100 protein-coding genes and 2 tRNA genes (1 of these 102 cut by a window edge) are annotated in these 113,803 nt (G+C 64.1%); 46 read left to right on the plus strand and 56 right to left on the minus strand.

Annotation, left to right across the window (positions count from 1 at the left end; genetic code table 11):
• Positions 1–2,863, plus strand: a 2,863-nt coding sequence (locus GRI59_RS06590; protein WP_202390936.1) for an Ig-like domain-containing protein, incomplete at its 5' end; no start/stop codon positions are given.
• A 344-nt stretch (positions 2,864–3,207) separates the two neighbouring features.
• Here GRI59_RS06590 and GRI59_RS06595 read toward each other — a convergent pair.
• The gene (locus tag GRI59_RS06595) at positions 3,208–4,656 is read right to left on the minus strand and encodes a DUF1501 domain-containing protein (protein ID WP_160760458.1); all 1,449 of its coding nucleotides are present in this window, start codon (positions 4,654–4,656) and stop codon (positions 3,208–3,210) included.
• Positions 4,657–4,674: 18 nt separating this feature from the next.
• Positions 4,675–6,294 carry a DUF1800 domain-containing protein gene (locus GRI59_RS06600; RefSeq protein WP_337190244.1) on the minus strand — a complete coding sequence of 540 codons (1,620 nt, stop codon included), beginning with the start codon at positions 6,292–6,294 and terminating at the stop codon, positions 4,675–4,677.
• A 795-nt stretch (positions 6,295–7,089) separates the two neighbouring features.
• On the opposite strand from GRI59_RS06600, the gene GRI59_RS06605 reads away from it, so the two are divergent.
• On the plus strand, positions 7,090–9,354 hold the full coding sequence (locus GRI59_RS06605; protein ID WP_160760459.1) for a trypsin-like serine protease: 2,265 nt from the start codon (positions 7,090–7,092) through the stop codon (positions 9,352–9,354).
• 138 nt (positions 9,355–9,492) lie between these two features.
• Here the strand turns inward: GRI59_RS06605 and GRI59_RS06610 are convergent, their stop codons facing one another.
• Positions 9,493–11,274: a tetratricopeptide repeat protein gene (locus tag GRI59_RS06610; RefSeq protein ID WP_160760460.1), complete on the minus strand. Its 1,782-nt coding sequence runs from the start codon at positions 11,272–11,274 to the stop codon at positions 9,493–9,495.
• Between the two features lie 320 nt (positions 11,275–11,594).
• On the opposite strand from GRI59_RS06610, the gene GRI59_RS06615 reads away from it, so the two are divergent.
• A complete protein-coding gene (locus tag GRI59_RS06615) occupies positions 11,595–13,016 on the plus strand; it encodes a M20/M25/M40 family metallo-hydrolase (RefSeq protein WP_160760461.1) in 1,422 nt (473 codons plus the stop codon).
• A gap of 325 nt (positions 13,017–13,341) precedes the next feature.
• Here GRI59_RS06615 and GRI59_RS15990 read toward each other — a convergent pair whose 3' ends face one another.
• Both GRI59_RS15990 and GRI59_RS16055 read right to left on the minus strand, forming a co-directional pair.
• The gene (locus GRI59_RS15990) at positions 13,342–14,178 is read right to left on the minus strand and encodes an APC family permease (RefSeq protein ID WP_419866805.1); all 837 of its coding nucleotides are present in this window, start codon (positions 14,176–14,178) and stop codon (positions 13,342–13,344) included.
• Complete coding sequence (locus GRI59_RS16055) at positions 14,157–14,579, minus strand: amino acid permease (protein WP_272917003.1); 423 nt, start codon at positions 14,577–14,579, stop codon at positions 14,157–14,159. Before GRI59_RS16055 ends, GRI59_RS15990 begins: the two co-directional genes overlap by 22 nt.
• 263 nt (positions 14,580–14,842) lie before the next feature.
• Here GRI59_RS16055 and GRI59_RS06625 point away from each other — a divergent pair, with 263 nt between their 5' ends.
• Positions 14,843–15,163 (plus strand): hypothetical protein, encoded by a 321-nt coding sequence (locus tag GRI59_RS06625; RefSeq protein ID WP_160760462.1) that lies wholly within the window; start codon positions 14,843–14,845, stop codon positions 15,161–15,163.
• Positions 15,164–15,493: 330 nt separating this feature from the next.
• Here GRI59_RS06625 and GRI59_RS06630 read toward each other — a convergent pair whose 3' ends face one another.
• Together GRI59_RS06630 and GRI59_RS06635 are read right to left on the minus strand one after the other, a co-directional pair.
• Complete coding sequence (locus tag GRI59_RS06630; RefSeq protein ID WP_160760463.1) at positions 15,494–17,524, minus strand: NADPH-dependent 2,4-dienoyl-CoA reductase; 2,031 nt, start codon at positions 17,522–17,524, stop codon at positions 15,494–15,496.
• 15 nt (positions 17,525–17,539) lie between these two features.
• A complete protein-coding gene (locus tag GRI59_RS06635) occupies positions 17,540–18,346 on the minus strand; it encodes an enoyl-CoA hydratase/isomerase family protein (protein WP_160760464.1) in 807 nt (268 codons plus the stop codon).
• 181 nt (positions 18,347–18,527) lie between these two features.
• On the opposite strand from GRI59_RS06635, the gene GRI59_RS06640 reads away from it, so the two are divergent.
• The gene (locus GRI59_RS06640) at positions 18,528–19,709 is read left to right on the plus strand and encodes an acyl-CoA dehydrogenase family protein (RefSeq protein WP_160760465.1); all 1,182 of its coding nucleotides are present in this window, start codon (positions 18,528–18,530) and stop codon (positions 19,707–19,709) included.
• A 285-nt stretch (positions 19,710–19,994) separates the two neighbouring features.
• Here the strand turns inward: GRI59_RS06640 and GRI59_RS06645 are convergent, their stop codons facing one another.
• Both GRI59_RS06645 and GRI59_RS06650 read right to left on the minus strand, forming a co-directional pair.
• Complete coding sequence (locus GRI59_RS06645) at positions 19,995–20,288, minus strand: winged helix-turn-helix transcriptional regulator (protein ID WP_202390937.1); 294 nt, start codon at positions 20,286–20,288, stop codon at positions 19,995–19,997.
• A gap of 272 nt (positions 20,289–20,560) precedes the next feature.
• On the minus strand, positions 20,561–21,148 hold the full coding sequence (locus tag GRI59_RS06650; protein WP_160760467.1) for a carboxymuconolactone decarboxylase family protein: 588 nt from the start codon (positions 21,146–21,148) through the stop codon (positions 20,561–20,563).
• Between the two features lie 79 nt (positions 21,149–21,227).
• Between GRI59_RS06650 and GRI59_RS06655 the strand changes: the two genes are divergently transcribed.
• On the plus strand, positions 21,228–22,007 hold the full coding sequence (locus GRI59_RS06655; protein ID WP_160760468.1) for a crotonase/enoyl-CoA hydratase family protein: 780 nt from the start codon (positions 21,228–21,230) through the stop codon (positions 22,005–22,007).
• Between the two features lie 439 nt (positions 22,008–22,446).
• On the opposite strand, the gene GRI59_RS06660 is transcribed toward GRI59_RS06655, so the two are convergent.
• Positions 22,447–22,522: transfer RNA gene (locus GRI59_RS06660), tRNA-Val, on the minus strand.
• Between the two features lie 124 nt (positions 22,523–22,646).
• On the opposite strand from GRI59_RS06660, the gene GRI59_RS06665 reads away from it, so the two are divergent.
• The 3 genes from GRI59_RS06665 to GRI59_RS06675 all read left to right on the plus strand — a co-directional run bounded on the left by GRI59_RS06665 (position 22,647) and on the right by GRI59_RS06675 (position 24,832).
• The gene (locus tag GRI59_RS06665; protein WP_202390938.1) at positions 22,647–23,237 is read left to right on the plus strand and encodes a GNAT family N-acetyltransferase; all 591 of its coding nucleotides are present in this window, start codon (positions 22,647–22,649) and stop codon (positions 23,235–23,237) included.
• Between the two features lie 20 nt (positions 23,238–23,257).
• Positions 23,258–24,244 (plus strand): asparaginase, encoded by a 987-nt coding sequence (locus GRI59_RS06670; protein WP_160760469.1) that lies wholly within the window; start codon positions 23,258–23,260, stop codon positions 24,242–24,244.
• A gap of 114 nt (positions 24,245–24,358) precedes the next feature.
• The gene (locus tag GRI59_RS06675) at positions 24,359–24,832 is read left to right on the plus strand and encodes a BLUF domain-containing protein (RefSeq protein WP_160760470.1); all 474 of its coding nucleotides are present in this window, start codon (positions 24,359–24,361) and stop codon (positions 24,830–24,832) included.
• A gap of 197 nt (positions 24,833–25,029) precedes the next feature.
• Here the strand turns inward: GRI59_RS06675 and GRI59_RS06680 are convergent, their stop codons facing one another.
• The 3 genes from GRI59_RS06680 to fmt form a co-directional block, all read right to left on the minus strand.
• The gene (locus tag GRI59_RS06680) at positions 25,030–26,139 is read right to left on the minus strand and encodes a zinc-binding dehydrogenase (RefSeq protein WP_160760471.1); all 1,110 of its coding nucleotides are present in this window, start codon (positions 26,137–26,139) and stop codon (positions 25,030–25,032) included.
• 291 nt (positions 26,140–26,430) lie between these two features.
• The gene (gene truA, locus GRI59_RS06685; RefSeq protein ID WP_160760472.1) at positions 26,431–27,177 is read right to left on the minus strand and encodes a tRNA pseudouridine(38-40) synthase TruA; all 747 of its coding nucleotides are present in this window, start codon (positions 27,175–27,177) and stop codon (positions 26,431–26,433) included.
• A gap of 104 nt (positions 27,178–27,281) precedes the next feature.
• Positions 27,282–28,187, minus strand: coding sequence for a methionyl-tRNA formyltransferase (fmt, locus tag GRI59_RS06690; protein ID WP_160760473.1), 906 nt, complete (start codon positions 28,185–28,187; stop codon positions 27,282–27,284).
• Between the two features lie 53 nt (positions 28,188–28,240).
• On the opposite strand from fmt, the gene recR reads away from it, so the two are divergent.
• The 3 genes from recR to GRI59_RS06705 all read left to right on the plus strand — a co-directional run bounded on the left by recR (position 28,241) and on the right by GRI59_RS06705 (position 31,270).
• Positions 28,241–28,837: a recombination mediator RecR gene (gene recR, locus GRI59_RS06695; RefSeq protein WP_160760474.1), complete on the plus strand. Its 597-nt coding sequence runs from the start codon at positions 28,241–28,243 to the stop codon at positions 28,835–28,837.
• 175 nt (positions 28,838–29,012) lie between these two features.
• Positions 29,013–29,585, plus strand: a complete 573-nt coding sequence (locus GRI59_RS06700) for a peptide deformylase (RefSeq protein WP_160760475.1) — start codon at positions 29,013–29,015, stop codon at positions 29,583–29,585.
• A gap of 215 nt (positions 29,586–29,800) precedes the next feature.
• The gene (locus tag GRI59_RS06705; RefSeq protein WP_160760476.1) at positions 29,801–31,270 is read left to right on the plus strand and encodes a DNA recombination protein RmuC; all 1,470 of its coding nucleotides are present in this window, start codon (positions 29,801–29,803) and stop codon (positions 31,268–31,270) included.
• Between the two features lie 256 nt (positions 31,271–31,526).
• Here the strand turns inward: GRI59_RS06705 and GRI59_RS06710 are convergent, their stop codons facing one another.
• From GRI59_RS06710 to GRI59_RS06740, 7 genes are all read right to left on the minus strand, one after another.
• A complete protein-coding gene (locus GRI59_RS06710; RefSeq protein ID WP_160760477.1) occupies positions 31,527–32,324 on the minus strand; it encodes a TrmH family RNA methyltransferase in 798 nt (265 codons plus the stop codon).
• Positions 32,325–32,334: 10 nt separating this feature from the next.
• A complete protein-coding gene (locus GRI59_RS06715; protein ID WP_160760478.1) occupies positions 32,335–32,613 on the minus strand; it encodes an HPr family phosphocarrier protein in 279 nt (92 codons plus the stop codon).
• A gap of 11 nt (positions 32,614–32,624) precedes the next feature.
• Positions 32,625–33,050: a PTS sugar transporter subunit IIA gene (locus tag GRI59_RS06720; protein WP_160760479.1), complete on the minus strand. Its 426-nt coding sequence runs from the start codon at positions 33,048–33,050 to the stop codon at positions 32,625–32,627.
• 110 nt (positions 33,051–33,160) lie between these two features.
• Positions 33,161–34,075 carry an RNase adapter RapZ gene (gene rapZ / locus GRI59_RS06725; RefSeq protein ID WP_160760480.1) on the minus strand — a complete coding sequence of 305 codons (915 nt, stop codon included), beginning with the start codon at positions 34,073–34,075 and terminating at the stop codon, positions 33,161–33,163.
• Positions 34,072–34,548: an HPr kinase/phosphorylase gene (locus GRI59_RS06730; RefSeq protein ID WP_160760481.1), complete on the minus strand. Its 477-nt coding sequence runs from the start codon at positions 34,546–34,548 to the stop codon at positions 34,072–34,074. The genes rapZ and GRI59_RS06730 overlap by 4 nt, the downstream gene beginning before the upstream one ends.
• The gene (locus GRI59_RS06735) at positions 34,545–36,092 is read right to left on the minus strand and encodes a sensor histidine kinase (RefSeq protein ID WP_160760482.1); all 1,548 of its coding nucleotides are present in this window, start codon (positions 36,090–36,092) and stop codon (positions 34,545–34,547) included. The genes GRI59_RS06730 and GRI59_RS06735 overlap by 4 nt, the downstream gene beginning before the upstream one ends.
• Entirely contained in the window at positions 36,085–36,864 is a 780-nt protein-coding gene (locus GRI59_RS06740; RefSeq protein WP_237440731.1) for a response regulator transcription factor, read from the minus strand. Before GRI59_RS06740 ends, GRI59_RS06735 begins: the two co-directional genes overlap by 8 nt.
• A gap of 354 nt (positions 36,865–37,218) precedes the next feature.
• On the opposite strand from GRI59_RS06740, the gene GRI59_RS06745 reads away from it, so the two are divergent.
• Both GRI59_RS06745 and GRI59_RS06750 read left to right on the plus strand, forming a co-directional pair.
• The gene (locus GRI59_RS06745) at positions 37,219–38,847 is read left to right on the plus strand and encodes a phosphoenolpyruvate carboxykinase (protein ID WP_160760483.1); all 1,629 of its coding nucleotides are present in this window, start codon (positions 37,219–37,221) and stop codon (positions 38,845–38,847) included.
• Positions 38,848–38,970: 123 nt separating this feature from the next.
• A complete protein-coding gene (locus GRI59_RS06750; RefSeq protein ID WP_160760484.1) occupies positions 38,971–39,297 on the plus strand; it encodes a hypothetical protein in 327 nt (108 codons plus the stop codon).
• Between the two features lie 24 nt (positions 39,298–39,321).
• Here GRI59_RS06750 and GRI59_RS06755 read toward each other — a convergent pair whose 3' ends face one another.
• The 4 genes from GRI59_RS06755 to GRI59_RS06770 all read right to left on the minus strand — a co-directional run bounded on the left by GRI59_RS06755 (position 39,322) and on the right by GRI59_RS06770 (position 44,548).
• Positions 39,322–40,218, minus strand: a complete 897-nt coding sequence (locus GRI59_RS06755) for a hypothetical protein (RefSeq protein ID WP_160760485.1) — start codon at positions 40,216–40,218, stop codon at positions 39,322–39,324.
• A gap of 69 nt (positions 40,219–40,287) precedes the next feature.
• Complete coding sequence (locus tag GRI59_RS06760; RefSeq protein WP_160760486.1) at positions 40,288–40,878, minus strand: hypothetical protein; 591 nt, start codon at positions 40,876–40,878, stop codon at positions 40,288–40,290.
• 108 nt (positions 40,879–40,986) lie between these two features.
• Complete coding sequence (locus GRI59_RS06765; protein WP_160760487.1) at positions 40,987–42,612, minus strand: FAD-dependent oxidoreductase; 1,626 nt, start codon at positions 42,610–42,612, stop codon at positions 40,987–40,989.
• 85 nt (positions 42,613–42,697) lie between these two features.
• Positions 42,698–44,548, minus strand: a complete 1,851-nt coding sequence (locus tag GRI59_RS06770; RefSeq protein WP_160760488.1) for a DUF885 domain-containing protein — start codon at positions 44,546–44,548, stop codon at positions 42,698–42,700.
• Positions 44,549–44,620: 72 nt separating this feature from the next.
• Between GRI59_RS06770 and GRI59_RS06775 the strand changes: the two genes are divergently transcribed.
• Positions 44,621–44,833 carry a hypothetical protein gene (locus tag GRI59_RS06775; RefSeq protein WP_160760489.1) on the plus strand — a complete coding sequence of 71 codons (213 nt, stop codon included), beginning with the start codon at positions 44,621–44,623 and terminating at the stop codon, positions 44,831–44,833.
• 31 nt (positions 44,834–44,864) lie between these two features.
• On the opposite strand, the gene GRI59_RS06780 is transcribed toward GRI59_RS06775, so the two are convergent.
• On the minus strand, positions 44,865–45,551 hold the full coding sequence (locus GRI59_RS06780; protein ID WP_160760490.1) for an energy transducer TonB: 687 nt from the start codon (positions 45,549–45,551) through the stop codon (positions 44,865–44,867).
• Positions 45,552–46,016: 465 nt separating this feature from the next.
• Complete coding sequence (locus GRI59_RS06785; RefSeq protein ID WP_160760491.1) at positions 46,017–46,673, minus strand: alpha/beta hydrolase; 657 nt, start codon at positions 46,671–46,673, stop codon at positions 46,017–46,019.
• A 172-nt stretch (positions 46,674–46,845) separates the two neighbouring features.
• Here GRI59_RS06785 and GRI59_RS06790 point away from each other — a divergent pair, with 172 nt between their 5' ends.
• From GRI59_RS06790 to GRI59_RS06800, 3 genes are all read left to right on the plus strand, one after another.
• A complete protein-coding gene (locus GRI59_RS06790) occupies positions 46,846–47,817 on the plus strand; it encodes a cysteine desulfurase family protein (protein WP_237440732.1) in 972 nt (323 codons plus the stop codon).
• A 100-nt stretch (positions 47,818–47,917) separates the two neighbouring features.
• Positions 47,918–49,015 carry a cysteine desulfurase family protein gene (locus tag GRI59_RS06795; RefSeq protein WP_160760492.1) on the plus strand — a complete coding sequence of 366 codons (1,098 nt, stop codon included), beginning with the start codon at positions 47,918–47,920 and terminating at the stop codon, positions 49,013–49,015.
• Complete coding sequence (locus GRI59_RS06800) at positions 49,012–49,347, plus strand: 2Fe-2S iron-sulfur cluster-binding protein (RefSeq protein ID WP_160760493.1); 336 nt, start codon at positions 49,012–49,014, stop codon at positions 49,345–49,347. The genes GRI59_RS06795 and GRI59_RS06800 overlap by 4 nt, the downstream gene beginning before the upstream one ends.
• A gap of 1 nt (position 49,348) precedes the next feature.
• Here the strand turns inward: GRI59_RS06800 and GRI59_RS06805 are convergent, their stop codons facing one another.
• Together GRI59_RS06805 and GRI59_RS06810 are read right to left on the minus strand one after the other, a co-directional pair.
• Entirely contained in the window at positions 49,349–49,885 is a 537-nt protein-coding gene (locus tag GRI59_RS06805; RefSeq protein WP_160760494.1) for a type 1 glutamine amidotransferase domain-containing protein, read from the minus strand.
• Between the two features lie 107 nt (positions 49,886–49,992).
• Complete coding sequence (locus GRI59_RS06810) at positions 49,993–50,877, minus strand: DUF4349 domain-containing protein (RefSeq protein WP_160761543.1); 885 nt, start codon at positions 50,875–50,877, stop codon at positions 49,993–49,995.
• Positions 50,878–51,075: 198 nt separating this feature from the next.
• Here GRI59_RS06810 and parC point away from each other — a divergent pair, with 198 nt between their 5' ends.
• Positions 51,076–53,385, plus strand: coding sequence for a DNA topoisomerase IV subunit A (gene parC / locus GRI59_RS06815; protein WP_160760495.1), 2,310 nt, complete (start codon positions 51,076–51,078; stop codon positions 53,383–53,385).
• Here the strand turns inward: parC and GRI59_RS06820 are convergent.
• Genes GRI59_RS06820 through GRI59_RS06840 form a run of 5 tightly spaced genes read right to left on the minus strand, consistent with a single transcriptional unit; the run spans position 53,382 to position 57,468 of the window.
• Entirely contained in the window at positions 53,382–54,575 is a 1,194-nt protein-coding gene (locus tag GRI59_RS06820) for a CCA tRNA nucleotidyltransferase (RefSeq protein ID WP_160760496.1), read from the minus strand. The two genes, parC and GRI59_RS06820, sit on opposite strands and share 4 nt — an antisense overlap.
• Positions 54,565–55,173: a CoA pyrophosphatase gene (locus tag GRI59_RS06825; RefSeq protein WP_160760497.1), complete on the minus strand. Its 609-nt coding sequence runs from the start codon at positions 55,171–55,173 to the stop codon at positions 54,565–54,567. The genes GRI59_RS06820 and GRI59_RS06825 overlap by 11 nt, the downstream gene beginning before the upstream one ends.
• Entirely contained in the window at positions 55,170–55,724 is a 555-nt protein-coding gene (locus GRI59_RS06830) for a DUF1285 domain-containing protein (RefSeq protein ID WP_160760498.1), read from the minus strand. The genes GRI59_RS06825 and GRI59_RS06830 overlap by 4 nt, the downstream gene beginning before the upstream one ends.
• Positions 55,725–55,774: 50 nt before the next feature.
• A complete protein-coding gene (locus GRI59_RS06835; protein WP_160760499.1) occupies positions 55,775–56,305 on the minus strand; it encodes a GNAT family N-acetyltransferase in 531 nt (176 codons plus the stop codon).
• A complete protein-coding gene (locus GRI59_RS06840; RefSeq protein WP_160760500.1) occupies positions 56,305–57,468 on the minus strand; it encodes a PQQ-dependent sugar dehydrogenase in 1,164 nt (387 codons plus the stop codon). The genes GRI59_RS06835 and GRI59_RS06840 overlap by 1 nt, the downstream gene beginning before the upstream one ends.
• Here GRI59_RS06840 and GRI59_RS06845 point away from each other — a divergent pair.
• The 4 genes from GRI59_RS06845 to GRI59_RS06860 all read left to right on the plus strand — a co-directional run bounded on the left by GRI59_RS06845 (position 57,467) and on the right by GRI59_RS06860 (position 62,288).
• Positions 57,467–58,090, plus strand: a complete 624-nt coding sequence (locus GRI59_RS06845; RefSeq protein WP_160760501.1) for a ribonuclease HII — start codon at positions 57,467–57,469, stop codon at positions 58,088–58,090. The two genes, GRI59_RS06840 and GRI59_RS06845, sit on opposite strands and share 2 nt — an antisense overlap.
• 430 nt (positions 58,091–58,520) lie before the next feature.
• Positions 58,521–59,645 carry a site-specific DNA-methyltransferase gene (locus tag GRI59_RS06850; protein ID WP_337190270.1) on the plus strand — a complete coding sequence of 375 codons (1,125 nt, stop codon included), beginning with the start codon at positions 58,521–58,523 and terminating at the stop codon, positions 59,643–59,645.
• Between the two features lie 9 nt (positions 59,646–59,654).
• Positions 59,655–60,767: a dihydropteroate synthase gene (folP, locus tag GRI59_RS06855; RefSeq protein ID WP_160760502.1), complete on the plus strand. Its 1,113-nt coding sequence runs from the start codon at positions 59,655–59,657 to the stop codon at positions 60,765–60,767.
• A 330-nt stretch (positions 60,768–61,097) separates the two neighbouring features.
• Positions 61,098–62,288 carry an alkaline phosphatase D family protein gene (locus tag GRI59_RS06860; protein WP_237440733.1) on the plus strand — a complete coding sequence of 397 codons (1,191 nt, stop codon included), beginning with the start codon at positions 61,098–61,100 and terminating at the stop codon, positions 62,286–62,288.
• A gap of 21 nt (positions 62,289–62,309) precedes the next feature.
• Here the strand turns inward: GRI59_RS06860 and GRI59_RS06865 are convergent, their stop codons facing one another.
• Both GRI59_RS06865 and GRI59_RS06870 read right to left on the minus strand, forming a co-directional pair.
• Positions 62,310–63,068 (minus strand): SDR family NAD(P)-dependent oxidoreductase, encoded by a 759-nt coding sequence (locus GRI59_RS06865; protein WP_160760503.1) that lies wholly within the window; start codon positions 63,066–63,068, stop codon positions 62,310–62,312.
• Positions 63,069–63,101: 33 nt separating this feature from the next.
• Positions 63,102–64,547: a sigma-54-dependent transcriptional regulator gene (locus GRI59_RS06870; RefSeq protein WP_160760504.1), complete on the minus strand. Its 1,446-nt coding sequence runs from the start codon at positions 64,545–64,547 to the stop codon at positions 63,102–63,104.
• Positions 64,548–64,971: 424 nt separating this feature from the next.
• On the opposite strand from GRI59_RS06870, the gene GRI59_RS06875 reads away from it, so the two are divergent.
• The 14 genes from GRI59_RS06875 to GRI59_RS06940 all read left to right on the plus strand — a co-directional run bounded on the left by GRI59_RS06875 (position 64,972) and on the right by GRI59_RS06940 (position 77,543).
• Positions 64,972–66,093: a Rossmann-fold NAD(P)-binding domain-containing protein gene (locus GRI59_RS06875; protein ID WP_160760505.1), complete on the plus strand. Its 1,122-nt coding sequence runs from the start codon at positions 64,972–64,974 to the stop codon at positions 66,091–66,093.
• Positions 66,094–66,097: 4 nt separating this feature from the next.
• The gene (locus GRI59_RS06880) at positions 66,098–66,463 is read left to right on the plus strand and encodes a PH domain-containing protein (protein ID WP_160760506.1); all 366 of its coding nucleotides are present in this window, start codon (positions 66,098–66,100) and stop codon (positions 66,461–66,463) included.
• A 9-nt stretch (positions 66,464–66,472) separates the two neighbouring features.
• Positions 66,473–66,754, plus strand: coding sequence for an NAD(P) transhydrogenase subunit alpha part 2 (locus tag GRI59_RS06885; protein ID WP_068351175.1), 282 nt, complete (start codon positions 66,473–66,475; stop codon positions 66,752–66,754).
• Positions 66,755–66,757: 3 nt separating this feature from the next.
• The gene (locus GRI59_RS06890; RefSeq protein ID WP_419866794.1) at positions 66,758–68,215 is read left to right on the plus strand and encodes an NAD(P)(+) transhydrogenase (Re/Si-specific) subunit beta; all 1,458 of its coding nucleotides are present in this window, start codon (positions 66,758–66,760) and stop codon (positions 68,213–68,215) included.
• Positions 68,215–68,556, plus strand: coding sequence for a hypothetical protein (locus tag GRI59_RS06895; protein WP_160760507.1), 342 nt, complete (start codon positions 68,215–68,217; stop codon positions 68,554–68,556). Before GRI59_RS06890 ends, GRI59_RS06895 begins: the two co-directional genes overlap by 1 nt.
• A gap of 56 nt (positions 68,557–68,612) precedes the next feature.
• Complete coding sequence (locus GRI59_RS06900; RefSeq protein ID WP_160760508.1) at positions 68,613–69,818, plus strand: parallel beta-helix domain-containing protein; 1,206 nt, start codon at positions 68,613–68,615, stop codon at positions 69,816–69,818.
• Positions 69,815–70,828, plus strand: coding sequence for an SO2930 family diheme c-type cytochrome (locus tag GRI59_RS06905; protein WP_160760509.1), 1,014 nt, complete (start codon positions 69,815–69,817; stop codon positions 70,826–70,828). Before GRI59_RS06900 ends, GRI59_RS06905 begins: the two co-directional genes overlap by 4 nt.
• Positions 70,825–71,808: an alpha/beta fold hydrolase gene (locus GRI59_RS06910; protein WP_160760510.1), complete on the plus strand. Its 984-nt coding sequence runs from the start codon at positions 70,825–70,827 to the stop codon at positions 71,806–71,808. Before GRI59_RS06905 ends, GRI59_RS06910 begins: the two co-directional genes overlap by 4 nt.
• Positions 71,809–71,901: 93 nt before the next feature.
• Positions 71,902–72,606 carry an aspartate/glutamate racemase family protein gene (locus GRI59_RS06915; RefSeq protein WP_160760511.1) on the plus strand — a complete coding sequence of 235 codons (705 nt, stop codon included), beginning with the start codon at positions 71,902–71,904 and terminating at the stop codon, positions 72,604–72,606.
• 297 nt (positions 72,607–72,903) lie between these two features.
• Positions 72,904–74,067 (plus strand): deoxyguanosinetriphosphate triphosphohydrolase, encoded by a 1,164-nt coding sequence (locus tag GRI59_RS06920; RefSeq protein WP_160761547.1) that lies wholly within the window; start codon positions 72,904–72,906, stop codon positions 74,065–74,067.
• Positions 74,060–74,782, plus strand: coding sequence for an NAD(P)H-binding protein (locus tag GRI59_RS06925; RefSeq protein WP_237440734.1), 723 nt, complete (start codon positions 74,060–74,062; stop codon positions 74,780–74,782). The genes GRI59_RS06920 and GRI59_RS06925 overlap by 8 nt, the downstream gene beginning before the upstream one ends.
• Entirely contained in the window at positions 74,779–75,231 is a 453-nt protein-coding gene (locus tag GRI59_RS06930; RefSeq protein ID WP_202390939.1) for an ABA4-like family protein, read from the plus strand. The genes GRI59_RS06925 and GRI59_RS06930 overlap by 4 nt, the downstream gene beginning before the upstream one ends.
• Before the next feature lie 133 nt (positions 75,232–75,364).
• Positions 75,365–76,927 carry a long-chain-fatty-acid--CoA ligase gene (locus tag GRI59_RS06935; protein ID WP_160760512.1) on the plus strand — a complete coding sequence of 521 codons (1,563 nt, stop codon included), beginning with the start codon at positions 75,365–75,367 and terminating at the stop codon, positions 76,925–76,927.
• Positions 76,928–76,943: 16 nt separating this feature from the next.
• A complete protein-coding gene (locus GRI59_RS06940; protein WP_160760513.1) occupies positions 76,944–77,543 on the plus strand; it encodes a DUF938 domain-containing protein in 600 nt (199 codons plus the stop codon).
• Here GRI59_RS06940 and GRI59_RS06945 read toward each other — a convergent pair.
• The 3 genes from GRI59_RS06945 to GRI59_RS06950 form a co-directional block, all read right to left on the minus strand.
• Positions 77,540–77,671 (minus strand): Entericidin EcnA/B family protein, encoded by a 132-nt coding sequence (locus GRI59_RS06945; RefSeq protein WP_160760514.1) that lies wholly within the window; start codon positions 77,669–77,671, stop codon positions 77,540–77,542. The two genes, GRI59_RS06940 and GRI59_RS06945, sit on opposite strands and share 4 nt — an antisense overlap.
• A gap of 97 nt (positions 77,672–77,768) precedes the next feature.
• Positions 77,769–77,900, minus strand: a complete 132-nt coding sequence (locus GRI59_RS15930) for a hypothetical protein (protein ID WP_272917005.1) — start codon at positions 77,898–77,900, stop codon at positions 77,769–77,771.
• 64 nt (positions 77,901–77,964) lie between these two features.
• Complete coding sequence (locus GRI59_RS06950; protein ID WP_160760515.1) at positions 77,965–78,876, minus strand: DMT family transporter; 912 nt, start codon at positions 78,874–78,876, stop codon at positions 77,965–77,967.
• A 65-nt stretch (positions 78,877–78,941) separates the two neighbouring features.
• Here GRI59_RS06950 and GRI59_RS06955 point away from each other — a divergent pair, with 65 nt between their 5' ends.
• On the plus strand, positions 78,942–79,184 hold the full coding sequence (locus tag GRI59_RS06955) for a hypothetical protein (protein WP_160760516.1): 243 nt from the start codon (positions 78,942–78,944) through the stop codon (positions 79,182–79,184).
• A 109-nt stretch (positions 79,185–79,293) separates the two neighbouring features.
• On the opposite strand, the gene GRI59_RS06960 is transcribed toward GRI59_RS06955, so the two are convergent.
• A complete protein-coding gene (locus tag GRI59_RS06960) occupies positions 79,294–80,817 on the minus strand; it encodes a TadA family conjugal transfer-associated ATPase (RefSeq protein ID WP_183363630.1) in 1,524 nt (507 codons plus the stop codon).
• Between the two features lie 196 nt (positions 80,818–81,013).
• Here GRI59_RS06960 and glmS point away from each other — a divergent pair, with 196 nt between their 5' ends.
• Entirely contained in the window at positions 81,014–82,849 is a 1,836-nt protein-coding gene (gene glmS / locus GRI59_RS06965; RefSeq protein ID WP_160760517.1) for a glutamine--fructose-6-phosphate transaminase (isomerizing), read from the plus strand.
• Positions 82,850–83,006: 157 nt separating this feature from the next.
• Complete coding sequence (locus GRI59_RS06970) at positions 83,007–85,310, plus strand: putative bifunctional diguanylate cyclase/phosphodiesterase (protein WP_160760518.1); 2,304 nt, start codon at positions 83,007–83,009, stop codon at positions 85,308–85,310.
• Positions 85,311–85,319: 9 nt separating this feature from the next.
• On the opposite strand, the gene purQ is transcribed toward GRI59_RS06970, so the two are convergent.
• Positions 85,320–86,009 carry a phosphoribosylformylglycinamidine synthase subunit PurQ gene (gene purQ / locus GRI59_RS06975; protein WP_160760519.1) on the minus strand — a complete coding sequence of 230 codons (690 nt, stop codon included), beginning with the start codon at positions 86,007–86,009 and terminating at the stop codon, positions 85,320–85,322.
• Positions 86,009–86,251, minus strand: a complete 243-nt coding sequence (gene purS / locus GRI59_RS06980; RefSeq protein ID WP_160760520.1) for a phosphoribosylformylglycinamidine synthase subunit PurS — start codon at positions 86,249–86,251, stop codon at positions 86,009–86,011. The genes purQ and purS overlap by 1 nt, the downstream gene beginning before the upstream one ends.
• Before the next feature lie 290 nt (positions 86,252–86,541).
• Here purS and GRI59_RS06985 point away from each other — a divergent pair, with 290 nt between their 5' ends.
• Complete coding sequence (locus GRI59_RS06985; protein ID WP_160760521.1) at positions 86,542–88,773, plus strand: TonB-dependent receptor; 2,232 nt, start codon at positions 86,542–86,544, stop codon at positions 88,771–88,773.
• Between the two features lie 79 nt (positions 88,774–88,852).
• Here the strand turns inward: GRI59_RS06985 and GRI59_RS06990 are convergent, their stop codons facing one another.
• The 7 genes from GRI59_RS06990 to infA form a co-directional block, all read right to left on the minus strand.
• Positions 88,853–91,723: a M16 family metallopeptidase gene (locus GRI59_RS06990; RefSeq protein WP_160760522.1), complete on the minus strand. Its 2,871-nt coding sequence runs from the start codon at positions 91,721–91,723 to the stop codon at positions 88,853–88,855.
• A 70-nt stretch (positions 91,724–91,793) separates the two neighbouring features.
• Complete coding sequence (purC, locus tag GRI59_RS06995; protein WP_160760523.1) at positions 91,794–92,597, minus strand: phosphoribosylaminoimidazolesuccinocarboxamide synthase; 804 nt, start codon at positions 92,595–92,597, stop codon at positions 91,794–91,796.
• A gap of 40 nt (positions 92,598–92,637) precedes the next feature.
• Positions 92,638–92,712: transfer RNA gene (locus GRI59_RS07000), tRNA-Phe, on the minus strand.
• A 129-nt stretch (positions 92,713–92,841) separates the two neighbouring features.
• A complete protein-coding gene (locus GRI59_RS07005) occupies positions 92,842–93,030 on the minus strand; it encodes a DNA gyrase inhibitor YacG (protein ID WP_160760524.1) in 189 nt (62 codons plus the stop codon).
• On the minus strand, positions 93,027–94,004 hold the full coding sequence (locus GRI59_RS07010) for an Rne/Rng family ribonuclease (protein ID WP_160760525.1): 978 nt from the start codon (positions 94,002–94,004) through the stop codon (positions 93,027–93,029). Before GRI59_RS07010 ends, GRI59_RS07005 begins: the two co-directional genes overlap by 4 nt.
• Positions 93,997–94,569 carry a Maf family protein gene (locus tag GRI59_RS07015; RefSeq protein ID WP_160760526.1) on the minus strand — a complete coding sequence of 191 codons (573 nt, stop codon included), beginning with the start codon at positions 94,567–94,569 and terminating at the stop codon, positions 93,997–93,999. Before GRI59_RS07015 ends, GRI59_RS07010 begins: the two co-directional genes overlap by 8 nt.
• 15 nt (positions 94,570–94,584) lie before the next feature.
• Positions 94,585–94,830 carry a translation initiation factor IF-1 gene (gene infA, locus GRI59_RS07020; protein WP_007163491.1) on the minus strand — a complete coding sequence of 82 codons (246 nt, stop codon included), beginning with the start codon at positions 94,828–94,830 and terminating at the stop codon, positions 94,585–94,587.
• Positions 94,831–95,065: 235 nt separating this feature from the next.
• On the opposite strand from infA, the gene GRI59_RS07025 reads away from it, so the two are divergent.
• The gene (locus GRI59_RS07025) at positions 95,066–98,245 is read left to right on the plus strand and encodes a TonB-dependent receptor domain-containing protein (RefSeq protein ID WP_160760527.1); all 3,180 of its coding nucleotides are present in this window, start codon (positions 95,066–95,068) and stop codon (positions 98,243–98,245) included.
• A gap of 220 nt (positions 98,246–98,465) precedes the next feature.
• Here the strand turns inward: GRI59_RS07025 and GRI59_RS07030 are convergent, their stop codons facing one another.
• Complete coding sequence (locus GRI59_RS07030; protein ID WP_160760528.1) at positions 98,466–99,680, minus strand: BaiN/RdsA family NAD(P)/FAD-dependent oxidoreductase; 1,215 nt, start codon at positions 99,678–99,680, stop codon at positions 98,466–98,468.
• A gap of 65 nt (positions 99,681–99,745) precedes the next feature.
• On the opposite strand from GRI59_RS07030, the gene uvrC reads away from it, so the two are divergent.
• The 3 genes from uvrC to GRI59_RS07045 are packed head-to-tail and all read left to right on the plus strand — an operon-like array spanning position 99,746 to position 103,280.
• A complete protein-coding gene (uvrC, locus tag GRI59_RS07035; protein WP_160760529.1) occupies positions 99,746–101,707 on the plus strand; it encodes an excinuclease ABC subunit UvrC in 1,962 nt (653 codons plus the stop codon).
• Between the two features lie 10 nt (positions 101,708–101,717).
• Positions 101,718–102,401 (plus strand): DUF6445 family protein, encoded by a 684-nt coding sequence (locus tag GRI59_RS07040; protein ID WP_160760530.1) that lies wholly within the window; start codon positions 101,718–101,720, stop codon positions 102,399–102,401.
• A gap of 54 nt (positions 102,402–102,455) precedes the next feature.
• Entirely contained in the window at positions 102,456–103,280 is an 825-nt protein-coding gene (locus tag GRI59_RS07045) for a hypothetical protein (protein WP_160760531.1), read from the plus strand.
• A 42-nt stretch (positions 103,281–103,322) separates the two neighbouring features.
• Here the strand turns inward: GRI59_RS07045 and GRI59_RS07050 are convergent, their stop codons facing one another.
• From GRI59_RS07050 to GRI59_RS07060, 3 genes are all read right to left on the minus strand, one after another.
• Positions 103,323–104,228 carry an OmpA family protein gene (locus GRI59_RS07050; RefSeq protein WP_160760532.1) on the minus strand — a complete coding sequence of 302 codons (906 nt, stop codon included), beginning with the start codon at positions 104,226–104,228 and terminating at the stop codon, positions 103,323–103,325.
• Positions 104,229–104,415: 187 nt separating this feature from the next.
• On the minus strand, positions 104,416–106,239 hold the full coding sequence (locus tag GRI59_RS07055; protein WP_160760533.1) for a DUF885 domain-containing protein: 1,824 nt from the start codon (positions 106,237–106,239) through the stop codon (positions 104,416–104,418).
• Positions 106,240–106,346: 107 nt separating this feature from the next.
• Entirely contained in the window at positions 106,347–107,843 is a 1,497-nt protein-coding gene (locus GRI59_RS07060; protein WP_160760534.1) for a carotenoid oxygenase family protein, read from the minus strand.
• A 151-nt stretch (positions 107,844–107,994) separates the two neighbouring features.
• Between GRI59_RS07060 and GRI59_RS07065 the strand changes: the two genes are divergently transcribed.
• Complete coding sequence (locus tag GRI59_RS07065; protein ID WP_160760535.1) at positions 107,995–108,810, plus strand: universal stress protein; 816 nt, start codon at positions 107,995–107,997, stop codon at positions 108,808–108,810.
• A gap of 113 nt (positions 108,811–108,923) precedes the next feature.
• Here the strand turns inward: GRI59_RS07065 and GRI59_RS07070 are convergent, their stop codons facing one another.
• The 4 genes from GRI59_RS07070 to GRI59_RS07085 form a co-directional block, all read right to left on the minus strand.
• Positions 108,924–109,847 carry an acyl-CoA thioesterase gene (locus GRI59_RS07070; protein WP_160760536.1) on the minus strand — a complete coding sequence of 308 codons (924 nt, stop codon included), beginning with the start codon at positions 109,845–109,847 and terminating at the stop codon, positions 108,924–108,926.
• Positions 109,848–109,869: 22 nt separating this feature from the next.
• Entirely contained in the window at positions 109,870–110,748 is an 879-nt protein-coding gene (locus GRI59_RS07075) for a cupin-like domain-containing protein (RefSeq protein WP_160760537.1), read from the minus strand.
• Positions 110,745–111,974, minus strand: coding sequence for a GNAT family N-acetyltransferase (locus GRI59_RS07080; RefSeq protein WP_237440735.1), 1,230 nt, complete (start codon positions 111,972–111,974; stop codon positions 110,745–110,747). Before GRI59_RS07080 ends, GRI59_RS07075 begins: the two co-directional genes overlap by 4 nt.
• A 136-nt stretch (positions 111,975–112,110) precedes the next feature.
• Positions 112,111–113,803 carry the 3' portion of a sodium-translocating pyrophosphatase gene (locus GRI59_RS07085; RefSeq protein WP_160760538.1) on the minus strand. 395 nt of this gene lie beyond the right edge of the window, so the window shows 1,693 of its 2,088 coding nt (coding positions 396–2,088); the start codon falls outside the window, past its right edge; it ends in the stop codon at positions 112,111–112,113.

Below are 113,803 nucleotides of genomic sequence, written 5' to 3' on the forward strand. Positions count from 1 at the left end.
CACCTGCGGCCAGCCATGGCGCAGGAGGCAATCTTGCACTAACAATCAACACGGACCACTCAGTGGGGGCCGGTCAAATATCGCGCGTGGAACTGTCATTGAGAATGCGATCGGTGGCGATCGTGACGATCAGATCATCGGCAACAGTGTCGCAAATTCGCTGGTCGGCAACGGGGGTAATGATAATCTCTTCGGTGGAGGGGGCGACGACGTCCTATCTGGCGGCACCGGCGATGACGTCCTCGACGGTGGTCCTGGCAACGATACTGCTGTCTTCAATGTCAATTTCGCTGATGCCCAGCTCACGCTGGAAGGCTCGGATATCTTCATTTCCAGCGCGGCGTTTGGCAAAGACCGGCTCATAGGTATCGAGAACCTGCGTTTCCTTGATGGCGATCGGACGGTTGCCTCGCTATTCGATGGCACCCCGCCCACGATCACAAGCTTCTCGCCGACCGACGGCGCAATCAATGTGGCGGTGGGCAGCAATGTTGTTGTCAACTTCTCCGAGGACATTCGGCGCGGCAGCGGCACGGTCGAGATCCGGAGTGGTTCTGCAACTGGCCCCGTGGTCGAGGCGTTCAATGTCGCCAGCAGCAGCCGGATTGCGATCAGCGGATCAGTCCTGACCATCGATCCGACGAGCGCTCTGACGCAAGGCACCACCTATTTTGTGGTCATCAACCCCGGTGCTATCGAAGACCTTGCGGGCAACGATTTTGCCGGGACCAGCGCCTATGACTTTGCCACGGTTCCGCCTGCGGACACCGCCGCGCCGCTTGCCACAAGCTTCTCGCCGACCGATGGCGCGGTCAATGTGGCGGTGGGCAGCAATGTTGTCGTCAGCTTCTCCGAGAACATTCGGCGCGGCAGCGGCACGGTCGAGATCCGGAGTGGTTCTGCAACTGGTCCCGTGGTCGAGTCCTTCAATGTCGCCAGCAGCAGCCGGATTGCGATCAGCGGATCAGTCCTGACCATCGATCCGACGAGCGCTCTGGCGCAAGGCACCACCTATTTTGTGGTCATCAACCCCGGTGCAATCGAAGACCTTGCGGGCAACGATTTTGCCGGGACCAGCACCTATGACTTTGCCACGGTTCCGCCTGCGGATACCGCCGCGCCCACGGTCACAAGCTTCTCGCCGACCGATGGCGCGGTCAATGTGGCGGTTGGCAGCAATGTTGTCGTCAACTTCTCCGAGGACATTCGGCGCGGCAGCGGCACGGTCGAGATCCGGAGTGGTTCTGCAACTGGCCCCGTGGTCGAGGCGTTCAATGTCGCCAGCAGCAGCCGGATTGCGATCAGCGGATCAGTCCTGACCATCGATCCGACGAGCGCTCTGACGCAAGGCACCACCTATTTTGTGGTCATCAACCCCGGTGCTATCGAAGACCTTGCGGGCAACGATTTTGCCGGGACCAGCACCTATGACTTTGCCACCGCCTTGCCCGAGAATCCTGACGAGCAGCCGGTCATCACCTCCAGCGGCGGTGGCGCGAATTCGGCTGTTTCGGTTCTTGAAGGCCCCACCTCGGTTATCAGGGTTGAGGCGACCGACCCCAACAGCGATATCCTGACCTACTCGATCACAGGTGGGCGTGATGTCGGTTTCTTCACCATCAACCCGCTCACGGGTGCGCTTGCATTTATCGCAGCGCCGGACTTCGAGACGCCGGCCGATAGTGACCGCGACAATCGCTACGAGGTGATCGTCACGGCCTTTGATGGGGTATTCGCTGATAGCCAGACGCTTAATGTCACGGTTGATGATCGCAGCGTGGCACCGCGGCTGATTGTGCCCGATGGCTTTGCCGGCGGGATCGGCGGGACCACAGCGCTGTTCGTAACCTCCGGCTTCCAGGATATCCGCATCATCGATGCGCCGGGCAACATTACGCTAAGCGGCGCTCCGGGCGGTGATGACATCATCCGCTTCGCTGGTGCTGCCGGCGCCTACACTATCACCCGTGTGGGCTCGCGGGTGGAAATTACCGACGGCGATACACGGGTGAGCATTCCAGTTAGTCCGACGGGCATCAATGTCGTATTTGCGGATGGTCCGCGCACGCTGGCGATCGTGGAAGGCAACGTGCGGATTGGCAGCCAGGTGGTTAGCGGGACCGCAACCGCGATCACGTCACAGGCAGAGCCTGATCCCTTGCCTGACCTTGCTGATCCAGCGGTGCGTGGACGGCTAACCGTTGCCGAAGGTTCGCCGGTGATCATCGATGGAAATGTCGATGTGTTCGGCACCAGCTTTGATGCTGAGAGCCTGACCATAACCGGCGGCGACGTGGCGATCCGCGGCGGCTTTACCGGCGGCGATGACATCATCAGCTTCACCGGACCGGCAAGCGACTTCACCGCAGTGCGCATTGGCAGTATCGTAATCATCGAAGGCGGTGATACGCGCGTCAGCATTCCGATAAGCCCTACCGGCACGCGCCTGTTGTTCGGTAGTGACGAGCGCCTGCTTAAGGTCGATACCAACAGCGGCACCATCCTCATCGGAACGCAGGAGATCGGGGCGACGCCGCAGCCCTTGGCAACCAATTCGTCGTCCGACGCCGAAATCTCCTTCGCGTCCAAAATGCCGAACGAGGGCGAGCTTCTGGTCATCGCCCCCACATCTTCCCCTGAAATGCTGGCCTTGGCCGGCAACAACAGCACCAGCGAGACCGACTTATCTGTGCTTGCGGCCCAGCTGGCTGGGGCTGACCCGGCGATGGTTGAACTGTTCAGCCCGGAAGTGCCCGAGTGCATCCAGGGCAGCGTGTTCGATCCCGCGAGCATCCACAGCCCCCCGCCCGATTACATGCCCGCCGCTCTTGCGTTCGACAGCTTCAATCCCGGAGGGGGATAGCCGAAACATCAAGACCCGGTTCTCAATTGTCTTGCTTCCAGCCTTCCGGACTCGGGAATGTGCGTTGGTATCAACAGGCCTGTCATTCTATGCGGCCTTTCGGTTTACCACCCACCTTCGGTCATAAGCGGGGGCGAGGCTCATTCCCGAAAGCGGCATAGCTGCTTCGGGCGGAATCGGACGGACAATTTGGTCTTCATGTATGACCGGGTCTGGGTCGATTGCTGAAAGAAAGGTCTGGTCGACACAAGAGACAAAGCCGCCGTTCGGCTTTGGGGCCAAGCTGATCTGACGGAACGAATTGCAAAGCGCAGCTCATGCCAATCTGGTAGCCGACTGATTTTCTATCGGGACGCCGCCACAGCGGTCTGCGCGGGCTTCATGAAACCAATATCGGCTGAGGCAAAGCGTCCTATATTGGGTGCAACCGAAGGCAGCTCGGAGGGCGCCACACCAAACCAAAGGCCCAGCGTCGCAGATAGCTCGTCGACCGAGGTGGCTGGCAGCAGTCTACCTTGTCCGACTTGGTCGTTGCTGGTGACTGAGACCTGCGGCGCACGTCCGTAGAACCGCCCCCCGCGCACGCCACCGCCGACGATGAAGTGGTGCGCGCCCCAGCCGTGATCGGAGCCATCGCCGTTTGAAGACAGGGTACGCCCGAAATCCGAGGCGGTGAAGGTCGTGACGTTTTCCGCGACGCCCAGCTCCACCGTTGCGCGGTAGAAGGAGTCAATCGCGGAATCGACCTGACCCAGCAGCCCGTCATGAGTGCCGATCAACCCATCGTGGTTGTCGAACCCGCCCAGCGAGACCAGGAACACTTGTCGCGTTACCCCTAGCCGCCCCCGGGCCGCGATCAGTTGCGCGACGACCCGAAGCTGGTCCGCTAGACGGTTGCCCGAACCGAAGCTGGTGTTCAGCGTCACGCCTCGCAGTGCATCATTGACGAAGGCGCCATACTGGATCGAACGATCGTTAAAGCGCGCATAGTCGGCCGCCATGACATTGCCCGAGCCACTGCGTAGCAGCGTGGAAAGCGCCTGCGAGGCGGCGGATGAATTGAACAGCCGGCCGTTCTGCAATGGGTTGTAAAGCGTCGCCCCGGTTGGCGACACCTGATAGGGGACTGCGGTCTGGCCACTCAGGAACACCGCGTTGCCCGTGGCATTGATCGCCGTGAACATCGCATTGGTGTTCGAGCTCAGTGCCAGATCGCCCATCCGGCCGCCCCACCCGGTGCGCGAGCCTTCAGGCTGCGAGCTTTGCCAGGTCGATTGCTGGTCATTGTGCGAAAACAGCTTGGCCGGACGTGGCACACTGCCCGCATCGTATTGCGCGCGGGTCAGCGGAGCGATCAACGGGCCGACATTGAGCAGCGGGGCCATTGCACCGGTATCGAACAGGGTCTTGAGCCGCGGCATGGTGGGGGCCAGCGCATAGGTGATGTCGTCGGTGAGCCGCTGGTCGGAGGGGGCGGCGAGCACAGTATTGGCAAGCGCGTTGCGGCCGAGCGCAATGCCCGATGCGTCCTCTGACCCAGCGGTTCCCCGGATCGCGGCATAGCGCGAGTAATTGGTCGCATCGAAGGGGACTAGAGTGTTCCCGTGATCGTTGCCGCCGTAGAGAAACACGCAGACCAGCGCCTTGTAGCCGCCGGTGCCGTTGAAGGCAGCCGCTTCGGCGAGGCCTGCAAGGTCGAGCGCGTAGGACGAGGCCGCCCCCATCATCGCCAGCTGGCCGGAGCGCCTGAGGAACGCCCGCCGCTCGATTTCAATGCTCTTACCGATGAACATGTCCGCGTCCCCCGAAGCTTACTTCTGAATCAGATAATCGGTGGATGCGAGGATCAGCAGGGCGCCGATCTGCACGCGCCGCAGCCGGTCGGCGTTGGTCGAGCTGGCGGTCAGCGCCACGTCCTCCATTGCTGTGCGGATCGTGTCGCGCACGCTCTGGCTGAGCTGCCGGCCGGTCAGCAGCAGATCAAGCCGGTCGATCAGCGCGGTGCTGTCCTGCGCAATCGCGACCTCAGCCGCAAAGTCGAGCGCGATGTCGGCGACCGGCGTCCGCCCGCCGGTGATCGCACGTTCGAGGAAATTGACATAGCCCGCCACCGAGGTCTCGTTGACCAGTTGGAATTCGGGCGCAAGCAGGCCGCGATTGGCAATTTCGGTGTTTGCAGGGAAGTAGCCTGGGCGGAAGAAGTTGAACACCGAGGGCGATCGCAACGGGCTTTGCCCCAACGCGCTGGCCTGATCGCTAAGATCGCCGATCAGCCAATTGCCGCTATTCGAACGCGCGCCGAAGGTTCTTGCAAGCTGCACATAACGTAGCACCGGTTCGCGCAGCTTGCCGAAATTAGGATTGGCCACATTGGCGGGATCGAGCGCCTCTGTGTCGGTAAGGATTGCCTTGAACACGGCGCCAAGATCCCCGCGTCGACCTTGACCGTTATTGGCAAAGATCGCGGCGACGCGGCCGACATAGGCCGGCGAAGGATTGCTCGTCACCAGCCGTTGGATCATCTGGCGGGCGAAGAACGGCCCGACATTGGGGTGGTTGAAAAGATGATCGAGCGCGCGCCGCAGACTTTCGGCCGCCCCGGTGCCGGCCGGGATGGTCATACCAAGGAAGGTCTTCGCTTCGGGCGAATGGAAACCGGTGGTGCGCGCGGGAACCCAGCGGGCCGGATCGGCGGTCATTGGCCGGCGGGTGTATTCGGCATCCGGGATCTGGCGCGTGCCGCCGACTTCGGGCGTGAAGGCGAGCCCGGCAAGGTCGAAGTCATAACCGGTGAACACCTTGGCGAGCCCGGTCACGTCTTCGCTGGTGTAGGATTCGACCGGACTGCCGTTCACCAGCCGGTTGGTGCCGTCGGCGTTCAGTTCGAACAGCCCGATCGTGAACAGCTGCATGACCTCGCGCGCGTAATTCTCGTCGGGCACCCGGCCGGTGCGGGGATCGGCGGCGCGGTTGCCGCGGGTGTTAAGAAACACGCCCATCGCGGGGTTCAGGGTAATGTCCTGCAACAGCTCGCGGAAATTGCCGAAGGCTTGGCGGTTGAGGATATCCCAGTATTCGCCGATCGCCGGCCCGCGCCAGGTGAGGTTGATGCCGGAGAGCGACGCTACGAAGAACTCCGACAGGGCGAACGCGATCCGCTTGCGCACGGGATTGCCGCCCGAAAGCAGCTGCGACCAGATCATGTAATCGCCGATGATCGCGGAGTTGTAAAAGCGGTTGGCATCGACGCGGTCGAGGCCACGGTCGGCAAAATAGCCGCGCGCGGTTTGGGCGTTGGCGGCGGCGAACTGGCGATCAAGCCACGGCTCGTATCCTTCGCTGCGCAGTTCGGCGATAGCCCCGGTCGAGGCGGAAAGCGAAGCCTTCAGGAGAAACCCTGCCGCTTCGGCATCGGTCTGGGGCTTGCGCACGGTGGCAACCGGCGGGCCGCCGCCGCCTGTGGTGCCACCGCCACCGCTGCCCCCTCCGCCGCAAGCCGCGACGGCCAGCGCAAGCGTGCTTACGGCTACTTCCCGAGTATCTCGGCCACCAAGCGTCTGAGCCTCAGGCGGGGCAGAGAGCGCAGCGGGACCACACTCCAGCTGCGCTGGCCGGGGCACTTGCCCTGTTTCGTCGCGCGGCATGGCATTCTTGTCATCACCCGGAAGAAACATTCGAGCGCCCCCTCAATTCCTAGACGTACGAAGGTTAGAAAACCCTTCGTCAAACTCCAGTTAAATCTGCATCGGACAAAAAAGCGCCAGAGCGGACTTGCGGACGTCGGACTCCGAGACGTCCTAGCCACCGACGTCCAGGCCATGCTGTCAACCGGTTCCGGCTGACCCATTTGAGGAGCGGCACGGCGGCTTTAGGGGGAACCACACGATCATTTTGATGGAAGCCAACGATCGACTCTGGGGCGGCAGCCGACACGGTCTGCTCGGGCTCCGAATGGCGGCTATTTGAGGTCCGTTTCCCAAAACCCGACATTCAAGAAGCGACCCCAGAGCTGACGTTTGGACACAGGATAACGATGCGGCCGTAAGCCAAGTAGGTTTCGCGCCTCACGGGAGCGATTGGATATCTGATCCAGACCTGCCTTGCGCATTCTTCCTGCTGCCGATCTTGGCGCCCGCCGTTGACGAGGCAGACCCATTCTGATCCAAATCCAGAAGAAGGGGGAAATAGTTATGTGGCGATTGAAATGGGAACCAATCCGACGGCTCTTGCCGCTGGTTTTGATGCTGTGCACGCCACATTTTGCCCTGGGCCAAGAGTTCAGCGGGGAAGCGCACTCAGAACAGATTAGTGCCGATGGCGATGAAGAAGATGAGCGCAGCCAAGCTTACGCCGCCAGCTTTGCCCAAAGCCTGAACAAGCGTGAGCGATCGGAATGGATCAATCTCAAGACCTATAGCGACGAGGAATGGGAGCGCGCCGAACACGCGGTCGCAGCAAATCTGGCAGCGTGTGACAAAGGCGATGCGCGGGCCTGCAAGACGGCTGGCGATGCCTACGTTTCCGGTGATGGCGTTTGGCCCGTGCCAGCGATAGCCTATATTCTTTACAAAGAGGCATGCGATGCCGGCGAGGGGGTCGGGTGCCGGGCCTATATCGAGTTGACCGAAACGGGCTATGGCTACCCTGACGGGGATCGAGAAGATGAAGCCGGCTTGATCGAAAGGGCCTGTGACCTCGGCGATCTGGTCGCATGCGACCGATACGCCAACGAATTGCAGGGACAGGATCTAGCCCGTTCGGATGCCATTCTTGAGAAGGCTTGCACGGCTGGAGGTGAGGAGGCTTGCCTAAGTCTCGGAGCGCGCCTTCTTGCAATCGGGCAGCCTGAAGACAATCAGCGCGCGGCTGAAATGTGGGACGCCATGTGCCGCAAATCGGTCGTGTCGGCCTGTCAGGCTATGGTCTTGCTGGCGAAAAACAAACCAGAGCCCGACGAAGCGCGAGCCGCCCAATACCAGCATTTGTCGTGCTATCTCGAAAGTGCCCCGGAATGCGTGAATATGGGCGATCGCGCCTATCGCGGAAACGGTGTCGCCGAGAACCGGGATCTTGCCATGGCCTATTATGACAAGGCTTGTCAGATCGATCCCGGATATTGCGAGATCTCCGCAACGCTTCGTTCCATCCCTGTGTTGCGAAACGCCTGCACACCGGATGATGCGCAAGCATGCACAAGCCTTGGCCGAGCCTTGTCTTACTCGCTCTCGCCGGAATTTGACCGTGAAACCGCCTTGGCATTGCTGCAATCGGGCTGCCGCCAAGGATTGGGCGACGCCTGCCTCGACGCGGTCGAAATCATCCGCAGGAACTACATATGGAACGATCTGGCGCGATCAGCGCCGATCAGTGAAATGCTCGAACGCGGCTGCGAGGCCGACAATCTGGATGCCTGCTTCAAACTCGCGGACGCGCTCGAGCTGGGCGAGCTTGGGACGACCAATGTCGAACGTTCAGCCGATCTGTTCAACCGCTTGTGCGACGCGGGATCTCTCGAAGCATGCGATCGGGCAAGCAAGTATGCCGGGTCTGCCCCCGGAGACCTTCCCGCGCCGATGCCCGAAATGCAGACATCGCGGTGGTCTTTCGAGACAGAGATTTGCTTAACACAGAACGAAATCTTCCGCGGGAAGACGTACTCGCATGAAAACTGCCCGCGGACCGAAAAGGGCATCCGTAGCAACCGGGCACTGCGCGATGAGGCGCCTTGGCAAGCGCTGCTCTGGCGACCCGAAATCCTCAACGGCATTCGTCTGGGCGTGACCCAGCGGGTGGCGTGTGGCGGCACGCTTATTAAAACGGGGTGGGTGCTGACAGCGGCGCATTGCCTGACCGACAACGAAACCAATGTTCGCACGGGAGGCCACCGGATCAGGCTGGGCGTTTTCAATCCGCAAGTTGACGAGGGGATCAGCTATCCGATCCTGCGTACCATCCCCCATCCGCAGTATGATGCATCAGAAAACTACGTCTTCGACATCGCCTTGATCCAGTACGATCCGCGCGCTGGCCGTGTCGGCCGTTCAAGCGACGCGGACAGCGTGCGCAGGAGGAATGCGATTAGCCCGGTCACTCTTGATCCCCTTGAAGTCGGCCAGCGCAAGATCGTCACTGGGATGCCGGCATATTCCTATGGTTGGGGTTGGACGGAGACTGAAAAAAGCAAGTCGAGCAATTATCTCCAGATCGTGACGATGGAGATGAAAAGCGAAACAGCTTGCACCGCGCAGACCAAATTCGTGAATGCAATGGGCGATGCCGCCTTGTGTGTTGGCGGCAAGAATGGCGCACAGATGTGCTACGGCGATAGCGGCGGCCCGCTGGTCTTGTATGGCAACCGCGGCGCGCGGGCGATCTTGATCGGCGTTGTCAGCGCCGGCAAGCAATGCGGCGCAACCGGCCTGCCGAGCCAGTATACCCGCGTCGCAAAAGTCAAAAGCTGGATCAAGAAATACGTCAAAGGCATTCCTTAGGTCAGTTTGTCCGCTCCCCAACCAGCTCCGGTCATGAGCGGGATCGAAGCGCGGTCCCGAAAGCCGCATGGCGGCTTTCCCGTAGACAGCATACCACTTGCCTTTCAGACAGCGGCACGAGTCCGACCATGCGCAGGACTAGATCCGGTTCATCGTCACCCAGCTTTTGTCGCCTCGCCAGACCTCTGCAAAGGCTCTCTCAGACGCCAGCCTTTCACGGTAATTGCCGAGCCTTGCCTCGGTTCGGGCAAGGCCAAAAAGGGCAAGGGCGCTGTTCGGCGCTTCGAACAGCGCCGCTTGAAACGCCGTCTTGGCATCCTCGAACCGTCCGGCCTCAAACAAGGCCGCGCCCAGTGACTGTTTGACCGGGTAATACCAGTACGGTGGTTCGTTATACGGCACGGATTTCTGCATTTCCGCGGCCTTGGTAAAGTGCACGATCGCATCGCCGTGGCGCTTGCTTGCCATTGCTCGTCTGCCTTTTGCCACCTCTGTCGCCAGTGTGATGATCAGCGGTGCGGGAAAGCCGTTCGCCTCCATGGTCGCGGCCGCCTTGCTCCTTGCTAGGCGCTCCATCGCCGCGATTTCGGCGGCGAAATCGCCAAGCTTCGGGTTGAGCCCGATGGCCACAGCGCGGGCATAGTGGCGCATGGCTTCGACATATTCGAGCGGATGCGGATCGGCGGTCAGGGCGATGATGGCCTCGGGGGAGGAATACTGCGCGTGGGCAAAATAGGGTGCGGCATAGATTGCCTGCACCCAGTAAAGCTCCCGGCCGATCTCGGCGTCGATGACGCTCTCGAGCTTGCGGGTCTGGTTGAGAACGGTTGGCAAGTCGCCCATCGCCTGCGCCGATGTCAGCAGGAAATGCACATTGTGCGGATAGTACCCGAAGCGGACCAGGCCGTCGTCGCCGAACGTCGCCAGATAGGCCTCGTCCGCCGCGACCGCGCGCTTGTTGGCCTCGATGGAATCCTGATAGCGGCCAAGCCGGAAGTAGATATGCGCCGGCATGTGGACGAGATGGCCGAGTGCTGCCGGTCCGGTCTTGTCGAGCCGATCGGCGGCCGCTTCCGCCTTGGCCGGATCAGGAAGTTCCAGCAAATGGATGTAAAGATGGGAGGCCTGCGGATGATCGGGCGTGCGCGCCCTCACGCGTTCGATCAACCCAACCGCCTCCGCAATCAACGGCGCCGGTACGCCATCGACTGACCAGTAGTTCCAAGGGCTGGTGTTCATCGCCGCTTCGGCAGCGAGCACGGCGAGATCATCGCTCTCGGGAAATTGTCTCGCGAGCGCGAGCATGGCCTGCGCGTAACCCCGATCAAGCTTACCCCGGTCTGCGGCGGGATCCGACGAATAGCGCAGTTCCTGCGCGGCGATAAGCGCGTTGGTGAAGGCGCCCGATTGCGTGGACAGGCGCCGTGCCTGCTCCAGCGCGTGCAAGGCTGGGGCGTTTTGCCCCGCATCCATTCCTGCATTGATATTCGGGCCGCGCGCCAGAGCCTCACCCCACCAGCATTCGGCACACGACGGATCGATCTCGCGCGCACGAACGAAAGAGGCAATTGCGGCGCGGTGGTTGAAGCCATAGGCGAAGGCGAGGCCCTGATCGAAATAGCGACGCGCCTCGGATTTTAGCTTGCCGAGCGGAAGGTCCGAGCGGGCGATGTCGGGAAACAGGCCAATCGCGCCGGCACTCATGCCGCGCTCGCTTGCGATGTCCGCCGCAAGTTGCAGCCTGGCGGAGTAGGCTGCATCGAAACCCGCATTGCCGCGGCAGGCGGAGCGCCCGGGGCGGGTCGGATCAAGCGCCGCGAAGGCCTTGTCCGACAGCTCGAAGGACGATGTCGATGCGGTTGCCCCCGTGCACGCAAGCGAAACGAGGACGGCGGCAGAAAAGCCGGTGAAGTTGCCCATCGTGCACCTCCGAATACGTGGTGTGACCAATTCGGGTCGACGTTATGCGGATTCGAGTAGGAACGGAAGGAATTCGAGATGTCCGGCGTCCCATGCCAACCCAATCTCGGCATACGCGCACCGTCGATAATCGATCGCGACCGCATGGTGGAGGCTTTCGGGCGCGAGCTGTCAACGCTTATTGGTAGACGGAACGACAGCTTACTAGCACTCGGCGACTAGAAGCCGCCATTCAGCAAGTGACCCCGCTGCGAACATCTTGAACGTGCACTTGCACCCAGAAAGGGATTGGAGCATGATTTTATCAACGTGGAGATGGCATGCAAAAACGACCTGATTTCAAGGCTCTTAAGGGTCTGGGCATTCTGACCATTCTCGCGAGCGGGCCCCTGGCGGCAGAAACTCCGCTTCGCCCTGACGAACTCGCCTACCGTGAACTGTTCGAGGAACTGGTCGAGACCAACACCACCCTGAGCAGCGGGAGTTGCACTCTTGCAGCCGAGCGGATGGCTACGCGTCTGAGGGACGCGGGACTGCCCGAATCCCAGATCACCCTTTTCGCCGATTTCGATCATCCGAAGGAGGGCGGTCTCGTCGCTGTCTACCCAGGCACATCTAGGACCCTCAAGCCGATCCTTGGCATCGCCCATATCGACGTCGTGGAAGCCAAGCGCGAGGACTGGGTGCGCGATCCCTTCACGCTGATGGAGGAAGACGGCTATTTTTACGCCCGCGGGGTGGCCGACACCAAGGCGCTGGCCGCTACGCTGGTCGACACCCTGATCCGCTTCCAGCGTAGCGGCTACAAGCCGAAGCGCACCGTCAAGATCGCGCTCACTTGCGGCGAGGAGACCAACGGCGCCTTCAACGGGGTCGAGTGGCTGGTCGCCAACCGCCGCGATCTGATCGATGCCGCCTTCGCGCTCAATGAGGGCGGCGGCGGCACCACCGACGGCAACGGAAAAGTTGTCGAGCAGACCATGCAAGTCGGCGAAAAGACCTTCGCCACCTACCGGTTGGAGACCCGCAATCCCGGCGGCCACAGCTCGGTCCCGCGCCCCGACAACGCCATCTACCAGCTAGCGCAGGCGCTGACGAAGCTCGGGGCCTACGAGTTCCCGCTCGAAATGACCGAGACGACCCGTGCCTATTTCCGCCAAGCGGGCATGGGCCGCAAGGACGAGACCGGTGCGGCGATGGTCGCGCTGGCAACTAACCCGGGCGACACGACGGCCGAGGCGATCGTCAACCACGATCCGTTTCTCCATTCGAACCTGCGCACCACCTGCGTTGCGACGATGCTGGACGGTGGGCATGCCCGCAACGCGCTGGCGCAACGCGCGGGGGCCTATGTCAACTGCCGCATCTTCCCGGGCCACCCGGTGGAGGAAATCCGCGCCGAGCTCGCACGTGTGATCGACGATCCCGGTGTGACGGTCACGACGCTGCCGCCGCTGCGTCCGGCTCCGCCCCCGCCCCCGCTCGCAGCCGAGGTGATGGAGCCCGCGGCGAAGCTCGTCGCGAAGTATTTTCCCGGGGTGCCATTGGTTCCGGTGATGGCCAACGGGTATACCGATGCGACTTTCCTCACGGCGGTCGGTATTCCCACATATGGAGTGCCGGGGCTGTGGGGCGATCCCGACGGCAACGGCGCGCACGGGCTCGACGAGCGGATCGAGGTGCGGTCGGTCTATCTCGGGCGCGATTTCCTGTTCGATCTGATAAAGGCTTACGCCGAATAGGCGCCGACCAGCACAGCCCATCCGACGGGGCTCGTACAGCGACAGGAAATGGTCCGGTTGATGAATGGCGGGTCCTAGCTAGAAATGCGGGAAAGCCGCATATCGGCTTTCAAGTCGCCGCTGCAACGCATTTCCCGACCGCTCGTGGGTGGGAGGCTGTCTGTCTGCTTTGGGCCTGCTAAATGGCGAAATCAGACATTCAAGCGAGCTTGCGGGCATGACAGCATCGCGCCCTAAAATTAGGCGCTTAGCGCGAAATGCTCCGCGCTGTCTCTCTGCTCGCAAACGAAGTCGAATGGTTTGTGCACGGAAATGGCGGACATTCTCAGGCAGTCAAGTTTCCGACAGCTATGATCAAGCCAAGCATCTGAAATGCTTCTGCGGGTGCCTGACTGGCCACCCACAAGGATGATATGACGGCGAGCGCGGACACGGGCAGGTGCCACCATGGCGCCCTTTCTGCTTCCCGGTGTTCCAATACCGGTAAAGCCAATCCGCAGAGCAAATACATCACGAGCCGCGAAAGTGCGCTGGCTACGGCCAGCGTAGCAAAGCCCGCCCACAGACTGAATAGGATTGCCGTGCCACCAAAGAAAACGATTGAGACGTCGGGTGTTTGAAAGCGGTTTGAGACGTGGGCGAAAATCCGCGGGAGCGTTCCTTGCTCTCCCATGCCGAACGTCATCCGCGGCGTTACGATGCCACCCACAAGTGAGTTTGCGCCTATAGAAAAAGCGGCCGCCAGCGAAATCGCGATCACGCCAAACTGCCCTACCAATTGGCCGGCCGCGGCTGCCAGTGCATTTTCGTTCCCGTCAGCCTGCGGGGCAAAGGCTGCGTAAGCCCAGATCACCAGCATGGTAAACAGGGTGAAAGCAGCAAGCGTGGTCATCAACGCCAACGGAATTGTCCGCTTTGGATTGCGTAGCTCTCCGGCGGCCATGTTGCTATTCTCGAAGGCCATGAAAGCGTAAAATGTAAGTAGAACGACGCTTTCAAAATCACTGAATTGCGGCAGGCTGATACCTATGTCCGGGTCTTTCGCAGCAAGACCCACGACGATGAGGGCGATTAGCGGAACGATCTTGACGATAGTCATGACGCCTAAGGTCCGCACAGACGCTCGCATCCCAACCAGGTTTACGACCGTCGTGAAGATAATAAACTGATGACCGCCGCCGCCTTCATCCCAGGGTCGTTCAAGACTGGGAAGAGCACCGCGAGATACGCGACTGCTACATGGGTATTCGCCGCAATGGCGACAACGCCCGAAGCAAAGCGCGTCCAACCTGATTGAAAGCCGAGGAATGATCCGAATGCAGCGTGGACGTAGATCGGCGGACCACCGCTTGTTTCAAAACGGGTTGAGAGTGCGGCGAATACATACACCAGTGGCAAGATCAGCAGCGCACCTAGCAGCATCATCCAAGGTGCGAAATTTCCGACTGCCGCGAACATGATGGCGGGCAAAGCGAAAATGCCTGATCCAATCATGCCATTTGCCGGCAACAAGGCAGTGCCCCAAAAACCCACTGTGCGCCGTAGTGTTTTGGCGTCTGTCATGTAGCCCCCGATGTAAGATTAACTCTGCACGGCTCTCGGTTTTTCCAAAAGCAACCCGGTGTCTAACGCGCTTTTTGAACGACAGCTTTCCACCCACCATCGGTCATGAGCAGAGCTTATGCGCGCCCCTGAAACCGACACGGCTGTTTCGGGCGGAAGCGGACGTTCAATCTGGCGATCGCGAACGACTAGGTTTGGGTCGGGATCGGCCGCTGCCTGCATGGCCGGTGGTTTGTGGTCGTAATCCTGTTAGGCTTGGCAGCATGACCCACACCCACAAGCTTTCCGGTATCGTCGGCGTTGACGGGTTTGAATATGAGTGGGAGCTGCGCAGCGAGCCACAGTGGAGCGAGTCTGAAGGCTGGAAAGGCATGACCGTCGCTTTGTTGCGCAAGCACACCCAGCGCGGAGCTTTGCTGGAATTCCCTCCGCCGAAACGTTTACTCAAAGGCCTGCAACGCGGCCGACTCCAAGTCAGCGATGCGGTTGTTATCAGGGGCATTCAGGCAGCGTTAGACGCCGGCTGGGAACCTGCGTCCCGGGGAAAGCCGATGGTTTTCATGGTCGATGCTGACGGTAACTAGCTGCAGATCGCCGCACGGAGGCGAGAATTCGAGCCGAGCATTTCTCTCAAAAGCATGGGATGGCGAGAGGTCAGCACATGGCTGGACAGTCGCCCTGCCGCATGTCGCGGGCGCGTACATGGAAAAGCACTGGCTTGCTCGCTTGGCAATTCTGGCTTTGCTTGCGCCGAGACGGGTCTCACCACAAGACGCATGACGAGCGGTTCGAGCGGCTGAAATGAAGCGCATCGCTGACCGGCAGCGGGTTGCCAGTCTCGAGGATATCCCATGTCTGGAGATGGGCCGCCATGCCTAGCACCACGAGCTGACGCCGTCATTGATCGTCCCTGTTCAGGCAACCAATGCGAATTCGGTTGCCTGCTTGATTGCCTGCTTGGCATCAAGCTCGGACGCCTCGAATGCGCCGCCGATCAGCAGCGGGCTTGCGCCCTTCGCCACCAATTCGTCATGCAGCGCGCGGGCTGGAAGCTGGCCCGCACACACGATGATGGTGTCGACTGCGAGCACCTGCGGTTCGCCCTCGATCCTGATGTGGAGCCCGGCATCGTCGATCCGGTCATATTCGACCCCGGCAACCATCTTCACCCCGCGCCGCTGGAGCGCCAATCGGTGGGTCCAACCGGTCGTCCGGCCGAGCCCCTTGCCGACCGCGCTGGTCTTGCGCTGGAGCAACCAGACCTCACGGCCGCTGGATTGCACCACCGGGGTGACCCCGGTGACGCCCCCGCGCGGGTGGTTCTTGAAATCGATGCCCCATTCTTTCGCAAACACCTCGATATCGAGCGCGCCCGAGGGGCCATCGTGGGTAACGAGTTCGGCGACGTCGAAGCCGATCCCGCCCGCGCCCATGATTGCGACCCGCTGGCCGACGCTGGCCGTGCCGCGGATCACATCAATGTAGCGCACCACCTTTGGGTGATCGATTCCGGGGATTTTGGGCGTGCGCGGCTCGATTCCGGTGGCGATGATGATCTCGTCATAGCCGCCCGCCAGCAGATCGTCGGCGGAGACACGGGTTGAAAGACGTAGGTCCACCCCGTGCTTCTCGATCATTCGGCCGAAATAGCGCAGGGTCTCGGTGAATTCCTCCTTGCCGGGGATGCGCTTGGCGAGGTTGAACTGCCCGCCGATCTCCTCGGCTGCATCGAACAGGGTCACATGATGGCCACGTTCGGCGGCGAGCGTCGCATAGGCGAGGCCCGCGGGGCCAGCACCGACCACGGCAATCCGCTTGGGTGCCAGCGTTGCCGTCAGTGTCAGCTCGGTCTCACGGCAGGCGCGAGCATTGACGAGGCACGAGGTCTCGCGTCCGGTGAAGGTGTGATCGAGACAGGCCTGGTTGCAGCCGATGCAGGTGTTGATCTCGTCCTCGCGGCCCTCGGCGGCCTTCTTCACCAATTCGGCGTCGGCCAGCATCGGCCGCGCCATCGAGACCAGATCGGCATCGCCGCGCGCCAGCACCGCCTCGGCGACATCGGGCATGTTGATGCGGTTGCTGGTTATAACGGGAACTGAGACTTCCTTACGCAGCCGCCCGGTGACCTGCGCGAAGGCCGCGCGGGGTACCATGGTGGCGATCGTCGGCACGAAGCTTTCGTGCCAGCAGAAGTGGGTGGAGATCACGTCCACCCCTTCGGCTTCCAATGCGCGGGCAAGGCTTGCCACCTCGTCCCACGCCAGCCCGCCTTCGAGCATGTCCATCGCCGAGATGCGGAAGATCACGACGAAGTCCGGCCCCACCGCCGCGCGCGTCCGGCGCACCACTTCGAGCGGGAAGCGCATCCGGTTTTCCCACGATCCGCCCCAGCGGTCGGTCCGCAAGTTCGTCTTTTCGACGAGGAAGGTGGAGATCAGATAGCCCGCCGAACCGATGATCTCGACCCCGTCATAGCCGGCCTCCTGCGCCAGAGCCGCGCAGCGGGCGAAGGCATCAATCTGCTCCTCGATGCCTGCCTCGTCGAGCTCGACCGGAGCGTAGCGGCCGATGCGCGACTTGACTGGGGAGGGGGCAACGGCCTCGGGCACCCCCGCCAGCGAGCCGGAGTGAAGAATCTGCATGCAGATCTTTACCTCGGGATCGGCAGCATGGACGGCCTGCGTCACCTCGCGGTGCATCGCGACTTCTTCAGGGCCGGTGAGTTTCGCGCCATAGCCGCCGCTGGGGTGCGGAGAGATGCCGCCGGTGATGATCATGCCGACGCCGCCCTTTACCCGCTCGACGAAATAGGCGGCAAGGCGCTTGGCCGGTTCGGGGCCGTCTTCGAGGCCGGTGTGCATCGAGCCCATGATGATGCGGTTCTTCACCACCTGCTTGCCGATGGTGAGCGGGCTGAAGACGTGGGGATACTTGGGATGGGTCATAGGTGAGTTTGGCCTTCAGTCGGGAATGTAGTCGGGGCGGCGCTTTCCGAGGAAGGCGCGCATGCCTTCGGCAAAGTTCGGGCTGGCCGCCGTCATCAGCTGGTTGCGGTTCTCGATCGCCATGGCGGCCTCCAGGCTCGCGGCATCGACCGCCATATTGAGGCCCTCCTTGGTCATCCTCAGGCCCATCGGCGATGCAGCGAGCATGTCATCGACATAGGATTGCGCGGCGGTTTCTAGCTGATCATCGGCCACCACCTCGCTCACCAGCCCTGTCGCCAGCGACCGGCGGGCATTGATGAAGCGCCCGGTCAGCATCAGTTCTGAGGCGAGCGACACCCCCACCAGCCGCGGCAGGAAATAGCTCACCCCCATGTCGCAGGCGGACAGGCCGAGGCGGATGAAGGCAGCGTTCATCCGCGCGCTTTCTCCGGCGATGCGGATGTCGGCGGCCAGCGCGAAGGCAAAGCCCCCGCCGCAAGCCGCGCCGTGCACCAGCGCAATGATCGGCTGCGGGCAGCGGCGCATCTTGATATAAACGTCGGCGAGGAATCCCTGAAACCCGAACCCTCCGCCAAACGGCACTGCGCCGGGATCGCGAGTGCCATGATCCTTGATGTCGAGCCCCGCGCAAAACGCCCGCCCCGCGCCGCGCATTACCACGATGCGGGTCGCGCGGTCATTGTAGAGCGCGCCGAAATAGTCGTTGAGTTCGCCCGCCATTTCGGTGGTGATCGCATTGAGCGAGTCGGGCCGGTTGAGCGTCAGCCAATCGACCTCGCCGCGCTTCTCGACCGCAATTGTTGTGTACTGCCCTGCCATCAAACTCTCCGCCGCCGCCGGTATTGCCGAGGCCACTTTGTGCAAGGTTGTAGCTGGCGAAAAGGACTTGTTGCTCTAGCAATTCACGCAGGTGCATTTTGGTCGCTATGGCTCCTTAGAGAGACTGGACCAGGCACCCGGCGCACCGCAGACAAGGGGCCGACAAGGGAACATAAGTGACATGACGATCAGCACCGAAGCGCTGGAGATGGCAACACGGGTAGAGGCCTTCGTACGGGAGCAGATCTTCCCCTACGAACAGGACCCTCGCCGCGATCACCATGGCGCGCCGACCGACGCGCTGGTCATGGAAATGCGCGAGCTGGCGCGGGCGGCGGGCGTGTTGACCCCGCATATCCGGCCCGATGGCAGCCACTTCAACCAGCGCGAAACCGCGGTGATCCTGATCAAATCGGGCCTCACTCCGCTTGGCATGCTGGCCTGCAACACGCAGGCGCCCGACGAGGGCAACATGTATCTGATTGGCAAGGTCGGAAGCCCTGACCTCAAAGAGCGCTTCCTCACCCCGCTGGTCTCGGGCCAGGCGCGCTCGGCGTTCTTCATGACCGAACCGGCCGAGCTCAACGGCGCGGGCGCGGACCCTTCGATGATGATCACCACCTGCCGCAAAGACGGCAACCACTGGGTCATCAACGGCAAGAAGTGCTTCATCACCGGCGCGGAAGGCGCGAAGGTCGGGATCGTGATGGCCAAGTCCGAAGACCCCGACAGCCACGGCGGGGCCTGCATGTTCCTCGTCGACTTGCCTGACCCGGCGATCCAAATCACGGGGGTGCCGAACACCATCGATAGCTCGATGCCCGGCAGCCATGCCGAGATCTCCATCGACAACCTGCGGGTGCCCGCTGACCAGATGCTCGGCGATGCAGGCGAGGGGTTCAAGTATGCTCAGATCCGCCTTTCGCCTGCACGGCTCTCCCACTGCATGCGCTGGCTGGGCGGCTGCATCCGCGCGCAGGAGATCGCGGTCGACTATGCCAACCGCCGCATGGCCTTTGGCAAGCCGCTGATTGATCACGAGGGCGTCGGCTTCATGCTCGCCGAGAACATGATCGATCTGAAGCAGTGCGAACTGATGATCGACTGGTGCGCGGGCGTGCTCGACACCGGATCGCTTGGCACGGTGGAAAGCTCGATGACCAAGGTCGCCGTGTCAGAGGCGCTGATGCGCGTCGCCGACAAGTGTGTGCAGGTGATGGGCGGCACGGGTGTGACCGACAAGACCATCGTCGAGACGATGTTCCGCGAAATCCGCGCCTTCCGCATCTATGACGGCCCGACCGAGGTCCACAAGTGGAGCCTCGCCAAGAAGTTGCGGCGCGACTGGAAGGCCGAGCAGTAAGTAGCGCGTTGGCGGCGGCCATCAGGGGCGCATGGCCCGCGGCCGCTTCACGCAAGACGTTCGCGTGATGAGTCCTGCGGAGGTGGCCAGCCGTTTCAAACCGGCTGGCGTTCTATTGATCTGCCGGCTCCCCACCCATCACCAGACGGGAGCAGCGTCGATGGACGGTCCCGAATGCGGCATAGCCGCTTCATCTGCGATTCTGCCAAAACCCGCGGTTCTCAAAGCGCCCCCTATCCTGCCACCAGCGGAACCAGTGGTGGGCTTAAGGTCCCTTAAGCCCAACTAGTCACTCTCGCTGGTTTGTTCGCTGAGCGTCCGCTCCCAGGCTTTCGACCAATCGTTTAGCGCCATCAATGTCGGACCGAGTTTGTGGCCGAGGGGCGTCAACGCCCAGTCGCCTTCGGGGTTGTGGGCGACGATGCCAGCCTCTTTCAGTTCAGAAAGTCGCGTGGAAAGCGTGTTAGGGGACATCTGATCGCAACGGGCCTGCATTTCCCTGAAGCCGCGCGGGCCGCCTCGGAGCTCCCACAGAATCCGCAAGACCCAACGACGGCTTAGGAGATCGAGGGCGGCCATGATCGGTCGCCCGGTTTGCGATCCCCGCACTGCTTGACCAGGCATTGGGGTACGGCGGCGGATACCTGATCTGATGGGTTCGTCCGCCATTTTCTCTGACATGGGCACCCTTGCTGATTAACAATCGCACCACACTAGTCTTACGCCGGAAGATTATCACGTGCGTTTTCTCGCGCAGCTCGGATGCGAACAGGCCTCGCGCGCCGCGAGCGACTTCGTAGATCGTCCGGAGGGGATTGCTCACACCTCACTAAGTGGAAGCCGTGCTCGCATCACGCGCGCCGCGCCGGGAAACGCGGAGCCCAGTCTTCCAGTTCGGTCCGGGATCCGTTCGCGACATAGGATATCGCATGATACCATCCAGCGAGCGCAAAAAGCTCGATAATCCGCCGCTCATCGAAGTGACGCCGAAGCGCATCGAAGGTCGCGTCGGTCAACTTGCCGGTGTCATGGAGCTCATCAACCATCGACAGCACGGCGCTGTCGCGATCGTCCCAGCATGGATCGTCCGGTCCGCTATGCACGGTGGCGTAGATCTGTTCCTCGGTAAGCTCCGCGCGCCGTGCATAGCTCGCGATGTGGACACCCCATTCATATTCGCACCCACAGCGCGCGGTGACGCGATCAATCACCAACTCGCGTGAACGCAGGTCATAGCCCGCGCCGCCATCCCGGCCGAGCGAAAGCATGTATCCGCCCAACGGTCCTATCGCCGTAGCGAACGGAAGGTTGCGGGCGAATGTCCTGAAGAGCTTGAGCGGTTCGACTGGGCTGTCTTTCGGCATCATGCGGCCGAGCGCCTTGCCCTCGGCATCGCCGTACGGTGGGTTGAGATGGGCGATACGTGGCGGGTTGGTCATGAGAAGCGCTCCATTATCTTGCTTCCATTTTCGTATCACTGTATCGGCATCCTGTCGATACGAAAATGGAAGCAGACAAATGGAAGACGGACAGATCAATCAGACCGTGGATGGGCATGTGCTGCGCATCGGCATATCGCGGCCTGACAAGCGAAATAGTCTCACCCCGGAGATGATGCGCGGGCTAGCAGAAGCCTTTGACCGGCTACAAAACGACCCTGATCTGCGCGCCGGTCTGCTGCATGGTGAAGGTGGGAACTTCACTTCCGGCCTCGACCTGTTGAAGTTCGTGCCGATCATGTCGGGCGCCGAACCAGCGCCAATCTACGAAGGGATCGATCCGCTCCAGCTGAAGGAGAGGCTGACCAAGCCGCTTGTCGCGGCCGTGTCGGGTTTCGTGTTTACCGTTGGCATCGAGCTCATGCTTGCCTGCGACATCGTGGTTGCGGCGGACGACTGCGTCTTCGGTCAGCTTGAAACCTCTCTCGGAATCATGGTGTCCGGCGGCGGCACGGTCCGCTGGGTTCAACAAATAGGCTGGGGGAACGCCATGCGTTATCTGCTGACAGCCGAAAAGTTTGGTGCCGAGGAAGCCCTGAGGATGGGTCTGGTGCAGGAAGTGACAGCTGCCGGCTCAGAACTTGCGCGCGCCTCGGCGATTGCGGCCATGGTGGCACGCAATGCTCCACTAGCGGTGCAGGCCACCAAAGCTTCAGCCCTGCGCTTCTTGGCGGACGGGGAACGGCAGGCCTTTGAAGCACTTCCCGCAGCACAAGCTACCTTGGCGCGGAGTGCCGACGCACTAGAAGGCGCAACAGCGATGATGCAACGCCGCGATCCAGTGTTCTCCGGCCGGTAGACTGAAGCTACTCAAGACAAATAGTTTAGCCCTACCGACTGTTTTGCCGCGTTCGGCCCTGTCAGGGCAGAAAGCGGATGCACTGCATACCACCCAGTTGCGGCCATTCGAAAGGCCCAAGCGTGAAGCTAAAAACTGTCGGGGATCTTTGGCGCTGATTGAGCCGAAAGCCGAACTTTTACAAATGAGTGGGCCAGCCTCGCCAGCGTGCGGGCGTTTGCCGCAGCCTTGCCGGTATGCAGGCCTACCCAATACCGGCAATCGGCGAACGGCAGGCCTTAGGAAAGCCAAACAGCGACCGGATTGACCGGGATTGGGGTGCAAGACGGTCTTTGAGTTGAGGCGTTTCGAAGGGATTCGCTGGATACACAGACCTAAGCCGGCCGTATGGCAGGATCCTCTAATATGTCCGGAAACCGCGGCTTTCCGCTGGTTTACCTGGTGGGCGGTAACGGGCTCGAACCGCTGACCCTCTCGGTGTAAACGAGATGCTCTACCAACTGAGCTAACCGCCCGCGCAGTGCAGGTAGGGGCGATTTAGCGGGAAGCGGGCGGGGGTCAAGCGGCCTTTGCTGCCTTTGCCCCTGGCCCGCCAAAGATGCTAGAACACTGCCGCAACCGCAGCAGGACGCCGACGGCATGATCATCGAGACGCAGCTGAATGACGGAACCCCGGTGTGCATCCGCCGGGTACGCAAGGATGATGAGCAGCGCATCAAGGAGGGAATCGCCCAGCTTTCGCCCCAGTCGCGCTATCTTCGGTTCTTTTCCGGGATGCGCGAGGCTCCGCCGCAGGTGCTGCGTGCGCTGGTGACGGTGGACGGGCATGATCACATCGCCTGGGGCGCGCTGCGCTCCGACCTGCCGGATGCGCCTGCGCTGGGCGTGGTTCATGCCTTCCGTGAGGCGGATGATCCCGGCACAGCGGAATTCTCGGTCGCGGTGGTGGACGAATATCACGGACGGGGCCTCGCACGGCTCTTGTGCGCGGTGCTGCTGCTCGATTGCCAGCGCGAGGGGCTGGGCCATCTGTCGGTCAATATCCTGCCCGAAAATCGCCCTGCGCTGACGCTGGCCCGCTCGCTCGGCGCGGAGGGGACGGGGTACGAGGCGGGGATCACGCAGCTCGAAATCGACATCGGCGAAGCGCTCGCGTCGCTGCGGGCGGAGAGCGACGTGCCCGGGCTGGCCGCGGTGTTCGACCAGTTCAATGCTTCCCCCGCAGACTGACAGGCTTTAGGGGCGGGCGCATGACACCCCCACGCATTCTCGTTCTCGGCACCGGCGGCACGATTGCTGGCGCGGGTAGCGGCGCCACCGGCGCGGCCTATCGCCCCGGCGGGCTGGCGCTGGAGACGCTGATCGCGCACCTCGATGCGCTGGGGCTGGTGGCGGAGCTGATGCCGCAAGATGTGGCCCGGATCGGCTCACAGGATATTGGTTGGGCGGAGTGGCAGGCGCTTCATGTGGCTTGCGAAAGCGCGCTTGCCGATCCGGCGGTCGATGCCGTGATCATCACCCACGGCACGGATACGGCGGAGGAGACCGGCTTCCTGCTCGATCTCACCCTGCCGAGCCCCAAGGCGATCGTGCTGGTCGGCGCGATGCGGCCCGCCGATGCGGTGGGCGCGGACGGGATGCGCAACTTCGCCAATGCGGTGAAAGTGGCGAGCGATCCGGCGGCAAGCGGACGGGGCGTGATGCTGGTGATGGGCGATGCGGTGCTGGCCGCGCGAGATGCGCGCAAAGCGGCGACCTCGGCGATCGACGCTTTCCGCAGCTTCCCGAGGGGGCCGCTGGCGCGCGTGACGCCCGCCAGCCTCGACTGGTTCGGCCCACCGCACCGGGCAAATGAGCGCGCGCGCTATTCCTTCCCGCAGGCCTTGCCGCGCGTGGCGATCCTGACCGCGGGCGCTGGCATGGATGAACAGCCGGTCGAAGCCCTGCTCGGCATCGGGTGCAAAGGCGTGGTGCTGGCCGGAATGGGACAGGGCAACGCGCCTGCCAGCGTGATCGCAGCCCTGTCCCAAGCGGCGGCGCGCGGGGTGCCGGTGGTGCGTTCCAGCCGGGTCGATGAAGGCATCGTCGACCGCAATGTCGAGGTCGATGACGACGCGCTCGGACTGGTCGCGGCAAGGGCGCTTGGCCCGGCCAAGGCGCGGATGCTGCTGATGGTGCTGATCGCGAATGGGATCACCGATGCGGCAGAGGTGCAGGCGGCGTTCGACGGGGCGTGAGCACTGCGTGGCGGGATGCGTTACCGCTTCCTTACAAATTCCAAATAGATGCGCTAACCCCGACGCGAAATCGGGCGGCACACTCCACCCGCCATCAGTAAAGTGAGCTTCCCCATGTTCGACGAACCCGGTTTCTCAGACGATGCCGATCTGGATCCGGCTGCCATCATGCTCGAAACCTTCGTGTATTGCAGCCGTGCCGCCGACGGAGTCGATGCTGACGAGGTCAGCCGACTGGTCGCGTTCTCGCAAAAGCGCAATGTCGCACGCGGCATCACCGGGGTGCTGGTCTTCGGCAGCGGGGTGTTCTTTCAGTGGATCGAAGGGCCTCCCGCCGAGGTGCGGACCCTGATCGCCAACCTGCATGGTGATATACGGCATCATGACATCGTCACGCTCGACCAGAGCGTCGAGGTGCGCGAGCGCCTTTATCCGCATTGGGACATGGAGCCGGTCGAGCCGGACGACCTGCGCGAAGTGCTGGAGGAAGCGCTGGAATCCACCGAGGATGAGGGCAGTCTTGCCGCTCTCAAGCGCATTCTCGGTCATCTTGAGTCGGGATCGTTGTCTGAAGTCGGGCGCGGTTAGAGCATGATCGCCAAGTGCCGGTCAGGGAGCGGTGCCGGTGTGCTTTCGCTATCTCGGCGATACGCATCCTCCCGTCGCCCCGTGCTAGACCCCGGGCTTGGCTTTCTCCCTTCGCGGTGCACCGAAAAGGCAGCCAAGCCCCGGATCCCCGGCCTTCGCCGGGGCAGGCAGGTCCGGGGCGGCGATGGTGGGACAAATCACCCCCAGGGCGTGACCAGATACTTCTCGCCGGTCTTCATCTGGCGGTAATCGCAGATCGCGTCCTTCTCCAACATTCCCTCTAGCGTCACCTTCGCCTTGTAGTGCGAGGCAAAGGTGGTGGTGAGGTTCGCCTGAACCCGCTGGCGCATCCGCACAACGGTTTCCATGCCCGCGCGCTGGAGGAAGGGGGTCAGCAGCCAGCCCGCGATGCTCCATTGCAGGCCATAGGACGGCGTCAGGATCGTCGGCGCGAGGTCGAGCCGCCCGTAGATGTACATCTTCTTCTGCTGGTTCGAACCATAGCGCGAGAACTCGCTCATCTGGCTGACCGCGACCTGCTCCATCGCCTTCAAGACGCCGTCCGAAGCCTGTCCGCCGCCGATCGGGTCGAAGCCGAGGAAGGCGCCGGTCTCGGCAATCGCGGCGCGCAGGTCGGCCATGTAGGTGGGGGCGGAGGAGTCCACGACATAGGTCGCGCCCTGTTCCTTGAGCATCGCGACGTGTTCCGGCTTGCGGACGATGTTCACGAGCTTCATCCCGTCTTCCACGCAAATGCGGTTGAGCATCTGGCCGAGGTTCGACGCGGCGGCCAAGTGGATGATCGCCGAATGGCCTTCCATCTTGGCGGTCTCGACAAAGCCCAGCGCGGTCATCGGGTTGACGAAGCTGGAGGCGCCGGTTTCGGAGGAATGCTCGCCCAGCGGCAGGCACATCATCGCGTCGGCGATGGCGTATTGGCTGAAGGCATTGCCCGGCACGCACGCCACGCGCTGGCCCATCAGCGCCTTGGCCATGTCGCTGTCACCTGTGGCGATCACGGTGCCCGCGCCTTCGTTGCCCGCGGGCAGGCGCTGCCCGTGGCGCGCCTTGTTCCCGGTCAGGAACGGCTCGGGCATGGTGGCGACGACCTTGCCGGGGGTGTATTCCGCGGTCTCGAAATCGGCCGCGCTCGTAAGGATCGCGAGGTCCGAGGGGTTGATCGGTGCGGCTTCCATCTGGACCAGCACCTGATTGCCGGTGGGCGCCGGGAACGTGCTTTCGGCCACCTCCAGCGTCAGCTTGCCGTCGGCGGTGAGGGTGGTGAAGAGCTGCTTTCCGGTGGTCATGGCTATCGTCTCCCATTGTTGCGGCAGGGACTAGGCATTCCGGTTGCGGATGGCAACGGGCAGGACGTCTCAGCATATCTCTCCCGTGAGGGAGGATGAAAGAAGGGGGTTCACGCAGAGGCCGCAGAGGAAAAGGAGACGCAGAGATGTCGCGCTTGCGGCGAAGCTGCACCGATCTTCAAGCGGTTCGTCTCGGGGCGACGTGGCAGAAGGTCACGATGCCGTCGGCACGCACAGCACCTCTGCGTCTCTCCTTTCTTCTCCGCGTCTCTGCGTGAACCTCTCTGATCCTCAACCCTCGGGATAGGTCGCTTCGACGAAATACAGCCCGTGCGGCGGCGCATTCAGCCCCAAAGCGCCACGATCCCGCGCGGCCAGCGCCTCGGCCATGCGGGCCTCGGGCCATGTGCCTGCGCCGACCAGCTTGAGGCAGCCGACCATTGAGCGCACCTGATGGTGCAGGAAGCTGCGCGCAGCGGCGTGGATGTGGATCTCGTCACCGACTTTCTCCACATCCAGCAGATCCAGCGACTTTACCGGATCGGCGGCCTGACAATGGACCGAGCGGAAGGTGGTGAAATCGTGATGACCCACCAGCGCCTGCGCGGCGCGGTGCATCGCCTCGGCGTGGAGCGGCTGCGCGACATGCCACGCTCGGTCGCGCTGGAGGGTCAGTGGCGCGCGGCGGTTGGCAATCCGGTACAGATAGCGCCGCCCGGTGCAGGAAAAGCGCGCGTGCCAATCATCCGGCACCACCTCGCAGGCGGTCACTGCCACCGGATCGGGCCGCACTTGCGCATTGATTGCTGCCATCAGCCGGAACGGGTCGAAGGGTTTTTCGATGTCGACATGACTGCGCATCGCCAGCGCGTGCACGCCTGCATCGGTGCGCCCGGCGGATTGGAGGGTGACGGTTTCGCCGGTGATCCGCGCGATGGCATCCTCGATGCTTTGCTGCACGCTCGGCCCATGGGACTGGCGTTGCAGGCCGAAGAACGGTGTGCCGTCGAATTCCAAGGTGAGGGCGAAGCGGGTCATGCGCTAACCGTCACCCCGGCGCAGGCCGGGGCCCAGGGCCAAATGCGCAACGCTTGCCGCTCTAGGCCCCAGCTTTCGCTGGGGTGACGAGGAAGGGTTAGCTTTCATGACAAAACCACCCCCGCCGCCACCGGCCGACCGCGCAGGAACTCTTCGCGACTCATAGCCGGTTTGCCTGCGCGCTGGAGCCGCAGGGGACGGATCGCGCCTGTCCCGCAGGCGATGGTGAAGTCTTCGTCCAGCACCACGCAGGGTGCACCGTTCGCTTCGGCCACTTCGGCGAGCAACAGCTTCACCCGCTCATTGCCCAACTCAAACCACGCCCCCGGAAACGGCGCCAGCCCGCGCACGAGACGTTCGATCACTTCGGCGCTTTCCGCCCAGTCGATCTTCGCTTCGGCCTTGTCGATCTTGGGCGCGTAGATCGCTGCGGCGTCGTCCTGCACCTCGGGCGGGAAGGCGGCGAGATCAGCCAGCACCTCCACAATCGCCGCGGCGCCCAGCGCGCCCAATTCATCAAACAGCTCGCCCGTCGTCTTGCGCCCGACTGGCACGGCGACCTTGTGTAGCATCGGCCCGGTATCGAGACCCGCTTCCATCTGCATAATGGTAACGCCCGTCTCGGCATCCCCCGCCATCACCGCCCGGTGGATCGGCGCCGCCCCGCGCCAGCGCGGCAACAGGCTGGCGTGGATGTTGAGGCAGCCGTGCACCGGCGCATCGAGCACCGCCTGAGGCAGGATCAACCCGTAAGCCGCAACCACCGCCACATCGGCGTTCAAGGCCGCGAATTCGGCCTGTGCCTCTGCATTCCTGAGCGACACGGGCGAGCGCACCGGTATACCCAAACCCTCCGCCGCCACTTGCACCGGCGAAGGACTGAGCTGCTTGCCCCGACCTGCCGGGCGCGGTGGCTGCGTATAGACGTACACCACCTCATGCCCCGCCGCATGGAGCGCGCGCAGGGCCGGGACCGCGAAATCGGGCGTCCCCATGAAGATGATGCGCATAAGCGTGCCCCGCAGCCTTTGTTAAGCGAAGCGCAGCCCCTATCTCTCCCCCCATGGCATCGCAAGAGATCGAGGCGCTGAGTTCTGCGCTCGCCCGGCTGCCGGGCCTGGGGCCGCGTTCCGCGCGGCGGGCGGTGCTGTGGCTGGTGAAGCACCGCGAATCTGCGCTCCCCGCCTTGCTCGAAGCGTTGGCGGGCGTCGCCGAAACGCTGGTCGAATGCCAGACCTGCGGCAATGTCGACACGTCCGACCCCTGCGCCATCTGCACCGACCCGCGCCGCGACGGGCGCGCGCTGTGCGTGGTGGAGGAAGTGTCGGACGTCTGGGCGCTCGACCGCGCGCGGCTGTTTCCCGGGCGCTACCATGTGCTCGGCGGCAGGCTCTCGGCCTTGGACGGCATTGCGCCCGAAAACCTCAACATCGCCAGCCTGCTCGCCCGTGTCGAAAGCGGCGGGATCGACGAGGTGGTGCTCGCCATGAACGCGACCTTGGAAGGCCAGACCACCGCGCATTACATCGCCGAGCGGCTCGAAGCCTTCCCGCTGCGCGTCACCCAGCTCGCCCACGGCTTGCCAGTGGGGGGCGAGCTCGATTACCTCGACGAAGGCACCTTGGCGCAGGCGCTCAGAGCGCGGCGGCCGGTCGGGTAGGTTTTTTCACGCGAAGACGCGAAGAAGTTGCACCGCGCCGCAGGCTGGGTTCTGCCAGATCACGCGCTATGCCTTGATAAGGTGCGCGGCCTTGCCGCAGGGACGACATCTTCGCGTCTTCGCGTGAACCAATCCTTCGGTTGAAGCCAAAGCCCTTCCGCATTATGTGCACGCCATGGCTATCCGCGAAATCCTTGAAGTGCCGGACCCCCGGCTGAAGATCATCTCGACTCCGGTTGAACCGCAAGAGTTCAATGCCGAGCTGCGCACGCTGGTCGAAGACATGTTCGAGACCATGTACGACGCCCCCGGCATCGGTCTGGCCGCGATCCAGGTCGGCGTGCCCAAGCGGGTGCTGGTGATCGATCTCCAGCCCGAAGATCCGGACGCTGAGCCGGTGGAATGCAGCCATGACGGCCATTCTCACACGCACCCCGCGACCAAGAACGATCCGCGCGTGTTCATCAATCCGGTGATCCTTGATCCGGCCGAGGAAGTGTCGACCTATCAGGAAGGCTGCCTCTCGGTCCCCGAAATCTACGCCGACGTCGACCGCCCGGCGACCTGCACGGTGCGTTATCAGGACCTCGACGGCAACACCCACGAGGAACACCTCACCGGCCTGATGGCGACTTGCCTTCAGCACGAGATGGACCACCTCGAAGGCATCCTGTTTATCGACCACCTGTCGCGGTTGAAAAAGGCGATGGTGTTGAAGAAGCTCGAGAAGATTCGCCGAGCGGCGTAGCTTGTTTTTCGAGCGCGCCTCCGCGCGCTCGTCCTCGGGGCTGTTCTTTCGCTGCGCTACAGGCCCCTGCGGGCGGGCGGTCGCCCTTGCGGCGCTGCGCGCCGATTGTCAGTGCCACTTCCCGCCTCCCCGGGCTTGAGCCGGGGCCCCGCTTTCTTGCGGAAATCGCACAGGAAACCCTAGCGTTCTCCATACGTTCTATGTAGGATCACCGCATGGACGCTTCGATTCTGCCACTTTTCGCCCTGATTCTCGGAGCTGCGCTGGGTGCCACGCTCGGCTGGTTCCTTGCCTCGCGCCCGCTCGCCGATCTACGCGCGCGCCTCACTGCGGCGGAGGCCAGCGGGGCGGAGGGGGAGGCCAAGTTTGCCCGCGCCATTGCCGAGTTGGGCGAAGCGCGGATTGAAGTCGCCGGGCTGAAGGAACGGGCGGGGCAGGCGGATGGCTTGCTGACGCGGCTCGATGCCGTGCAGGCTGACCGCGCGGCGCTGGCGGAACGGCTGGCCGCGCTCGAAAGCGCCGCAGCCGAGCGCGAGAAGGCCTTTACCGAACAGAAGGCCGGCCTGCTCGCCGCGCAGGAGAGCCTGCGCAAGGAATTCGAAAACGCCGGCAGCCGGGTGCTGGAGCAGGCGCAGAAGGCCTTTCTGGAGCGGGCCGATGCGCGTTTTCGCCAATCTGAGGAGGCGGGCGAGGCCAAGCTCAAGGCGCTGCTGTCTCCGGTCGGCGACAAGCTGGCGAGTTACGAACGGCAGGTCGCCGAGCTGGAGGCCAAGCGCACCGATGCCTTCGGGCAGCTCTCCGGCCTGATCCAGTCGATGCGCGACGGGCAGGAACAGGTCCGGCGTGAGGCGCAGCGGCTCGGCAATTCGCTCACCAACGCTCCCAAAGCGCGCGGGCGCTGGGGGGAGCGGGCCTTGCAGAACGTCCTCGAACAATGCGGGTTGGCCGAGCACACCGACTTCCATCTCGAACAGTCGATGGACACCGCCGATGGCCGGTTGCGGCCCGATGCGATCGTCAATGTGCCGGGGCAGAAGAAGCTGGTGATCGACGCAAAGGTGTCATTGAACGCCTATCAGGCCGCGTTCGAGGCCGATGACGAAGGTGAGCGCAAACGCCACCTCGATCTCCACGCCAAATCCATGCGCAACCATGTGCAAACGCTGGGTTCCAAAAGCTACCAGAGCCAGTTCGATGACGCGCCCGATTATGTGGTGATGTTTGTGCCGGGCGAACATTTCGTCGCCGCCGCGCTCGAACATGATCCCGAATTGTGGGACTTCGCTTTCCGCAACAAGGTGCTGCTGGCAACGCCGACCAACCTCGTCGCAATTGCCCGGACGGTCGCGCAGGTGTGGCGGCAGGACAAGATGGCGAGCGAAGCGGCGGAAATTGGCCGCATGGGCGCCGAATTGTATGACCGCCTCGCCACCGCAGCCGAACACCTCAAGCGCGTCGGCGGCGGGCTCGAAAGCGCGGTCAATAATTACAACAAGTTCGTCGGCAGCTTTGAACGCAACGTGCTGTCCTCCGGGCGGCGGCTTGCCGAAAAGGGCATCGAAATCGGCAAGCGCGAGATTGAGGACGTGCCGCTCGTGGAAAGCGCGCCGCGTTATAACGCGGGGGATGTTGCAGCGCTTGAAGCGCCTGATCTGGATGGGAAAGACCGCGACGCGGCGGACTAGCGCAGCCCCTCGGGAAGCTTTTCCACACAACTGAGGCCGGCCTTTCCTACAGCTATGGCCCGCGCCATGATCCCGTCGGCCCTTTGACATCGTTCGCACCCCGCCGCCTCAAGCGAGGCTCCGCGCGTCAGCTCTGCTACCCGGTGCCCCCCCGGGAGCGGACGATGTGTCAATTTCGCTTTTTTGATGTAAACCAATGAAAAGATAAACGAAAATGTTGATTCACGCGGTTGACACCCTGTCAACTTTGTAAACTTCAGGGCTCCAACCCCGCCAGCACCTCGTAAGCCAGCACCGCACCGGCCACCGCCGCGTTGAGCGAATCCGCCCGCCCGCGCATCGGCATCGTCACCCGCAGATCGCAGGCCGCCTCGTAATCTTCGGGCAGGCCTTGTGATTCGTTGCCAACGAGGATGAAGCACGGCGCCGCATAGGGCGCCCCGCGATAAGGCACCGCATCGCGCAGGGACGCTGCCACCAGCTGACCCGCGCCACCCCGCAGCCAGGGCAGAAACTCCTCCCACCGCGCCTGCGCTACGCCCACGGTGAACACCGCACCCATGCTCGCCCGGACGGCTTCGGCGCTGAAGGGGTCGGCGCAGTCGTCGATCAGGATCAGTCCGCCTGCACCCACCGCGTCGCAGGTTCGCAGCATCGTGCCGAGATTGCCCGGATCGCGCAAAGCCTGCGCCGCCAGCCAGATCGGCGCGGCGCTCCGGTTCAGCGTCTCCAGTGACGTGTCCCATTCGTCGAACACCCCGGCGACGCTCTGGGCATTGTCCTTGCCGGTGATCTTGGAGAGGATGTCGGGCGTGGTTTCGATAACCTCGCCGCCTGCTGCCATGACGTCAGCCTCCAGCCGGGCGAGCAGCGCGTGTTCGCGCCCCTCGGCCATCACCAGCGTCTGCGGCACGCGGCCCGAAGCGCGCGCGTCCTCAAGCAGCCGCAGCCCTTCGACCAGGAACTGCCCGGCGCGCTTGCGATGCTTCTTATCGCGTAAGGACCGCAGATATTTGACGGTCGGATTGGAAAAGCCGGTGATGTGCTTGCGCATGGTGGAAGCGCTAATCTTCCCCGAAGCCGCCAGCGACCAGCGCGATCAGATCGGCCAGCACTGCCTCGGCATTTTCACCCTCGACTGCGACTTCCACCGTGTCGCCCTTGGCCGCGCCGAGCATCATCAACCCGAGGATCGATCCGCCCGCCGCGCTGTGCGGGGTCTTGGTAACGGTCACCTTCACGCCATCGGGCAGGACGGCGACCGCGCCGACGAACTTCGCGCTCGCCCGGGCGTGCAAGCCCCGGCGGTTGACGATGGTGACGCTTTGCCGTGCTTCCCCCACGCAGCGAGCCTTCAGGCCTTCGCTCGCGCAGGGGCAGTGTCCTGCCCCAGCAATTCGCTGGCGATGGTGATGTAATTGCGCCCGGCGGTCTGCGCGGCGTGGACCGCGGCGGAGACATCCATCGCCTTGCGCGCGCCGGCAAGGCGGATCAGCATCGGCAGGTTGATGCCCGCGATCACCTCGACATGGCCGGCATCGAGCAGAGAGATCGCCAGGTTCGAAGGCGTGCCGCCGAACAGGTCAGTGAGGATGATGACGCCCTTGCCATTGTCGACCGAAGCAATCGCGTCCGCGATGTCGGCGCGGCGCTGCTCCATATCGTCATTGGGGCCGATGCAGACCGTGACGATCCCGTCTTGCGGGCCGACCACGTGCTCCATTGCCTCGACAAACTGGTCCGCGAGGCGGCCATGGGTTACCAGGATCAAGCCGATCATGCGTGAATAGGGGTCCGTTAACTGCCCGCCAAGGGGGCTGCCTTACGCGTTTCTACCTTAACCGACAATGCGTGCGGGGTGCATTGCGGCGGATTCTACCGTGCCGGGTCTTAGCGGCGATCCCGTTCGATGGTATCGGCCGCTCGCGAACCCAGATTGCGGTGCCGGACAGTGGGCGAAAACCCGGCGGTGCGCAAGGCCTGAGCCATCCGCTCGGTCGTGAAGACCGATCTGTGTCTCCCGCCGGTACAACCGAAAGCGATATGGACATAGGGTTTGCCCTGCCGGGCATAGCGCGGAAGCAGCATCAGCAAGAGGCCGCGGATGCGTTCGAACGCCTCGGCAAAGGCGGGGTCACGCTCGATATGGTCACCCACGGCGGCATCCTGCCCGGTCTGTTCGCGCAGCTCCGGCACCCAGTGCGGATTGTCGAGAAAGCGCATGTCGAACACCAGGTCGGCAAGCGGCGGCATCCCGCGGGCAAAGCCGAAGCTCGACATGGTGATCGTCAAGCCCGCTTCTTCGCTGGCGGGATCGAACAGTTCGCGGATGCGCGTTTGCAAATCGTTGCTGGTCATCGCCGTGGTGTCGATCATCACCTCGGCCCAGCGGCGCAGGGGTTCGAGCAATTCGCGCTCGGCCGCGATGCCTTCCTGCACCGGGCGTCCGTCAGCCATCGGGTGGCGGCGGCGGGTTTCATTGAAGCGGCGTTCCAGCTCGCCGCCCGCGCAGTCGAGGAACAGGAAGGTGAGCGCGATGTCGGGCCGGGCGGCGAGGTCTTTGACCAGCGCGATGACGTCGGCTGGCACAAAGCCACGCGTGCGCGAATCGAACCCGATGGCGAGCGGCCCGCGCGCTTCGTCCGGCATGGTGACGAGACGCTTGAGCATCCGCACCGGGAAGTTGTCGATCGTCTCCCAGCCGAGGTCTTCCAGCACCGCCAGCGTGGTCGACTTGCCAGCGCCGGCAAGGCCAGTGACCAGCAGCAGCTGGCGCTGGGGAGGAGAGGCTTCAGGCTCGCTCATGCGCTGTCATCTGGCGCGTCTGGGGCGCAAAGGGAAGCGGGTTTGATGACGAGGCCATGCATGGCGAGCGCCCATTCGGCGCGCGGGGCAGGGGCGATGGTGCCGGGATCGAAGGCGAGCACGGGCACGGCGACCCCGTTGATGATGCGCCGGGGGAGCGGTGTTTCGGGGAGGCGCTCCGGCGCCGGACCGCCGAGGGAGAGGATCAGCGCAACCGGCGCGGGCGGGGCGACGGGGAGGGTGACAAGCCCCACCCCGCGCACTTCCAGCAGTCCGGCAATATGCGGCGGCGGGCTGGCGATAAGAACATCACCCTCCGCCGTCAGCGTCACGCCATCATCGCCAATCAGCCCCGCGCCGCGATCCACCAATGCCAGCGCGAGGCTGGATTTCCCGCTGCCGGGGGGGCCTTCGATCAGCAACGTGCGGCCGCCGATCACCACCGCGCTCGCCTGAAGCACGATAGTGGTCATGACGCGGCGGGCAGACGCAGCCGCAGGCAAGCGCCGGGTGCGCCGTCGGGGCGGGCATCGGCGCTGAGCGTGCCGTCATGCGCCTCGGCAATCGCGCGGCCGATGGCGAGGCCGAGGCCGGAGTGATTGCCGAAGCTCTCGCCTTCAGGCCGGTCGGAATGGAACCGCCGGAACACCGCCTCGCGGGCGTCGGCGGCGATGCCGGGGCCTTCGTCGCAGACCTCGGTGACGCTCTGGCCCCCGGTCCGGCGGATCGACACGCTGACCACGCCGTCTGCGGGCGAGAAGGACACGGCATTGTCGATCAGGTTTTCGGCCACGCGTTCAAGCTGGGTCGGCACGCCCATCACGATGTGGCTGCCGGGTGCCGCATCGAGCACGATCCGCCGTCCGCCGTTCATGCCGCGATTCTCGCGGCTGCGGATCAGGTTCACGAACAATTCGGCCAGATCGACCCGTTCCAGCGTCGCGCGGCTGATTTCGGCATCAACCCGGCTGGCGGCGGCGATTTCGGTGACGAGGCGGTCGATCCGGCGCACATCATGGGTCGCGATCTGGATCAGTTCGGACCGCAGCTCCGGGTCTTCCACGCGCGGCAGGGTGTCGATCGCGCTGCGCAGCGATGCGAGCGGGTTCTTGATCTCATGCGCTACGTCGGCTGCGAAGGTATCGACCGCGTCGATCCGCTGTCTGAGCGCGCCGGTCATGTCCGAAACCGCGCGGGCGAGCAGCCCGATCTCGTCGCTGCGCTGAGGCAGGCGCGGCACTTCGACTTCGCGGTCGCGGCCCTGCCTCACCCGCACCGCCGCGCGCGCCAGCAGCCGCAGGGGGGTGACGATGGTGCGTGCCAGAAACAGCGAGAGCAGCGCCGAGGCCGCCAACAGCAGCACCATCGCAAAGCCCAGCGTGGTGCGCGCCGCGCGCACGCTTTCGGTAATGTCGACCGCGTTGCGCACCGTCAGCAGTGTCGCGCCTTGCAGGCCGACCGGCACGGCGGCGGTGATGACCGGCGTGCCATCGCGCCAATCATACAGCCGCACTTGGCTCAGGCCTAACTCGCGCGCGCGGGCGAGTTCGGGCCAGGCATCGGCCTCTTGCGCTTCGGGCTCGACATAGTCCTGCACGGCTTCCGCGCTGACGATGGTGTCGACTGTGCGGTCGAGCCAGCGGGAGAAGCGCTGCTCCCAATCGTCATCACTGATATCGTTGAACCGGAAGGATGGTTCGGCCAGCACGAAACTGTCGGCGGTCAGCGCGCCTTTGGCGTCGAACATCCGCAGCCGCATCCGCTGTTCCTTGCCGATTTGGACCAGCAGCGCCTCTTGTCGCTCGCGGGTGGTGCCTGCCAGTGCCTCGGCAGTGATCTGCGCTTCGATGCGGGCGAGCTTGAAGCGCTCGTTGATCAGCTGGGTGCGGTACGAATCGAGATAGAGCAGCCCGCCTCCCATGATCAGCAGCGGCAGGATGTTGACCGCCAGAATGCGGCCCGTCAGCGCGAACCGCCCGGTGGCGGTCAACTGTTCACCGCTTGCGCCTTTAGCCATCAGTGAAGCTGTAGCCCGCGCCGTAGAGCGTTTCGATGCCATCGAAGGTGGGATCGACCAGCCGGAACTTGCGCCGCATCCGCTTGATATGGCTGTCGACGGTGCGATCATCGACGAAGACATCGTCGGGGTAGGCCGCGTCCATCAACTGGTTGCGGCTCTTTATCACGCCGGGGCGGATCGCGAGTGCTTCGAGGATCAGGAATTCGGTCACGGTGAGGCTGACGGTCTCGCCATCCCACATCACCTGATGGCGCGCCGGGTCCATGAACAGGCGGCCACGGTTGAGGGTCGCGGGTGCAGGCTCGGGCGTGGCGGCGGTGCTGGCGCCTGCCACGAGCGGTTCGGCCCGGCGCAGGATCGCGCGGATGCGGGCGATCAGCAGACGCAAGCTGAACGGCTTGGCGATGTAATCATCCGCGCCCAGTTGCAGCCCGGCTTCCTCGTCGCTTTCATCATCCTTGCTGGTCAGGAAAATCACCGGCAGGGGCGAATGGGCGCGCAGCCGGCGCAGCAGCTCCATGCCGTCCATCTTGGGCATTTTGATATCGAACACTGCGAGGTCCGGCGGATTGTCGAGCAGCGCCTTCAGCGCGGTCTCGCCATCGGAATAAAGCCGCGTGGCAAAGCCTTCGGCCTGCAACGCAATCGCCACCGTGGTGAGGATGTTGCGATCATCATCGACCAGCGCGATCTGGAGCTTGCGGGCATCCGCGCTGACGGGGTCGGTGGCCGCGGCCAAGGGGGGCTGTTCGGTGGTGCTGTCGGACATGGCGTCTATCCTCTCTGCCCCTGCGATTGCATGGCTGAGGGGGTAGCGCCAAGCTGCGCCAATCGCAATGCTGGCGCTGGGTGGCGGTAACATACGGGCGGGAAAGCTGCATTTGACCGCTCCCCAAATTTGCTATGGCGCAGTGCGTTTGACGCCAAGGGTTGTGCCAACTAAGGCGCCGGACCAGGGATCGAACGGCTGATTACGCGGAACTCCGCCTGTGGTTGCATACGTATGCGCAGATGCTAATGGGCAGGTGCTACGGACGTGACGGACGGGTGCGGGGATTCGCTGGGATCAGCCGGTCCGTCACCTGCCGAACACGACCTTGCTGCTGTCCTGCCCAGGAGACGTATGTTGACCTCGCTCGCAACCCCGTTGGCCGCCCAGAATCTCCACACCGGCGCCACGCTCCACGCCAACCTCGGCACCGCCGCTCTGGTCGAGCACGCGCTGGCCAAAGGCGAGGGCAAGCTGACCAAGCATGGCGCGCTGCTGGTGGAGACCGGCAAGTTCACCGGTCGCAGCGTGAAGGACAAGTATATCGTCCGCGATGACACCACGCAGGACACCATCAACTGGGGGCCAATCAATCAACCGATGAGCCCGGAACACTTCGCTGCGCTGAAGGCTGATTTCCTCAAGGAGCTCGAAGGATCGGACGAGCTATACGTCGCCGATCTGTTCGGCGGCTCGCAGCCGGAATATCGCGTCAACGTGCGCGTCATCACCCAGATGGCATGGCACAGCCTGTTCGTGCGCACGCTGTTGGTGCGCCCCTCGGAGGAGGAAGTGGCGAGCTTCGTCCCCGAATACACCATCATCAATCTGCCGAGCTTCAAGGCGAACCCGGAACGCCACGGCTGCCGCAGCGACACCGTGATCGCGGTGAGCTTCACCGAGAAGCTGATCCTGATCGGCAACACGGAATATTCGGGCGAGATGAAGAAGGGCGTGTTCGGCCTGCTCAACTACCTCCTCCCCGCGCAGGGCGTGATGCCGATGCACTGTTCGGCCAATATCGGTGCGGACGGGAAGAGCGCGATCTTCTTCGGCCTGTCGGGCACCGGCAAGACCACGCTGTCGGCTGACGCGAGCCGCACGCTGATCGGCGATGACGAGCATGGCTGGTCGGACACCGCCGTCTTCAACTTCGAAGGCGGCTGCTACGCCAAGATGATCAACCTTTCGGCTGAGGGCGAGCCGGAGATTTACGCCACCACCCAGATGTTCGGCACGATCCTCGAAAACGTGGCGATGGATGAAGACACGCGCGAGCTCGACTTCACGGATTCGAGCAAGACCGAGAACACGCGCGGCGCTTACCCGATCGAGTTCATCCCGAACACAAGCGAGAAGAACCTCGGCCCGGCGCCGTCGAACGTGATCATGCTGACCGCCGATGCCTTTGGCGTGCTGCCCCCGATCGCGCGGCTGACTGCCGATCAGGCAATGTATTACTTCCTCAGCGGCTACACCGCCAAGGTCGCCGGCACCGAAATCGGCGTGACCGAGCCGGAAGCCACCTTCTCGACCTGCTTCGGCGCTGCTTTCATGCCGCGTCACCCGAGCGTCTATGGCAATTTGCTGAAGGACCGGATCGCCAAGGGCGGCCCGAATGGCAAGGTCGAATGCTGGCTGGTCAACACCGGCTGGACCGGCGGCAAGTACGGCACTGGCTCGCGGATGCCGATCAAGGCGACCCGCGCGCTGCTGAACGCCGTGCTCGATGGCGACATGGACAATGTCGAGTTCCGCAAGGACCCCAATTTCGGCTTCGACGTGCCGGTGCACGTGCCGGTGCTGGCCGCAGCTGGGATCGATCAGACCATCCTCGACCCGCGCAGCACCTGGGCTGACGCCGCCGAGTATGACGCGACCGCGAAGAAGCTGGTGCAGCTGTTCATCGACAACTTCGCCCAGTTCGAAGCCCATGTTGATGAAGGCGTGCTGCAAGCCGCCCCGGCGCCCGTCGCCGCCTGAGCACGCACTACCTGTTGGAGAGGGAGAAGCCCCGCCCGGCGTAAGATCGGAGCGGGGCTTTTTCATTGAATCGCCGCGCAGTTGGCCCACAGTCGCCTCACGTGCGACTCGGAGGAAAACGACATGAGCATTCTCGACGGCATTCTGAAGAACATCGGCGGCGCGCCGGACGATGTGGTGAACCTTGCAGCCAAGATCGGGATCGATCCGGCGATGGCCGAACAGGCGATTGCGGCGCTGGGCAAGACCCATCAGCTCGATGGCGATACGGTGACGCTGGCGGCGGAGAAGACCGGCCTCAGCCCCGACATCCTCAACCAAATCGTCGCCGCTGTCGGCGGTGAAGGCTCGCTGAGCAACTTCGCGTCGATCCTCGACCGGGATGGCGACGGCAACCCGGTCGATGACATCATGGACATGGCCAAGGGCCTGCTGGGCGGCAAGAGCTGATCGTTTAGCCGAGGCCCCGGATGATCAGGACTCCGTATCCTCGGCGTCCGGGGCTTCCATCTGCGCTTGGAGCGCGCTGGCATCGAGCCGCGTTCCATCGGGTGTCTGTTCCAGCAGCGTCATCAGCTGCTTGGCGCGCGCCGAACGCCCGCTGCCGTGCGGATCGGCGGCAAGCGGAGCCAGTGTCGCCCGCGCCTGTGTGTGCTGGCGGTCGCCAATCTGCATCAACGCGAGGTTCAGCCGCAGGGCCTGATCGAACGGCGCCAGCTCCGACGCGCGGCGCAGCGCGGCGCGGGAGGTGTTGTCGGGCGCGCTGCCGCGTTCGGCAAAGCTGCGGTAATAGTAGATCAGCGGTAGCGGATGATTGGCCTCAATGGCGTTCAGCGCCTCGAACGGCTTCATCGCGGCCTCATAAGCTGCTGCCTTATCATCAGCGTCGCCCGCCTGTCGGAACAGGGCATAGCCTTTCTGCACATAGGCGTTCTGCTGCTGCGGATCGCGCGCGATTGCGCCGTCGGCCGCGGCGATGGCCTCGGCATCATTGCCCGCGTCATATTCCGCCTCGGCCAGCGCGGCGAGCACACCCGCATCCTCGGGATAACGCGCAGCGACGGCGCGGGCTTCGGGCAGGATTGCGAGCGCCTTGTCACGGTCGACTCCACGCCGCGACTGGAGCACCACATCCATCATCGCGCCCATGCCTTCGGAGAGCGGCGACACATTGATCGCGCCGATCTCGAGCAGATCGGCCGAGAACCGCTTGGCGGGAATGCGTCGGGTTCGCTGATAGTTCTTGAGTTCCGCCTCAAGCTTGGAGAGGTCGCCGAAGGCTGCTTCGGCCGCTTCGAGGCTCGGCGTGCCGCGCAGGAAGCGGGTCACATAGTCGCTGTATTGCCGCCCACGCTCAGGATTGAAGAACACGTAATGGAACAGCAGCCACGACTGCCCGTAGAAGGCGTCCGAGCGGCTGCGGCCCGCAGCGTACCGATCTTAATCGAGCAGCTCGCGGATCGAGAGCTTGTCGGCGAAGTTGAGATCGCCCACGCGGTGATTGGCGGGCAGGCCGATGTCCATGGCGCCGTCGGGCGCGAACTTCGCGGCGGCGAAGAATTCCGCCATTCCCTCGGTCATCCAGCGCGGCAGCGGGTAGGGATTCGCCGAGATAGTGAAGTGGTGCGCATATTCGTGCAGCAGCACGATCATGGTGAAGTCGGTTTCACTTCCGCGCAGCCGCACGTTCGGAACAAACGCAACCGAACTCCCCGCGCGCGGGATGTAGAAGCCTGCGACGCTTGAACCGGTGTCTCCATACAGCTTCTTGAGCGTGCGATCGCTCCCAACTGCGTAGACTGTCACCCTGTTTGAAGGGCTGGGCGGGGGCGGGGTGAAGCCTGTAAGCTTCGTCATCGCGACATGGTAGCGTTCAAGCCGCTGGGCAAACTCGCGGATGTCGGCTGCTGAGCTGTCGGAATAGATGACGAAGTTCTCGCTTTCTGCCTTATGCCATTCGGCAGCGGCTGGCGCGGCAAGGCCGACCAGCGCGGCAATGGCAAGGCAAAGGCGGAAAAGCGCGGTGATCATAGCAAAGCCCCCGTATTCACAGCGCCAGCGATTGCACTGCAAGTGCCGTGAGATTACCCGGATTTCCGCGCTTGGCCAGAGGCTTGCGACGAATGGTCGCGCGCGGCGTCAGCCGCCAGGGGCCCGCGTATCTTCCAGATATTGCCAGATCCGGCTGACCACCACCGACCCTTCGCCCACCGCGCTCGCCACGCGCTTGACCGAGTTGGCGCGCACATCGCCGACCGCGAAGATGCCCGGCGCGGTGGTGGCGTAGTCGTCCGCCTGTCCCGCGACAGCGCCGGTCAGCACGAAGCCCTTGTCGTCGGTTTCGGCCATGCCGGACAGCCAGTCGGTATTGGGCGCGGCGCCGATCATGATGAACAGCGCGCGGGTTGCGATCCGCTGCTCGGTGTCCTTGGTCTTGAGCGTGATCGCTTCGAGCCAGCTATCGCCATGCAGCGCGGTCACGGCGCTGTGATAGTGGATCGTGATGCGCGGATCGGCCTCCAGCCGCTGCGAGAGGTAGCTCGACATTGACGCCGCCAGACTGCCCGATCGCACCACCAGATGCACATGGCTCGCCGCGCGGCTGAGGAACATCGCGGCCTGCCCGGCCGAATTGCCGCCGCCGATCACCACCGCTTCGGTCTTGCCGCAGAAGCGCGCTTCCATCTCGGTCGCCGAGTAGAAGATGCCTGCGCCTTCCAGCTCCTCCAGATTGTCGAGCGGCAAGCGGCGATATTGCACCCCCGTCGCCACCAGCACCGCGCGGGCGCAAAGCTCGTCGCCATCGTCCAGTGTCGCGCAGAACGCCCCGTCCTCGCGCCGTGACAGGGCCTCGACCCGGCGCGGCATCACGAAGCGGGTGCCGAACTTCATCGCCTGCACCTGTCCGCGCCAGGTCAGGTCGGTGCCGCTGATGCCGGTGGGAAAGCCCATGTAATTCTCGATCCGGCTCGACGTGCCAGCCTGCCCGCCGACAGCGGTATCCTCGACCACGAGCGCCGGGATTCCCTCAGAGCCCGCATAGACCGCCGCCGCCACGCCCGCCGGGCCGCCGCCGACGATCAGCAGCTCGTAGGTCCGGTCAGCGCAGATGCCGAGGTCCATGCCGAGATATTGCGCGACCTTGCGCGGTGTCGGATCATCCAGCCGCGTATCCGCGCCGACGATCACCCCCGGCGTGTGCCCGATCAGGCTGCACACCGACGCGGTTTCGCGGTCGGTCGCGTCCATGTCGTAGCTCTGGAACGGGATGCGGTTGCGGGACAGGAAACGCTCGACCGCCTGCACCTTCGGATCGCGGTCCGCGCCGATCACCTTGATCGTGTCATTGCGCGCCTCGAATTGCTTGCGCCGCCGCGCCGCGAACACGGTGATGAGATGATCGGACAGCTCCGGCACCCGGCTCATCAGTTCGAGCATCGCTTCGCGCGGCGCCTCGATCACGCGGGTGTCGACCGAAGCGCGCATCCGCATAATGTTGGTGCCGCGGTTGAGGAACCCGATCTCGCCCAGAAACTGCGTCGGCCCGAGCGAGGACGGCAGCATCCGTTCGCCCGTATAGGGATCGACCACCTCGATATCGCCTTCGAGGACATAGATGAACCGGTCCATCGGCTCACCAATGTCCATGACGATCGCACCGGCGGGGTAGGACACCTCGCCCCCGATCGCGCAGATGGCATCGACATGCGCAGGCGCCAGCGGCACCCGGCGCATGGTTTCAAGGTCTTGTCCTAAGGTTTCCATGCGGCCCTCCTGCCCGTCCGCCTAGCTGCTACGCGCGCGTTGCAACATGGGGTCAGGGGTAGGGGATTGCAATTCGTCCTTCGGCTTACCCCTTGGCCCCCGCAATGTACCGGCTGACCGTGTTTGCCATCACCGAAAGCGGCGCGTTGCCGCCCAGCACCAGCGCGGTGTTGAATTCGCGCATGTCGTATTTGCCGCCCAGTTCCGCCTTGGCGCGCTCGCGCTGGCGTAGGATCTGGCTGTGGCCGATCTTGTAGCCGCAGGCCTGACCCGGCCAGCTGCAATAGCGATCAACCTCGGAGGCGACCTCCTCGACCTTGGAGCCATTGCGTTCGACAAAGAAGGCGCGGCCCTGTTCGCGGGTCCATTGCTTCGAATGCAGGCCGGTATCGACCACCAGCCGGCAGGCGCGGAAGGCGAGGGACTGGAGAAAGCCCAGCCGCCCGACCTCGAAGCCCCTGTAGGCGCCGAGTTCGTCCGCAAGCTGCTCGGCATAGAGCGCCCAGCCTTCGGAAAAGGCGTTGAATGCTAGGATCGAGCGGATCAGCGGGAGGCGGTTGGAGAACTCGCCCTCCCACACGTGGCCGGGGATCGCCTCGTGGAAGGTGAGGTCTGCGAGGTCATAGCGGCGGTGCAGATCGGTGGTTCTGAGGTTGATCCAGAAGCGCCCCGGAATGCTGCCGTCCTTGCTGCCCGCCCCGCCGTAAGCACCCGGCGCGCCGGGCTCTTCACTGAGCGGCAGACGAACCACCTCCATGCGCGGATTGACCACCTGCGTGAAGGCGCGCGGCATCTGCGATTTGATCCACTGCAAGCGTTCCTCGATGAAGGCGAAGATCTCTTTGCGGCCCGGATCGCCCTCGGCAAACTGGTAGCGCGGATCATCGGCCAGTGCCCGCATCCGCTCACCCACGCTGCCCTTGGAGTAGCCGATCTTCTTGAGGATCGGGTCCATCTTGCCGTGGAGTTCGTCGAGTTCGGCGAGGCCTTGACGGTGGATTTCGTCGGGCTTGAGATTGGTGGTGGTCGATGCGCCCAGGGCCCAGGCGTAATATTCCTCGCCCATCGGCTGCGCCCAGACCCCGGCGGAATCCTTGGCAGATGCGCGCTGGGTCTTGAGTTCGGCGAGCTGGCGTTCGAGCGCGGGGACGATCCCGCGCTTGGCAATGCGGGCGGCCTGTGCGGCGGCGGTTTTGGCTTCCGACAGTTCGGAGGCTTCGAGCGGCCCGGCATAGGCCTCGTTCGCGCCCGCAATGCTGGCTTCCATCTGGGCAATCGCCTTGTCGATCAGGAAGGCGGGCGGCACGACGCCCATCGCCCGGGCGGCGGTGATCCGCTCACGCTCACCATCGAGGATCGCGGGGACTTCGATCAGCCGGTCGAGATAGGGGCCGACATCATCGGCGGCGGCAAGCGGCTGGGTCGAGGAGAAGAAGCGCGGCATGTCGATATAGCCGCCAACATTCTGGATCACCACGTAGGGCGCATTGCGCCAGCTGCCGACCGCAACGTCGCCGTAGGGCATGGCCATGCCTTCGACCGCGCGGGAGAATGCGGTTTCGACCACTTCGAAGCCGATCTGCTGGTCGCTGGTAAGGCCGTCCTTGGGGAAGGCGCGGACTTCGGCGACCATCTCTTTCAGACTGGCGGCATAGGCCTGCCGCCCGGCCTCGCTAGGCGTGCCGAAGGTCGACCGCCACGCGGCATACTCGCCGGTGTCGACGCCGGCGCCGGTCGCGCGGCCCGGTTCATGCGCGAGCATCCGGTAGGCGATCCGGTCAAGCGCGGCATCGGGGTCTAACCCGGCAATCGGGCCGCTGGTGGGCGGTGCATCGCTCGCCGCGCGTGCGGCGGCAGGGAGCAGGGCCAAGGTGGAAACACCGCCCAGCGCAGCAAGCGTCCGGCGGCGGGTGAATTGGGCAAATATCTCTCTCATGCCCCAAGGTTTGGCGGGGCAGGCACCCCAAGTCAATTGCGCCGGGCCGCGAAGGCGGGTTAGGAGCGCGGCATGACCGATATCGTGCTTTCCATCGTGATGCTGGCCGCGCTTGCGCTGGTGGCGGGGGCCGTTGTGCTGTGGCGGCGGACGGGCGAGGTGAAGAACCCGGCGCTGATGGTGCTGCTGGCAGTGATCGCGGTTATCAATGTTCTGATCTGGACGATCCCGACCGAGGGGGGTGAGGCCCCGATCGAACAATTGAAGGCCGCCGGAGAAGGCTAGGGGAAGACCCTCCCCGGCGGACTTGTTCAAGCTACTCGGGGATTCGCCAGGTGATCGTGCCACTGTAGCTACCTGCGACCGGCTTGCCGTTGCCGTCGCGCGCGGCTTCGAACCGGGCGCGCTTGGTCACGAGGTCGCAGGTCGCTGCATCGAGCGGGGCGTGCCCGGTTGAGCGGGTGACGGTGCAGCCCGTGACCTTGCCGCTGGCGTCGATCGCAAGCGTGAAGCGCGCGGTGCCCGACAGCTCCTCCATGATCCAGCGCGAGCGGTAGTCGTTGTTCGTCACCCACTTGCCCGGATTACCGCGCGGCCGCGCGCCGACCGGATCGAAGGGCGATGCGCTCGGGCCGGGGGCAGGGAAGCCGATCTCGCCCGTCCCGGTGCCGGTTCCCGCCGGCGTGCCGGTGATGGGGAAGTCGAACTCGGTCTCGCCGAGGTTGAGGTCGGTCGGCAGATCGGCAGGCCGCGGCGTATCGGGTTTGGAGGTCGTGGTGGTGGACGTCGTTTTCTGATCCGGCTGCGGTTTGTCGGGTGTGGGCGGCGGCGGGGGCAGAATGGTTTCGGTGATAATCTCGCCTTTGATCCGGGGGCCGGCAGGCTTGGTCACCACCGTCACTGCAAGGCCCACCACCAGCAGCGCGCCGAAGGCACCGGGAATGCCGAGCGCGCCGACAAGGGCAGCGGGGTTGGGACGGCGATTGGTTGAAGCATAGGTCATCGCAAGGGGGCTCCTCTCTCCATCTACGTGGGAGCAGTGGCCGGAGTGCGAATGACACCAACGCTGTGAGCACAAACCCTCCGGCCCTGCTCGGGATCGAAGGTACTATGCTTTTTGCTAGGGAAGAAGAACTTTCGCGTTGTTTTTCAGGACTGTAATTTTTGCAACTGAATTAGTAGAGAAAGGTGGGGGAAAACAATCGCTCTGCTGCGCCTTCGATCAAGCAGTTCATCTGACGGATAGGAATGCGGCCACAGAGGCCCCCGTCCCGGGCTCGACCCTGGACCCAGCTTTTCTTTGATTCCTGCACGCCCTCCCGCGCGCAGTCCTCGCTGCGTTTCGCGCTTCGCGCGAGCAGCTGCGGGCGCGCGGTCGCGCTTGCGACCCGCTCGTTGGCGGCCCGTTTACCCGCTCGCTCTTCACCAGCAAAGCGGGGCCCGGGTCAAGCCCGGGGCGGTGAGGGGGCTATTTGATCGGGCAATCGGGCGAGAGCCGGAAGTCCAGATAATTGTCCACGGACTTCATCAATTCCTCAAGCTCGTTCTCGAAGAAGTGGTTGGCGCGGGGGATTTCTTCGTGGTGGATGGTGATGTGCTTCTGGGTGCGCAGCTTGTCGACCAGCTTCTGCACCGCATTGGGCTGCACCACCGTGTCAGCCGCGCCCTGCACGAAGATGCCGCTGGCAGGGCAGGGGGCGAGGAAGCTGAAATCATACATGTTGGCGGGCGGCGCGACCGAGATGAAGCCGCGCACTTCGGGGCGGCGCATCAGCAATTGCATCCCGATCAGCGCGCCGAAGCTGTAGCCCGCGATCCAGGTGCTCTGCGCTTCGGGATGGATCGACTGCACCCAATCGAGCGCGCTCGCCGCATCCGACAGCTCGCCGATGCCGGAATCGAAGCTGCCCTGCGACCGGCCCACGCCGCGGAAATTGAAGCGCAACGTGGCAAAGCCGCGGTCGGCAAAGGTCTTGTAGAGCCGCTGCACGATCCGGTCGTTCATCGTGCCGCCGCCTTCGGGGTGCGGGTGCAGGATCATCGCCACCGGCGCACGCGGGCGCGGCGGGGGCGAGAAACGGCCTTCGAGACGGCCTTCCGGGCCGGGAAAGATGACTGAGGGCATCGAGAAACCTTGTGATCGAGTGGTCGAGGCAACCGGCTGGCGCCCGCGAAAGCGAGGCTTATATAGGCGGCGAACCATTTTTCGCAATTTATTGTGAGGCTATCCCATCCCGGACCGGATCTATCTCGACCACGCCGCCACCTCGCCCCTGCGCCCCGAGGCAAAGGCGGCAATGGAGGAGGGCTTCCGGCTGTGGGCCAACCCCTCCTCGCCGCACGCCGAGGGCCGCAAGGCCCGCGCCGCGCTGGAGGATGCGCGCGAGCGGGTGAAGCGGGCGCTGGGGTGGGACGGCGAGCTGATCTTTACGAGCGGGGCGAGCGAGGCGCTGTGGATCGCGCTCAACCGCGCGAAGGCCAAGCGCCGGATTGTCAGTGCGGTGGAGCATGATGCGGTGTTTCGCGCAGCGCCGGATGCGGAGGTTGTGCCGCCGTTCGACGGAATGTTCGACCCAGACGAATTACCCGATTGCAGCAGTGCGCTTGTCGCCTTGCAGCACGTCAACTCGGAAACGGGCACAATCATGCAGCCCCACAGAGGCGGTACTCTGACTGCAACGATCCGTGCGGCGGGCAGTGTGTTACTGGTCGATGCATCGCAGAGTGCTGGCAAGTTACCCTTGCCCGGTGCTGACATGGTGGTTGTCAGTGCCCACAAGTTCGGCGGGCCAGTCGGCATTGGTGCGCTCCTGGTGCGTGATTTCAATCTGCTGGATCCAAGTGGAGGTCATGAGCGCGGCTACCGGCAAGGCACCGAGAACCTGCCCGGCGCTTTGGGCATGGCGGCGGCGCTTGAGGCAGGCGGGATGGAAAGTTGGAGGAGTAAAGGAAGCGACCACTTGGCATTTGGTGATGCGCTTGGACGGTCGGCCCAAGTCATTGCCCCCGGCGCACAGGCCGATCACATCTTCGCCGTCGCCCACCCCACCATGAGCGCCCAAGCCCTCCTCATCCGCCTCGACGCGATGGGTTTTGCCGTCTCGGCGGGCAGCGCGTGTTCTTCGGGCACGCTCAAGAAAAGCCGGGTGCTCGATGCGTTCGGGGTGCCCGATGATGTGGCGGCGCGGACGATCCGGGTGAGCCTGGGGTGGTCGACCACGCCCGAGGAATTGGAGCGGTTCAGCGAGGCGTGGGCTGGGCTATGTTGACCTTCCCCCCCGTCCCGGGCTTGACCCGGGACCCAGCTTTCTTGATCCAAGTAGCAGAAGGAGCGGGCCCCCGGGTCAAGCCCGGGGCGGGGGAAGGCCCATGATCTACCTCGACTACCAAGCCACCACGCCCTTGGCGCCCGAAGCGCGGGAGGCGATGTTGCGTTGGCTGGGCGGGCCGGAGAGCGACACCTTCGGCAACCCCCATTCTCCGCACCGCATGGGCCGCATGGCCGCCGCCGCCGTCGAAACCGCGCGCGAACGGGTCGCGGCGCTGCTGCCTGACGGCGGCAAGCTGATCTTCACCTCCGGCGCGACCGAAGCGCTCAATACCGTCATCCAAGGCACCCCCGGCGATGTCATCACCTTCGCCACTGAACACGCCGCCGTGCTCGATTGCGCGCGCGTGGTCGAAGCGCAAGGGCGGCGCTTCACAGTGCTCCCCGTCACCTCCGATGGCCGCGCTGATCTTGCCGCGCTGCAAGCCGCGATCACGCCGCAGACCGGCCTTGTCGCGGTCATGGCGATCAATAACGAGATCGGGGTGAGGAACCCGCTCGCTGCCGTGGTCGACATCGCCCGGCAAGTGGGCGCGCGGGTGCTGGTCGATGCGGTGCAGGCCTATGGCCGGGTGCCGGTCGAAGTTGCGGCGGATTACATCGCGGTCTCGGCCCACAAGTGCCACGGACCCAAGGGGATAGGCGCGCTGTGGATCGCAGGAGCCGCGCCGCTCCCCGCAGCGCTGATGCTCGGCGGCGGGCAGGAGGCGGGCATCAGGTCCGGCACGCTCTCGCCCGCCTTGTGTGCCGGGTTCGGCGCGGCGGCGCAGGTCGCGCAGGAGGGGTTGAGCGAGCAGATGCTCCACGTCCAGCAGCTCTGGGCCGCCGCGCGCGAGGCGTTTGCGGGCTGGGAGCTGAACGGCAGCGCGGTCGATCGCTGGCACGGCAATCTCAACATCCGCAGGGATGGCCTCGACGTCGCCCGGCTGATGAGCGATTGCCGCAACGTGATGTTCTCAGCCGGGAGCGCCTGCGCCAGCGGATCGGGCCGGCCGAGCCATGTGCTCAAAGCGATCGGGCTCAGTGACCGCGCGGCAAAGTCCTCTATTCGCCTCGGATTTGGACGCTATACAAGTCTTCAGGACATTGCAGACGCCGCCGCCATCATCAACACCGCCACAAAGGAGCAGGGCTTGTGAGCATCACCATCACCTTCGTTGATCCGCGCGGGCGTCCGGTGGCTGTGACCGCCGAACCGGGCGACAATCTGCTGCGCGCAGGACAAGCGGCGGGGCTGCCGCTGGAAGGCACCTGCGAAGGACAGATGGCGTGCTCGACCTGCCACGTGATCGTCGCCGCCGAATGGTTCGACCGCCTCTCCCCCGCGTCCGAGGAGGAGGAGGACATGCTCGATTTCGCCGCAGGCGCGCGCCGCACCTCCCGCCTGTCGTGCCAGATCGAGCTGACGAGCGAGATGGACGGATTGACGGTCAGCGTCCCATCAGAAAGCAGCGACGCGCGCCGGATGTAGCCTAGGCCTCGACCGCTTCCATGTTCAGCGCGGCCATCAGCGCTTCGGTGAAGGCGGGGATATCGTCCGGCTTGCGGCTGGTGATGAGGTTACCATCGACCACCACCGGCTCGTCCACCACGGCGGCGCCCGCATTGGCAAGATCAGTGCGGATCGAAGGCCAGCTCGTGACGGTGCGCCCCTCGATCAGATCGGCTTCGGCCAGCAGCCACGGCGCGTGGCAGATCGCCGCGATCGGCTTGGCCGCTGAGTCGAATTCGCGGATCAGTTCGATCACCGCGCGCTGGGTGCGCAGGATGTCGGGGTTGATCTGCCCGCCGGGGAGCAGCAGCGCATCGTAATCTTCGGCCGAGACGTTGCCGATCAAGAGGTCGACTGCGACGCTTTCACCCCAGTTTTCCTTGTCCCAGCCGCGGATCTCGCCGGGTCGCAGGCTGGCGACGGTCACTTCCGCTCCGGCCGCTTCGAGCAGGCGCTTGGGCTCCATCAGTTCGGATTGCTCGAAACCGTCGGTAGCGATGATGAGGACGCGCTGCATTGTGGTCTCCTGTGGTTGTTGACCACCGGACTAGCCTCCCGCGCGCCGCCATGTTCCGCCGGGCAAGGCCAAGCGGCGGCAGCGCGCGGTGGGCCGTTGATCCGCGCTTATTGCGGGTCGGGCGCAGGCGCGGCGAGGCGACGGCGGATCGCCCGGTTCGCCCACCACACCCCGCCCGCAGGCAGTGCCACCGCTCCGACAAGGATCAGCAATGCTACGATCCAGCCGAAGATCGTCCCCAGCGATCCCAGCGCGCCACTGATCGGGCCGAGGAAGTCGCGCGCCATTGGGGTGCCGGTTTCGTAGTGCACCGTGACGCGGCTGTAAGCGACCCGGCCTTCCATCTCCTTGAGCCAGCTGCGCGCCTGATCGATCTCCTCGTTCACGGCGGCAACGCTGCGTTCTGCCTCGATCAGTTCCTCGACCGAGCCCTTGCGGGTCCGCAAGACCTGTTGCAGTCGGTCGCGCAATTGTTTGCGGGCTTCCAGCCGCGCTTCGGTGTCGACCAATTGCTTGGAGAGTTCTTCCGAGGCGATCTCGGCGGCCACCTGCTCGGCCCCGGCATCCAGCGCCTCATCCTCTAGCAGCGCGCCAAACGCCCGTGCTTGCCGGGTGGCGACTGCCATTTCGAGCTGGCCTGCAACCTCGCCCTCAAGCTCGCCGGTTTTGGTCATGCCGATGATCTGGCAGACGGCCGGACCCTGCTGTTCGCACAGGGTCGCATGGCGGCGCTGGAGGCTGCCGATCTCCTCTGCCGCCATCCGCCAGCGGTAATCATAGACATAGGCCAGCTGCGGCAGGTTGACCGGGATGGAGTCGAGCTTGGGCAGGGCGGTGCTGGTCTGTGCGGCGTCGGCGGGGGCGGGTTCGGCCACGATTGCCTCGTTTACCGCAATATCGGCGGCTTCGCTGGCGGCTTGGTCACTATCGGCGCGGCTGCACGCAGCAAGGGCTAGGGTGGCGGTGGCAGCAAGAATCAAGGGCTTACGCATGTTTCTCTCTCCTCGTGAAGCGGAGCGGCGGGGCGCGACTCGCGACGCCCGCGTCAGCCTCGCCGCAATGATGCCTTATTTTTGCCATAATTAAACCGCAATTCCGCCACATTCTTGCCCGCGTGCCTTATTCCTGCGGATTTCAACCCTGTGGAAACCCCACTCCCTCGGCGGCGCGGGGGTTGCTAGACGGGGGGCATGACCGATCCCGTCACCACCGAGCCAGCCGATGACGGCTTCGACGCCATCGTCGACGCCCCCTTCGATGCCGCCCTGTCCGAGCGCTATCTGGTCTATGCGCTGTCGACGATCACCGCGCGTTCGCTCCCTGATCTGCGCGATGGGCTGAAGCCGGTGCACCGCCGCCTGCTGTGGGGCATGCGCCAGTTGCGTGTGACGCCTGACAGCGCGTTCAAGAAATGCGCCCGCGTGGTCGGCGATGTGATGGGCAAGTACCACCCGCACGGGAACCTCGCACTGTATGATGCGCTGGTGCGCCTCGCGCAGCCGTTCATGCTGCGCTACCCGCTGATCGAGGGGCAGGGGAACTTCGGCAATATCGACGGTGATAACGCCGCCGCCGATCGCTACACCGAATGCCGCCTGACGCGCACGGCGATGGAGCTGATGTCGGGGCTGGACGAAGGCACGGTCGACTTCATCCCGACCTATAACAACGAGGAGGAAGAGCCGGTTATCTTCCCCGGCCTGTTCCCCAATCTGCTCGCCAATGGCGCCAGCGGGATCGCGGTCGGGATGGCGACCAGCATTCCCAGCCACAATGTCGCCGAGATCATCGACGCCACCTTGGAGCTGATCGACAACCCGTCTGTCACCCACGAACGGCTGATGGAGCTGTTCCACGGCCCCGATTTCGCCACCGGCGGGCAGGTGGTCGACAGCGCCGCCGCTATCGCCGAAGCCTATCGCACCGGGCGCGGGTCTTTCCGCCTGCGCGGCCGCTTCTACGCGCCCGAGGCCAAGGAGCCTGACGACATCGCCGCCGGGATCGAACGGCTCGGCGGCGGGCAATGGCAGCTGGTCATCTCGGAAATCCCCTATCAGGTGCCCAAGGGCAAGCTGATCGAGCAGATCGCCGCCGCCATTGCCGATCGCAAGCTGCCGATCCTCGAAGACGTGCGCGATGAAAGCGACGAGGCGATCCGCATCGTGATCGTCCCCAAGAGCCGCAATGTCGATCCCGAGCTGTTGAAGGAAAGCCTCTACAAGCTGACCGACCTCGAAACGCGGTTCAGCCTTAACTTGAACGTACTCGACGAACGCCCCGGCTTTGGCCGCACGCCGATGGTGATGGGGCTGAAGGAACTGCTGGAAAGCTGGAGCTTCGCGCAGATCGACATCCTCCAGCGCCGCGCGCGCCACCGGCTCGCGCAGATTTCCAAGCGGCTGGAACTGGTGCGCGGCTATATCATCGCCTACCTCAACCTTGACCGGGTGATCGCGATTATCCGCGCCGAGGATGAGCCCAAGCCGGTGCTGATAGCCGAGTTCGCGCTGACCGATGTGCAGGCCGAAGCGATCCTCAACATGCGGCTGCGGTCCTTGCGCAAGCTGGAGGAAATGCAGCTGCGCAAGGAGCAGGACGCGCTGCTGGCCGAGGAAGCCGATTTGCAGGCCCTGCTGGAAAGCCCGGCAAAACAGCGCACCCGGCTGAAGCGCGATCTGCGCGCCCTGCGCAAGACCTATGCCGAGGATACCTCACTCGGCGCGCGCCGCACGCTGATTGCCGAGGCCGCGCCGACCGCCGTGTTCAGCATGGACGCGATGATCGAGAAGGCCCCCGTCACCGTGATCCTCAGCCAGAAGGGCTGGATCCGCGCGGCGAGCGGGCACGTGCCGCTGGATCAGGAATTCAAATACAAGGAAGGCGATGCGCTCGCCTTCATCCTCCACGCACAGACCACCGACAAGCTGCTGCTCGCCGCGTCAGACGGTCGGTTCTACACGCTCGGCTGCGACAAGCTGCCCGGCGCGCGCGGGTTTGGTGAGCCGGTGCGCACGATGGTCGATCTGGAAAGCGACGCCAATGTCAGCGCGATGATGGTGCATCGTCCGGGCGGGCGGCTGCTGCTCGCCTCCAGCCACGGCAAGGGCTTTGTCGCAGAAATGAACGAGCTGCTGGCCGAGACCCGGAAAGGTCGGCAGGTGGTGAACCTCAAGGACGGCGCGAAGCTGCAAGTGATCCGTCAGATCCCCGAGCATCACGACCACGTCGCCTGCGTCGGCGATAATCGCAAGTTGGTGGTGTTCAATCTGGAAGAACTCCCCGTGATGACGCGCGGGCAGGGGGTGCAGCTGCAGCGGTATCGTGACGGCGGAATGTCGGACGCGATCACCTTCGTGCTGGCCGATGGCCTCAGCTGGCAGATGGGCGGATCAGGCGAACGCACTCGCACCGAGACCGAAATCCGTATGTGGAAGGTCGCGCGCGGCGCTGCCGGACGGATGCCGCCGCAGGGTTTCCCCAAGTCTGGCCGGTTTGATTAGTCGAACTTGAAGGCGCTCGTCCCCAGTTCCTCGGCGAGCATCTGGTTCACACGGTCGGTCGAAGGAAAGCCCTCGGCCACCCAGCGGGCTTCGATTTTGTGGAGCAGCTTTGCGACCTCCGGCCCGGCGGTGATTCCGCGCGCGACAATGGCGCCGCCCTTGAGCGGGAAGATCGGCACCGTCCAACCTTCGAACACCCGGGCGTCGTGGCCGGTCAGCAGCAGTCGGTCGATCGCCAGCGGCAGGCTCAGGCGATAGGCGAGCGCCTTGGGGTCGGCCCCATCGCTCGCCCCGCGCTCCGCGGCGCTGACCAGCCGCGTGCGTTGGGCTTTGGAGAGACGCAGGCGTGCGGCAACGTTCTCGGCGACCTCGGGGGAGGGCGGCAGCAATGCGGCCAGCCTGCGCACCGGATCGGCGGCGATACCTTGCGCGGCTTCGGCAGCGATCACCTTTGCCAGCAGGGCGATCTGCGGTGGGCAGGCCTCAGGCAGGATCACGCCTAGCACGCCTCGCGCTTTCATCCGGACGATGGTGGCGTGCGGATCGGGCAAGGCGAGGAGATTGAGCAATTCCGTCGCAATCCGCTCGCGGCTCAGGCCCTTCAGCGTGTGGGCAAGGTCGGCGCAGGCATCCTCGGCCGTTTCGTCCAGCGCGGCGCCGAAGCGGGTCTGGAAGCGGTAGTAGCGCAGAATGCGCAGGTGATCCTCGGCAATCCGTTGGCGCGCATCGCCGATGAAGCGGACACGGCCTTCGCGCAGATCGTCGAGCCCGCCGAACCAGTCGTCGATCGTGAGCGTTTCGGGATGGGCGTAGAGCGCGTTGATGGTGAAATCGCGCCGCGCGGCATCTTCGGGCCAGTCCTGCGCAAAGGCGATGGTGGCGCGGCGGCCATCTGTCGCGACATCGCGGCGTAGGGTGGTGACCTCGACCGGGCCGTCCTTGAGGATCGCGGTCACGGTTCCATGCTCGATCCCGGTCGGCACAGTGCGGATGCCAACCCGATTGCAAGCGGCGATCACCTCTTCGGGCAGGAGCGTGGTGGCGCAATCGACATCATGGACGGGCACGCCCAGCAAGCCGTCCCGCACGGCGCCGCCGACCCAGCGGATATTCTCGGCCCCCAGCGCTGCGGTCAGCGCGGCCAGCCCCGCGCGGCGGGTCCAGTCGGCTTCGGCGAGGTCACGCAGCATCGCGCACAGCCTCCAGCGTGATCCGCCGCGACAGGTTGGCGATGATCGCCGCGGTGACGCCCCAGATGCGGAAGCCCTGCCACTCCAATTCGAGATAGCGCCGGTTCGCGCCGCGCCAGAACACCTCGTTGGTGGTCCAGCTGGCAGGATCGAGCAGCATTGCCAAGGGCGCTTCAAAGCACGCTTCGACCTCGGTCGGGCTGGGGATGAGGGAGAGGCCGGGCGGGACGACGCCCACCACCGGCGTCACCAGAAAGCCGGTGCCGGTGTGGTAGATGTCGCTGGTGCCGATCACCCGCACCGCTTCGCGGGGGAGCGCGAGTTCCTCCTCAGCCTCGCGCAGGGCGGCGGTGATAGCGTCCTCGCCCGGATCGATCTTGCCGCCGGGAAAGGCGACCTGCCCCGGATGGTCGCGCATCGCGCGCGGGCGCTGGGTCAGGATCACTTGCGGATCATGCGGCACATCGGTGATCGCGATCAGCACAGCAGCGGGCGTGGCGCGGCCATCGCGGGCGAAATGCGCATCGCTCAGGAGATCGGGGATCTCGCGCGCATGGCCTGCCGCAAAGGCCTGGGCGAGCGGCTCGTAGAGGCTCATGGCAGCAAGGAGAAGGTCGCGCCCTGGCTGGTGACCTGCCAGCCATTGTCCTGCGCGCCTTCGGCCAATGCGATCTCGGCCAGCTGCGCCCAGGTCGAGCGGTTGAGGCGCGCCTCGCACCCGCGCCGGACGTCGAGATAGAGCGCGGGCTCGTCCGCCGTCCCCGCCGCGCGCAAGGGATGATCCGGCCCGGCGATCACGATGTCATCGGTGTTGAGCCGGAACGCCAGCGCGCCGTCCGCCCGCACGCAGTCGGTGGCGATGAAGGCAGCATCCTCGACCTCGATGGCGAGCTTCTCGAACGGGGTGACAAGCCAGTGATGCCCCTCCGCATCGCGGGTCAGCAGACCCGCAAAGGCGCGCACCATCGCCTCGCGCCGGATCACGCCACCTTCGTGAAACCAAGTGCCATCGGCGGCGATCACCATGTGGCTTTCGCCGATCACCTTCGGCGCCCAGCCTTCGACCGGCGGGAGATTGCGGTCCGCGACCAGCGCGGCGATTTCGGCCAGCGTCAGGCTGGCGAGATAGGGGGGCGGTTCGTAGGGCATTGGGGGTTGGATGGCAGAAGCTTGGGGGAAGGTGAAGGGGTTACCTTGCCTTATCCCTCCCACGGCCCGAGCATTCCCTCGGCGGGCATGGCGGCAAGGCCGTGGCCGCGCGCCAGCAAGCGGTGCTGTTCATAGGGGCCGGGGCAGCGCCAACCACCCGTCAGCGCGGCGGAAAAGCCCCAGCGCCCGTAATATTCCGCGTCTCCGATCAGCACCTGAGGAAGCGCGCGTCCGCCTTGGGCTGCCAACCGCGCATCCTCGGCGATCATCGCGCTCATCAAGCCGACGCCGAAGCCTTCGCCCTGTCGTTCCGGCACCACGGCGACCGGGCCGACCATCACCAGTGGCACCTGACCCTGCTTGGTCTGCAACCCAATCGGCCAGCACTGGATGGTGGCGACCAGCATGTCATTCTCGTCCAGCGCGGCGAGGCTGAGGCCGGGCAGCCAGGCCATCCCTTCGCGGATGCGGTAAGCGGTGCGCGCGTGGCGGTCCGGCCCGAAGGCGCGGTCCAGCACCTCCTCGATCATGGCAGGATCGACCGCCTCAAGCGGGATCAGCGTGGCAGTCGTCGTCGCCATCAGCGCGCGGTGAGCTTCAGCAGCTTGGCGCCCTTGCCATCCTGCGCCACCCACAGCGCGCCGTCCGGCCCTTGCGCGATCGAGCGCAGGCGCGCGTCGAATTCGTGCCGGGTAACTTCGCGGGCGGCTTCGCCTTCGATCGCGACATCAACGATGGCCTGCGAGGCAAGGCCCGCCATCAGCGCATGGCCCTTCCAAGCGGCGAACATATCGCCGGTGTAGATCAGCATATCGCCCGGTGCGATCACCGGGTTCCAGCTGGTCGCGGGCTGGGCGAACCCGTCATCGGCTGTGTGATCGGGGATCGGGTCGCCGTTGTAATGTTCGCCGTTGGAGCGGATCGGCCAGCCGTAATTGGCAGCGGGCTTCACCAGATTCAGCTCGTCACCGCCCGCCGGGCCATGCTCGACTTCCCACAACCGGCCCTGCGCATCCCAATCCATGCCAAGAATGTTGCGGTGGCCGTACGACCAGATTTCTGCTGTCACGCCGCCCTTGTCAGCCATCGGATTGCCAGCCGCAGGCGTGCCATCAAGGTTGAGGCGCACGATCTTGCCCAGCGTCACGCTGGTGTCCTGCGCGGGTTGCATCTTCTGGCGTTCGCCGCTGGCGACAAACAGATATTTGCCATCGGGCGACACGGCCAGACGGTGCGAATAATGCCCGCGGCCGGTGACCTTGGGCGTCTGCCGCCAGATCACGGAAAGGCCTTCGATGGCGCAGGTGGTTGCGGCGGAGCAGACCAGCGTTCCCTTGCCGACCACAGCGCCGCGCGTGTCAGCTTCGCCCGCTTCGGCCCAGCTCAGATAGATCGTGCGATTGCCCAAGCTGTCCGAAGCCTCGGCTGGCAGGAAAGCGACATCGCCCAACCCGCCCTGACCGCCGTAATCGACGGTCGGAACCCCGCTGACCGTGCCGATCTGGCCGCTCGCGGTGTCGATGAACTTCAGGGTCCCGGCCTTTTCGGTCACGAACAACGTCGCGGTGCCGGGTGCAAAGGCAATCGCCCACGGTTCTTCGAAGGTGGCGACCTCAGTGACCGCAAAGGGCATGGCCGAGGCGGCGGCGGGCGGGGCGGTTTCCCCACTTTCGGCATTCGCGCAGCTTGCCAGCGCCAGCGTGGAGACGGAAAGAGCAGCGAACAATCGGGCAGAACGGATCATGCTAGGGGTCACTCCGGGTTTCAGGCACGCAGGCAAGGCGATCGTCATTGGCGTTGACGAAGCTGGCCGCGGACCGCTGGCCGGGCCGGTGGTGGCCGCGGCGGTGGTTCTGGGGGAGGCGATACCTGCGGGGCTCGACGATTCCAAGCGCCTTTCGGCCAAGCGCCGCGCTGTGCTCGACCCCGCGATCCGGGCGAGCTGCGGCTGGGCGGTGGCGGTGGTCGAGCCCGAGGAGATCGACCGGGTCAACATCTTCATGGCAACCATGCTGGCGATGACCCGCGCGGTTGGCAGCCTCACCGCGGCCCTTGGGGTGGAACCGGGCGAAGTGCTGATCGACGGCAACATGACGCCCCACGGCCGCTGTGCCGACTGGTGCTGGCCCGCGCGCGCCATCGTTGGCGGGGACGGGATCGAGCCCTGCATCTCCGCTGCCTCGATCATCGCCAAAGAGTGGCGCGACCGGATGATGCTGGAAGCCGCCGCTGCGCACCCGCACTACGGGTGGGAGCGCAACAAGGGTTACGGCACCGCGGAGCACATGGAAGCGCTGCGAGTGCACGGCGCGACCCCGCTGCACCGTCGCAGCTTCGCGCCGGTGGCGCAGTTGTCGTTGATTTGATCCCGCAGTCCTAAACTTCGTCGCCCCGTGCTCGACACGGGGCATGGCTAACTTTTGCCGCAAGTGGGGCGTTTGTCGGCTCAAAACTTCGCGTGTGGACAGAAGAAGCCAAGCCCCGTGTCGAGCACGGGGCGACGGTGAGGCTAGTGGTGGGCCCGAAGGCAGGGACAAGCAAATCTTCTCCGCATCGATAGACTTCGTTGTGAGTCCTCCCCGCCACACCCCTGCATCTGGAGTCCCCTCGCAGCCGCAGGACTCAACATCTTGTGCTGGTCTTGCTTCGTTCCGCGCAACAGGTGGGGTCTTAACCCCCTGTCAACCATAATATGCGCAAAATTAGTCGCTTGACGCGGACTCTTCAAAGACTCATGCCTGTGGATAAGTTGACAGCATAAGAAGCGGGGCAAGGCCGGTGAGTGTGATAGAAGAAGTGAAATCGCGGGCAAAAAGCGTTGTAAAGACGCCGGAAACTGCGCGCGCACTCGATTTGCCGCTGGGCCGGATCCTGCCGGGCGATTGCATCGCCGCGATGCGCTCGCTCCCGACCAACAGCGTCGATCTCGTCTTCGCCGATCCGCCCTACAACCTCCAGCTTGGCGGCGATCTCAACCGGCCCGATGGCAGCCATGTCGATGCCGTGACCGATCACTGGGACCAGTTCGCCAGCATGGCGGTGTATGACAAGTTCACCCGCGAATGGCTGACCGAGGCGCGCCGCGTGCTGAAGCCCGATGGCGGCTTGTGGGTGATCGGGAGCTACCACAACATCTTCCGCGTCGGATCAATCTTGCAGGATCTGGGGTTCTGGATTCTCAACGACATCGTCTGGCGCAAGAACAACCCGATGCCCAACTTCCGCGGCACCCGTTTCACCAATGCGCATGAAACGCTGATCTGGGCGAGCATGGGCGAAAAGGCGCGCTACCACTTCAATTACCGCGCGATGAAGACTTTGAATGATGAACTTCAGATGCGCTCTGACTGGGTCATGCCGATCTGTGCGGGCGGTGAGCGGCTCAAGGAAAACGGAAAGAAAGCCCATCCGACCCAGAAGCCCGAGGCGCTGCTCTACCGCGTGCTGTTGGCGACGACCGAGAAGGGTGACGTGGTGCTCGATCCCTTCTTCGGCACCGGGACGACCGGCGCGGTCGCCAAGCGGCTGGGGCGCGAGTGGATCGGTTGCGAGCGGGAGGATTTCTACCGCGAGGTCGCGATGAAGCGGATCGAAAAGGAACTCCCCCTCGATGAAAGCGCGCTCACCACGATGCAATCTGCGCGCACCGCGCCCAAGGTGGCGTTCGGCGCGGTGGTCGAGGCGGGGCTGATCCCGCCCGGCACGCAGGTGTTCGACAAGAAGCGCCGCTGGATCGCGACAGTGCGCACCGACGGCTCGCTGGAATGCGAAGGCAAGACCGGCTCAATCCACGGGCTGGGCAAGGACCTGCAAGCCGCGCCGAGCTGCAATGGCTGGGCGTTCTGGCATTACGAGACGGGCGACGACGTGCAGCCGATCGATGCCGCGCGGCAGCTTTACCTGCTGGCGGCGGAGGACTGATCGCAGCACATGGGCGACGCGGTCTATCTCCATCCGCTGACGCTTGTCCCCGGCCCGCAGGCCGTGGAGGGCGAGGCGGTGCGGCTCGGTGGCTCGATGGCCTATGCGCGCGAGTTTGCGCTGGTGGTCCGAACGAATGGCGCGGTGTCCGAGCGGATTGTCGGCACGCCCAAGGAGATCGAGGCGGCGCTGGCGCGGCTGTCAGGCGCTCTTGCGCAGGATGCGGCGGCGCAATGGGCCAACCTCACCAAAACCCACGCGCCCCTTCAACTGGGCAGTCGGACCATCCGACTGGATCAGCCCCAGATCATGGGCATCCTCAATGTCACACCCGATAGCTTCTCCGACGGCGGCCAACACGACGCCATCGAAGCGGGCCGCGCCCACGCTGCTGCAATGCTGGAAGCGGGCGCGGCGATAATCGACATTGGCGGAGAGAGCACCCGTCCCGGCGCCGCGGCGACGTTCGAGGACGAGGAAATCCGCCGGATCGTCCCCGCCGTCGAATATTGCGCCAGCATGGGCGCCGCGATCAGCCTCGATACCCGCCGCGCAGGCGTGCTTGCCGCCGGGCTTGCGGCAGGCGCGCATATGGCGAATGACGTCTCGGCGCTGCGCTACGACCCGCGCAGCATCGAAGTGGTCGCCAGCGCCGCTTGCCCCGTCATTCTGATGCACGCACCCGGAGCGGGTGAAGATCTCCACGCTGGCGGCACCTACGCCGACGTGGTCAGCGACGTCTTCGACTTCCTCAAATCCGCCCGCGCCCGCGCCATTGCCGCCGGTATCGCCGAGGATCGCATCATTCTCGACCCCGGCATCGGCTTCGGCAAGTCGCTGGCCGAGAACCTCGCCCTGCTGAACGCCTTGCCGCTGTTCCACGCGCTCGGCAGCCCGCTGATGCTGGGGGCGAGCCGCAAGCGGATGATTGGCGCGCTGTCGGTCGAGGAGAGCGCAGACCAGCGCCTCGCCGGATCAATCGCCTTGGCGGTGAAAGGCATGGAAGCCGGCGTCCACCTGCTGCGCGTCCATGACGTCGCCGAGACGGTGCAGGCGCGCAATGTGTGGCGCGGGCTGCGGGATGCAGCGCTGACCGATTTCAGCGCACTGCCGATGATGTAAACTGGCGGGCAGCCGCATTTCCTACCGCGCAAACATCCGGTATGATCGGTCATCGCCATGATCACGCCTCTCCGCCGAACCGCCATAAACGCCTCCATCGGCCGGAAATGTGCCTTGCGGGGGAGGGGGGGCTAATCCGGCGAAGTGTCAACTTCGTTTTTTCAGATTAAACCTATGATTTATTGAATGAAAAAGTCTGAAATGCCGCTTGACAGGGTGTCAACTTTGTCAACTTCGGCCGGAGCGCAGATGACGGCTACCGTGTCGCACAGCTGTAACCCAGCGCCTTCAGCAGACCACCCGATTGACGTATCATTTCAGGAGCCTTTCATGCGCCGTTCCCATTCGCTGCTCGCCACCACCGCCCTTCTTGCCGCCGCGATCATGCCCGCGCCGCTGATGGCGCATGATGACGAGCCTGCACCGTCAAGCAAGGCTCCGGTCGCGGTCAGTCTGACGCCCGATCAGCTGCTCGCCCCCTATTACGAGGCGCTGCGCCAGCAGGTCGTGATGCCGGTCGCAGGGCCGAACCCCGCGCTCGCCGCCAACACCACGCTGACCCGCATCGCGGTGGGCAGCTGCAACCACCAGAACGCGCCGCAGCATATGTGGGGGCAGATCGCCTCAGCCAACCCGCAGCTGTTCCTCATGATCGGCGACAATGTCTATGGCGACAACGGCTGGGATGCCGACGCTGGACTTGAGAGCTTGCGTTCGGCCTATGCCTTGCAGGCCTCGTACCCCGAATTCGCGGGCTTCCGCGCCAAGGTGCCGATGATGGCAACTTGGGACGATCACGATTTCGGCCTCAACGATGCGGGCGGGAATTTCCCGATGCGTCGCTGGGGCGAGACGCTGTTCGAGACCTTCTGGGGATCGTCCGATGCCGTCCGCTCGCGTCCCGGCGTTTACGAGAGCAACATCACCGGCCCGGAAGGCAAGCGGGTGCAGGTCATCCTGCTTGATACGCGCTTCTTCCGGTCTGATCTGAAGCGCGCCGCTTGGACCAAGGATCGCCCGCCGCTCGGTAGCTATCTGCCGGACGAAAACCTCGACAAGACCATGCTCGGCGATGCGCAGTGGACGTGGCTGGAGCAGGAGCTGGCCAAGCCGGCCGATCTGCGGATCGTGGTGTCCTCGACCCAGGTGATCACCACCGCGCACCAATTTGAAGGCTGGACCAATATGCCGGTGGAACGCAACCGGCTGCTCGAGCTGCTCAAGGGCCGCGAAGCGAGCGGGGTGGTGATCCTGTCGGGTGATCGCCACGCGGCCGGCATCTACAAGACCGCGCACAAAGGCGAGACGATGTGGGAGCTGACCAGTTCCTCACTCAACCTGTCATTTGGCAGCGACAATGATCGCAGCACCGCGCGCGAACCGGATGCTGCGCGGGTGACGAAGTTCTTCTCGGAGGAGAATTACGGCCTTGTCGATATCGACTGGAAGGCCAAGGCGCTCACCATTACGCTCAAGAACAACACCAGCGCGACGCTGGCGGAGCAGCGCTTCACATGGTGAGTGGCAGGAAACTCTGTAATATCAGAGGGTAAACCCGCCGTCCGACACCATGACATGGCCGGTGATGTTGGAAGCGGCGTCGCTCAGCAGGTAAAGAATGCTGTCGGCCATTTCCTCGGAAGAGGCGAAGCGGCCCAAGGGCGTGGTCTTGGCCATCGCCTTCAGGGTCGCCTCTCGCCCGATGGCGGCGACGGAGCGCTGGAAGTCCTCGCCGCTTTCCCAGATCGCGGTATCGACTCCTCCGGGAGCTATCGCGTTGACGCGGATGTTGTGTTTGGCGTTCTCGACCGCCGCGATCCGCGCCATGTGGGCGACGGCTGCCTTGGAGACGCCATAGGGACCGATTCCGGCAATCGGCTTCAGACCCGTTGTCGAAGCGACCACCACTGCGCTGCCTCCCTTCGCTTGCATCGCCCGCAGCGATGAGGCGAGGGTCATGAATGCGCCGTCGAGATTGACCGCCATTACCTTGCGCCATTCGGCCAGAGAGACGCTTGCGATGGGTCCGCCCGAACCGATCCCTGCGTTGACAATGGCGTGGTCGAGACCCGTCAAGCGGGGTTCGAGCGCCTGCCAAAGCGCCTCATCGGCCACGCTGCCGACAATGCGGTGCACGTCGCCCGGAAGATCGAGCGCGTCGAGCCCAGCGCTGTCAACATCGACCAGAAACAGGGTCGTCGCACCGCGCGCTGCCAATGCCTTGGCGCAGGCCGCGCCGATCCCCGAAGCGGCACCGGTGACGAGCGCCGAGCGTCCGGCGAAATCCTGAATTGCTGTCATGGGGTCAGCGGCTAGTCCCGCAAACCTCGCTGATCAAGCCGCGTTGTCGATCCCGAGATCGGAAAGCTTGCGGTAGAGCGTGGAACGCCCGATCCCCAAGCGCCGAGCGACTTCGGTCATGCGGCCGCGATAATGGCCGATGGCGAGGCGGATCACGTCGGCCTCGATCTCTTCCAGCGGACGCAGATTGCCATCGTCGGTGTAGAGCATGATGCCCACACCTTCATGCGCGCTTGCGACGGTGACGCTGCCCTGTTCGCCGAGCATTTCGGACAATTGCGGGAAGCTGTCGGCACCCAGCGAATTGCTCTCGCAATAGACCGCGGCACGGAACAACACGGATTGAAGCTGGCGGACGTTACCAGGCCAATCATAGGCAGCTAGCAGCGCCAGCGCGCTGTCGGAGACGGAAAGGTGGTTCAGGCCTGGTTGCTCGCCGATGCGGGCGAGGAAATGGCGGGTCAGCGCCGGAATATCGCCGGTGCGGTCGCGCAGGGGTGGCAATACAATCCGGGTCGCACCCAGCTTTGCGGCGAGGCCTGCATCGAATTGCTTGGCCTGCACCATCCGGTCGAGCCCGACATTACTTGTCACGAGCAACCGCACATCGACGCGGAACCCGTAGCTTGCGCCGACCGGCCGGATGATCCCGCTTTCGAGCGCTTCGGCGAGGCGTTGTTGCAGCACCGGCGTCAGGCGGTCGATCTCGTCGAGGATCAGCGTCCCGCCGTCGCAATGCTGGAACGCGCCGATCTGACGGTCGAACGCGCCGGGGAAGCTGCCGGGTTCATGCCCGAACAGCACCGAATCGATGGATCCGGGTGGGACCGAGGCGAGGTTGATGGTCCGCAAGGGTTCTTTCGAGCGCGGGGATGCACCGTGCATCGCACGCATCAGCATTTCCTTGCCGGTGCCGGTTTCGCCCTCGATCAGCACATGACCGTGCCCACGCGCGGCCTTGGCGGCCTGCGCCAGTGCAGCGCGGAACTGCGGAGCAGTGCCGATCATCGCATCGAAATCGAGGCTGGCGGACATCTTCTCGGTCAACGGGGCGAGTTCATCGCGCGGCGCTTCGCGGGTGGTGACCGTGCGCAGCGCTTCCATCAGGCGGTCGGGCGAGACCGGCTTAACGAGATAATCACTCGCACCTGCCCGCATGGCTTCCACCGCCAGCAGCGGCGAGGCGCTGGTGGTCAGCATCAGGATCGGCAAGGCTGGTCGGCGCGATTTGAGCTCAGCGATGAGCTGGCAGGCATCATCGCCCGGCACCCATTGATCGAGCAGAATCGCCGAAAGCTGCATCCCCTCACGCGTGCCGAGCATCGCGATCGCGGTCTCAGCATCCGAGGCGACGATCGTGCGCCAGCCATCACGCGCGGCAATCGCGGTGATGAGACGCGACTGCGCCGGCTCGTCATCGATGAGCATGACGATTCGCGCGTCTTCCTGCACTTCGGGGTGGCAATCAATATCCGCCATCGGTCCTGCCGCTCGCTTTCCCTTGTCCTGCCGGGCCTTGCTGGGCTCGGTCCGACACAAGCCCTTTGCATAAGGCGGGGAGGTAAAAACGGGATTAAGACTGTGCCGCGGCGGGACAGATGGTGGTCGGGGCTGAAACGCGCCTCTCACTAAAGGTGACTTGAGATAGCGGGGCTGCTCCGATACGGGAGCTTCGCAGGGGCTTTGCGGTCCAACGCATTTTTAAGGCAACCATTCGGCAACCAATCGCACTTCGGTGCGTTCGATAGCCCAAGGGGAAATACGACCTATGACTGTTCACGACATGGATAAGGCCACGGCCACCTACAGCGGGTTCATGGCGACGCTCAAATGGGCTGTGCCGGTAATCGCGGTGATCGCGTTTGCCGTCGTCGCCGCGATCGCCAGCTAAGCCGGCGCCCACGTGAAAATCGCCATCCTGAAAGAGCGCGCCTCAGGCGAGACGCGCGTCGCTGCTTCGCCGGAAACGGCCAAGAAGTTCGCAGCCTTGGGCTGTTCGGTCGCGGTAGAGGCCGGCGCGGGGGTGATCGCCTCGATCACCGACGCTGCCTATGCCGAAGCCGGTGCGACCATCGCTGACGCGGCGGCAACGGTGAAGGATGCCGATATCGTCCTCGGGATTCAGGCGCCCGAAGTAGCCCTGCTGGCTGGTGCCAAGCCCGGTGCTTGGGTTGCGGCGCTGTTCGATCCCTTTGCCAAGCGCGAAGTGGTCGATGCCTATGCCGCCGCCGGTTATGAGGCGCTGAGCATGGAGTTCATGCCGCGCATCACCCGCGCGCAATCGATGGACGTGCTGTCCTCGCAGTCGAACCTTGCCGGTTACAAGGCAGTGCTGGCAGCAGCCGATGCCTATGGCCGCGCCTTCCCGATGATGATGACCGCAGCTGGTACGGTGCAGGCCGCACGCGCCTTCATCATGGGCGTGGGTGTTGCGGGCCTTCAGGCGATTGCGACTGCTCGCCGTCTTGGCGCGCAGGTCTCGGCGACCGACGTGCGCTCGGCCACCAAGGAACAGATCCAGTCGCTGGGTGCCAAGCCGATCTTCGTTGAGAATGTCGCTGGGATCGAAGGCGAAGGCTCGGGCGGCTATGCCACCGAAATGAGCCCGGAGTACCAGAAGGCGCAGGCCGAACTGGTCAGCTCGCACATCGCCAAGCAGGACATCGTTATTACAACCGCGCTGATCCCGGGCCGCGCTGCACCGCGCCTGATCACCGACGAACAGATTGCGACGATGAAGCCGGGCAGCGTGATCTTCGACCTTGCGGTGGCGCAGGGCGGGAACGTCGAAGGCTCGGTGCCGGACGAGGTTGTGGTCAAGCACGGCGTCAAGATCATCGGCTATTCGAATACGCCCGCTCAGCTCCCCGCTGACGCTTCGGCACTGTTTGCCCGCAACCATTACAATTTCCTCAGTGCCTTTTGGGACAAGGAGCAGGGCAAGCCCGTTCTCGACGAGGAAATCGGCACTGCGATCCGCCTTACGCGGGGCGGCAAGGTTGTGAACGAGCGGCTGCTTGGTTAACCCGATGGGTCTGATCAACGCCACGGTCTGGGATGTCGAAGACGCCGCCGAAGACCTCGCCTATGCGCTGGCGCATGGTGAGGTGGTGCGGTTCGCGTTCAAGCTGGTGCGGGATTCGATTATCTTCACCGATCGCCGGGTCCTGATGATCGACATTCAGGGGCTGACGGGATCGAAGAAGCGGTTCCTGACGATCCCCTATCGCGCGATCACCACCTTCACGCTGGAAAGCGCGGGCCACTTCGATCTTGATACCGAACTCACGCTGACCGTTTCGGGCAGTGCGCCGATTGCGTTCAATGTTAGCCGCGGCGCGGATGTGCCGGGACTGGTGACGCTGCTCACCGAATATCTTGCGCCGGGGAAATAGGGGCGATCCATGGACTTCATTTCAATTCTCAGCATCTTCGTACTGGCCTGCTTCGTGGGCTATTACGTCGTCTGGTCGGTGACCCCGGCGCTGCACACCCCGCTGATGGCGGTGACCAATGCGATTTCGTCGGTGATTATCGTCGGCGCGCTGATCGCGGCGGCTGAGGCGAACAGCCCGATTGCCAAATATCTCGGCCTGTTCGGGGTAGTGCTGGCGAGCATCAATATCTTCGGCGGCTTTGCAGTGACGCAGCGCATGCTCGCAATGTACAAGAAGAAGGGGAAGTAAGAGATGAGCTTCTCCATTCTTGCCGCAGGCGCGGCCCACGCCGGCGGAACGCCGGCTTGGGCAATGCTCGCCTACCTCGTTTCCGGCGTGTTCTTCATCCTCGCGCTGCGCGGATTGTCGAGCCCGGCCACCAGCCAAGCGGGCAACCGCAATGGCATGATCGGCATGGCGATTGCGGTCTCCACGACGCTGGTCACCCACAACATCGCCAATATCGTCGAGATCCTGATCGCGGTCGGCATCGGTGGCGCGATTGGCGTGGTGGTTGCCCGCCGCATCGCCATGACCGCGATGCCGGAACTGGTTGCAGGTTTCCACTCGCTTGTCGGCCTCGCCGCGGTTGTGGTGGGCTTTGGTGCGTGGCTTGATCCGCAGTCGTTCGGGATTGTCGACGGCGCGAGTCAGATCATGGCGGTCAGCCGCGTTGAACTCGGCCTTGGTATCGCCATCGGGGCGATCACCTTCTCGGGTTCGATCATCGCCTTCCTCAAGCTGTCGGGCCGGATGAGCGGTTCGCCGATCATGCTGCCGGGGCGGCACGTGATCAACCTTGGTACGCTTGCGGCGATCATTGGCTTGATCGGCCTTTACACTGTCTCTCCAGATGGCGGCGCGGGTGAGGGCTGGATGGTTATCGCGGTCGCCGTGCTGGCCTTCATCATCGGCTTCCTGCTGATCATTCCGATCGGCGGCGCGGACATGCCGGTCGTGGTGTCGATGCTGAACAGCTACTCCGGCTGGGCGGCGGCGGCGATGGGCTTCACGCTGGGCAACAGCGCGATGATCATCACCGGCGCGCTGGTTGGCTCTTCGGGCGCGATCCTTAGCTACATCATGTGCCGCGCGATGAACCGCAGCTTCATTTCGGTGATCGCAGGCGGCTTCGGCGCGGCCCCGGAAGCGGGCGGCTCCGGCGGGGCGCGCGAACAGCGGCCCTACAAGCAGGGCAGCGCGGAAGACGCGGCCTACATGCTCGAACAGGCCGAGAAGGTCATCATCATCCCCGGTTACGGCATGGCGGTCGCCCAGGCTCAGCACGCGCTGCGCGAAATGGGTGACAAGCTCAAGGAAAAGGGCGTGGAGGTGAAGTACGCCATCCACCCCGTCGCGGGTCGTATGCCGGGACACATGAACGTGCTGCTGGCCGAAGCCAGCGTGCCTTATGATGAAGTGTTCGAGCTCGAAGACATCAACTCCGAATTCGCCCAGTGCGACGTCGCGTTCATCATCGGCGCGAACGACGTGGTGAACCCGGCGGCCAAGACCGACAAGTCCTCGCCGATCTACGGGATGCCGGTGTTCGATGTCGACAAGGCCAAGCAGGTGTTCTTCATCAAGCGTTCGATGGGCGGTGTCGGGTATGCCGGGGTCGATAACGACGTGTTTTACATGAACCAGACCGTCATGCTGCTGGCCGACGCCAAGAAGATGGTCGAGGAAATCGTCAAGTCGCTCGATTGATGAAGAAGCTCATTATCGGCCTTCTGTTGATCATCCTGCTGACGGGCGGGGCGGTGTTCACCGGCCTTGCCAACCCGCTGGTCGAAATGCAGGTCAAATCGGCGCTCGTCGAATCCGGTATCGGCGAGAAGCGCGCCGCATGCATGGCCGAGCGCATGGTCGACCGTCTGACCATCCCGCAGCTGTGGAAGTTGCGCCAGGGCATGGCCGCGCTGGAAGGCGAGCCTGAGGAAGGCTACGGCCTCGGCGAGCTTATCAAGCGGCTTGACCGGGTGGACGATAGCGAGGCTGTCGCCGTGCTCACCACTTCTGCCGGCCTCTGCGCGATCGGTATCGGCTGAGGCTTGCAATTGCTCCCCCGCCTGCGCAACACTGCGCGGTGGAGAGGGAGAACATCATGAACCGATTGGCACTTGCCGCCGTGTTGCTGGCCACAGCAGCGCCGCTCGCCGCCGAAACCCAACGGGTCGAACCGGGCGATGGTGCGGCGCAACGCTTGCAGGAAGCACTGATTCTTGCGGCGCCGGGCGATGTGGTTGAGTTGGGAGCGGGCCGCTTCGTCCTGACCGACGGGCTCAGCCTCGACGTTGACGGCGTGACGCTGCGCGGCGCGGGCATGGATGGGGAGAACGCCAGCGTGCTGGACTTCACCGGTCAGCAAGGCGCAGGTGAGGGGCTGCTGGTCACCTCCGACAACGTCACCTTGCGCGATTTCGCAGTTGAGAACCCCAAGGGCGACGGGATCAAGTCCAAGGGGGCGGACAACATCATCTACAGCGGCATCCGGGTCACATGGACTGGCGGGCCAAAGGCGACCAACGGTGCCTACGGCATCTACCCGGTTGAGAGCACCGGCGTGCTGGTGACGAACTCCAAGGTCTCGGGCGCGTCTGATGCGGGCATTTATGTCGGTCAGAGCCGCGACATCACGGTTCGCGGCAATCTCGTCGAATACAACGTGGCCGGGATCGAGATCGAGAACAGCCGCAACGCGCTCGTCACCGAAAACATCGCCACCCGCAACACCGGCGGACTGCTGGTGTTCGACCTTCCCGGCCTGCCAGTGATGAACGGCGGCAACGTGATCCTGCGCCAGAACGTCGTGGCGGATAACGACACCCCGAACTTTGCGCCTCCCGGCAATATCGTCGCCAGCGTCCGCCGCGGCACGGGCGTACTGGTCATGGCGAATGACGGGGTGCTGATCGAGGAAAACGCCTTCGAGAACAACCCGACCGCGCACATCATGGTGGTCGCTTACACCCAACCTTTCACCGACGAGCGCTACAATCCCTATGCCCGCAATGTGATCGTCGGCTTTAACGCCTTCGGGCGTGGCGGCGATGATCCGCAGCTTGATGGCAAGGAGCAATTGCTGGCGGCTTTCGGCGGCGCGCTTCCGCCGGTCCTGTGGGACGGGATCGTCGAGAAGGATAACGGGCTGAAGATTGCCAAGGGTGTGACCGGCTGGTCGCTCAATCTGTCAAAGCCGGGGCAGAGCCTTGCCGAAGCGCAGCCCGGGCCGCTGATGCTGACCCCGCTTGAAAGCTGGGAGTTTCCCGAAGTCGGTGCCCCCGCAGCGCTGGAGGCGCGGCTGAAGTGAAGCGGCCTGCCGCCGTCCTTGCGCTGTCGCTTGTCACGCTTGGCGGCGTGATGGCGAACGCGCGGCTGGTGGCCCCCACCATTTCGGATGCTGCGATCACGGGGAGCGGCTTTCCGGCCAAGCTTTCTGACTACGGCTTCTTCATCCAGCCCGATGCGCAGGTGCCGAATCTCGGCGTTCATCCCTATGCCCTCAACACCCCGTTGTGGTCCGACGGGGCGGAGAAGCTGCGCTTCATCTACCTGCCCGAAGGCACGCAGCTTGTGGCTGATGGCGAGGGGCTGCTGAAGTTCCCGGTCGGCGCAGCGATCATCAAGACATTCGCGTTCGGCGAAGGCGAGGCGCGGCGGTTGATCGAGACCCGCGTGCTGCTCCACCGCGCGGATGGCTGGGTGGCACTGCCATATCGCTGGAATGCCGAGCAAACCGAGGCGACGTTGGCTTTGGCGGGCGGCCGGCTCGATCTGGTCACTCCGGCAGGCGAGACGATTTCCTATGCTATTCCGAACAAGAACCAGTGCAAGGGCTGTCATGCCAAGGACGGGCAGGTGATCCCGATCGGCCCCAAGGCGCGTAATCTGTCGGTCAAGTGGATGGCACAGATGCTGGACAGCCGCGTACTCGACCGGCTGCCTCCGGGCGGGGCTACGATGCCAGTCTGGGCGGGTTACTCGGACAAGGGACCGGTGGAGCCCTTCGCCCGCGCTTATCTCGATGTGAACTGCGCCCATTGCCACCAGCCCGGCGGCGGCGCGTCCAATTCAGGACTCGATCTGCGCTGGGAGCAAGCCGATCCCCACGCGATCGGAATCCTCAAGCGCCCGGTCGCGGCGGGCCGCGGGGCGGGGGGGCATGATTTCTCGGTGCTCCCCGGCCAGCCCGATAAATCGATCCTGCTATTCCGAATGGATAGTGCGGAGCCCGGTATCGCCATGCCTGAACTGGGCAAGGCCAGCGTTGACAAACAAGGCGTCGCCGTCGTGCGGCGCTGGATTGCGGAGATGGAATGATGAAATGGGTCTGGCGCGGTTTGCTCGCGCTCCTTGGCATCCTCGTGATCGCCTTCCTGATCTTCCGCACCCCCGATACGGACGCGGCCGAAATGCGCGCCAAGTATGGTGGGCGACCATCGCAATTCGTCGCGATCGGTGGGGGCGTGACCGTCCACCTGCGTGACGAGGGGCCGAAAGATGCGCCCGCGATTGTGCTGCTCCACGGCTCCAATGCCGATCTGCACACCTGGGAGCCCTGGGTCGCGGCGCTCAAGGGCCAGTACCGGGTGATCCGGTTCGATCAGGTTGGTCATGGCCTCACCGGGCCTGACCCCAAGGACGATTACAGCCGCGACAATTACGTCGCCGATATCCTCGAAGTGGCGGACACGCTGGGGCTGAAGCAGTTCATCCTCGGCGGCAATTCGATGGGCGGAAAGCACGCGCTAGCCTTTGCAGTCGCCCACCCTGAGCGGCTGACCGGTCTGGTGCTGGTCGATGGCAGCGGCGGGCCGATGCTGAAGCTGGATACCAAGAAAGACGACGACAGCGGCAATATCGGGTTCAAGATTGCCCAGACGCCGGGGATCAATCTGCTGGTCGAGCAGATCACCCCGCGCAGCTTGATCCAGCAAAGCCTCGAACAATCGGTCTCGGTGAAATCCGTCGCGAGCGAGGCGGCCGTGACGCGTTACTGGGAGCTGCTGCGCTACCCCGGCAACCGCCGTGCGACCTTGAAGCGGTTCGGCTATCCCTATGATCCGCTGGCCGAGGCGGATATTGCCAAGGTCACCACGCCGACGCTGATCCTGTGGGGCGAAGAAGATCGCGTGATCCCGGTCGAAGCGGGCAAGTGGCTCGCCAAGACCATGCCGAACAACACACTGGTGATCTATCCAAAGATCGGCCACCAGCCGCACGAGGAAGCGCCTGACGCCACGCTTAGCGACTTGCAACCGTGGCTTGCCGAGCACGCCTTGACCGCAAAACCGGAGTAACCCCCGCCCGCACGCCCGGGCCCACTGGACGCCAAGGTTGCTTGCACCCTACACCCTTTCGCACTTGCACACAGAATCGAAAGGCTGGCGGCTTTGCGCAAACTCGGGATCATCGGCGGCAAGAGCTGGGTGTCGACCGCGACCTATTACGATCACATCAACCGCATCGTCCAGAAACGCGCAGCCCCGATGGCGAGCGCGCCGCTGCTGATTGAGAGCCTGGATTTTTGCCAGCTCTACGCCTTGCGCGAAGAACGTGACTGGCAGCGTGCGGCCAGCGTGCTGATCGAGAGTGCAAAGCGGCTTGAAGGTGCGGGTGCGGAGGGCCTCATCATCGGCGCCAATTCGATGCACCGGTTGTATGACGATGTGGCGGTCAGCGTGAACATCCCGATCCTGCACATCGCCGAATATGTCGGCCTCGCCATGAAGCTCGCCGGTGTGACCAGCGCGGCGCTGCTGGGCACCCGCAACGTGATGACCGAAAGCTTCTATCGCAAGCGGCTGGTTGCCCACGGGATCGATTTGCTGCCGCCCAACCTCGACTATGTCGAGATGCTCGACCGGATCATCTATGACGAGCTGATGGTCGGCAAGGTTACGCGCGAGGCCGAGCGGACGCTCAAGACGATCATCACCAACAAAGCCCAGGAAGGCGCTGGCGCAGTGGTGCTCGCATGCACCGAGCTGGATTTGGTGGTCGATGTCGATGCCAACGTCCTGCCGATCTTTGACAGCACCCGCATCCATTGCGAAGCGGCTGCGGACTGGATTTTGCATCAGGAAGCCGGGGGATAGTCTTCGGCTCATCGGGCTGGACGTGCTGTTGGTCGATTAGCTGGGTTGCAAGGGGTGCAACCGATTAACTTTTACTCCTAAGGCGCGCTCGGATTTTGTCGCGGAAACGTTTTGGCATTATCCGGGTCTTCGGGTCGCACCGATTGGCCCTTGGGGCCGCTTTCCTCCCCCCCAATCACCGGAAGGCGGCCCCATAATTTTTCTTATCCAACCGTCTGTTTTCCCGCCATTTTTGCAGTGTTCTTGCCTCGTTCTGGTTGAGAACCCTGTCCGGCTCGCCTACGCGCTCGACCTGTGATGACCCGCGCCCTCTATGCTGCCGACCCCGAGGCTCACGGGCCGCGCGAATTCGGCGGCGCTGGTGATGGCGAGCGGCGCGGTCCGCGCAGTGCTTTCCAGCGTGATCGTGACCGGATCATCCATTCGATGAGCTTCCGGCGGCTGAAATCCAAGACCCAGGTGTTTATCGCCCCTGATGGCGATCACTACCGCACCCGCCTGACCCACAGCCTTGAAGTCGCGCAAATCGGACGGGTGATCGCCCGCGCGCTTGGGCTGGACGAGGACCTGACCGAAGCCCTGTGTCTTGCCCATGATCTCGGCCATCCGCCTTTCGGTCATGCAGGGGAAGCGGCGCTTTCGGCTGCAATGGAGCGCCATGGCGGCTTCGATCACAATGCGCAGGCGCTGCGCACAGTGATGCGGATCGAGTGCCCTTATCCCGCGCATGACGGGCTCAACCTCACCTGGGATCTGCTGGAAGGCCTAGCCAAGCACAACGGCCCGGTGACCGCGCCAAACTGGGCGCTGGCGGAATTGGACGAAGCTTTTCCGCTGATGCTCGGCACTTGGCCCTCGCTCGAGGCGCAAGTGGCGGCTGTGGCGGACGATATTGCCTATGACAATCACGACATCGACGATGGATTGCGCGCCGGATTTCTGAGCCTTGACGATTTGCTCGCTCTCGATTTCCTCGCAGATCAGTGGCGTAGCGTCGAAAAGCGCTTCCCCCATGCCCCGCGTGACCGTCTGCTGCGCGAGATGATACGCGACCAGATCGGGCTGATGGTGAATGATGTGATTGAGCACACTGCGGCGCAGGTGAAAGGCCTGCGTTCGGTGGCAGATGTGCGCGAAGCCGGGCGCCAGCTCGCCGGGTTCTCCCCCGCGATGGCCGCACAGGAACGGCGCCTGAAGACCTTCATGTACGAACGGCTCTACTACCACCCCGAACAGATCGCGGCGGCCGAGCGCGCGCGTGATGTCGTGGCGCGGCTCTACGCCGCTTACGCGCAGGACGCGCGCCTTATGCCGGACGACTGGCAGGCCCGCCTGCCGCAGCGCGATCCGAGCCGCGCGCGGGTGATCGCCGATTTCATCGCCGGCATGAGCGACCGGTTTGCGATGCAGGCGGTGAGCAAGATCTACGGCGAGCGTCCCTCGGGTCTGATCAATGTCTGATCCGCGCAGCATGGGTCCGGTACGCATCGCTCTGGTCGGGGCAACAGGGCTGGTTGGCCGCCGCGTGATCGAGATTGCCAGCGCAGGCGATGAGGTGCGGATCGTCGGCATCGCCCGGCGCGAGGTTCCGCTGCCGCCCGGCGCGCGGATGGAGATGTTCGTGGCAGAGCCCGCCAAATGGGGCGAGGTCCTCGACGCGGTGCGCCCGCGCGCGCTGATCTGTGCGCTTGGCACCACCTGGAAGAAGGCTGGGCGTGATGAAGCCGCGTTCCGCGCGGTCGATCATGATCTGGTGCTCGCCACCGCCGAAACGGCCAAACGGGCCGGGGTGCCCAACATGGTGGTGATCAGTGCCGCGGGAGCCGATGCCCGTTCCAAGAGCCTGTATATGCGCGTGAAGGGCGAGACCGAAGAAGCGCTGTCACGCGTCGGGTTCAAGCGGCTCGATATCCTCCATCCGGGCCTACTACGCGGGACACGCACCGACGACCTGCGCTTTGCCGAGCGGGCGGCGATCATCGCCGCGCCGCTGATTGATCCGCTCTTGTCGGGTTCATGGCAGCGGTTCCGCTCGATCGATGCGGGGCTGGTGGCTGAGGCCGCGCTGGGGCTTGCGCTACGCCGGGCCGGTGGGCGCTTTACGCACGATAACGAGGCGATGCGCCGCGCCGCGCGTGAATGGCGTCGCTTGGGCGAGATGGGAGAGGCTCAATGATCGACTGGAATGCGTGGTTCAGCATGGTCAACCTGCTGGCGCTGATCGCGTGGACGGGGTTGATCCTGCTGCCGCGCTGGCCAGCGCTCCTGTCCGGAATCCTCTATCTCGGCATTGGCCTGCTATGCTTGATCTACGCCACCGGGCTGATCGGCCTGTTGAGCGGGCTAATCCCCAATCCGCAAGGCGGCGGAGCGAATTTCACGACCATCGAAGGCGTCCGCTCGATCTTTGGTTCGGACGGCGGCGTCACCATCGGATGGACGCATTACCTCGCCTTCGATCTGTTCGTCGGCCTGTGGATCGCCCGCGATGGCGATGCGAAGAACATCTCGCGCTTCATTCAGGCACCGGTATTGCTGGCGACCTTCATGGCCGGGCCGCTTGGCCTGCTGGTGTGGTTGGGCTTGCGCGAGCCGATTGCGCGGCGGCAGGGGCGCTTTCGCTAGCTTTTGTGGTCGCATCGCTGGTGGCCGAAAACCGGTCACCACTTTTCGGCGCGATGCTCCAAATCCCTGCTGGACCGTTACGTGACGTTGCGCTTAACCTCTCTCCACACAGCTTTTGGGAGAGAGCAGCGCCATGGCGAGAAACGCCTATCACGACTTTTCGACCTTCGATGCGATCCTGCACTTCTGGGCCAAGGAGCGGCCTGACGGTCCGGCATTCGATCACGACGGGCGGGTCACGAGCTATTCCGAGGCTGATCTCCTCACCCGCCAGCTGATCGCATTGTTGCACGCCCGCGGGATCGGCGCGGGGGACCGGATCGCGTGGCTCGGCAAGAACCGCGATACCTATTTCCTGCTCTATATCGCCGCGGCACGGATGGGCGCGGTGATGGTGCCGATCGGCTGGAGGCTGGCCCCGCGAGAGATTGCCTATATCCTCGGCGATACCGAGGCGAAGCTGCTGTTCGCCGATGCGGAATTCATCGAGACGGCGCACAAGGTCGCGGGCGAAGTTTCCGCCAATCCCGAAGTGATCGAGGCGGAAACCGCGCGCACGGCAGCAGGGGGCTTCGAACCGGCGGACTATACGCCGCCGGGGCCGCATGATCCGGTGTTGCAGCTTTACACCTCGGGGACGACCGGCAACCCCAAGGGCGCGATGCTGACCAACACCAATCTGCTCGGCCTGAGGAATGCGGGCAACGAAGCGGGGCTGGACTGGCAGTTCTACGAGCCCGGTGATTGCATGCTGATCGCCATGCCCTGCGCGCATATCGGCGGCACGGGGCTAGTGAACATCGCGATTGCCAATGGCGTGCGCAGCTTGGTGCAGGCGGAATTTTCCCCCGTCGGCGTGCTCGAAGCGATCGAGGCTGGGGCGACGCATATGTTCATCGTGCCGGCGGCGCTCCAGATGGTGGTGCAGCACTCGCGCGCGGCGACCACGGATTTCAGCAACCTCAAATACTTGATGTATGGCGCGGCGCCCATGCCGTTGGAATTGCTCAAGGAAGCGGTGCGGACTATGCCGACCACCCGGTTCCTGCAAGCCTATGGCATGACCGAAACGTCCGGCACGATCTCGATCTTGCCGCCCGAGGATCACTCCTTGGAGGGCAATCAGCGGATGCGCTCAGCTGGCAAAGCCTGCCCCGGTGTCAGTATCGAAGTGCGCGGGCCGGATAATGTCGAGGTCCCGCGCGGCGAGATCGGCGAGGTCTGCATACTCTCACCCAGCAATACCCCGGGCTATTGGAAGCTGCCCGACGCGACGACCAAGACCATCGACCCCGATGGCTGGCTCCACACCGGGGACGCGGGCGTGATGGACGCTGATGGCTATGTCTATATCCAGGACCGCATCAAGGACATGATCATCTCGGGCGGCGAGAACGTCTATCCCGCTGAAGTGGAAAGCGCGATTTACGGCCACCCCGCCATCGCTGAGGTCGCCGTGATCGGCGTGCCGAGCGCCAAGTGGGGTGAGGAGGTGAAGGCCTGCGTCGTCGCTAAACCTGGGCACGAAATCGACGAGGCTGATGTGATCGCCTGGACGCGTGAACGCATCGCTGCCTTCAAGGCGCCCAAGAGCGTCGATGTGATCCCACTGATGCCGCGCAACGCGAGCGGCAAGATCCTGCGCCGCGAGCTGCGCGCGCCTTATTGGGAAGGCCAAGAAAGACAAGTGAGTTAGCGGCAGGTCTCCTGACATGAAACAGCACGCCCCCGCCACAGAGCGCAACCGCGCACCGATTGCCGAAGTGCTGGCGAGCGAGTTGCCCGCCAGCGGCACTGTGCTCGAAATTGCGGCAGGGACCGGAGAACACGCGGTGTTCTTCGCTGGGCAATTCCCTGCCCTGCAATGGCAGCCGACCGATCCCTCGCCCGAGGCGCTGGAGTCCATCGCAGCCTATCGCGCGGACTATCCCGGTGACAATCTCGCTGTCCCGCTGCTGCTTGATGCAGCGGCGCCAGAGGCGTGGCCGGTCGCCCAAGCTGCTGCTTTAGTGTGCATCAACATGGTTCACATCAGCCCTTGGGAAGCGACCCTCGGGCTTTTCCGGGGGGCTGCCCAAGTGTTGAGCTTCAGCGGTGCACCGCTGATCCTTTACGGCCCCTATATCGAACAGGGCGTGGAAACGGCGCCGTCAAACCTCGACTTCGATGCCAGCCTGAAAGCCCGCAATCCACTTTGGGGCCTGCGCGAGGTCGAGGCTCTGGATGCGCTCGCCGCCACGCATGGTATGCGGCGGACCGCGCGCCACGCGCTGCCCGCCAACAACATCATGCTGGTTTATCGCAAGATTTAATCGATTGCGCGCTTGCCGGCCTGCCCGACCGACTTGATATCGTCGCCAATGCCGTCAACCGTATTGCACGCGGTAGCAGTCAGCGCGAGAGCGGCGAGGGCGGCGGCGGTCAATGCATTGCGAATCATCAGATCACATCCTTTATGGGAAGGCATGGAAGCTCAACGCGCGACCCTGCATAAATATTCCTGACAATTCCATGAAGCATCCCGCCGCCGCGTCGGCTCAGATTTCTTCTTCGACCTCTTTCGATGCCGATTTGAGGTCGTCGCCCATGCCGTCGACAGTGTTGCATGCGGTGGATGCCAACAGTGCCGGCACGGCGACGAGTGCGAGAAGCAGATTACGAGTGGTCATGGCGGGGTGCTCCTTTGAATGGACCCTACCTCGTGTACCGGCGCGAGTGTCCAAAAGGTCCATGCTATTCGCCAGAGTGCACCCGGGATCGGGCAAGCTGCCGCTCGCGCCAGGCAATCAACAGCCCGGCGGCGATGATCAATGGCGCGCCGAGCCACAGGCTGGCAGGCGCGGCGCGTTCGAAGATGGTGTAGCCGTAGAAGCTCGCCCATAGCAGCGCGGTGTAATCCATCAGCAGGATCACGGCGGCCGAACCGAACCTGAGCGAGGTGGTGAGCAGCATTTGTGCGGCCGCGCCAACCAGTCCCATGCCGAGGATCAGCGCCCAGGTCACCGGATCATGGCCCGCTATCACGAAGGGAAGGGCAATGGCAGCAATGGGCGTGGTCAGCGCGCTGAACCAGAAGACGATGCTCCACGGGTTCTCGGTGGTGTTGAGGTCCTGAAGCTGGAAGCTGATCAGCGCCACCATGAAAGGCGCGACCAGTCCGACCGCGACACCGGCCAGTGTCACGCCTTCGTGCAGCCCGGAAAACGGCTGCATCACCATGATAACCCCGGCAAAGCCCATCGCCACCGCACCCCAGCGGTAAGGGCCGATCCGTTCGCGGAATAACACGATGGCGATCAGCACGGCGAACACCGGTGCGGTAAAGCCGAGCGTCGTCGCCTCGGTCAGTGGCAGCAGCAAGACCGCGCCATAGGTGAAGATCATGCCGAACAATCCGCTCGCCGCGCGCCGGGCGTGCGCGGGGAGGCGTTTGGTCCTGAGCAGCGCAAGCTTACCTGTCAGCGCCAATCCCGCGCCGAGCAACACCACAGTGAGCAATTGCCGCCAGAAGATCAGCTCAATCAGATGCGCGCCGCGTGTCCCCGCCAGCTTGACCAGCATGCCCATCGTCGCCAGCGCAAACGCGGCCAGCAATCGGACGCCGAGCGCAAGCAAGGGGCGGGGGCGGGCGATCGAGCCATCCATCGCGCGACGGCTTGGCCGAGGCGAGAGGGTTGCGCAAGCAGTGCGCGCACCCACATAGCTCGCCGATGGACATTGTCGCCCAATTCGAACTGCTGAGCGATGCCGCGCAGCTTGCGTGGACGGGCGCGGCCTTGTGGGTGCTCGCTGGCATTGCGGCCGTCATGGAGCGGCGGCGGGCAAAGCGGCGCGATGTTGCGCGGCTGGAGCAGGTTGGTTGGGTACCGTGGACCAGCCTGTTCATGCTGGCAGCGATTGCGGGCGGCGGTTGCCTTGCGATGAGCCTGCCGGTCGTTCTGGGGGGACTTTAGGCCGTCAAATCAATGTCAGTGGCACACGAACCCGTAAGGGTTCGCAAGGCCGACCGGCCGCCGGCCGGCTAGGCCGAACGCGCCTGGCCGGACGGCCCGGATCGGCGTGTCAGAGACACGCCTCCAAATATGCCTGATCGAAGCCGAACTGCCGCGCCTTTTCCAGCGTGTAGGGACGCAGGCCGCTGGCGCGGAATTCGCCGAGGATCTTGCCGTCGTCGGTCTCGTCCAGGTATTCAAACTTGAACAATTCCTGCGTCACGATCACGTCGCCTTCCATCCCGATCACCTCGGTGATGTTGGTGGTGCGGCGTGAACCATCGCGCAGACGCTTCACCTGCACGATCAGATCGACCGATTCGGCGATCTGGCGGCTGATGGCCTCCTTGGGGATCTTGATGTCGCCCATCAGGATCATGTTTTCCATACGCCCAAGGCATTCGCGCGGGCTGTTGGCGTGGAGCGTACACATTGAACCATCGTGGCCGGTGTTCATCGCCGCCAGGAGATCGAAACACTCGGCGCCACGAATTTCCCCGAGGATAATGCGGTCAGGACGCATACGCAGAGCGTTCTTCACAAGGTCGCCGATGGTGATCGCGCCTTGCCCTTCAAGGTTCGGTGGGCGGGTTTCGAGCGGCAGCCAGTGCGGCTGCTGCAAGCGAAGTTCCGCGGCGTCTTCGATGGTCAGCACGCGCTCGCCCGGGTCGATCATCTTGGACAGGGCATTGAGCATGGTCGTCTTACCCGAACCGGTACCGCCCGAGATGACGATGTTCATCCGGCATGCGCCCGCGATCTTCAAGGCGGTACACATCTTGTCCGACATCGAACCGAAGTCGCGCAGCATGTCGAGCGTGATCGGCTTTTCGGAGAACTTACGAATCGAGATCGCGGTGCCGCGTAACGACAGCGGCGGCACGATTACGTTCACACGGCTGCCGTCCTTGAGGCGGGCGTCAGCGAGCGGCGTGGTCTGGTCGACGCGGCGGCCGACCATGTTGACGATCCGCTGCGCAATCTGGAACAGGTGCTGTTCGTCACGGAAGCGGATCGGGGCGAGCACCAACTTGCCCTTCTTTTCGATGTAGGTCTGATCCGGCCCGTTGACCATGATATCGGAAATGTCCGGATCGTTCAGCAGCTCTTCGAGCGGGCCGAAGCCGAGCAACTCGTCGATCAGCACCTTTTCCAGCGCGAACTGCTCGCGCCGGTTAAGCGTGACCTTCAGTTCGGCCAGCACTTCCATGATGATCGGGCGGAATTCCTCGGACAGTTCCTCCTTTGAGAGGGTCGCTGCCGCTTCGGGATCAACACGTTCGAGCAGGCGCGGGAGCACCTGCTCCTTGATCTTGTGGACGCTGGCTTCAAAGCCCCCGACTTCGGAATTCGACTCATTGATCGCGGCCATGCGTTCATTGAGGCGATCCATCGCTTCGGCGGTGGAAGCAGGCTTGGCGAGCGAAGGCGCCGGTGCAGGACGCGGGGCAGGGGGCTCACCCGGAATGGGCGGGAACTGTTCGCCCCCGCGCGGACCTGCGCCCCCACCCTTCATAGGCCGCGCGACACCGAAGGCAGGCCGTGAGCCCGGCTTCATTCCGCCAGCATTGCCCTTTTTTCCGAATGCGCTCATTCCCAGCCCCCGAGGCTCTCTCTAAATCCTTGCGCACCTCGCCTGAAGGAAGCGAAGGGTGCGTCTCGAAGAATGGTGAATAGGTAGGAAAGGTTGTTTTTTTCCTAAGGCCGCCCTGCCTGCGCAATCGTGGGGCTTGCTGTTCACTTTCGGGCGGCTAGAGCGGCTGAAACGACAGCGAGGGAACAGCCAGGCAATGTGCGGCATTATCGGGATCGTGGGAAGTGCCAGCGTCGCAGACCGGCTGCTCGATGGCCTGAAGCGGATGGAATATCGCGGCTATGACAGCTCCGGGATTTGCACGCTGCATGATGGCGCCCTCGTGCGGCGGCGCGCGGAGGGGCGGCTTGCCAATCTGGTCGGCGTGCTCGCAAGCGATCCCGCGCCCGGCCATGTCGGCATTGCGCATACCCGCTGGGCGACCCACGGCGCACCAACCGCCGCCAACGCCCACCCCCATGCGACCGCCGAGGTCGCGATCGTGCACAACGGCATCATCGAAAACTTCAAGGAACTGCGCGCGGAACTCGCTGCAAAGGGCCGGGTGTTTGAGAGCGAGACCGATAGCGAAGTCGTTGCACATCTGATTTCGGCAGAAGTCGAAGCAGGGGCCGATCCGGTCGCCGCCGTGCGCGCCGTGTTGCCGCGCCTGCGCGGTGCCTTTGCCTTGGCGATTGCCTTCCGCGCGCACCCTGAGCTGCTGATCGGCGCGCGATTGGGTTCGCCGCTGGTGCTGGGTTATGGGCCGGAGGGTGAAGACGCGGAGATGTATCTCGGCTCTGACGCGCTGGCGCTCGCACCACTGACGCAGCGCATCACCTATCTTGAAGAGGGCGACTGGGTGGTCTTGCGGCGTGACGGCGCGCAGATTTACGATGTCCACAACACCCCGGTCACCCGCGAAATCCGGCCTTCGGGCGCTTCTGCGGCGGCGGTGGAGAAGGGCAATTATCGTCACTTCATGCAGAAGGAGATTTACGAGCAGCCCACCGTGGTGGCGCAGACGCTCGCCTCCTATCTGCGGCGCTCGGACAATTCCGTGGCGCTGCCGCAGATCGACTTCGACCTGTCGAGCATCCGCCGCCTGACGATCGTCGCCTGCGGCACGTCCTACTATGCCGGGATGGTGGCGAAATACTGGTTCGAGCAATTTGCCCGCGTCCCGGTCGACATCGATGTCGCGTCTGAATTCCGTTACCGTGACCCGGTGCTGGAGGACGGCGGCCTTGCGCTGTTTATCTCGCAGAGCGGGGAGACGGCAGACACGCTGGCCGCCCTGCGTCACTGCAAAGCCAATGGGCAGACCATCGGCGTGGTCGTCAACGTGCCGACCAGCACCATGGCGCGTGAGGCTGATCTGCTGCTGCCGACCCACGCCGGGCCGGAAATCGGCGTCGCCTCGACCAAGGCCTTCACCTGCCAACTGGCCGTGCTCGCTGCGCTTGCCGCGCATATGGCGGTGAAGAAGGGCCGCCTTACCCGCGAGCAGGAATCCGAGATCGTGCGCCACCTGCTGGAAGCGCCTGCCGCGCTCAATGCGGCGCTCGATCATGATGACGATATCGCCGCCATGGCACACCTGATCGCCCCGGCGCGCGATGTGCTCTATCTGGGGCGCGGGCAGGATTATCCGCTGGCGCTTGAGGGCGCGTTGAAGCTCAAGGAAATCAGCTACATCCATGCCGAAGGCTATGCGGCGGGCGAAATGAAGCACGGGCCGATCGCGCTGATCGATGATGCGGTGCCCGTGGTGGTGATCGCGCCTTCGGGTCCGCTGTTCGAAAAGACCGTCTCCAACATGGAAGAGGTGCGCGCGCGCGGCGGGCAGGTGGTGCTGATCTCCGATGCCAAGGGCATTGCCGAGGCGGGCGAGGGTTGCATAGCCACGATCGAGATGCCGGTGGTCCACCCGCTGATTGTGCCGATGGTCTATGCCGTTCCGGTGCAGCTGCTCGCCTACCATGTCGCTGTGGTCAAAGGCACGGATGTCGATCAGCCCCGCAACCTCGCTAAATCGGTGACGGTCGAATAGCCCCGTACAAGGGTACCGGTGCGAGCGTCGGGTTAACTATTGTCAGGCGGCAGTTTCTCGCGCCCCTTTACCGCAATCTAACCATTGGGCGTTAAGGCTGCTCTCAGTGGCCAAGCAATCCGCCTCCTTATCGCCGCCTCCTGCGGTCGAGTTACCGATGTCCGATGTTCTCGGACTGTCGAGTAATCCGGCGTTCGATCCCACGCGCCTGCGGGGCGACGAATATGCCGAACTGGCGCAGGCGAGCCGTAACCGGATGCTGGCCAATGCACTGGTGGGGGCGTTCGTCGCCTCAATCTTCGCGCCACTGATCGGGTTGTTGATTGTCACCCCTTGGGCTGCGCTGCTCGCTTTCATTCTCTACCGGTCTCGGCAGACCGATCTGCTGCTGGTCGATCCGACTTACCGCGCCGGTCCCGCAGCCATTGCGCGCACGCAGAACGTCAACGCCATTGCCTCAGCCTTCTGCTGGGTGGCCGCGCTGCTCGCCTTTCCGCTGTTGGCCGATGGGGCACAAGCGACCGCGATGCTGATGGTCGTGATGGTGATGATGGTCTCCTCGACCTTCGTTTTTTCAACCTCGCCGCTGAGCGTACTGATCTACATCGCCATTCTCGGGTTCGGCGCGATTGTTTCGCTCGCTTTGCAGGGTGAGTGGCAGGCGGTCTGCGCGGCGATCTTGTTTACGATTGCGAGCCTCGTCGCGACGATTCAGGTCCGTTCGACCTTCGTCAAGGCGCGGCTGGCCGAAGCGGCCGTGATCGAAAAGGAGGCTGTGGTCTCCCTGCTGCTGCGCGAGTTCGAGGAGAACGAGGCTGACTGGCTGTGGGAAGTCGATCCAGCAAGGCGGCTTCGCTCTGTTTCGCCGCGCTTCGCTTTCGCGCTGGGCCGCTCGCAGCCTGATGTCGAAGGCAAGCCGCTGCTCGAGATGATCTCGGGCCGCAACTGGGAGAACGGGCAATTCCCGGCGAGCCTGCATGATCTGGCCGAGCGGCTGAAGAAGCGCGAGAATTTCTCGAACATACTGGTGCAGGTCCTGATCCTTGGTGAAGAGCGGTGGTGGGAGCTGTCCGGCACGCCGATGCGCGATGAGCAGGGGCGCTTCACCGGCTTCCGCGGGGTCGGCTCGGACGTGACCGAACAGCGCAAGTCCTCCGAAAAGATCGCTTATCTGGCGCGTTACGACACGCTGACGCAGCTGCCCAACCGCCTGCACTTGACCGAAGCACTGGGCGAGGCGCTGCGCTACTCGGTGCAGTGGCGTACGCGCTGCGCGCTGCTGATGGTCGACCTCGACCGGTTCAAGGCGATCAATGATTCGCTCGGCCACATGACCGGCGACAAACTGCTCGGCCAGGTCTCGGCCCGCCTGCAAGCGTTGATGGGTGAGAACCAGATGTGCGGACGCTTGGGCGGTGACGAATTTGCGATCGTGATCCGCGATGCGAGCACGCCGGGCGTGATTCGCAATCTTGCCCGCCAAGTGATCGATCGCCTGTCCGAACCCTATCAGGTCGATCACCATACGCTCTATGTTGGCGCCAGCGTCGGTTCCGCCGAGGGGCCGCGCGATGGGAACAGCGTTGAGGAAATGATGCGCAACGCCGACCTTGCGCTCTATCGAGCGAAGGACATGGGCGGGGGCGAACATTGCCGGTTCGAGCAGGAGCTCCACGCCTCGGCTGAGGAACGCCGCTCGCTCGAAGCGTCGCTGCGCAAGGCATTGGGCCGCGACGAGATGATCCTGCATTATCAGCCTGTGGTCGATGCCCGCAGCGAGAAGGTGGTCGGCTTCGAGGCGCTGGTGCGCTGGAACAGTGCCGAGCATGGCTTTGTCAGCCCGGGCAAGTTCATTCCGCTTGCCGAAGACACCCGCCTGATCGTGCCCATCGGGCAGTGGGTGATGCGGCAGGCCTGCCACGAAGCGCGCAACTGGCCCGAAGACATCAAGGTCAATGTCAACGTCTCGCCCGAACAGCTGCTTGAGCCCGGCTTCCATGAGGAAGTGGTGCAGGCGCTCGCGGTGACCGGTCTCCGCCCCGAACGGCTTGAGATCGAGGTGACTGAAAGCATCTTCCTGCGTGATGCCAGCGTGGCGCGCAACGCGCTCGAACAGGTAATGGCGCTGGGTTGTTCGGTCGCGCTGGACGATTTCGGGACCGGCTATTCCTCACTCGGCTACCTCCGCAAGCTGCGGTTCTCGACCATCAAGGTCGATCGCACGTTCGTGCAGGGCGCAGCGCAGGGCAGTGCGGAAAGCCTCGCGATCATTAATGCCGTGGTGGCGATGGCCCAGAGCCTCAAGATGACCACGACTGCGGAAGGCGTAGAAACGGTCGAAGAGGCCGAACTCATTCGCAATCTGGGCTGCGACAAGATCCAGGGCTTCTACTTCGGCCGACCGATGACCGCCGATGATGCGCGTGGGCTGTTCCGCCACGTGAGCGAGCGTCGCGCCTGAGGCACGGCGTTACGCGGTGGCGAAGTTCGCCAGAATATTCTCGAACAGGTGCCGCCCGTCAGCCCCGCCCAGCGCCGCCACTGCTGCGGGTTCGATCGCGCGCTCGGGGTGCGGCATCATGCCGAGCACGCGGCCATTGGCGCTGAGCACCCCGGCAATGTCGCGCGCCGAACCGTTGACAGCCTCGCCATAGCGGAAGGCGACGCGGCCTTCGTTCTCCAGTTGGTCGAGGGTTTCGCTATCGGCGTAGTAGTTGCCGTCATGATGCGCGACCGGCACGCGGATCGTCTCGCCCGCGGTAAAGCCTGCGGTGAAAGGCGAGGCGGTGTTCTCTACCGTCAATGCCACGGTGCGGCAGACGAACCGCTGGCCGGCATTGCGCAGCAGCGCTCCCGGCAGCAGGCCGGCTTCGGTGAGCACCTGAAAGCCGTTGCAAACGCCGAGCACCGGCACACCGCGCTCCGCCGCAGCAATCACCGCTCGCATGATCGGGCTGGTCGCCGCCATCGCGCCTGAACGCAGATAGTCGCCATAGGAAAAACCGCCCGGTAGCGCGATCAGATCGATCCGGTCCGGCATATCGGCATCGGCATGCCACACCCGCAGCGCGGGCTGGCCCGACACCGCTTCGAATGCGCTGGCCATGTCCCGGTCGCAGTTGGAGCCGGGGAAGGTGATGACCGCCGCCCGGAACGCCATCAGCCTTGCGCTCCTGCGGTTTCAATCGTGAAGCTCTCGATCACAGTATTGGCGAGCAGCTTTTCGCACATGGCTTTGATTGTGTCGTGATCGGTGCCGTCGGCCACATCGAGTTCGATCAACCGGCCGATCCGCACGTCTTCGACCCCGGTAAAGCCGAGGCCTTCGAGTGCGTGGTGCACGGCGCGGCCTTGTGGATCGAGCACGCCGGGCTTCAATCGGACGAGGACGCGCACTTGCATGGCTGATGCTCCAATATGGGGGGCTGTCTAGGCGCCGCTATAGCGTTCCGGCCCGCACACGCAATCGCGCTGATCGGGCTTGTGCACTGCACGCGGATTCGAATCCCTGTCACAAACCGGTAGTCAATAGCCTAGGATTGTAACCTTGGTGCAACAACTCGCCAAAGAACGCCCAGCGAGCGTCGTTTTGACGCAACATTGACGGTCACTCGCCTCGCGCGAATCGGACAAAAATGTCACGGGCCAACCACCCGCTCTCCATCCGATCAAACCAAAAAGGGGGTTGTTCGATGTCTCACCGTTACTCCGCATTTCGTGCTGTCTGGGCCGGTTCGACCGCGCTCGCTGCTGCCGCAGCCTTTAGCATTGCCGCTCCTGCCGCCGCGCAGGACAGCGAAACCGCCGATGCCACCGAAGGCCAGCTGGCGACCATCATCGTCACCGCCAACCGCCGCGAGGAAAACCTTCAGGACGTGCCGGTGTCCGCCGACATTCTGGATCAGGAACGCATCGGCGCGATCTTCAGCGGAGCGGGTGACATCACCGCGCTGGCCGGCACCGCGCCGGGCCTCAATGTCGAAAGCTCGAACGGCCGCGTGGCGCCGCGCTTCTACATCCGCGGCCTTGGCAACACCGATTTCGATCTCGCCGCCTCGCAGCCCGTCTCGGTGTTGCTTGACGATGTCGTGATGGAAAACGTCACCCTCAAAAGCTTTCCGATCTTCGATGTCGAGCGGGTCGAAGTCCTGCGCGGCCCTCAGGGCACGCTGTTCGGCCGCAATACCCCGGCGGGCATCGTCAAGATCGATTCGATTAAGCCGAGCCACGACACGAGCGTCGCTGCCGGTCTGTCGTTCGGCAGCCTCGATACGATCTCGCTGAATGGCGCGGTCGGCGGATCGATTGCCAAGGATGTGCTGGCCTTCCGCGTCGCAGCGCAGATGCAGAAGCGGGGCGATTGGATCAGCAATGGCTTCACCAATCAGGAAAACGCGCTGGGCGGATATGCCGATTTCGCGGTGCGCGGTCAGTTGCTGTTCACGCCGAACGACCGGACGAGCATCAATGCTGCGGTCAATTTCCGCGATCTCCAAGGCTCCTCCACCTTCTTCCGCGCCAATATCCTTGGCCCGGGTAACAACAAGCTCAATGCCAACTACGACCGCGACACGGTGTTCTACGATGCAGGCGGCGGCAACCAGGCTGATTACCAGCAGTTCGGTGCGACGCTGACCGCGGCCTATGAATTCGACGGCGCGACACTGACGTCGATCACCAGCCACTGGACCAGCGAAGGCTCAAGCCGGGGCGATGTCGATGGCGGCTTCGGTGCGGTGTTTCTGCCGGGCGGGGGCGGCCCCGGCCTGATCCCGTTCCCCTCGGACACGCAGGATTCGATCGATCTGAAGCAGACCACGCAGGAAGTGCGACTGGCTTCGACCGGTGAAGGTCCGCTGAGCTGGCAGGTGGGCGGCTTCTACTTCGAAAGCGATTTCGACGTGACTACCGTTGGCTTTACCTTCCCGCCGCCGGTCACGGTCAACCACACCAACGAAGCCTGGGCGCTGTTCGGGCAGGTCGGCTACCAGCTGACCGAAAAGCTGCGCGTCACCGGCGGCCTGCGCTACACCGACGACCAGAAGGATTTCTTCGTCCGTTCTGGCGCTGCCCCGCAGCCGCGCAGCGTGGGTGACGACCAGTTCGATTGGGATGTTAGCATCTTCGGGGACGTGTCGGATGATGCCAGCGTCTATGCCAAGATCGCCAACTCGTTCCGCGGGCCGACGATTCAGGGCCGCGATGTAGCCTTCTTCAACCCGCCCTCGGTCGCGCAGTCGGAGAATATCACCTCCTACGAAGTCGGCTTCAAGAGCGAGCTGGCGGATCGCACCGTCCGGTTGAACGGGGCGGCCTATTACTACACGGTCGAAGACCCGCAGTTCACCGCTGTCGGCGGTGCTGGCAACCTCGTCCAGTTGATCAACGCCAACAAGGGCGAGGCCTGGGGGCTTGAATTCGACGGTGCGTTCCAAGTGTCGCCGCAGTTCCTCGTCACCCTTGGCGTGGCTTACAACAACACCGCGATCAAGGATTCGACCCTTGCAGTCGGCATCTGTGCGCAGTGCACCGTCACCGATCCGACCCGCGTGATCAGTGGCAGCACCCGCGCGCTGATCAACAACAATCCCTTCCCCAACGCACCGGAGTGGAGCGGCGATTTCACCGCCCGCTACAGCATCCCGGTGGGCAATTCGGGCGAGTTCTTCATCTTCACCGATTGGGTCTACCTCGGTGACACGAACTTCCTGCTTTACGAAAGCCGCGAATTCAACGCCAAGAGCCGCATCGAAGGCGGTCTCAAGGTCGGCTATTCGGGTGATGAGGGCCAGTGGGAAGTCGCTGCCTTCGCGCGCAACATCACTGATGAAGACAACGTCCTTGGCGTGGTCGACTTCAACAACAACACCGCCTTCGTCAACGATCCGCGCATCATCGGCGTGATGTTCGGCGTGAAGTACTGATAGGCTTTGCGTCCCCGCCGAGCGCGGGGCTTCGCCAAACAGAAAGGGGCTGGCAGGCGATGACCTGTCAGCTCCTTTTTTATTTGGTGGCCACCGATGCTTCGGGCACCACCACAAACTCGACCGCGCCATCGGGGACGAGGTATTTCAGCGCCATCTGGTGGATGTCTTCGGGTGTGATGGCCCCCATGATCGCCGGCGCGTCGAAGTAATCATCCAGCTCATCCGGCTCGCTCTGGGCGTCTGCCGCCAAGGCCAGCCAGCCCCCCAGGTCTTTCAGGTAATTGTTATAGGCCTCGAAATACGGCTTGCGGGCGCGTTCGATGATGTCGGTATCAAGGGGAGCCTGGCGTAGGTCAGCGACCAACTGCTTCAGCGCTTCGCGGCTGGGTTCGACCTGGTCGACCGCAACCGATGTGCTGATCGTAAACGTCCCGAACCCGGGATAGTCATCGCTGGTGTCTGACGCGGCCGAGGGCGAATAGGCCTGACCGAGCTTTTCGCGCAGACGGTCTGTGAGTTCGAGCCGCACGATCCGCGCCAGAAGGTTCAGACGCATCGACTCCGCCAGATCACTGTCATCGGTTGTCGGCCAGACCCAGTGTACCAATGCCTGATCGGGCTCACCCTTGTGGGTCAGCACCCGCTGACCGCGTTCGGCGGTAAACGTCACCACCCGCGCCTCAGTGCGAGGATTGAATTCAGCCTCGCGCGCCGGGAGCGCGCCGAAGGTTGAGGCGACCGCCGCAATCGCTTCGGCTTCGTCCAGATCGCCGACCAGTGCGATCTCGATCGCGCCGGACGCCAGACGGTCTCCGATCACGTCGCGCAACTGCTGGAAGTCGAGCGCGAAGAACGCCTCCTTGGGCTGGAGCGCGAAGCGCGGGTCATTGTCGTGGATTATGCCGCCCTGCGCTGCCGCAAGTGCGCGGCCCGGAGTGGAATCGAGCGTCTTGTAGAAATTCTCGATGCCCTTGCGGAACTGCTCGACTGCCTCGGGGCGGTATCCCGGATCGGTTATCAGCGCGGCCATTACCTGCATCTGGAGCGTGAGGTCGCGCGGGGTGGTGACGGCGGACGCTGTGAAGGCATCAATGTCGCGCCCCAATCCAAACGCGACGCTGCGTCCGGCAAGCATTGTGGTGAGTTCGTCCCGGCTGTGTTTGCCAAGACCGCCGCCCTCCAGCGATCCGGCCAGATAGGTGCGGAGCGGCGCCTCCTTGGTGTTCATCAGATTGCCGCCGTCTAGCGCGAAGGAAAAGGCGATGCGATCCTTGCGCACATCGGTCTTTTTGAGCGTCAGCCGCACCCCGTTGGCGAAGCGGATCAGCCGCAGGCTGAGGCGGGGCTCGACGGTATCTGACACCACAGTCCCGGCGGGCCCGAAGTCGGTGTAACCAAATACTAGCGGGCCTTTGTCGACCGGTGCGGTGATCGGCTGGGCCATCCCTTCGTCAAAGGCAGTGCGCAAAGCTGCTTCCCCGCCTTCGGGCGCGGTGCGGCCTTCGAAGCGGATCAACGGCTCGGTCAGCGGTGCGGCATCGGCTGTCACCGCTTGCCAAAGCGCCTGCGGGGTCATTTCCGGGGCGAGCCGCTCGAACTCGGCCTGCTGCCAGTCCGGCGTCGTCGGCACACGCTCGTCGCTGGCCAGCGCCAGAGCCGTACCGGCGAACACGGCATTGCTGCGGGTTTCGGCGGACTTTACCGCGTTCTCGAGCGATGTGCGGATATTGGCGAGCTGCTCATCGACCTCGGCTTGCGTGAAGCCATAGGTGAGCGCCTGATTGACCTCACGGGTGGCGGCGAGCAGGCCTTTCTTCCACTCGCCATCGACGCTGCTGACGCTGAGGCTGGTAATCCGCGCTTCTTCGAAGATATCGCCGGAGCTGAAGCTCGCGCCCCGGAACGGCGCATCGGCGCTGCGGGTCAGCCGCGTGAGGCGGCGGTTGATGATGGCGTAGCCGACCCCGCGCAGGAACGCTGCCTTGCGGTTGGCGATAGTGTCGGGTTCATCGCGCCACGGGGCGAGGCGGCTGATGGTGACGCTCTCGCTCAATGCCGGATCGAGGTGGATGTCGGTCATCCCCTTGCGGGTCACGTCGATGGGCCCCGCCTCGGGCTCAGCCGGGGCGGGGGCAGGGGTCCAATCGGCAAAGCGGGTGCGGATTGCGGCCTCGACCACTTCGACCGGAAAGTCGCCCACCACCACCAGCACGGTGTTCGATGGCCTGTATGTGCGTTGGTAGAGCGCGCGGATCTGGTCTGCGGTTGCGCTTTCCAGCACCTCGATCGTTCCGATCGGGATGCGATCGCCATAGCGCGCGTCAGGGGCAAGGAAGTCGACATTGTCCTCGAAATTGCGCTGCTGGAAGCCTGCGCGATCACGCCGTTCGGCCAGAATTACCCCGCGCTCGCGCTCCACCGCGTCCTGCGAAATGGTCAGCTCGCTCGCCGTTTCGCGCATCAGCATCAGCGCGGTGCCCAGCAGCGTCTCGTCATTGCGGGGCAGGTTGAGCAGGTAGGTGATCGCATCGAACCCGGTCGAAGCATTGGTGTCCGCGCCGAAGGCAAGGCCCTCGCGTTCGAGCAGCTTGATCATCTCGCCCTCGGGGATGCCCTTCGATCCATTGAAAGCCATGTGTTCCAGATAGTGCGACAGGCCGAGCTCGGTATCGGTCTCCTCCAGCGCGCCGGAATCGATCCGCATCCGCACCAGTGCGGTGCCTGCGGGCGTGGCGTTTTGGCGGATGATGTAGCGCATCCCGTTGGGGAGCTGACCGAAGGTGTAGTCGGTATCAACCGGGACGTCGCTGTCCTCGAAGGCCCAGACAGGTGTGGGCGCTTCAGTGGTTGCTTCGGTAGCGGGGGCATCCTGCGCGGCGAGCGCGGTGGTGAAGGCAAGCGGCGACAGCGCCAGCAGCAGGCTGGCAGCAAGTGGGAAATTCCGCATCGAAATCAGGCGTCTCTCTCGGGTCGTTTACACGGGCCTCGAGACTAGCGCGTCAATCGGGGCTGTCAGCCTATTTCTTGAGCGGGGGCGGCCCACGCAGGCGCGAGCGGGCGTGCGACAGGTCGAACACTTCGCCCGGGCTATTGTCTTCACCATTAAGCAAGCCAAGCCGACGCGCGACTTCGCGGTAAGCTTCTTCCTCACCGCCCAGATCGCGGCGGAAGCGGTCCTTGTCGAGCTTTTCGCCGGTGGTCATGTCCCACAGGCGGCAGCCATCCGGGCTGATCTCGTCGGCGAGGATCACGCGGCTGTAATCGCCATCGTAAAGCCGCCCGAACTCCAGCTTGAAGTCCACTAGACGGATGTCGATCGCGGCGAACATCCCGCACAAGAAATCATTGATCCGGATCGCCATCGAGGAAATGTCATGCATCTCCTCGTTCGAGGCCCAGTTGAAGCAGGCGATGTGCTCTTCGGCTACCAGCGGGTCCCCCAAGGCATCGTCCTTGTAGTAATATTCGATCAGCGTGTGCGGCAGCGGCTCACCTTCCTCGATCCCGAGGCGCTTGCTGATGGAACCTGCCGCAACATTGCGCAGCACCACTTCCAAGGGGATGATATCGACCTGCCGGATCAACTGCTCGCGCATGTTGAGGCGGCGGATAAAGTGGGTCGGGATGCCGATGTGGGCGAGGCGGGTGAACACATGCTCGCTGATGCGATTGTTGATCACGCCCTTGCCGTTGATCGTGCCCTTCTTCTCGGCGTTGAAGGCAGTCGCGTCATCCTTGAAATACTGGATAAGCGTGCCCGGTTCGGGACCCTCATAGAGGATCTTGGCCTTGCCTTCGTAGATCTTGGTGCGGCGGGACATCAGGTCGGCACTCCCAGCTCGCCTTTAGGCCTTTAGCGAATGGTGCCCGGGGGCGGATTTGAACCACCGACACGCGGATTTTCAATCCGCTGCTCTACCCCTGAGCTACCCGGGCATTCGCTGCGAGCGACGGGATCGAGCCATGTGGCTGCCCCGGCGAGCAAATGAGAGCGGCCCTATGGCGAAGGCCGCGGGGGTTGGCAAGTAGGTTTTGTGAAAGCCGCGCAGGATTATTGCGCTGCCGTCAGTCCTGCTCGCGCCAGTCTTCGGACGCCAGCGTTTCCGGGTCCGCAGGTGCGCCGGGCAGGGCGTAGGAATCGGAGAACCAGCGCGCCAAATCTCGGTCCTTGCAGCGCTGCGAGCAGAAGGGGTGGAAAGTCTCCGACCTCGGCTTGCGGCAGATCGGACAGGGCTTGCTGGCGGAGAAGGTCATCGGACGATAAGTTGGGCATTGGCGGCCTCGATGGCAAGAGCCGGATCGACCGCGATCTCCACCACCCGCCCGGTTCGGCGCGCAAGTTCGTCTAACCATTCGGGCTTTAGCTTGGCCTTGAGTGCGGGATGCACGGTCAGTTGCAAGACACGGCCCGTACCCTCATCTGCCGCCAACTCCGCGCGGCGCAGTGCCATGCGGGCCGCTGCCCCTAGCCTGGCGGTTGCAAAGCGGTGGAGCAGCGAGGGGCCTTCGAGCCGAGCGACCAGTTGCACGAAGCCAAAGCCGTTCATTGCGGTGCGTTCATGGGGCCAGCCTTCCAGCGCGGCCTCCAGTGCCTCATCGACTGCACGGCGATCGGCCTTGGCGGCGACCGTGGGGAAGTCGATCCCGATATTCCCGCCGATCTCAAACCACGCCAGCGCGCGGGCAATCGCGGGCACTGCCGCCAGTGCCACGTCACGCGGGGAGCCGATGCCATCGATGTCGATCACGGTCATGGCGGGGGTGACGCTGACGAGTACCTCGCCATTCGGAAAGTCGAGGCTGGCCGATGAAGCCGCCTGCCAAACCTCCTCCCACAGACCAGCCGGTAGGCGGCGGACAGTGCGGCCTTCAGCGAGGGATGAGGGCAAGGCGCTGTTGTCCGTTCCTGCCACCCGGGCCTGCGCGCGCTTCAACCGGCCCCGTTCGGCGAGGGGCGCGCGGGTAATGACGAGGTCGAGCATCTGACCCTCGGTCACTGCCTGTGGCAAATGATCGACCAGCGCCTCCCCGCCGCTTTCAAGCAGCGCCACACCGCGGCGGGAACCTTTGAGTTTGGCGGTGAGCTTGCCGCGCGCTGGCTGTCCGGCCCGCAACTCGCCCGGCCAGATCATCCGCGCTGCCAGCACCTGCTCGCCTGCGATCAGCAAGGCACGGGTTTCGCCGATGCCGTCCTCGATCAGCCAATCTGGCGATGCTGGCCTAGCCAATGGCAAACCCGGCGGCTTTCAAAAGCGCGCGCGTTTCATGGAGCGACAGGCCCATTATGCCAGAATGGCTGCCCCTAATCCATTCAATCAGGCCCTCTGCCGCGCCCTGAATGGCATAGCCACCCGCCTTGCCCTGCCATTCACCTCCGGCGAGGTAGGCGGCGATCTCCTCGGCGGAGAGGCGCTTGAAATGCACCACGGTCTCGGACAATCGTTCGCGGATCGAGCCATCGGGCGCGCGCAGCACCACGCTGGTGAGCACCTGATGCCTCCGCCCGCTCATCAGATCGAGGCAGGCGCGCGCTTCGGCTTCGGTTTCGGTCTTGGGCAGGATGCGCCGCCCAACGGCCACCACCGTATCGCCCGCCAGCACATGGCCCGGCGCCGCCACGGCCACCGCCTTTTCCCGCCCCATACGCAGGGCATAGGCGCGGGGGAGCTCGCCCTTTAGCGGGGTTTCGTCGATATCGGCAGGAGTGACAGCGTCAGGCACTAGCCCTAGCCGCCCAAGCAACTCGTGCCGCCGGGGCGATGCCGAAGCCAGTGTGAGGTGAAGCGCGCCCATCAGGGCTGCCCGCAATTACTGCGGGCCGGGGCCGCCGCGACCCGGCATGAAGCGATAGGTGATGCGCGCCTTGGTGAGGTCGTACGGCGTCAGCTCACACAGAACCTCGTCACCCACCAAGACGCGGATGCGATTCTTGCGCATCTTTCCTGCGGTGTGGCCGAGCACTTCATGGCCGTTTTCAAGCTCCACCCGGAACATCGCATTGGGCAGCAACTCAACCACGCGCCCGCGCATTTCGAGGAGTTCTTCCTTGGCCATGTAATTCCTTTTGTCCGTTGCGGCGCACAATACGCCCGTCGATGTGGGGCTGCGCTTTAGCGATGCGGGAACCAAAAGGGAAGGCTCGTGCGTTAGGCCCACGAACTTCGGGAATTTGCAGGTTCGGTTCAGGGTGTATCGCGCATCCTTGGGCCGTTCGTCTGCGTAGTCAGTCTGCCCCCAAGGGAGCGGTAACAAGCCGCCCCGTCACAAGAATTGTAGTTAAAGGGACTCCATGAACCTCTCCCCGCTCTCCCGCGCAGGCCTGCGCGCTGGCACCTGCGCTATTGCCCTTACCTTGTCCCTGCCGTTGGCAGCCAAGGAAACGGCGACCGCACAGCCGCAGCCCGAACCGGCCGCCCAGCCTGAACAGGAAGACCTCGACAGCGCCAGCGACACCACCACGGACGGCGGCGAGATCGTTGTGCGCTCGGGGCGACTGCGGGGGCAGTTGTTTGTCGATCAGGCCCCGCTCCTTGAGCTGGATGAAACCGCAATTGCCGCGGAAGGCGTCACTTCGATCACCGACCTGATCGCCCAGATCAGCGCACGCACCGGTTCGGCCCGCGGGCGGGGCGGCGGCGGGCAGCCGGTGATTCTCGTCAACGGCATCCGCATCGGTTCCTTCCGGGAGTTTGCCAACTACCCGCCGGAAGCCCTTGCCCGGGTTGAGGTCTTTCCCGAGGAAGTCGCCCAGCGCTTCGGTTTTCCGCCTGATCGCCGGGTGATCAACCTCATCCTCAAGGACAATTATTCCAATCGCCAGGTCGATCTGGAATACGAGATGCCGTCGCGCGGCGGCTATGCCCGCAACGAGCAGCAGCTCGGCATCCTCAAGATCGCCAATGGCGGGCGGATCAACGCCAATATCGAGGTTCAGGACACCTCGATTCTGACCGAGGCGGAGCGCAATGTGCGGCAGACCGATGGCTCGCAGTCGCTGGTCGCGGGCGATCCCGATCAGGCCGAATTCCGCAGCCTGCTGGCCGACACCTTCGGGGTCGACGCCAATGTCTCGTGGGCCAAGGCGATCGTCGAGAGCGGGACGTCGCTCAGCGCCAACCTCAATTACGCGCGCGACGAGAGCCGCAGCCTCGACGGGCTCAACACCGTGACGCTGACCTCGCCCACCGGCACCAGCGCGCTGCGCACTTTCGGCGCGGACACTCCGCTCGCCCGGCGCTCCTCGAGCGACACGGTCTCGGCCGCCGGATCGATCAACCGGCCGATCAATGCCTTCCGTCTCACCACCACCTTCGACGGCTCCTTCAGCGAGACCGAGACCGAGATCGACCGGCGGCTGGGGACCGCGCAGCTCCAGGTCTTCCGCGATGCCGCGGCGGCAGGCACGCTGGCGATTACCGGTCCGCTGCCGACCAGCGCCGACAACGGCTTCGATGTCGCGCTGCGCCGGACGATTACCACCGAGACCCAGGCGACGCTCGAGGGCCCGCTCGCCGAGCTGCCTGCGGGCGAGGTGCTGGCGACCTTCGATCTCGGACTAGACTGGCGCAGGATCGAAAGCAGCGACACCCGCTCGCTCACGGGCGCCGAGCTGACCCGCCGCCGCCTGTCGACCGGCGCCAATCTGGTGGTGCCGCTGACCAGCGGGCGCGAGGAATTTCTAGACGGACTGGGCGACTTCACCCTGAACCTTCAGGCAGGGCTCGAGGACCTCAGCGATTTCGGCCTTCTCGGGGACTGGAACGCCGGGATCACGTGGAAGCCCACTGACGGTCTCGACCTGTCGGCGACCTATATCTTGCGCGAAGTCGCGCCCTCGCTCTCGGCGCTGGGCGATCCGCAGGTCACCAATTTCAACGTCCCCGTGTTCGATTTCGTGCGCGGCGAGACGGTGCTGGCCGAGGTGCTGACCGGGGGCAATCCGACCCTGCCGCCCGAGACCCAGCGCGATTGGAAGTTCTCGGCCAACTGGGAGCTTCCCTTCTGGAAGGACTCGCGCCTGACGGTCGACTACATCATGAACCGCTCGGATGACGTGGTGAGCAGCTTCCCGCAGATCACTACCGAGACCGAGGCGGCCTTCCCCGGCCGGGTGACGCGCGATGCGAGCGGCCGCGTGGTGCGGGTCGACCGGCGCTCGGTGAGCTTTACCGAGACGCGGGCGGACCGCCTCCAGTTCACCTTCTCAACCAATGGCAGCATCGGCGCTCCGGCTGAAGGTGCAGGCGGTCGTGGCGGCGGCGGCGGTGGTCGCTTTGGCGGTGGCGGTGGTGCTCCTGCTGCGGCCGCGCCTGCTGCGCCGACGACCGGCCCGGCCCCACAGGCAGGCGCGGGTGGTCCTCCGGCGGGCGGCTTCGGCGCGCCGACAGCCGAACAGCGTGAGCAATTCATGGCCTTCCGTGCGCGCCTGTGCGCCGACGATGGTCAGGCCTTCCTCGAAAAGTTGGTGGCTGCGATCGACAGCGGCGCGGATATCTCGGCCGAGTTCCCCGGCATTGATCCTGCGCGTCTCGCGCCGATGCTGGCGCGCATCCGCGGTGCTGACGGCAAGGTCGATCCGGCGCGGCTGGCGCAATTCCGCACGCGGATTTGTAGCATCGATCCCGCTATGATGGGCGGCGGTGCACCGGGCGCTCCGGCCGGCACAGTTTCGGCGGCTATCCCGCCGCAGCTCGCCGCTTTCCGTGAGCGTGCTTGCGGCCCGGACGGCACGGCTGCGATTGCCGAGCTGGTCGCCAAGATCGACCGCGGCGAAGATGTCTCGGCCGAGCTGCCGGGCGTCGACCCGGCTTTCATCAAGATGGCACTCGACCGGTCGCGCCTGCCCGATGGCACCATCCCGCCCGAAGCGCTGGCGCAGTTCCAGCAGCGCTTCTGCGCGGCGGCTCCTCCGGCACAGACACCGGGCGGCGCTCCGGCGGCTGGTGGTGCACCTGCGGGTGGACCGGCCTTCAACCCGTTGGGAGGACGCAACTTCCAGGGCTGGCGGTATTTCTTCAACCTGACCCACACGATCGAGCTCGCCAATGAGATCCTGATCGCCCCCGGCCTGCAACCGCTCGACCAGCTGGACGGTCAGGCAACAAGCGCCTTCGGCCAGCCCCGCCATTCGAGCCGCCTTGAAGCGGGTCTGTTCGGCAAGGGCGTCGGCTTCCGCCTGTCGGGCATCTACACCGGCACGACCCGCCTCGACGGGGGAGTCGGCACCAGCGATCTGTTCTTCGACGACATCGCCACCTTCAACTTGCGCATCTTCGCCAACCTTGGCGAAGTGACGGGCAAGAACGAAGGCCTGCTCAAGGACTTCCGCGTCAGCCTCGTCGCCGACAACGTGTTCGACGCACAGCGCAAGGTGCGGGATTCGGCGGGTGAGACGCCGATCAATTACCAGCCTTTCGTGATCGACCCGCTAGGGCTGTATCTGGGTATCGACCTTAGAAAGCTGTTCTAGTGATGGCTTCCCCGAGCACCCGAAGTTGACAAAGTTGACAGGGTGTCAAGCGCCATTTCCGGGAAATTGTGTTTTATAAACATAAGCTTGCGACGAAAAATCGAAGTTGACACTTTGCCCCTCCCGGGGGGGGAGTGCACTTCGGTGGGCAACAATGGGAAAGAGCCGGATCCGGCATATCAGGGCCGGCGGGAGTAGGAAAACGCGCGACCCGGCAAAATCAAGGCCGGAGCGCGCGGGCCTCGGCGAGCGCTTCAGCGCAAGCAAAACCGCTCGCCCAGGCCCATTGGAAGTTGTAGCCGCCGAGCCAGCCGGTGACGTCCACGGCCTCGCCAATGGCGTAGAGACCGGGAAACTTGGCCGCTTCCATCGTTCGGCTGGAGAGTTCCGCCGTGGCGATCCCGCCAGCGGTGACTTCGGCCTTGGCGAGACCCTCGGTGCCGTTGGGGGCAAAGCGCCAATCGCCCAGCTTTGCCTGAGCGGCACGCAGGTCTTTGTCCGACACATTGCCAAGCTCGCGCTCCAACGCCAACCGATCCGCGAGCGCATCAGCCAACCGCGCGGGTAGGCGTTCGCGCAGCAGCGTGCGCAAGTGCGTGCGGGGGCGGTCGCGCTTGGCTTCGACAAGCCAGTCGGTCGCAGCATCCGGCAGGAAAGTGATGCCGACCTCCTCGCCATGCCGCCAATAGGACGAGACTTGCAGGATCGCTGGGCCGGAGAGACCCTTGTGGGTGAACAGCGCCGCCTCAGCGAACTCGGCCTTGCCTTTGCCGCTGCCAGCCCGAGCGCGCACGGGCGCTGCCACGCCGGAGAGCTCGCGGAACAAAGCATCCTCGCCCCCCAAGGTTAGCGGCACCAGCGCTGGGCGCGGTTCGACCACCTTAAGCCCGAACTGCCGCGCCAGACCGTAGGCAAAGTCACTCGCGCCCATCTTGGGGATTGAGGGCCCGCCGGTGGCGATCACCAGCGCGGGCGCGTGCCACGCGCGGCCATCATCGGCTGTGACAGTGAAGACGCCGTCCGCACCGCGCGTAACGCTGGCCACATCGACCTCGCAGGTGAGGGTAACCTTTTCAGACGGGCATTCCTCTAACAGCATCGCCACGATCTGCTTGGCCGAACCGTCGCAGAACAGCTGACCCAGCGTCTTTTCGTGCCACGCGATCCCGTAGCGTTCCACCAGCGCGATGAAGTCCGCCGGAGTGTACCGCGCCAGCGCGCTCTTGGCGAAATGGGGATTGGCCGAGAGGTAATTGCCCGGCCCAGCACCCAGATTGGTGAAGTTGCAGCGCCCCCCGCCCGAGATCAGAATTTTCTTCCCCGGAGCTTCCGCCTTCTCCAGCAACGCCACACGCAGCCCGCGTTGCCCTGCCTGGCCTGCGCAAAACAGCCCGGCGGCGCCCGCGCCGAGAATGATGACGTCATGCTGATCCATCCCGGTGCGGATAGGCGTGCTTGCGGGAATTGCCAATCGCCCCCCGCAGTCCCTATCTGCACCTGATGTCAAAGACCCCCGCAGGTACCCCGCACGATCCGCGCGGCGGCGATCGCTTCAACGAGGAGCGCGCCGCCTATACCGTGTCGAGCGCCAAGCCCGACCTGGAAGGCGGAGTGCAGGCGATCCGCGAGGTGGTGAAGGTGCTGAAGCCTTCGCCCGGCGTCTACCGGATGCTCGATGCACGCGGCGAGGTGCTGTATGTCGGCAAGGCGCGCAGCCTGAAAGCGCGGGTGGCGAATTACACCCAGATCGCCGGGCTGTCGGGCCGCTTGCAGCGCATGGTCAGCCAGACCCGCAGCATGGAGATCATCACCACCAATTCCGAGGCCGAGGCACTCCTGCTTGAAGCGCAGCTGATCAAGCGCTTCCGCCCGCCGTTCAACGTGCTGCTGCGCGATGACAAGAGCTTCCCCTTCATCCTGCTGCGCGCCGATCACACCTTCCCGCGCATCCAGAAACATCGCGGCGCGCGGCGGGCGAAGGGCAACTACTACGGGCCGTTTGCCAGCGCGGGCAGCGTCAATACGACGCTGAATGCGCTGCAAAAGCTGTTCTTGCTGCGCAGCTGCACCGACAGCTTCTTCAACAACCGCGACCGGCCGTGCCTGCTGTATCAGATCAAGCGCTGCTCGGCGCCGTGTGTCGGGCGCGTCAGCGAGACGGATTATGACGCGCTTGTCCGGCAGGCGAAGGATTTCCTCTCAGGCAAGTCGGGCGCGGTGCAGGCCGATCTTGAGCGGCAGATGGCCGAAGCGGCGGAGAACCTGCAATTCGAGACTGCGGCAATGCTGCGGGACCGGCTGCGGGCGGCGACCTTCATTCAGGGCTCGCAGGCGATCAACGCGCAAGGGCTGGGTGATGCGGATATCTTCGCGTTGGCAGCCAAGAACGGGCAGATGAGCGTCCAGTCCTTCTTCATCCGCGGCGGGCAGAACTGGGGCCACCGCGCGCTGTTCCCGCGCCACACCAATGAGGTGGAGGAAGCGCAGGTGCTCGCCGATGTGATGCTGCAATTCTACGAGGAAGTCCCGCCGCCAGCCACGATCCTCGTCGACCGTGAGCTGCCCGAAACCGAATTGATGGAGGCGGCGCTGTCCGAAGTTGCGGGCCGCAAGGTCCGCATCTCCGTTCCCGAACGCGGTGACCGGCGCAAGCTGATGGCACAGGCGCAGCGCAATGCGATCGAAGCGCTGGAACGGCGGCTGGCCGAGACCGGCACCAAGGCCAAGCTCAACCGCGAATTGGCCGAGTTTCTGGAATTGGACGCCGCGCCGCAGCGGATCGAGGTTTACGATAACAGCCACATTCAGGGCACCAAGGCCGTTGGCGCGATGGTGGTCGCCGGGCCGGACGGGTTCGAGAAGGGCCAGTACCGCAAGTTCAACATCCGCGAGGCGCAGACCAATGATGACTTCGCGATGATGCGCGAGGTGATGGCGCGGCGGTTCCGCAACTTTGCGGAGGGCGAGGAGAACCCGGAGGCGAAGCAGGGCGGCCACGAAACCGTGCTTCCCGATCTGATCCTGATCGACGGCGGCAAGGGGCAGCTCTCCAGCGTGATGCGCGTGCTCACGGAAATCGGCATTGCCGACGAGATCGTTGTCGTCGGCGTCGCCAAGGGGCCGCATCACGGGCGCGATGGGCGGGAAGTGTTCCACTTCCCGGACGGACGCGAGAAGATGTTGCCGGTCAACTCGCCGCTGCTGTTCCACTTGCAGAACCTGCGCGACGAGGTGCACCGCTATGTCATCGGCGCGCACCGGGCGAAGCGGTCCAAGGCGATCACCGCGTCTCCGCTGGATGAAATCGCGGGTATCGGTCCGGCGCGAAAGCGCGCGCTGCTGCTGCATTTCGGCACGGCATCGAAGGTGCGTGCGGCATCACTGGAAGACCTCCAGCGTGCCCCCGGCGTCAGCGCCACGGTGGCGCGCAAGGTCTATGACTTCTACCATGCGGGCGGTTAGGGGGGGAGGCATGATCCTCCCGGATGCCTCCATCACTGTCGAACGGCTGGGCCGTGAGGGCGAGCCGCTGGTCATTATCGACAACTTTACCGGCCAGCCCGAGAGGCTGCGGGCGATGGGGTTGGCGGCTCAGTATTACCCCGCAGGGGTCGATTATCCGGGCAGACGCGCGCTGGCCGATCCGTCCTATCTCAGCCTCAGGCGCGAGCTGATGATGCAGGTCATGGGACGGGTGTTCGGCCTGACGCGCAATATCAGTTGCGAAATCGCCGCGTTCTCGCTGGTGACGCTGCCCCCAGAGCTGCTCTCACCCCGCCAGCGCATCCCGCATCACGATCATTCGGACGCGGGGCGGGTCGCGATCATGCACTACCTTGATGGACCGGAGAGCGGCGGAACCGCATTTTACCGTCACCGCCGCACCGGGTTCGAAGCAATCACGCCTGAGCGAGAGGTCGCCTATGCCGCGGCGCTGGTGGAGGACGAGCGCGAATTTGGCCCGCCGCCCGCCGGCTATCCGCTGGGGAACAGCGACGCCTTCGAACAGATCGGCGCGGTCGAGGCGCGGCCTGACCGGATGGCGCTGTATCGCGGGCGGCAGCTCCATTCGGGCATCATCCCCGATCCCGCGGCCCTGTCCGAAGATCCGGCCAAGGGGCGGCTGACGGTCAACATGTTCCTGTTCGGCAGCTGAGGGCGCGGGGGACGGTTTACGAATTCTAGGCAGCCGGCCTGTTACACCGACCACATGACCGGCTTCACGTTCGCCTTGCTGTCCAAGCTCGGGGTGCCCGCTGCGGTGCTCGCTCTGCTGATTCTGGCCCACCGGCTGACCCCGGCGGCGGTGTGGAAAACGCTTCCGGTTCAGGTGCTGGCCACGCTGGCGTTCCTGTCCTGCATCGGCCTGCCGATCCTGATCCTCAACATCGATAGTCAAGGCGATTACTTCGACGATGAAACCGCGCTGGTGAGTGAGGCCTTCGCCCTGCCCGAAGGCGTGACGGTTGACCGTCAGGGCGACAAGACCGTGCGGCTGGGCGATTGCTGGCGCAATGCGGTGAACTGGCGGTCAGAGGTAACGTTTCCCCGTGCCGCCGCCTTTGATCAATGGTATGCGGGACAAGGCTTTCAGCAGGGGATTGTCCGGCAGGTTGCGGGATATTTCGGGCAACCGCCTGCAACAGTGGGCGTGGCGCCGGGTGCGCTCGATTTGCTTCCCCGCGATCCACAATATGTGCTGTCGGACGGAAGAGACTCCTACCAGCGCAACACCCGCATCTTGCAATTCTACCAGCCGTTCGTCTGCACCGCGATTGACCGAGCGGCGGATGGCAGCATCACCCTGCGCCGCTGCGATCCCATTGCCGATGGCGGGGATACAGGCAACGCCGGGCAGGTGATCGTCAATCCCGATGCGAAGAAACGTACGCTCGAAGGGCGGATCTATTACGCGCAGGGGCCTTCATACTGCACCAATCCGCTGCGCCGGGCGGTGAACGGGGCGCTGGGTCTGCCGCATCCCGCAGGCGGGCTACCCAACACCGCGATCGGCGGAGTTCTGCCGATCATGTAAGTGTGCTGCGGCGACGCATCATCGTCGCCGCAGCCGTATCGCTTACTGCCCGTCGAGCGCCTTGCTCACCAGCACATTGACCGACACGCGGCGGTTCTGCGCGCGCCCGGCTGCGGTGGTGTTGTCGGCGGCCGGATCGGATGTTGCCATACCGGTCGGGGTGAGCATCCGATAGGGCTTCCACTTGCACACCTGCTGGAGGTGGTTGACCACTGCCGCCGCGCGCTTTTCCGACAGCGTCTGGTTCACTTCCTGAGACCCGGTCGAATCGGTGTAGCCCAGCACCAGCATCAGCGAATTTTCGTTGGCGCCCGCGGTTTGCGCTGCGGCGCAGAGTTCCGACTTGGCACCGGGCGTGAGCACGGACTTGCCGGTGTCGAAATACACATTGGTGGTGCTCTTGAGGTTGTACTTGTCGATATCGCCAAGGCGGCCGCGCAGCGCTTCAGTGGCGGCGGCGTTCTGCTTGATCGCAGCGCCCTGCTCGCCGAACTGCTGCTGGGTGCCGCCGCGGATCATCGCCGCAATCTGGCGGTCATCGCTGGTAAAGCGGACTTCGCTGGCAACCAGACCTTCGCCGTACTGGCCGGTCTTCACAATCACCGGCAAGCCGTTGATCAGCGCGCTCTGATCGAACGCCTTGTTGCCGATGCCGAGGAACCCGCCGCGGGTGCGGATTTCGGTTTCGGGGTGGAGCGTGATCATGGTGGTGGTGCCATCTTCGGTGGTCACCTGGAGGCGGGAGCCCTTGCGTGCCGAGATAATGCCGGTGACCTTGGGCCCTTCGGTCATTTCGGCAAGCGGCGGCAGCGAACCATAGACGGTGGTCAGCACCTCGCCCTGGTCTTCGACGGGAACCTGCGTCTGGGCGGCAAGGCCGGTGGCAGAAACAGCGCCCAAAAGGGCGATCAGCGCGAAGTTGCGCGCCTTATGCTTAGTGGTGGTCACAGTGGTATTGCTCCTGTGGTGCGGGCCGCGATCCCGTGCGGTGCCTTTGTTGAATTGAGTGCGCGAGGCGTGGTTGTTCAGCCACACCTTGCTCGCAGGTTAACGTCAATTCCCCGGCTGCCACAGGAGCGGGCAACCGGGGATAGGATGCGGTGAGTTGAGGCGCGAGGGGCTTTCGCGCGCTCGATCAGTTACCGGATTGGGATGCGATCCAGCGGTCAATCTTCGCTTCGAGCACCGCCAGCGGCAGGCCGCCGGTGTTCAAAACCTGCTCGTGGAAAGCCTTGATGTCGAACTTTCCGCCCAGCTTGGTCTCGGCCCGCTGGCGCAGTTTCTGGATTGTCAGCGCACCGATCTTGTAGGCCAGCGCCTGCGAAGGGATGGCGATGTAGCGGTCAACTTCGGCCACCACTTCGGTGCGGGTCATGCCCGAATTGTCCATCATGAAGTCGATCGCCTGATCGCGGGTCCAGCCCTTGGCGTGGATGCCGGTATCCACCACCAACCGCATGGCGCGCAGCTGTTCGTCCTGCAAGGTGCCGTAACGGTTCCACGGGTCCTTGTAGAAGCCCATCTCGTAGCCCAGCGTCTCGGCATAGAGCGCCCAGCCTTCGACATAGGCGGTCGTGCCGCCATACCGCATGAAGGCGGGCAGTGCCTCGTTCTCCTGGGCCAGACTGATCTGGAAGTGGTGGCCCGGTGCGCCTTCATGTAGGTACAGGGTGACATTGCCCGGCGTCAGGCGGCTCGGCAGGTCATAGGCGTTGAAGTAGAACACGCCCGGACGCGCCCCGTCAGCCGAGCCGGACTGGTACGAGCCACCCGCCTCGAACTCCTCGGTAGAGGTGTCGTAGGGGCGGATTTCCAGCGGCGACTTGGGGATCAGCGAGAAGTAATCCCCGATCTTGGCGTCCACCTGCTTGCCGATGTCATAATAGGACTGGGTCAGCCCCTCGCGGGTCTTAGGCTGGAACTTGGGGTCGGTGCGGACATAGTCGAAGAACTGGGTCAGCGTGCCCTTGAACTTCACTTCCTTCTTGAGCTTTTCCAGATCCGCCTTGATCCGCGCGACTTCCGACAGGCCGAGCTGGTGGATCGTCTCGGGGTCCATCGGCAGGGTGGTCGAATCCTCGACCAGACGGGCATAAAGCTTGTCGCCGCCCTTCATCTGGGAAAGCCCTATGCTGTCGCGCGCGGCGGGGAGATATTCGTCGCGCAGGAAATCGCGCAGCCGCGTGTTGGCGGCGTAGAGTTCGGTGGTCTTGGCCTCGTAGGCAGCGGCGAGGCGGGTGCGGTCAGCCTCGGCGATGGTGTCGGGGAATGTCTTCACCGGGGCCATGAACATCGAATCCGCCAGCGGGGTCTTCAGTTGCGTATCGAGCTGGGTGACCATGATGCCGACGGTTAGCTTGGTTTCGACCACGCCGCTCGCCATGCCTTCGCGGAACTTGGCAATCGCGCGGTCGATGAAGTCGATATAGTCATTGTGGCGTGAGAGGTTGTCCTCGTAATTCGCGAGCGTCTTGAACGGGGCGACCCCGGTGCCGCTGGCGAATTGCGGGTAGAAGGTGTGCAGGCCGAAGAAGTGGTTGAGCGGGCGCACTTCGGTCAGCGCGCGCATCTCGTCACTCACACCGTCGAGCGCGCGCTGCTGTGTGTACTGAAACACATCATAGGCGAGCTGATCGGTTTCGGAAAGCTTGCTACGGTCGATCTGGGCCAGCAGCGCAAGGTTCAGCTTGATGTCGGTGCGGCTGGCCAGAAAGCTGGAATCGGTCAACAGATCGCCGAGCCGCCCGGCATTTTCTTCCTCGCCGCGGAACAGGCGGCTGAGCGGATTGAGCGCCAGCTCGCGCGCGTCGGCATCCGCGAACAGGCCGAACAGCTTGTCGTGTTCGGACTGCTCGGCAGAGGCGGTGGCTGCGGCAGGCGCAGCAGCCGTCTGAGCGAGCGCCGGGGCAGCCGTCAGGAACAGCGCGGTCGAAGCGGCAAGGGCAAGGCGAAAGGTCATATGAGGAGTCCCCGGAAGCAGTAATTCAAGCCCGGGGCGCTAGGCGTGGGGGCGGTCAGGCGCAAGCGCGCTTGTGACGAGCGTTCAAGCCACCTCGACCGGTGACGTCATGCCACCGCGAAACGCTGCGCGTGGAACGCCGCGTCAGCGCGCAGTTGATCATGTTCAACCCACACCGAGTGGGTGCCTGAACAGATCTTGTGCGGCAGAGCGAGGCGGCAAATCGGGCCTTTGGTCACGTCGGCCGCATCCATGATCGCACATTCGGAGGTGCCGCTGTTCTCGTCGATCAGGAACGTCACGAGGTAGCCGTCATCCTCCGATGTTGCACCCTTTCTCGGGATCATCGGACTTTCGCTGGCATAGACGCCTTCGGGAAGCTGGAAAACTTGCTCCTCGCCCGTCTGAGTATCGTGCTGGACATAGCCGTTGAACAGGAACCAGCCGGGCCGGGTGGTGGTGGACCAGACGTAGCGGCTCTTGCGCATCGCATAGGCCGGGTTGATCATCCCGAATTCGACGATGCGGTCGGTCAGCCGCTCCTCGCGCGTCTCGCCGGTCTTCAGGTTAAAGCGCCAGCGGTGCAGGCGGGACTGGAACGAGTGTTCGTCCACGTAAGCCATCATGTGGCTGTAGCGGCCCATTTCCTCCAGAGGATCGGGCATCGGCTTGGCCTGATGATAGCCTTCGAGAATGACCTCGTCGCCATCTTCCCAAGCGTTGGTCCAGTGCAGAACATAGGTCGGCGCGGCCTCGAACCAGCGGATGTCTTGCGGCTGACCATGGCGCGGGATCAGGGCAAAGCGGGTCGGCACGCCATCGTGAATGCGCGCGGCGTGAATGTTCCGCCCGAGCAATTCCTCGTCCCAATAGAGCGGCATATCGTTGAGGATCGACCAATTCGGTGTGATCGCCATGTCATGCGGCAGGCGCGGGCCGGGCAGGGGGATGGGGACATAGTGAACCAATTGGCCAGTGCGATCGACCACGCCGTAATGCATGAAAGGGGCGTGCTTGGAGTAGTTGAAGAACATCAACTCGCCGGTCGCTTCGTCCACCTTGGGATGGGCCGAAATGCCGTCGAGCGGCACCCACGGCGCCTTGCCCCGGCTGCCGAGCGTCACAGGGTCCAGCATCCACGCCTCGCCGCACTGGTAAAGCGTGGCATAGGCCGTCCCGGCATGAACGATGATGTCGGTCGAGCCGGTATCCTTCAGCCCGCCATGCGCGCCAAAGCCGGGCCGTACGCTGGTGCCCCACGGGTCCATCAGCCCGCCCCACAGGCTACGCCCGGCGATCTGCTCGGCCTCGAAGCAATGGGTGCGCACGAAGCGGTTGCGATAGCTCGCCTTGCCGCCCGAAATGTTGACCTGATGGATCATCGCGTCGCCATCGAACGGGTGATGTCGGCCTAGCGGCTGGTGCACCTGATTCTCGGTATTGCGCAGGTAGATGCCGTCGATGTCGTCAGGGATTGCGCCTTCAATCACCCGCAATTCGGCGACGTCCGTCTCTTCGTGCAGCGGCGTCCACGGCCCGGTGAGGTAGGGGTGGTTGGATGGCTCCAGCGACGTCTTCACCGGCGGATGGCGCGTGATCTGCATGATAGTCTCTCCCTGTCCGCAGAATGAGCGCGCGCCTTGGCTAAGGCAAGATGGTATGGAGACCGGAGGCGTGCAGGCCAAAAATTGATCCCTGTCAAAGCCAGTCGCGACAATCGGGGCGATAATCCTCATCATGAATGGGAGACACGTCATGAAATCGATTTTGCTGCACATTGACCATGACCGCGCCATGACCGCGCGCCTGCAAGTTGCGCTGGATATTGCCCGCGCGACCAACGGGCACCTCACCTGTCTTCAGGCGGTCAGTTACGAGGTCTTCGCGCCGGGCGATTTCTACGGCTCAGCCATTGCGGCCGCGATGCCCGTGATCAAGGAAAACGCCGAGAACCTGCGCGCACAGATCGAGAAGGAATTGGAGCACGAAGGCGTGCCGTGGGATTGGCGCTTTGTCTATGGCATCGCCCCGCACCGCCTGCTCGAAGCTTCGCCCCTGGCCGATATCGTGATCCTCGGCCCGGCCGAGGCTGGCACGGATGGGCGCGGGCCTTCGGCCTTGGTGGGCGATGTGGTGATGAAGGCGCCGGTGCCAGTATTGGTGGTGCCGGAGAGCGCCAAGAGTTTCGATATCGGGGCGCCCATGTTGGTGGCGTGGAACGGTTCGTCCGAAGGCGCACACGCACTGCGCGCAGCGGTGCCGCTGCTCGCATGCTCGTGCAAGGTCACGTTGGCGAGCGTGGTCGAGGAATCGGACAAGGCACGCTTTGACCTGCCTTCGACCGAGGGGGCCAATTATCTCAGCCGCCACGGGATCGAATGCGAGATCGTCGAACTTCCGCGCGGGGAGGCCAGCATCGCCGACACGCTGTTTTCAGCGGCGCAAATGCGCGATTGTTCGCTGATGGTGATGGGTGCCTATGGCCACTCGCGCCTCGCCCAGCTGCTGCTGGGCGGGGTAACGCGGCGGATGCTGAGCGAACCGCAGATGCCGGTTTTTCTCGCCCACTAAACTCGTCATTGCGAGCGTAGCGAAGCAATCCAAGGACTGACTGGCCCACCAGTGGCGTCGGCGGTTCTTGGATTGCCGCGTCGCTGCGCTCCTCGCAATGACGAAGTCGGGGGTTAACCCTTCACCCGCTTCCGCATCATCCCCTCTTGCGCGACGCTGGCCACCAGCTCGCCTGCGAGGTTGAAGATCCGCCCGCGGTTGAACCCGCGACCGCCCCCGCTCCATGGCGCGTCGGTGGCGTAGAGCAGCCATTCGTCGGCGCGCGCGTCACGATGGAACCAGAGCGCATGATCGAGGCTCGCGCCGACCAGCTCGTTGCGCATCCAGCTGAGCCCATGCGGAAGCGCGCTGGTGCCGAGCAGGGTGTAATCGCTGGCATAGGTGATGATCGCGCGGTGGAGTTCGGGCGTGTCGTCCGCGCCGGTGATCGGTGCGCAGACGCGGAACCACGAATGCGCGCGCGGCTCGCGCGGTTCGCTGCTCATCCAGTGCAGGCGATCAGTGGTGCGCATCTCGATCGGGCGCGGGCGCAGCATCATACGGCGCTGCTGATCGTTCAAACGGTCAGCCCATGCCTCGGCAATTTCCCGGCGCTGCTCCATGTCGGAGCGCAGATCACCGGGGAAGGGCACATCGGGCATCGGCGAATCGATATGTTCAAGGCCGTCTTCCGGCTGCTGGAAGCTGGCGGTGAGGTTGAGGATCGGCACAGCGATGCCCTCCTCGTTTTCCTGCGCGGCGACCACCCTGCGGTTGGCGAAACTGCGCCCGTCGAAGTCGCGTTCGATCCGGTATTCGATCGGCACGCCTTCGCGCCCGCCCCGCAGGAAATAGGCGTGAAGCGAGTGCGCGCGCTTGCCGTCGGTGACGCTGGCTTGCGCCGCCTGAAGCGCTTGGGCAAGCACCTGTCCGCCAAACACGCGCCCGATGCCATCAGCCTGCGGAGGCCCGGCGTAAACGTCGGCAGCGCGCTTTTCGACCGTCAGCAGCCGGATCAGGCTGGCGACCAGTTGCTCGGGGGTGGGTGTCTCACTCATGGCGCAGGGCCATGCGAGGCGCTTACGAACCCGTCAAGCCAAGCTTGCGCATGATGCGGAAGGCATAGGCCTTGCCATAGTTCTGATGCGGCCAGCGACCTGGCGCTGCGGGCTTGAACCCGCGCTCGCGCAGGATCGCGTTGAAGATGCGCGCGTCGCTTTCGCGGTAGCTCCATTCACTCCGCCAGGTGATCGACAGCGACACCGACGGGGCGGGGCCGTTCTTGACGAAATGCGGCGCCATCACCGGCACGAACAGAGCTTCGCCCGGGCTGAGGGGGAATTCACGGCCCTGCGCCAAGAAGCTGTCATCCCACTTCAATTCGCGCGGGCCGCCCGAATGGTAGGTCTCATGTGCCTCGTCTGGCACGAAGCGGGTGTCGCCTGCGGCAAACTGGGTCATTACCTTGCTGCCGCGGATCTGGAGCAGGATGTTGTGTTCCGGATCGAAGTGATAGGGCGTGACCGAATTGGGGCTGGAGACGAAGATGAAGCCCTGCGGCGTCAGCATCGCGCCGGTCGCGGCTTCGATTTCGGAGCGGATTTCTTCAAGCAGGCCCAGCAGCAGGTCTTCATAGGCGGGCACCTGCTCGATGTTCTTGAGCACCGCCCAGCTTTCCGCCTCGGCCACTTTGCGGATCGTTTCGGCGATGGTCATGCCGTTCGATCCCGGCTTCGCATCGACGCCAATCGGCAGATCGCCGCGGTTATACTCCACCGAAGTGATCGGCAGCCGCTCCGCCAGCCCGGCCAGCGCCTCGATCTCCAGCAGCGGGTGGCTGGTGAGGCTGTGGGTGAGAATATGCGGCTTTTCCGGATAATGCGCGGCAAACCGGGTGCGCGATGCCTGCGCGAAGACGGGTGCGGACAGCGCGTCGGCAAAGTGGGCGGGGGCGTTCATGCGGTGCTTGTCCCTTTGGCGTTTCGGGGGCGGGTTTCGTAAGCCATCAGCAGGCGGAACAGACTGCGCCGCATCGGTCCGCCGATGGCGATGTTGCGGCTGATCATGCGGCGCTTGTCGCGCCACAGGCGTTCAATCATCGGGTGGCCTTCTACCGCGCAGCTATCGGCCCACTGGATCTCGGGCCGTTCCAGCAGAGCGAGGTTTTCGAGCTGCAACAGCATCCCGGGCGAAAAGCGCGCATAGGCTTCGTCAAAGGCAGTCTTGAAGCTGTAGACCCCCGGCGCGGTAACGAAGTTCACCAGCATCGCAATCGCCCGGCCATTGAGCCGGAGCGCGAGCCGTTCCAGCCGCTCCGCCGCCGCAGCGCCTGCGAGCGATTGTTCGAACAGCGTGCGGGTGTCCGGCGCGCTGGAAAGGGCCGAACCAGCCTCGCCCTTCCATCCGGCCGCTTCCAGCGCGAGGAATTCGGCGGTCCATTCCGCCAGTCCGGTGTCGTCTTCCACCCGCTCAAACACGAGCCTGCCTTCCTCGGCGAGGCGGTTGTGCTGGCGGCGCAGTTCCTTGCGCTTCTTGGCGCTCATTGCGCCTTCGAGATAGGTTTCGGCCGAGACCTCGCCGGTTAGTAGCGCGCGGTTTTCCTCGGCGACGGTGTAATGCGCGCGGGGCCAGGCGGCGAGTACGCGTTCAAGCGCGGCGTTGGCGGGGCCTTCTGCGGGCATCATCGGCAGGTGCAAGAACAGCGCACGCCGCGCCCGGCGGTCAAAATGGGCGAGCATATCGCGCCAAAAGGCGTCCTCGCTCCCGGCAGCAATCAGCGGCACGCCGCAGAAGGCATTGTCGTGGAGCCACCCGGTCGCATGGGTGATGATGTGGCTGTAATATTTGGCGCTGCGCACCACCGGCAGCAGGCCTGCGAGCCGCCCGTCATGGAACCACGCCTTGGTGATGACGCGGTCAGTTCCGCCCCACTGACGGAGGGCTGGGAGCAGGAACCACGGTTCAAAGAAGGGATTGGGCTCGGCGGCGCGGGCGACGAGGCGCTCCCACGCGGTGAGGAAGGCGGGATCAGCCAATTCCTCGGTGGTGAGCAGTTGCAATCGGCCATGCGGAAGCGCAGCGGGCGCAAAGCCCGTTTCGCTGGTGCGAAAGCTGTCCGCACGTGCCATGTCCATCGCCGTTAACCCTGCCTTGCCGCGCCGATCCGGGCGCTTTGGCACGGTCATGCCACAGGGCCGTTAAGAAAGCCTCAGCGCGAGGCGCGGCTGTCCGATGCGGGGACAGGGCGCCGGGCAAAATTAAACCCCGCCGGAATTGCTCCCGGCGGGGTTTATGATGTTCAACGATTAGGCTGGATCAGGTTCAGCCCGCCGCCAGCGCCGCCAACAGCAGCAAGGCAACGATGTTGGTGATCTTGATCATCGGGTTGACGGCCGGGCCAGCGGTATCCTTGTAAGGATCGCCGACCGTATCGCCGGTCACTGCCGCCTTGTGAGCGTCAGAGCCCTTGCCGCCGTGATGGCCGTCTTCGATGTACTTCTTCGCATTGTCCCATGCGCCGCCGCCCGAGGTCATCGAGATCGCGACGAACAGACCGCCAACGATCACGCCGAGCAGCAGTGCGCCGAGCGCGGCAAAGCCATTGGCTTGACCCGCAACAGCAGTGATCACGAAGTAGACCACGATCGGTGCCGCCACCGGCAGCAGCGAGGGGATGATCATCTCCTTGATCGCGGCCTTGGTGACGAGGTCGACGGTGCGGGCGTAATCGGGCTTCACTTCGTAGGTCATGATGCCCGGGTTCTTGGCGAACTGGTCGCGCACGTCCTTCACCACTTCGCCCGCAGCCCGGCCCACTGCCGTCATGCCCATCGCGCCGAACAGGTACGGCAGCAACGCGCCGAGCAGCAGCCCGACGATGACATAGGGGTTTTCGAGGCTGAAATCGACCGTCACACCCTCGAACAGCTCACGCAGATCGGCGGTGTAAGTGGCGAATAGCACCAGTGCGGCAAGACCGGCCGAACCGATGGCGTAGCCCTTGGTCACGGCCTTGGTGGTGTTGCCCACGGCGTCGAGCGCATCGGTCTTTTCGCGCACGCTATCGTCCAGCCCCGCCATTTCGGCGATGCCGCCAGCATTGTCGGTCACCGGGCCATAAGCGTCGAGCGCGACGACCATCCCTGCCAGAGCCAGCATCGATGTGGCCGCATAGGCGATCCCCATCAGCCCAGCGAGCTGGAAGGCGATGATGATCCCTGCGCAGATCACCAGCGTCGGCAGCGCAGTCGATTCCATGCTGATCGCAAGGCCCTGGATCACGTTGGTGCCGTGGCCCGTCTCCGAAGCCTTGGCGATCGAGCGCACCGGGCGGTAATTGGTGCCGGTGTAATACTCGGTGATCCAGATGATCAGCCCGGTGATGACCAGGCCGAGGAACCCGCAATAGAACAGGGTGCGACCATTATAGGCCTGCCCTGCAATCGCGCTTTCCATGTTGCCCAGCGTGGCGCTGATCGCGAACCAGATCGCCGGAACCGAAAGGACGGCGGTGACAAGGAAGCCCTTGTACATCGCGCCCATGATGTTGGTCCCGCCGCCAAGGCGCACGAAATAGGTGCCGATGATCGAGGTGACGATACACACGCCGCCGATCAGCAGCGGCAGCACCATCAGCGCGAAGAGGTTCTCCGCCCCGCTCAGCAGCAACGCAGTCAGCACCATGGTGGCGCCCACGGTAACGACGTAGGTTTCGAACAAATCGGCAGCCATCCCGGCGCAGTCACCCACGTTGTCGCCGACGTTATCGGCAATCACGGCGGGGTTGCGTGGGTCATCTTCGGGGATTCCAGCTTCGACCTTGCCGACAAGGTCCGCGCCGACGTCAGCCGCCTTGGTGAAGATCCCGCCGCCAAGGCGCGCGAAGATCGACACGAGCGAAGCGCCGAGCGCCAGCGAGGTGAGGCCGATCACCACTGGACGGCTATCAGGAGCCAATCCCGCAGGTCCGGTGAGGTAATAGAAGAAACACGCAATCGCGAGCAGTGCGAGGCCG

The sequence above is a fragment of the Erythrobacter ramosus genome (assembly GCF_009828055.1).
Classification (GTDB): domain Bacteria; phylum Pseudomonadota; class Alphaproteobacteria; order Sphingomonadales; family Sphingomonadaceae; genus Erythrobacter; species Erythrobacter ramosus.

Bases quoted from the DNA above. Each gene is read 5' to 3' on its own strand.
- GRI59_RS06595 (WP_160760458.1), bottom strand. From the start codon at position 4,656: ATGTTCATCGGTAAGAGCATTGAAATCGAGCGGCGGGCGTTCCTCAGG.
- GRI59_RS06610 (WP_160760460.1), bottom strand. From the start codon at position 11,274: ATGGGCAACTTCACCGGCTTTTCTGCCGCCGTCCTCGTTTCGCTTGCG.
- GRI59_RS06615 (WP_160760461.1), top strand. From the start codon at position 11,595: ATGCAAAAACGACCTGATTTCAAGGCTCTTAAGGGTCTGGGCATTCTG.
- GRI59_RS16055 (WP_272917003.1), bottom strand. From the start codon at position 14,579: ATGACAGACGCCAAAACACTACGGCGCACAGTGGGTTTTTGGGGCACT.
- GRI59_RS06625 (WP_160760462.1), top strand. From the start codon at position 14,843: ATGACCCACACCCACAAGCTTTCCGGTATCGTCGGCGTTGACGGGTTT.
- GRI59_RS06630 (WP_160760463.1), bottom strand. From the start codon at position 17,524: ATGACCCATCCCAAGTATCCCCACGTCTTCAGCCCGCTCACCATCGGC.
- GRI59_RS06635 (WP_160760464.1), bottom strand. From the start codon at position 18,346: ATGGCAGGGCAGTACACAACAATTGCGGTCGAGAAGCGCGGCGAGGTC.
- GRI59_RS06640 (WP_160760465.1), top strand. From the start codon at position 18,528: ATGACGATCAGCACCGAAGCGCTGGAGATGGCAACACGGGTAGAGGCC.
- GRI59_RS06645 (WP_202390937.1), bottom strand. From the start codon at position 20,288: ATGGCCGCCCTCGATCTCCTAAGCCGTCGTTGGGTCTTGCGGATTCTG.
- GRI59_RS06650 (WP_160760467.1), bottom strand. From the start codon at position 21,148: ATGACCAACCCGCCACGTATCGCCCATCTCAACCCACCGTACGGCGAT.
- GRI59_RS06655 (WP_160760468.1), top strand. From the start codon at position 21,228: ATGGAAGACGGACAGATCAATCAGACCGTGGATGGGCATGTGCTGCGC.
- GRI59_RS06665 (WP_202390938.1), top strand. From the start codon at position 22,647: ATGATCATCGAGACGCAGCTGAATGACGGAACCCCGGTGTGCATCCGC.
- GRI59_RS06670 (WP_160760469.1), top strand. From the start codon at position 23,258: ATGACACCCCCACGCATTCTCGTTCTCGGCACCGGCGGCACGATTGCT.
- GRI59_RS06675 (WP_160760470.1), top strand. From the start codon at position 24,359: ATGTTCGACGAACCCGGTTTCTCAGACGATGCCGATCTGGATCCGGCT.
- GRI59_RS06680 (WP_160760471.1), bottom strand. From the start codon at position 26,139: ATGACCACCGGAAAGCAGCTCTTCACCACCCTCACCGCCGACGGCAAG.
- truA (WP_160760472.1), bottom strand. From the start codon at position 27,177: ATGACCCGCTTCGCCCTCACCTTGGAATTCGACGGCACACCGTTCTTC.
- fmt (WP_160760473.1), bottom strand. From the start codon at position 28,187: ATGCGCATCATCTTCATGGGGACGCCCGATTTCGCGGTCCCGGCCCTG.
- recR (WP_160760474.1), top strand. From the start codon at position 28,241: ATGGCATCGCAAGAGATCGAGGCGCTGAGTTCTGCGCTCGCCCGGCTG.
- GRI59_RS06700 (WP_160760475.1), top strand. From the start codon at position 29,013: ATGGCTATCCGCGAAATCCTTGAAGTGCCGGACCCCCGGCTGAAGATC.
- GRI59_RS06705 (WP_160760476.1), top strand. From the start codon at position 29,801: ATGGACGCTTCGATTCTGCCACTTTTCGCCCTGATTCTCGGAGCTGCG.
- GRI59_RS06710 (WP_160760477.1), bottom strand. From the start codon at position 32,324: ATGCGCAAGCACATCACCGGCTTTTCCAATCCGACCGTCAAATATCTG.
- GRI59_RS06720 (WP_160760479.1), bottom strand. From the start codon at position 33,050: ATGATCGGCTTGATCCTGGTAACCCATGGCCGCCTCGCGGACCAGTTT.
- rapZ (WP_160760480.1), bottom strand. From the start codon at position 34,075: ATGAGCGAGCCTGAAGCCTCTCCTCCCCAGCGCCAGCTGCTGCTGGTC.
- GRI59_RS06730 (WP_160760481.1), bottom strand. From the start codon at position 34,548: ATGACCACTATCGTGCTTCAGGCGAGCGCGGTGGTGATCGGCGGCCGC.
- GRI59_RS06735 (WP_160760482.1), bottom strand. From the start codon at position 36,092: ATGGCTAAAGGCGCAAGCGGTGAACAGTTGACCGCCACCGGGCGGTTC.
- GRI59_RS06740 (WP_237440731.1), bottom strand. From the start codon at position 36,864: ATGTCCGACAGCACCACCGAACAGCCCCCCTTGGCCGCGGCCACCGAC.
- GRI59_RS06745 (WP_160760483.1), top strand. From the start codon at position 37,219: ATGTTGACCTCGCTCGCAACCCCGTTGGCCGCCCAGAATCTCCACACC.
- GRI59_RS06750 (WP_160760484.1), top strand. From the start codon at position 38,971: ATGAGCATTCTCGACGGCATTCTGAAGAACATCGGCGGCGCGCCGGAC.
- GRI59_RS06760 (WP_160760486.1), bottom strand. From the start codon at position 40,878: ATGATCACCGCGCTTTTCCGCCTTTGCCTTGCCATTGCCGCGCTGGTC.
- GRI59_RS06765 (WP_160760487.1), bottom strand. From the start codon at position 42,612: ATGGAAACCTTAGGACAAGACCTTGAAACCATGCGCCGGGTGCCGCTG.
- GRI59_RS06770 (WP_160760488.1), bottom strand. From the start codon at position 44,548: ATGAGAGAGATATTTGCCCAATTCACCCGCCGCCGGACGCTTGCTGCG.
- GRI59_RS06775 (WP_160760489.1), top strand. From the start codon at position 44,621: ATGACCGATATCGTGCTTTCCATCGTGATGCTGGCCGCGCTTGCGCTG.
- GRI59_RS06780 (WP_160760490.1), bottom strand. From the start codon at position 45,551: ATGACCTATGCTTCAACCAATCGCCGTCCCAACCCCGCTGCCCTTGTC.
- GRI59_RS06785 (WP_160760491.1), bottom strand. From the start codon at position 46,673: ATGCCCTCAGTCATCTTTCCCGGCCCGGAAGGCCGTCTCGAAGGCCGT.
- GRI59_RS06790 (WP_237440732.1), top strand. From the start codon at position 46,846: ATGGAGGAGGGCTTCCGGCTGTGGGCCAACCCCTCCTCGCCGCACGCC.
- GRI59_RS06795 (WP_160760492.1), top strand. From the start codon at position 47,918: ATGATCTACCTCGACTACCAAGCCACCACGCCCTTGGCGCCCGAAGCG.
- GRI59_RS06805 (WP_160760494.1), bottom strand. From the start codon at position 49,885: ATGCAGCGCGTCCTCATCATCGCTACCGACGGTTTCGAGCAATCCGAA.
- GRI59_RS06810 (WP_160761543.1), bottom strand. From the start codon at position 50,877: ATGCGTAAGCCCTTGATTCTTGCTGCCACCGCCACCCTAGCCCTTGCT.
- parC (WP_160760495.1), top strand. From the start codon at position 51,076: ATGACCGATCCCGTCACCACCGAGCCAGCCGATGACGGCTTCGACGCC.
- GRI59_RS06820 (WP_160760496.1), bottom strand. From the start codon at position 54,575: ATGCTGCGTGACCTCGCCGAAGCCGACTGGACCCGCCGCGCGGGGCTG.
- GRI59_RS06825 (WP_160760497.1), bottom strand. From the start codon at position 55,173: ATGAGCCTCTACGAGCCGCTCGCCCAGGCCTTTGCGGCAGGCCATGCG.
- GRI59_RS06830 (WP_160760498.1), bottom strand. From the start codon at position 55,724: ATGCCCTACGAACCGCCCCCCTATCTCGCCAGCCTGACGCTGGCCGAA.
- GRI59_RS06835 (WP_160760499.1), bottom strand. From the start codon at position 56,305: ATGGCGACGACGACTGCCACGCTGATCCCGCTTGAGGCGGTCGATCCT.
- GRI59_RS06845 (WP_160760501.1), top strand. From the start codon at position 57,467: ATGCTAGGGGTCACTCCGGGTTTCAGGCACGCAGGCAAGGCGATCGTC.
- GRI59_RS06840 (WP_160760500.1), bottom strand. From the start codon at position 57,468: ATGATCCGTTCTGCCCGATTGTTCGCTGCTCTTTCCGTCTCCACGCTG.
- folP (WP_160760502.1), top strand. From the start codon at position 59,655: ATGGGCGACGCGGTCTATCTCCATCCGCTGACGCTTGTCCCCGGCCCG.
- GRI59_RS06860 (WP_237440733.1), top strand. From the start codon at position 61,098: ATGCGCCGTTCCCATTCGCTGCTCGCCACCACCGCCCTTCTTGCCGCC.
- GRI59_RS06865 (WP_160760503.1), bottom strand. From the start codon at position 63,068: ATGACAGCAATTCAGGATTTCGCCGGACGCTCGGCGCTCGTCACCGGT.
- GRI59_RS06870 (WP_160760504.1), bottom strand. From the start codon at position 64,547: ATGGCGGATATTGATTGCCACCCCGAAGTGCAGGAAGACGCGCGAATC.
- GRI59_RS06880 (WP_160760506.1), top strand. From the start codon at position 66,098: ATGGGTCTGATCAACGCCACGGTCTGGGATGTCGAAGACGCCGCCGAA.
- GRI59_RS06885 (WP_068351175.1), top strand. From the start codon at position 66,473: ATGGACTTCATTTCAATTCTCAGCATCTTCGTACTGGCCTGCTTCGTG.
- GRI59_RS06890 (WP_419866794.1), top strand. From the start codon at position 66,758: ATGAGCTTCTCCATTCTTGCCGCAGGCGCGGCCCACGCCGGCGGAACG.
- GRI59_RS06895 (WP_160760507.1), top strand. From the start codon at position 68,215: ATGAAGAAGCTCATTATCGGCCTTCTGTTGATCATCCTGCTGACGGGC.
- GRI59_RS06900 (WP_160760508.1), top strand. From the start codon at position 68,613: ATGAACCGATTGGCACTTGCCGCCGTGTTGCTGGCCACAGCAGCGCCG.
- GRI59_RS06910 (WP_160760510.1), top strand. From the start codon at position 70,825: ATGATGAAATGGGTCTGGCGCGGTTTGCTCGCGCTCCTTGGCATCCTC.
- GRI59_RS06920 (WP_160761547.1), top strand. From the start codon at position 72,904: ATGACCCGCGCCCTCTATGCTGCCGACCCCGAGGCTCACGGGCCGCGC.
- GRI59_RS06925 (WP_237440734.1), top strand. From the start codon at position 74,060: ATGTCTGATCCGCGCAGCATGGGTCCGGTACGCATCGCTCTGGTCGGG.
- GRI59_RS06930 (WP_202390939.1), top strand. From the start codon at position 74,779: ATGATCGACTGGAATGCGTGGTTCAGCATGGTCAACCTGCTGGCGCTG.
- GRI59_RS06935 (WP_160760512.1), top strand. From the start codon at position 75,365: ATGGCGAGAAACGCCTATCACGACTTTTCGACCTTCGATGCGATCCTG.
- GRI59_RS06940 (WP_160760513.1), top strand. From the start codon at position 76,944: ATGAAACAGCACGCCCCCGCCACAGAGCGCAACCGCGCACCGATTGCC.
- GRI59_RS06945 (WP_160760514.1), bottom strand. From the start codon at position 77,671: ATGATTCGCAATGCATTGACCGCCGCCGCCCTCGCCGCTCTCGCGCTG.
- GRI59_RS15930 (WP_272917005.1), bottom strand. From the start codon at position 77,900: ATGACCACTCGTAATCTGCTTCTCGCACTCGTCGCCGTGCCGGCACTG.
- GRI59_RS06950 (WP_160760515.1), bottom strand. From the start codon at position 78,876: ATGGATGGCTCGATCGCCCGCCCCCGCCCCTTGCTTGCGCTCGGCGTC.
- GRI59_RS06955 (WP_160760516.1), top strand. From the start codon at position 78,942: ATGGACATTGTCGCCCAATTCGAACTGCTGAGCGATGCCGCGCAGCTT.
- GRI59_RS06960 (WP_183363630.1), bottom strand. From the start codon at position 80,817: ATGAGCGCATTCGGAAAAAAGGGCAATGCTGGCGGAATGAAGCCGGGC.
- glmS (WP_160760517.1), top strand. From the start codon at position 81,014: ATGTGCGGCATTATCGGGATCGTGGGAAGTGCCAGCGTCGCAGACCGG.
- GRI59_RS06970 (WP_160760518.1), top strand. From the start codon at position 83,007: ATGTCCGATGTTCTCGGACTGTCGAGTAATCCGGCGTTCGATCCCACG.
- purQ (WP_160760519.1), bottom strand. From the start codon at position 86,009: ATGGCGTTCCGGGCGGCGGTCATCACCTTCCCCGGCTCCAACTGCGAC.
- purS (WP_160760520.1), bottom strand. From the start codon at position 86,251: ATGCAAGTGCGCGTCCTCGTCCGATTGAAGCCCGGCGTGCTCGATCCA.
- GRI59_RS06985 (WP_160760521.1), top strand. From the start codon at position 86,542: ATGTCTCACCGTTACTCCGCATTTCGTGCTGTCTGGGCCGGTTCGACC.
- GRI59_RS06990 (WP_160760522.1), bottom strand. From the start codon at position 91,723: ATGCGGAATTTCCCACTTGCTGCCAGCCTGCTGCTGGCGCTGTCGCCG.
- purC (WP_160760523.1), bottom strand. From the start codon at position 92,597: ATGTCCCGCCGCACCAAGATCTACGAAGGCAAGGCCAAGATCCTCTAT.
- GRI59_RS07005 (WP_160760524.1), bottom strand. From the start codon at position 93,030: ATGACCTTCTCCGCCAGCAAGCCCTGTCCGATCTGCCGCAAGCCGAGG.
- GRI59_RS07015 (WP_160760526.1), bottom strand. From the start codon at position 94,569: ATGGGCGCGCTTCACCTCACACTGGCTTCGGCATCGCCCCGGCGGCAC.
- infA (WP_007163491.1), bottom strand. From the start codon at position 94,830: ATGGCCAAGGAAGAACTCCTCGAAATGCGCGGGCGCGTGGTTGAGTTG.
- GRI59_RS07025 (WP_160760527.1), top strand. From the start codon at position 95,066: ATGAACCTCTCCCCGCTCTCCCGCGCAGGCCTGCGCGCTGGCACCTGC.
- GRI59_RS07030 (WP_160760528.1), bottom strand. From the start codon at position 99,680: ATGGATCAGCATGACGTCATCATTCTCGGCGCGGGCGCCGCCGGGCTG.
- uvrC (WP_160760529.1), top strand. From the start codon at position 99,746: ATGTCAAAGACCCCCGCAGGTACCCCGCACGATCCGCGCGGCGGCGAT.
- GRI59_RS07040 (WP_160760530.1), top strand. From the start codon at position 101,718: ATGATCCTCCCGGATGCCTCCATCACTGTCGAACGGCTGGGCCGTGAG.
- GRI59_RS07045 (WP_160760531.1), top strand. From the start codon at position 102,456: ATGACCGGCTTCACGTTCGCCTTGCTGTCCAAGCTCGGGGTGCCCGCT.
- GRI59_RS07055 (WP_160760533.1), bottom strand. From the start codon at position 106,239: ATGACCTTTCGCCTTGCCCTTGCCGCTTCGACCGCGCTGTTCCTGACG.
- GRI59_RS07060 (WP_160760534.1), bottom strand. From the start codon at position 107,843: ATGCAGATCACGCGCCATCCGCCGGTGAAGACGTCGCTGGAGCCATCC.
- GRI59_RS07065 (WP_160760535.1), top strand. From the start codon at position 107,995: ATGAAATCGATTTTGCTGCACATTGACCATGACCGCGCCATGACCGCG.
- GRI59_RS07070 (WP_160760536.1), bottom strand. From the start codon at position 109,847: ATGAGTGAGACACCCACCCCCGAGCAACTGGTCGCCAGCCTGATCCGG.
- GRI59_RS07075 (WP_160760537.1), bottom strand. From the start codon at position 110,748: ATGAACGCCCCCGCCCACTTTGCCGACGCGCTGTCCGCACCCGTCTTC.
- GRI59_RS07080 (WP_237440735.1), bottom strand. From the start codon at position 111,974: ATGACCGTGCCAAAGCGCCCGGATCGGCGCGGCAAGGCAGGGTTAACG.